The organism is Blastopirellula retiformator, from assembly GCF_007859755.1.
GTDB classification, from domain to species: Bacteria; Planctomycetota; Planctomycetia; order Pirellulales; family Pirellulaceae; genus Blastopirellula; species Blastopirellula retiformator.
Genome location: NZ_SJPF01000007.1, coordinates 21691 through 137033 on the forward strand (window position 1 = coordinate 21691; position 115343 = coordinate 137033).

General features: G+C 59.5%; 92 protein-coding genes and 2 pseudogenes (1 of these 94 running past the window's edge). 36 read left to right on the forward strand and 58 right to left on the reverse strand.

Annotated elements, in window-relative coordinates:
* On the forward strand, positions 1-323 hold a 323-nt coding region (locus Enr8_RS23700; protein WP_146436751.1), incomplete at its 5' end, for a transposase.
* Positions 324-691: 368 nt separating this feature from the next.
* On the opposite strand, the gene Enr8_RS23705 is transcribed toward Enr8_RS23700, so the two are convergent.
* From Enr8_RS23705 to Enr8_RS23730, 6 genes are all read right to left on the reverse strand, one after another.
* The gene (locus tag Enr8_RS23705) at positions 692-2266 is read right to left on the reverse strand and encodes a permease (RefSeq protein WP_146436557.1); all 1575 of its coding nucleotides are present in this window, start codon (positions 2264-2266) and stop codon (positions 692-694) included.
* A complete protein-coding gene (locus Enr8_RS23710) occupies positions 2263-2772 on the reverse strand; it encodes a hypothetical protein (RefSeq protein ID WP_146436559.1) in 510 nt (169 codons plus the stop codon). Before Enr8_RS23710 ends, Enr8_RS23705 begins: the two co-directional genes overlap by 4 nt.
* Positions 2773-2792: 20 nt before the next feature.
* Complete coding sequence (locus Enr8_RS23715; protein WP_146436561.1) at positions 2793-3770, reverse strand: AAA family ATPase; 978 nt, start codon at positions 3768-3770, stop codon at positions 2793-2795.
* 32 nt (positions 3771-3802) lie between these two features.
* Positions 3803-6091, reverse strand: a complete 2289-nt coding sequence (locus Enr8_RS23720; protein WP_146436563.1) for a transglutaminase domain-containing protein — start codon at positions 6089-6091, stop codon at positions 3803-3805.
* Positions 6084-7322: a DUF58 domain-containing protein gene (locus Enr8_RS23725; protein WP_146436565.1), complete on the reverse strand. Its 1239-nt coding sequence runs from the start codon at positions 7320-7322 to the stop codon at positions 6084-6086. The genes Enr8_RS23720 and Enr8_RS23725 overlap by 8 nt, the downstream gene beginning before the upstream one ends.
* Before the next feature lie 117 nt (positions 7323-7439).
* The gene (locus tag Enr8_RS23730) at positions 7440-7865 is read right to left on the reverse strand and encodes a hypothetical protein (protein WP_146436567.1); all 426 of its coding nucleotides are present in this window, start codon (positions 7863-7865) and stop codon (positions 7440-7442) included.
* 297 nt (positions 7866-8162) lie between these two features.
* On the opposite strand from Enr8_RS23730, the gene Enr8_RS23735 reads away from it, so the two are divergent.
* A complete protein-coding gene (locus Enr8_RS23735) occupies positions 8163-8372 on the forward strand; it encodes a hypothetical protein (protein WP_222434938.1) in 210 nt (69 codons plus the stop codon).
* Here Enr8_RS23735 and Enr8_RS23740 read toward each other — a convergent pair.
* The 3 genes from Enr8_RS23740 to Enr8_RS23750 all read right to left on the reverse strand — a co-directional run bounded on the left by Enr8_RS23740 (position 8339) and on the right by Enr8_RS23750 (position 11150).
* The gene (locus tag Enr8_RS23740; protein ID WP_222434939.1) at positions 8339-8599 is read right to left on the reverse strand and encodes a hypothetical protein; all 261 of its coding nucleotides are present in this window, start codon (positions 8597-8599) and stop codon (positions 8339-8341) included. The two genes, Enr8_RS23735 and Enr8_RS23740, sit on opposite strands and share 34 nt — an antisense overlap.
* A gap of 157 nt (positions 8600-8756) precedes the next feature.
* Complete coding sequence (locus Enr8_RS23745; RefSeq protein ID WP_222434940.1) at positions 8757-10343, reverse strand: efflux transporter outer membrane subunit; 1587 nt, start codon at positions 10341-10343, stop codon at positions 8757-8759.
* Positions 10344-10613: 270 nt separating this feature from the next.
* Positions 10614-11150 (reverse strand): PH domain-containing protein, encoded by a 537-nt coding sequence (locus Enr8_RS23750; RefSeq protein ID WP_146436573.1) that lies wholly within the window; start codon positions 11148-11150, stop codon positions 10614-10616.
* A 245-nt stretch (positions 11151-11395) separates the two neighbouring features.
* Between Enr8_RS23750 and nrdR the strand changes: the two genes are divergently transcribed.
* Entirely contained in the window at positions 11396-11872 is a 477-nt protein-coding gene (nrdR, locus tag Enr8_RS23755; protein ID WP_146436575.1) for a transcriptional regulator NrdR, read from the forward strand.
* Between the two features lie 389 nt (positions 11873-12261).
* Here nrdR and Enr8_RS23760 read toward each other — a convergent pair whose 3' ends face one another.
* A complete protein-coding gene (locus tag Enr8_RS23760) occupies positions 12262-13542 on the reverse strand; it encodes an AAA family ATPase (protein ID WP_246120236.1) in 1281 nt (426 codons plus the stop codon).
* Positions 13543-14034: 492 nt separating this feature from the next.
* On the opposite strand from Enr8_RS23760, the gene Enr8_RS23765 reads away from it, so the two are divergent.
* Positions 14035-14436, forward strand: coding sequence for a hypothetical protein (locus Enr8_RS23765; RefSeq protein ID WP_146436577.1), 402 nt, complete (start codon positions 14035-14037; stop codon positions 14434-14436).
* A gap of 170 nt (positions 14437-14606) precedes the next feature.
* Here the strand turns inward: Enr8_RS23765 and Enr8_RS23770 are convergent, their stop codons facing one another.
* The 8 genes from Enr8_RS23770 to Enr8_RS23805 all read right to left on the reverse strand — a co-directional run bounded on the left by Enr8_RS23770 (position 14607) and on the right by Enr8_RS23805 (position 25172).
* Positions 14607-15623: a polyprenyl synthetase family protein gene (locus Enr8_RS23770; RefSeq protein WP_246120237.1), complete on the reverse strand. Its 1017-nt coding sequence runs from the start codon at positions 15621-15623 to the stop codon at positions 14607-14609.
* 64 nt (positions 15624-15687) lie between these two features.
* Positions 15688-16191 (reverse strand): cyclic pyranopterin monophosphate synthase MoaC, encoded by a 504-nt coding sequence (moaC, locus tag Enr8_RS23775; RefSeq protein WP_146436579.1) that lies wholly within the window; start codon positions 16189-16191, stop codon positions 15688-15690.
* 238 nt (positions 16192-16429) lie between these two features.
* Complete coding sequence (locus Enr8_RS23780; protein WP_040351967.1) at positions 16430-17002, reverse strand: helix-turn-helix domain-containing protein; 573 nt, start codon at positions 17000-17002, stop codon at positions 16430-16432.
* 739 nt (positions 17003-17741) lie between these two features.
* Complete coding sequence (gene smc / locus Enr8_RS23785) at positions 17742-21389, reverse strand: chromosome segregation protein SMC (protein ID WP_146436581.1); 3648 nt, start codon at positions 21387-21389, stop codon at positions 17742-17744.
* 119 nt (positions 21390-21508) lie between these two features.
* Complete coding sequence (locus Enr8_RS23790) at positions 21509-23296, reverse strand: HEAT repeat domain-containing protein (RefSeq protein ID WP_146436583.1); 1788 nt, start codon at positions 23294-23296, stop codon at positions 21509-21511.
* Positions 23297-23584: 288 nt separating this feature from the next.
* Positions 23585-23833, reverse strand: coding sequence for a membrane protein insertion efficiency factor YidD (gene yidD, locus Enr8_RS23795; protein WP_146436585.1), 249 nt, complete (start codon positions 23831-23833; stop codon positions 23585-23587).
* 3 nt (positions 23834-23836) lie between these two features.
* On the reverse strand, positions 23837-24208 hold the full coding sequence (rnpA, locus tag Enr8_RS23800; RefSeq protein WP_146436588.1) for a ribonuclease P protein component: 372 nt from the start codon (positions 24206-24208) through the stop codon (positions 23837-23839).
* A 4-nt stretch (positions 24209-24212) separates the two neighbouring features.
* Complete coding sequence (locus Enr8_RS23805; RefSeq protein WP_146436590.1) at positions 24213-25172, reverse strand: DnaJ C-terminal domain-containing protein; 960 nt, start codon at positions 25170-25172, stop codon at positions 24213-24215.
* Between the two features lie 341 nt (positions 25173-25513).
* Here Enr8_RS23805 and Enr8_RS23810 point away from each other — a divergent pair, with 341 nt between their 5' ends.
* The gene (locus tag Enr8_RS23810) at positions 25514-26011 is read left to right on the forward strand and encodes a DinB family protein (RefSeq protein ID WP_146436592.1); all 498 of its coding nucleotides are present in this window, start codon (positions 25514-25516) and stop codon (positions 26009-26011) included.
* A gap of 106 nt (positions 26012-26117) precedes the next feature.
* Here Enr8_RS23810 and Enr8_RS23815 read toward each other — a convergent pair whose 3' ends face one another.
* The gene (locus tag Enr8_RS23815; RefSeq protein WP_146436594.1) at positions 26118-26780 is read right to left on the reverse strand and encodes a metal-dependent transcriptional regulator; all 663 of its coding nucleotides are present in this window, start codon (positions 26778-26780) and stop codon (positions 26118-26120) included.
* A 294-nt stretch (positions 26781-27074) separates the two neighbouring features.
* Here Enr8_RS23815 and mch point away from each other — a divergent pair, with 294 nt between their 5' ends.
* Positions 27075-28016, forward strand: a complete 942-nt coding sequence (gene mch, locus Enr8_RS23820; protein WP_222434941.1) for a methenyltetrahydromethanopterin cyclohydrolase — start codon at positions 27075-27077, stop codon at positions 28014-28016.
* 157 nt (positions 28017-28173) lie between these two features.
* Here the strand turns inward: mch and Enr8_RS23825 are convergent, their stop codons facing one another.
* Both Enr8_RS23825 and Enr8_RS23830 read right to left on the reverse strand, forming a co-directional pair.
* Complete coding sequence (locus Enr8_RS23825) at positions 28174-30018, reverse strand: WD40 repeat domain-containing protein (protein WP_146436598.1); 1845 nt, start codon at positions 30016-30018, stop codon at positions 28174-28176.
* Positions 30019-30305: 287 nt separating this feature from the next.
* Positions 30306-30674, reverse strand: a complete 369-nt coding sequence (locus tag Enr8_RS23830; protein WP_146436599.1) for a hypothetical protein — start codon at positions 30672-30674, stop codon at positions 30306-30308.
* 180 nt (positions 30675-30854) lie between these two features.
* Here Enr8_RS23830 and Enr8_RS23835 point away from each other — a divergent pair, with 180 nt between their 5' ends.
* The 10 genes from Enr8_RS23835 to Enr8_RS23880 all read left to right on the forward strand — a co-directional run bounded on the left by Enr8_RS23835 (position 30855) and on the right by Enr8_RS23880 (position 41437).
* Positions 30855-31763 (forward strand): ATP-grasp domain-containing protein, encoded by a 909-nt coding sequence (locus Enr8_RS23835; protein ID WP_146436601.1) that lies wholly within the window; start codon positions 30855-30857, stop codon positions 31761-31763.
* A gap of 45 nt (positions 31764-31808) precedes the next feature.
* Positions 31809-33497, forward strand: coding sequence for a fatty acid CoA ligase family protein (locus tag Enr8_RS23840; RefSeq protein ID WP_146436603.1), 1689 nt, complete (start codon positions 31809-31811; stop codon positions 33495-33497).
* Positions 33498-33532: 35 nt separating this feature from the next.
* Positions 33533-34543 (forward strand): zinc ribbon domain-containing protein, encoded by a 1011-nt coding sequence (locus Enr8_RS23845; RefSeq protein WP_146436605.1) that lies wholly within the window; start codon positions 33533-33535, stop codon positions 34541-34543.
* 31 nt (positions 34544-34574) lie between these two features.
* A complete protein-coding gene (locus Enr8_RS23850) occupies positions 34575-35561 on the forward strand; it encodes an NAD-dependent epimerase/dehydratase family protein (protein ID WP_146436606.1) in 987 nt (328 codons plus the stop codon).
* Positions 35562-35652: 91 nt separating this feature from the next.
* The gene (locus Enr8_RS23855; protein WP_146436608.1) at positions 35653-36906 is read left to right on the forward strand and encodes a beta-ketoacyl-[acyl-carrier-protein] synthase family protein; all 1254 of its coding nucleotides are present in this window, start codon (positions 35653-35655) and stop codon (positions 36904-36906) included.
* A 25-nt stretch (positions 36907-36931) separates the two neighbouring features.
* Positions 36932-37183 (forward strand): acyl carrier protein, encoded by a 252-nt coding sequence (locus Enr8_RS23860; RefSeq protein WP_146436610.1) that lies wholly within the window; start codon positions 36932-36934, stop codon positions 37181-37183.
* Between the two features lie 82 nt (positions 37184-37265).
* Positions 37266-38657: a phytoene desaturase family protein gene (locus Enr8_RS23865; protein WP_146436612.1), complete on the forward strand. Its 1392-nt coding sequence runs from the start codon at positions 37266-37268 to the stop codon at positions 38655-38657.
* Between the two features lie 82 nt (positions 38658-38739).
* On the forward strand, positions 38740-40191 hold the full coding sequence (locus Enr8_RS23870) for a phytoene desaturase family protein (RefSeq protein ID WP_146436614.1): 1452 nt from the start codon (positions 38740-38742) through the stop codon (positions 40189-40191).
* 6 nt (positions 40192-40197) lie between these two features.
* Entirely contained in the window at positions 40198-40629 is a 432-nt protein-coding gene (locus tag Enr8_RS23875) for a 3-hydroxyacyl-ACP dehydratase FabZ family protein (protein ID WP_146436616.1), read from the forward strand.
* Between the two features lie 4 nt (positions 40630-40633).
* Complete coding sequence (locus Enr8_RS23880) at positions 40634-41437, forward strand: enoyl-ACP reductase FabI (protein WP_146436618.1); 804 nt, start codon at positions 40634-40636, stop codon at positions 41435-41437.
* Here the strand turns inward: Enr8_RS23880 and Enr8_RS23885 are convergent.
* On the reverse strand, positions 41412-42569 hold the full coding sequence (locus Enr8_RS23885) for a 3-oxoacyl-ACP synthase III (RefSeq protein ID WP_246120238.1): 1158 nt from the start codon (positions 42567-42569) through the stop codon (positions 41412-41414). The two genes, Enr8_RS23880 and Enr8_RS23885, sit on opposite strands and share 26 nt — an antisense overlap.
* A gap of 587 nt (positions 42570-43156) precedes the next feature.
* Between Enr8_RS23885 and Enr8_RS23890 the strand changes: the two genes are divergently transcribed.
* Both Enr8_RS23890 and Enr8_RS23895 read left to right on the forward strand, forming a co-directional pair.
* Positions 43157-43921, forward strand: a complete 765-nt coding sequence (locus tag Enr8_RS23890; protein ID WP_146436620.1) for a gamma-glutamyl-gamma-aminobutyrate hydrolase family protein — start codon at positions 43157-43159, stop codon at positions 43919-43921.
* Positions 43922-44093: 172 nt separating this feature from the next.
* Positions 44094-45311 carry an anhydro-N-acetylmuramic acid kinase gene (locus tag Enr8_RS23895; protein ID WP_186767842.1) on the forward strand — a complete coding sequence of 406 codons (1218 nt, stop codon included), beginning with the start codon at positions 44094-44096 and terminating at the stop codon, positions 45309-45311.
* A gap of 52 nt (positions 45312-45363) precedes the next feature.
* On the opposite strand, the gene Enr8_RS23900 is transcribed toward Enr8_RS23895, so the two are convergent.
* The 12 genes and pseudogenes from Enr8_RS23900 to tnpA all read right to left on the reverse strand — a co-directional run.
* The gene (locus Enr8_RS23900; protein WP_146436624.1) at positions 45364-45951 is read right to left on the reverse strand and encodes a DJ-1/PfpI family protein; all 588 of its coding nucleotides are present in this window, start codon (positions 45949-45951) and stop codon (positions 45364-45366) included.
* Between the two features lie 39 nt (positions 45952-45990).
* Entirely contained in the window at positions 45991-46248 is a 258-nt protein-coding gene (locus tag Enr8_RS23905) for an acyl carrier protein (protein ID WP_186767843.1), read from the reverse strand.
* A 441-nt stretch (positions 46249-46689) separates the two neighbouring features.
* Positions 46690-47088, reverse strand: coding sequence for a tyrosine-type recombinase/integrase (locus tag Enr8_RS26680; protein WP_146436628.1), 399 nt, complete (start codon positions 47086-47088; stop codon positions 46690-46692).
* A gap of 35 nt (positions 47089-47123) precedes the next feature.
* Positions 47124-49889: an ABC transporter permease gene (locus tag Enr8_RS23915; RefSeq protein WP_146436630.1), complete on the reverse strand. Its 2766-nt coding sequence runs from the start codon at positions 49887-49889 to the stop codon at positions 47124-47126.
* Positions 49886-50644: an ABC transporter ATP-binding protein gene (locus Enr8_RS23920; protein ID WP_146436632.1), complete on the reverse strand. Its 759-nt coding sequence runs from the start codon at positions 50642-50644 to the stop codon at positions 49886-49888. The genes Enr8_RS23915 and Enr8_RS23920 overlap by 4 nt, the downstream gene beginning before the upstream one ends.
* A gap of 46 nt (positions 50645-50690) precedes the next feature.
* Positions 50691-53558 (reverse strand): FtsX-like permease family protein, encoded by a 2868-nt coding sequence (locus Enr8_RS23925; protein WP_146436634.1) that lies wholly within the window; start codon positions 53556-53558, stop codon positions 50691-50693.
* The gene (locus Enr8_RS23930) at positions 53555-54358 is read right to left on the reverse strand and encodes an ABC transporter ATP-binding protein (protein WP_146436636.1); all 804 of its coding nucleotides are present in this window, start codon (positions 54356-54358) and stop codon (positions 53555-53557) included. Before Enr8_RS23930 ends, Enr8_RS23925 begins: the two co-directional genes overlap by 4 nt.
* A 56-nt stretch (positions 54359-54414) precedes the next feature.
* Positions 54415-55332, reverse strand: coding sequence for a DUF1559 domain-containing protein (locus tag Enr8_RS23935; RefSeq protein ID WP_186767854.1), 918 nt, complete (start codon positions 55330-55332; stop codon positions 54415-54417).
* Positions 55333-55592: 260 nt separating this feature from the next.
* Entirely contained in the window at positions 55593-57104 is a 1512-nt protein-coding gene (locus tag Enr8_RS23940; RefSeq protein ID WP_246120239.1) for an alpha/beta hydrolase, read from the reverse strand.
* A gap of 396 nt (positions 57105-57500) precedes the next feature.
* Entirely contained in the window at positions 57501-58520 is a 1020-nt protein-coding gene (locus tag Enr8_RS23945; protein WP_146436642.1) for a DUF1559 domain-containing protein, read from the reverse strand.
* 505 nt (positions 58521-59025) lie between these two features.
* Positions 59026-60417 (reverse strand): PepSY-associated TM helix domain-containing protein, encoded by a 1392-nt coding sequence (locus Enr8_RS23950; RefSeq protein ID WP_146436644.1) that lies wholly within the window; start codon positions 60415-60417, stop codon positions 59026-59028.
* Positions 60418-60765: 348 nt separating this feature from the next.
* Positions 60766-61152: pseudogene (gene tnpA / locus Enr8_RS23955) on the reverse strand (IS200/IS605 family transposase); the annotation flags it as partial.
* A gap of 633 nt (positions 61153-61785) precedes the next feature.
* On the opposite strand from tnpA, the gene Enr8_RS23960 reads away from it, so the two are divergent.
* A complete protein-coding gene (locus Enr8_RS23960; protein WP_146436647.1) occupies positions 61786-62298 on the forward strand; it encodes a ribonuclease H family protein in 513 nt (170 codons plus the stop codon).
* 57 nt (positions 62299-62355) lie between these two features.
* Complete coding sequence (gene glgB, locus Enr8_RS23965; protein WP_390620214.1) at positions 62356-64563, forward strand: 1,4-alpha-glucan branching protein GlgB; 2208 nt, start codon at positions 62356-62358, stop codon at positions 64561-64563.
* 349 nt (positions 64564-64912) lie between these two features.
* Here the strand turns inward: glgB and Enr8_RS23970 are convergent, their stop codons facing one another.
* The gene (locus Enr8_RS23970; protein ID WP_146436651.1) at positions 64913-67333 is read right to left on the reverse strand and encodes a hypothetical protein; all 2421 of its coding nucleotides are present in this window, start codon (positions 67331-67333) and stop codon (positions 64913-64915) included.
* A 402-nt stretch (positions 67334-67735) separates the two neighbouring features.
* Between Enr8_RS23970 and topA the strand changes: the two genes are divergently transcribed.
* Positions 67736-70543 carry a type I DNA topoisomerase gene (gene topA / locus Enr8_RS23975; protein ID WP_146436653.1) on the forward strand — a complete coding sequence of 936 codons (2808 nt, stop codon included), beginning with the start codon at positions 67736-67738 and terminating at the stop codon, positions 70541-70543.
* A gap of 55 nt (positions 70544-70598) precedes the next feature.
* On the opposite strand, the gene Enr8_RS23980 is transcribed toward topA, so the two are convergent.
* The 4 genes from Enr8_RS23980 to Enr8_RS23995 all read right to left on the reverse strand — a co-directional run bounded on the left by Enr8_RS23980 (position 70599) and on the right by Enr8_RS23995 (position 74362).
* Positions 70599-71576 carry a hypothetical protein gene (locus Enr8_RS23980; protein WP_146436655.1) on the reverse strand — a complete coding sequence of 326 codons (978 nt, stop codon included), beginning with the start codon at positions 71574-71576 and terminating at the stop codon, positions 70599-70601.
* Positions 71577-71739: 163 nt separating this feature from the next.
* On the reverse strand, positions 71740-72132 hold the full coding sequence (locus tag Enr8_RS23985) for a hypothetical protein (protein WP_146436657.1): 393 nt from the start codon (positions 72130-72132) through the stop codon (positions 71740-71742).
* 26 nt (positions 72133-72158) lie between these two features.
* Entirely contained in the window at positions 72159-73163 is a 1005-nt protein-coding gene (locus Enr8_RS23990; protein WP_146436659.1) for a DUF1559 domain-containing protein, read from the reverse strand.
* A gap of 242 nt (positions 73164-73405) precedes the next feature.
* Positions 73406-74362: a bestrophin family protein gene (locus tag Enr8_RS23995; protein WP_146436661.1), complete on the reverse strand. Its 957-nt coding sequence runs from the start codon at positions 74360-74362 to the stop codon at positions 73406-73408.
* A 305-nt stretch (positions 74363-74667) separates the two neighbouring features.
* Between Enr8_RS23995 and Enr8_RS24000 the strand changes: the two genes are divergently transcribed.
* A complete protein-coding gene (locus Enr8_RS24000; protein WP_146436663.1) occupies positions 74668-75363 on the forward strand; it encodes a class I SAM-dependent methyltransferase in 696 nt (231 codons plus the stop codon).
* A 295-nt stretch (positions 75364-75658) separates the two neighbouring features.
* Here the strand turns inward: Enr8_RS24000 and Enr8_RS24005 are convergent.
* A pseudogene (locus Enr8_RS24005) lies at positions 75659-76873 on the reverse strand (IS4 family transposase); the annotation flags it as partial.
* 616 nt (positions 76874-77489) lie between these two features.
* On the opposite strand from Enr8_RS24005, the gene Enr8_RS24010 reads away from it, so the two are divergent.
* Positions 77490-78329: an FkbM family methyltransferase gene (locus tag Enr8_RS24010; protein WP_146436667.1), complete on the forward strand. Its 840-nt coding sequence runs from the start codon at positions 77490-77492 to the stop codon at positions 78327-78329.
* A 45-nt stretch (positions 78330-78374) separates the two neighbouring features.
* On the opposite strand, the gene Enr8_RS24015 is transcribed toward Enr8_RS24010, so the two are convergent.
* From Enr8_RS24015 to Enr8_RS24085, 15 genes are all read right to left on the reverse strand, one after another.
* Entirely contained in the window at positions 78375-78722 is a 348-nt protein-coding gene (locus tag Enr8_RS24015; protein WP_146436669.1) for a hypothetical protein, read from the reverse strand.
* Between the two features lie 85 nt (positions 78723-78807).
* Positions 78808-79641, reverse strand: a complete 834-nt coding sequence (locus Enr8_RS24020; RefSeq protein WP_146436671.1) for a hypothetical protein — start codon at positions 79639-79641, stop codon at positions 78808-78810.
* A 286-nt stretch (positions 79642-79927) separates the two neighbouring features.
* Positions 79928-80341, reverse strand: coding sequence for a holo-ACP synthase (gene acpS / locus Enr8_RS24025; protein WP_146436673.1), 414 nt, complete (start codon positions 80339-80341; stop codon positions 79928-79930).
* Between the two features lie 16 nt (positions 80342-80357).
* A complete protein-coding gene (gene trpS / locus Enr8_RS24030; protein ID WP_146436675.1) occupies positions 80358-81329 on the reverse strand; it encodes a tryptophan--tRNA ligase in 972 nt (323 codons plus the stop codon).
* Between the two features lie 45 nt (positions 81330-81374).
* The gene (locus Enr8_RS24035) at positions 81375-82340 is read right to left on the reverse strand and encodes a dihydroorotate dehydrogenase (RefSeq protein WP_246120240.1); all 966 of its coding nucleotides are present in this window, start codon (positions 82338-82340) and stop codon (positions 81375-81377) included.
* Between the two features lie 305 nt (positions 82341-82645).
* Complete coding sequence (locus tag Enr8_RS24040) at positions 82646-82864, reverse strand: hypothetical protein (protein ID WP_146436677.1); 219 nt, start codon at positions 82862-82864, stop codon at positions 82646-82648.
* Positions 82865-83018: 154 nt separating this feature from the next.
* On the reverse strand, positions 83019-83444 hold the full coding sequence (locus Enr8_RS24045) for an HU family DNA-binding protein (protein WP_246120241.1): 426 nt from the start codon (positions 83442-83444) through the stop codon (positions 83019-83021).
* A gap of 382 nt (positions 83445-83826) precedes the next feature.
* The gene (locus Enr8_RS24050; protein WP_246120242.1) at positions 83827-84243 is read right to left on the reverse strand and encodes a YkgJ family cysteine cluster protein; all 417 of its coding nucleotides are present in this window, start codon (positions 84241-84243) and stop codon (positions 83827-83829) included.
* Between the two features lie 66 nt (positions 84244-84309).
* On the reverse strand, positions 84310-85482 hold the full coding sequence (locus tag Enr8_RS24055; protein ID WP_146436683.1) for a cysteine desulfurase: 1173 nt from the start codon (positions 85480-85482) through the stop codon (positions 84310-84312).
* 6 nt (positions 85483-85488) lie between these two features.
* Positions 85489-86487, reverse strand: coding sequence for a GTP 3',8-cyclase MoaA (gene moaA / locus Enr8_RS24060; RefSeq protein WP_146436685.1), 999 nt, complete (start codon positions 86485-86487; stop codon positions 85489-85491).
* Positions 86484-86915 carry a molybdenum cofactor biosynthesis protein MoaE gene (locus Enr8_RS24065; protein ID WP_146436687.1) on the reverse strand — a complete coding sequence of 144 codons (432 nt, stop codon included), beginning with the start codon at positions 86913-86915 and terminating at the stop codon, positions 86484-86486. Before Enr8_RS24065 ends, moaA begins: the two co-directional genes overlap by 4 nt.
* Before the next feature lie 39 nt (positions 86916-86954).
* Positions 86955-87200 (reverse strand): MoaD/ThiS family protein, encoded by a 246-nt coding sequence (locus tag Enr8_RS24070; RefSeq protein WP_186767847.1) that lies wholly within the window; start codon positions 87198-87200, stop codon positions 86955-86957.
* Positions 87197-90157: an FAD-binding and (Fe-S)-binding domain-containing protein gene (locus Enr8_RS24075; protein ID WP_146436691.1), complete on the reverse strand. Its 2961-nt coding sequence runs from the start codon at positions 90155-90157 to the stop codon at positions 87197-87199. Before Enr8_RS24075 ends, Enr8_RS24070 begins: the two co-directional genes overlap by 4 nt.
* 319 nt (positions 90158-90476) lie before the next feature.
* On the reverse strand, positions 90477-91136 hold the full coding sequence (locus Enr8_RS24080; RefSeq protein WP_146436693.1) for an LON peptidase substrate-binding domain-containing protein: 660 nt from the start codon (positions 91134-91136) through the stop codon (positions 90477-90479).
* Positions 91137-91441: 305 nt separating this feature from the next.
* Complete coding sequence (locus tag Enr8_RS24085; protein WP_186767848.1) at positions 91442-92629, reverse strand: SHD1 domain-containing protein; 1188 nt, start codon at positions 92627-92629, stop codon at positions 91442-91444.
* Between the two features lie 278 nt (positions 92630-92907).
* Here Enr8_RS24085 and Enr8_RS24090 point away from each other — a divergent pair, with 278 nt between their 5' ends.
* The 5 genes from Enr8_RS24090 (at position 92908) to dcd (ending at position 98565) form a co-directional block, all read left to right on the forward strand.
* Positions 92908-93861 carry an AAA family ATPase gene (locus Enr8_RS24090; RefSeq protein ID WP_186767856.1) on the forward strand — a complete coding sequence of 318 codons (954 nt, stop codon included), beginning with the start codon at positions 92908-92910 and terminating at the stop codon, positions 93859-93861.
* Positions 93861-95177 carry a DUF58 domain-containing protein gene (locus tag Enr8_RS24095; RefSeq protein WP_146436697.1) on the forward strand — a complete coding sequence of 439 codons (1317 nt, stop codon included), beginning with the start codon at positions 93861-93863 and terminating at the stop codon, positions 95175-95177. Before Enr8_RS24090 ends, Enr8_RS24095 begins: the two co-directional genes overlap by 1 nt.
* A gap of 16 nt (positions 95178-95193) precedes the next feature.
* The gene (locus Enr8_RS24100) at positions 95194-97128 is read left to right on the forward strand and encodes a DUF4129 domain-containing protein (RefSeq protein WP_146436699.1); all 1935 of its coding nucleotides are present in this window, start codon (positions 95194-95196) and stop codon (positions 97126-97128) included.
* A gap of 85 nt (positions 97129-97213) precedes the next feature.
* Complete coding sequence (gene nth, locus Enr8_RS24105; RefSeq protein ID WP_146436701.1) at positions 97214-97873, forward strand: endonuclease III; 660 nt, start codon at positions 97214-97216, stop codon at positions 97871-97873.
* 116 nt (positions 97874-97989) lie between these two features.
* On the forward strand, positions 97990-98565 hold the full coding sequence (gene dcd / locus Enr8_RS24110) for a dCTP deaminase (RefSeq protein ID WP_146436703.1): 576 nt from the start codon (positions 97990-97992) through the stop codon (positions 98563-98565).
* Positions 98566-98647: 82 nt separating this feature from the next.
* On the opposite strand, the gene Enr8_RS24115 is transcribed toward dcd, so the two are convergent.
* Together Enr8_RS24115 and Enr8_RS24120 are read right to left on the reverse strand one after the other, a co-directional pair.
* Positions 98648-100174 carry an ATP-binding protein gene (locus Enr8_RS24115; protein ID WP_146436705.1) on the reverse strand — a complete coding sequence of 509 codons (1527 nt, stop codon included), beginning with the start codon at positions 100172-100174 and terminating at the stop codon, positions 98648-98650.
* A gap of 146 nt (positions 100175-100320) precedes the next feature.
* Positions 100321-102165, reverse strand: coding sequence for a sulfatase-like hydrolase/transferase (locus Enr8_RS24120; RefSeq protein WP_146436708.1), 1845 nt, complete (start codon positions 102163-102165; stop codon positions 100321-100323).
* A 249-nt stretch (positions 102166-102414) separates the two neighbouring features.
* Between Enr8_RS24120 and Enr8_RS24125 the strand changes: the two genes are divergently transcribed.
* The 6 genes from Enr8_RS24125 (at position 102415) to Enr8_RS24150 (ending at position 112857) form a co-directional block, all read left to right on the forward strand.
* Positions 102415-104856, forward strand: coding sequence for a multiheme c-type cytochrome (locus tag Enr8_RS24125; RefSeq protein WP_146436710.1), 2442 nt, complete (start codon positions 102415-102417; stop codon positions 104854-104856).
* Positions 104857-104906: 50 nt separating this feature from the next.
* Positions 104907-105581, forward strand: a complete 675-nt coding sequence (deoC, locus tag Enr8_RS24130; RefSeq protein WP_246120245.1) for a deoxyribose-phosphate aldolase — start codon at positions 104907-104909, stop codon at positions 105579-105581.
* Between the two features lie 99 nt (positions 105582-105680).
* Complete coding sequence (locus Enr8_RS24135) at positions 105681-106565, forward strand: carbohydrate kinase family protein (RefSeq protein WP_146436713.1); 885 nt, start codon at positions 105681-105683, stop codon at positions 106563-106565.
* A 122-nt stretch (positions 106566-106687) separates the two neighbouring features.
* On the forward strand, positions 106688-107791 hold the full coding sequence (locus tag Enr8_RS24140; protein ID WP_146436715.1) for a glucose 1-dehydrogenase: 1104 nt from the start codon (positions 106688-106690) through the stop codon (positions 107789-107791).
* Positions 107792-107922: 131 nt separating this feature from the next.
* Positions 107923-110118, forward strand: a complete 2196-nt coding sequence (locus Enr8_RS24145) for an FdhF/YdeP family oxidoreductase (RefSeq protein WP_146436717.1) — start codon at positions 107923-107925, stop codon at positions 110116-110118.
* Between the two features lie 105 nt (positions 110119-110223).
* Positions 110224-112857 (forward strand): M1 family aminopeptidase, encoded by a 2634-nt coding sequence (locus tag Enr8_RS24150; RefSeq protein ID WP_146436719.1) that lies wholly within the window; start codon positions 110224-110226, stop codon positions 112855-112857.
* Between the two features lie 288 nt (positions 112858-113145).
* Here the strand turns inward: Enr8_RS24150 and Enr8_RS24155 are convergent, their stop codons facing one another.
* Positions 113146-114054: an ABC transporter ATP-binding protein gene (locus Enr8_RS24155; RefSeq protein ID WP_186767852.1), complete on the reverse strand. Its 909-nt coding sequence runs from the start codon at positions 114052-114054 to the stop codon at positions 113146-113148.
* 104 nt (positions 114055-114158) lie between these two features.
* Between Enr8_RS24155 and Enr8_RS24160 the strand changes: the two genes are divergently transcribed.
* Both Enr8_RS24160 and Enr8_RS24165 read left to right on the forward strand, forming a co-directional pair.
* Positions 114159-115253: an aromatic ring-hydroxylating oxygenase subunit alpha gene (locus Enr8_RS24160; RefSeq protein ID WP_146436723.1), complete on the forward strand. Its 1095-nt coding sequence runs from the start codon at positions 114159-114161 to the stop codon at positions 115251-115253.
* On the forward strand, positions 115250-115343 hold the 5' end (the start) of the coding sequence (locus tag Enr8_RS24165) for an AAA family ATPase (protein WP_146436725.1). 1682 nt of this gene lie beyond the right edge of the window; 94 of the gene's 1776 nt are visible here — the first part of the coding sequence; it begins with the start codon at positions 115250-115252; the stop codon falls past the right edge of the window. Before Enr8_RS24160 ends, Enr8_RS24165 begins: the two co-directional genes overlap by 4 nt.

Genomic DNA, 115343 nt, shown 5'->3' on the forward strand with positions numbered 1-115343 from the left:
CGAACATGCCGTTCGCTCCGGCCGAAATTATTTCGATCTTGTACTCGTACCGCTGGACGGTCGAAATCTTCTTCCGCTTCTACAAGCAACTGATGGGGGGCGCGCACCTGATCAGTCACAGCAAAAATGGGATCGAGATTCAGGTTTACTGCGCGATGATCGCCTGCCTGTTGATCCACCTGTGGATCGGCGGCAAGCCAAGCAAACGGACGTTCGAGATGATCGGTTACTACTTCACCGGCCTGGCCAACGAAGCGGAGATGCTGGCCCACATCGCCAAGATCCGGAAGCAAGCCGCCACGACTGCGAAGAAAAAATCGTAGCAGGCAGTAAGGAGTCCGCCGTCGAAGCGGTCTCTCGGTTGATGCTGCGCGGATGGAAAATGGAACGGCAGCTTGCACGGCCTCGCTGGTCGACGAAAATGCGTGAAGAGGTCGCGGCGGCGCCGAGCTAGTGCCTGGCGAATCGCCGTGCCGAACAGTATTGCCATCGTGGCATTTTCCAACCTCGCCAGGCTCAGAGCATAGCTCTTCGCGGCTCGCAAATTAACGACTTACGTCGCTATTTTGGGATCGCATCCCTGCGATCACGCAGTCCGTCGAGAAAATCAACGAACTGTTAGCGACCGGCCACCAAGCGACAGCAGTACCGGCGTCTCTGATCACCACCATTAGCAAGCGAACAACGCAAATTAGGGATCGTTGACGGCGTTGATCGCAGGCGACAAGGGCACAGGTTCCAGGTACGACTTCCGCAACCGCGTATACGATGCCCCGACCTTGCTTGATAGCTCTTTCGCCAACTCCTGATCTTCGTCTTCGACCGCATGCTCCAGGCGTTCCAGGTATTCGCGGAAGACTTGACCTTTGTACTGATGATACGGTTCGACCTCGCCGCTGCGCAGGAACTGACTCACCTCCAGCTTGCGGCTCCAGTCGTCGTAGATCGGAATCCAGTGCTGGGCGACTTCCCAATGGGCCGTTCGGGCGCCGTAGATTACTTCGGCGTTGATGGCCCGCATTTCTTCAAAGATCTCGTGCGGCGGCGGATAGTAGAGATAGCAGCCGGCGATACTGGTAATCACCAGCCCGACCAGTGAAATCGCCCCCAAAACCGGCCCCGGAATGGTGCGATCAAACTTCTGGGGCGCAGCCGGCGGCGCCGCTCGCAACCAAGACTCCAGCCGCTGCTGCGGATCGGCCAGCCGTAAACCAATCGCGAACAACAGCGCGACCCCAAACAGCATCACCGCTACCTTCTCGTGCGGGGCGATCTTCTTGGTCAGTTCGGTCCATGTCGCCGTGATCGGATTCGCTGTGCCGGCAGAGAACGGCCTGCAGTAGCCGTCGAACGCATGCGTATGCCCGGCCGGCTCGACCCCTTGCGGATAGAGCGGCCCGTCGACGCTGTACGCCAGGCCAACGACGATGCCAATTAGCAAGCCGAACCACGCCGCCGTTCTGCTCCATCCGTACGACTGCGTCATCCACGCGATCAAGCCAACATTCGCGCCAGCGCCCAGGGCCAACAACGAGAACGCCGCGCCGACCGAATTCCCATGGGCGAACATCGACGCCAACTGCACCATCGCGACCATCGGCGTCGCATAAGCCGGGATCGCGATCGCAGTCATGAACAAAATCGCCGTCGGATCGTCATGCTCGGCCGATTGCTGCAAACTGCCATACGGCAAGATCGCGCTCAGCAAGGCGACGCCCAATAGGCCGACGATCACGTATCCCATCGCCGGCCCCGTGACTTGCCGCAATCCAAACGTGGCCGTCGCCAGCAGGCGTCGCCACCCTTCTGGGATTTGCTCACTCGCTTCCAGGTCTTCGGTCTCGGCGGTCGGAAAGAATCGATCCCACAGCCAACCGCATCCTGTCACGATCACCAGCGAGCAAAACGAGAACGTGATGATCACCAGCGGGTCAGAAAGCGTCAGTCCGTACAGCACCGAGATCGGATTGAACAGCGGCGCCGTCAGCGCGAACGCCAGGATCGTTCCGCCAGAGAGCTTCGCACGGCGGAGCTCCATCGCCACCGGAATCACTCCCAACGAGCATACCGGCAGCAACATTCCGATCAGCCATGCCGCGAAGAGCGACTTCATGCCCGATCCGCCAAACAACCGCCGCGTGCCGGCCGGGCCAAGCCAAACGCGAAAGATCGCCGCCACCAGAATCCCGATCATGATCGTCGGAATCGCGGCCACGCCCGCCTGGCAAAACCGCAGGATCGCGCCCCAGAAGAGAAGTTGGATCATGTCTCGTTTTCCTTTTCTTCATCCGGCAAAAGATCGCCCAACTGCTGAATCTCGGCTTGTTGTCGCTGAATTGTCGCGGCGTGCTGCTCCAAGCCGGGCAATGTTTCGGCGATTCGAGCACAGAACGTCGTCCGATCTTGGCCGGTATCGGCTTGCTGCGAACTCCACCGCACCGCTTCGCTGCGCAGCGACGCGGTGGCGGCGAACATCTCGTTCCAATCGTCACGACTCAAGTCGGTATCGGCCGCCAATTCCGGCAACCAACGAACCAGATCGGCCGCCTCGCGGACGACGTCGCCGTCCGGATGCGCCGATGCGATCAGCCTCTTTTCGCTCGCCGCGACCTCAATCGCCCGCAAACGCTGGACCGCCCCGACAAACCCGTTGGGATAGTGAGGCGGATCGCGATGCTCGGCATGTTCTTCCGTCTGGGCGCCGCAACCGGCGGCCAACAGCGCGGCGCACGCCACGGTCAGAGACCAGACAATCGATCGGGATAGGCACATTCGCACAAACTCCTTCCAGACTATTTTGAAACCGGGACGCTGACGTCGCTAAGGATCGCTTCGATCGTCGCTCGCGGCGATTCGTAGTCTCCGGCCAACCGCACCTGCAGCACCGGCAGCGCAATCTCTTGCACGTCATCCGGGGTCACGAAATCACGCCCGTGCAAGTGAGCCCGAGCTTGGGCGACTCGCTGCAGCGTCAATAGACCACGCGGGCTTAGCCCCAGCGTGATGTCGCGGTGATTTCGCGTTGCGGACGCTAGATCGACCAGGTAGCGGCAAACGTTCTCTTCCACATGCACTGATGCGACGTGATCCTGCAGTTCTTGCAGCGAATGAGGAGTCAGAATCGGCTCGATGTTCTTTTTGGCGCGGTTACCGCGGCCAATGTTCTCGGCCAGCATTTCTAGCTCGCTGCCCGGGTCGGGATAGCCAACCGTCAGCTTCATGGCGAAACGATCGAGCTGAGCTTCCGGCAGCGGATAGGCGCCATGACTGTCGACCGGGTTTTGCGTAGCGATCACAAAAAACGACTCGGTCAGGCGATGCGTCGACTTGTCGATCGTCACCTGCCGTTCGGCCATCGCCTCGAAGAGCGCACTTTGGGTGCGCGGCGTCGTCCGATTGATCTCGTCCGCCAACAGCACGTCGGAAAAAACGGGCCCTTCGACAAACTCAAACTCGCGCGTCTGTTGATTGAACATCGAAAACCCGGTTACGTCGGTCGGCAGCAAGTCGGGCGTACACTGCACCCGGGCAAACCGTCCCCCGACAGCGCCCGCCAGCGCTTTGGCGAGGGTCGTCTTGCCGAGCCCCGGCAAGTCTTCTAGCAGCAGATGCCCCCGCGCCAGCAGACAGGCGATCACCAGTTCGACGACGTCGCTTTTCCCTTTCAGCGTCGAGTTCAAGGCGTCTCTCAAGCCGTCGATAAACGGCTGAAACTTGCACGTCGAGGGAGTATCGGAGTCATGTTGATGTTGCGAAGCGAGAACATGCATGGTTCGGTTCGGTTTTCGATTGAGTGATTGAACTAAGGAAGTGTGTGGGAACGACGGCTCAACTTCGAAGCGAATCGCCGCAGCGAGTCGACCTCGCTCTTGGCGACCGGGCAAGTCGATCCGCCGCCATACAGCGCCCAACTGCAGAGCGCGATCGCCTGGCGGCGGAGCGTCTCTTCGCCGGCGACGATCGTTTTTTGCGAAAGCCACGACTGTAGCGTGGCGCCTTTGGGCCGCTGCGGGCCAAGCCACTTCTCGCGGACCTGGATGACGTAGAGCGTATGCAAGACGCGGCGCCGCTCGTCACACAGCGCCGTCCAAAAGTCAGCGACGCGGGCCGCGCCGTCAAATAGCAACCCCCGCAACAGCCAACCGGCCACCAAGAGCATTGCCGACAGCGTCAGCGTCCATTTCTGCGACCAGCACCACAACAATCCGCTCCAGATCGCTTCGGCGACCAGCGTCTTGAAATCGCGCGGCGGGGCCAGCGTTTCGTAGCCGGGACTTGGATCGACCGTATGCCAGTTGACGCCATCGCTCACTTCGAGCCAAAAGTGAGCGTCTTGGGTGTAGATGGGAGTCTGGCCACTCGCCGCGACAAAGCGATCGGGTGACGCGTAAAAGCCGCTCACGATTCGGACCGAGTACCCCAACTCTCGCAACAGCAGCGCGGCCGACGCGGCGAATAAGTAGTCAGGCCCTCGTTTCGTTTTTAAGAGAAACTGTTCGATCGCGTCTTCTTCAAACTCTACGTCGGCGACGCGCTGCAACTCAAAGTCGCTGCGCAGCTTGTCGACAACGGACGTTATCGCCTCCCAACCAGGCGTGTTCTCCGCCGTCCAAATCTCGGCCAATTCTCTTATTCGCGTTGAAGAATCCTCAGGCGGGGCCTGCCTAGAACCAGCGAACTTGCGGCTATAGCGGTCGCTTCGCAGCGTCTCATCCGCTACCAGGAAGAAGCGTTGCCGCATGACGGTTGACGACGGCACGCGAGCAGCGTCGAGCCGGAGTACCCCATCGTCGGTCCACCGGAAAAAGTCGGGGCGATCGACATCGGGAATATGAAGCTGTGAGAAATGGCTGGGCGATGGGATGCGGGGCGAATTCAAGTTGATGAACTTCAGCATCGACTCTTCGACATAGGCGACGTCCGAATCGTTCACCAGACAAGGGAGATCGATCCACGGCTTTCCATCAATGTCCGAAAGCAACAGCAGGGAGTCCGTTCCATCGGCGGCCTCGATCAGTTGGTTCCCCTCGATGCGGTCGTAGATGTTCGTCCGCAGATGCTGCGGAACCCGCCCTTTGACGTATAGCAACGCATGCGTCGTGCGATCTTCCATTTGCCGCCGCTGCTGATTCGCCCGTTTGCGGACCAGGCTAAACTCCTTGCCCGACTGCTCGCTGCGCGCAACCTTTTGATGTCGGTGCTGCAGGCGATCAGGCGCCAGCGCCACGGCCCGCTGTCGCTCCTTCTTTTTGTTCGATTTGACCGGCACGTCGTAGGTGTCGTTGAAGACGTCGTACAGGCTCGGCATCTGCGACTCGAGAAAGACCTCGCTTTCGGTCGGGCCAAAGCTCATCGCATCTTCCGTCCCTGCGACCAGGTCGTTCCCATCGCCGACGCCAGAGTGAGCCGCCTCGCTGTCGTATTGGTTGCCGCCGGAACTCGGCATGAATCCCGAGAGGGCGATCGCCGCCTGATCGCGATCGACCAGGCAGAAGAGCGTTAGCGCGAAAAGAAGCGCCAAACCGGTCGCCGCCAGCCCGGCGGTCTTCGGGACCGTCCTTTCGGCCGAACTGGGCAGACTCCCTTGAATCCGATCCCAGTAGTCTCCAATGAGCCACCACAGGCCGATCATCGCGTAGACGGCGCAAACGGCCGTGATCGAAGCATGAATCTCGAAGATGAACGCAAAACAGGTCAATACGAAACTGAGCCCGAGCGACAATCGCAAACAGGCGGGAAAATAGGCCAACACGGCCGCGGCGATCATCAGGTTGCGTAAAGCCAAAGAGGTTTGCAGCTCCATCGTTTTCCCGAGCGCCGGGGCGAAACCCGCCAGCGCCGCTTCGATCACCAAATGCAACAGCAGCGCCCCCACCAACAAGATCACGGCGCCGGCGGTCGGTTGCGTTTGCTGGGGATCGGCGTTCGCAATGATCACGCGACCGGCAAGCAGCGAGACGATCAGCACGACGGCGACCTCCAGCCAATCCCACCACGTCCCAAGCGCGCCGCGGTGCAAGGAAAGCTGCAGCGCGACCGTCGCCAGCGTCACCAAGATAGCGTTCAGTCGAATCAAAAACGGGTTACCCATCTTGCAGCCCCTTCTTTCGACGGCGATTCCAAACTTCTTGAAACTTCGCCCCGCTCACCTCGCGGGCGTCCAGTTCGATCCAGTTCCCCTTTGGTTCCGCTCGCGCGTCGCTCTCCTCGTTCGTTCGCAGCACGATGGCGCGGCTTTCTCTCGGCGTTGACGGCGCCAGGTCGGTGCGCACGCCGATCACGAGCCCGTTCGCAGAGACGGCGGTTGGCGTCGCGGCGCTTGGCGTCAATTGCGCGGCCGTATCGAGCAGACGGCGCCACGACGCCGGCCTTCCATCCAGCAAGTGCGTCTGTCCGCCCAGTGCGACATGCACGGTCACGTTTTGTTTGACCAGCGCGGCGGCGACGCTGAGGCCAATCCGCAGACTCCACTCCAACGTTGCGTCGCGGCCCACGCCCCGATGCTGCGATTGGCTTGAGTCGATCACGACGGTGACCGCCGTCTGCGCCGCTTCTTGACGCTCGCTTACGATCAGGCGATCGCATCGGGCCGTCTGCGCCCAGTGGACGTTGCGGAGCGAATCCCCTAGCCGATACGGCCGGGCGCCGGTGCGGTCGCCATGATCGCCGCTGCGAGTATCGCTGGCGCCCAGCAATTGCCGGCAGTTGCCCGACGGCAACTCGAGCGAAGTCAGCGGGAACACCCGGGGCCAGACGATCAGCGACTGCGCCACCTGCGTTGGGCGACTCGCCTTCCACAGCCCAAACGGAAACTCGGTGGCGATCGACGGGGGCGTCGTGGGATAGACGCCGCGAACCATCGGCCGATACGTGAACGAAAAGCGGCAGGTCGTCCAGCCTGGGATCCGGGCCAACGAAACGACCGCCTCTCGTTCGCCTTGCTCGCTGTGGAAGAACCCTCGCTCGATCGCCAAACCCCAAACCGGAAAGGGCCAGCGATTGACGATCTCGACCTCGACCGCCACTTCTTCCTCTTCTTCACATCGCTGGCGCGGAAAGCGGAGCGAACAGCCAACTCCCCGCAGGCCGATCCAGGGCCAACAGATGCCGATCGCCAGCACCCCAGCGATCGCGCCAAAGATGACGAAGCTTTGCGGCGTAACGAACCAACCCAGCACCAGCGAGACGACCGCCGCAGCGATCAAGACGCCAAATGGCGTTCTTAACCAGTAGACGTAGCGGTTCGCCCACGGCGTGTAGTCGCGGGTCAGCAATTGGCGCAGCCCCAGCGGTGCGCCGTCCAACTTTCGGATCGGTGGCATGAAGCATCCTTGGAGCGCACGCGCGCAGTCGCTATCGAAGCGGCGGCGGCCAGCGCTATTGCGAAGGAAGAAGGTACCATCGCCCGCCAAGCTAGACGGGCGACCACGAATCTCCAGCTAGAGAATCGCTGGCGGACCGCGAGAATGCGGCGCTACGGCAATGCGGGGCGACATCGTTGGCCTGGGGGGCGCCGCAATCGCCTCCATTGCTAGAAACGGCGAGTAAAGAATCGCCCGGGAAACATCGGCTTGTCGCCAACCGCGAAGCAGCCGGCAAATCAAGCAATCGCCATCCTCGGCCGCGAGATCTGCGCCGGCGACCTGATCGACATCCTCCTCGACCATCGCCAAGCAAGCATGCGTCCCATGATCATGGCAAGCGTGCCCGTGGTGGTGGTCGCCGTGGTGACGACAGCCATGGCCGCAACCATGCCCATCATGCGCGGCGCCCGGCAGGGCATGCAACGCCTCTCCCAGTCCCCCTGCCAAAAGCAGGACGACCAGTTGCAGCAGTGCGACAAATTGCAGACTACTCGAGGACATATTCAACATGCGTGAAAGGAACGTCGATGCTCCCATTTTGGTCGGCGCCCGCGGATCGTCAATCGACTTCACGCCCTTTTTGCACAATATTTGCAATTTGCAGTCAAACTGCGAAACAAAAGACCTCCTAAACCCCCGCGGCCCCGCCCTTTTCCGCAATCATCCGGCATGGCCGCCCGCTCGACCTCCATCCCTGGGGTGGAGCAACCGCAAGTTCGCCCCGCCGAGCCCGATTGGGCTCACAAAATGCCTACAGCTCCTTTGGCGGTCTTTGCAACCCTGCAGAGTGCTAATTCGATGAGCACTGCGACCTTTTCCCGTATCGCCGGCGCCGAAAATCAAAGCGACTCTCTGATCGACGCCGAATTGGCCGACTTCCTCGACATCCTGCAGCTATTGATCCGCGAGCTGGAGGAAGTGGGCGCGCGGGTGCAGTATTCCCAAGGCGTGCTAGTCGCCCAGGGCTCCCGCCCTTACGACCTGGTTCTGTCAGCCAGATCGTTCTGACCACCCTGGTCGAAGTTGACGACTTGCACGTTGGTGATTCGCGGCAGCCCGACACCCGGCGATCTGAGCGTCTCAAAGTCAAACTTCAGCGGCGAAGCGGGATAGCTTGTTCCTCCAGAGAAGACTTCCGCCTGCGGGCGCAGCGACGGCAGTAAGGGAAACGCCAGCCACGTCGCTATCGGAATCGCCGCCGCCACCACAATCAACGTCAACAAGCCAACCAACATAGCGTGCATCAATCTCGTGGCGGGGTCATTGGGGGAAGGTCCCGCCATTTTGAACGCCGCCGCAAAGCGATGCAAGCCAACCGCAAACACAAGAAACCGCGGGAGACGGCTCTCCCGCGGTTTCTTCACCGCATCGGTGCAACAAGGAAACCTGCCCCTAGTTGTTCATCGGGTTCGGGTCGAGCATCGGCCCGGGGACCGGCATCGGCGCCGGTACCGGTTCGCCCGGCGGAACCGGGTTGTCCGGAGCCAGCGGGTTGGCGCCGGGTGCATTCGGGCCTGGTAGCGTCGTCTGCGGGTCGAGCATCAGTTCGGCTGGGACGCCCGCCGCTTCGTCGATCGGACCGAAGGCGAACGGAGCTTGCCAGCCGCCGCCCAAAGCCTTGTACAGGTTGACCAACGCCAGGTAGGTGTCGCCGCGAGCCGCCACGTATTGGTCTTCCAAGTCGGCTTGGAAACGCTGGGCGTCCAACAACGTCTGGAACGGGATGATGCCGCCCTCGTACTGCACTTCCGAGATCTCCGACGCGCCTTGGGCCGCTTCGACCGCTTTGTACAGCTCTTCGGCTCGAACCTGCGTAAACCGGTATTCGATCAACGCGTTCTCCACTTCTTCCGAAGCGTCCAGCACCGTTTGCTGATAAGCGTACACCAACTCACGCCAACGGGCTCGTTGGTATTCGATATCGCCCCAGACGCGACCAAAGCTCAGCACGTTCCACCGAGCGGTCGGGCCAAAGCTGTAGGCGATACTGTCCGTCGTGAACCAGGCATTGATGTTCGTCGCATTCACGCCAAACGTACCGGTGAGCGTAAACTTCGGGAACAAGTCGGAGGTCGCCACGCCGATGCGGGCCGATTGGGCCGCCAGTTGGCGTTCGGCCGAACGAATGTCGGGACGCTGCCGGATTAAATCAATCGGCAACCCGACCGCGATGTGATCCGGAATCTTAAACAGCTGCCGGGCGCCCATCAACTCGTTGGTCAAGTCTTGCGGAGGCATCCCCTGCAGCACCGCCAAACGGTTGTACGACAGATCCAAGTTTTGACGCAGGGTCGGAATTGTCGACTCGGTCGAGTACAAGTTAGAGCGAGCTTGGTAGACGTCCAACTTGCTGACCGTGCCTGCGTCCAACTTCGTTTCGGCGATCTGCAACGATTGTCGCTGTAACTGCACGTTGCGTTGGGCGATCAAGATGCGATGTTGCAGCGTGCGGGCCTGCACGTAGTTGGCGCCCACTTCCCCTTGCAGCGAAACGAGTACCGCATTGTGATCTTCGATCGACACGTCGATGTCGGCATTGGCCGCTTGCAAGTTGCGACGTACACCGCCAAAAACGTCGATTTCCCACGAAGCGTCGACCAGGTTGGCGCTCCAGTAGTTAAACGCGGGCGTACTGAACGTCAAGCCGATCGGGCTACCGTTGCTACTCGACTTGACCCGCGAATAGGAGGAGTCCATGTAATAGTCAGGGAACAACCCGCCGCGAGCGATCGCCCGACGAGCGCGAGCCTGCGCGATCCGCTCGTACGCCTGGCCCAACGTCAAGTTGGACTGCGCGGTGCGGACCATCATCTCGGACAGCACCGGGTCGTTAAACTTCGTCCACCAAGCGACCGAGTCGTTCGGCTCGTCGGTCACCCCTTCCGGAAGCGGGCGACTCCAATGAGGTAAAAAGGGCGCCCCGGGGTCACAATGATCTGGCCCCACCAGACAGCCCGTGCTCAGCAAAGCGGAAGCCATCAAAGCTACCGCCGCCATACGTTGCGTCGAGAAAATCTGTATCCAAGTCACGATTCATCCGCTCCCGGCGTCGTTTCATTCGCAAGCTAATCATCGAAACGCATTTGCCTGCCATTCCGATACTGCTTGACGTATCGACAATTCCGAAAAGACCGGATGAAACTTCCTTAAGGGCCCGGCAAGGTGAATGGAAACGGAAAAGTCGCCGATAGCACCGCTTACAACGGCCCCGACCGGCGACATTAACGACTGCGTAAGACGTCATACCAACTAGATCGATTCGATGTGAATTCCCCGCCGCATGCGCTCTTTTCGCCGGGCGCCATCGATCAGTTCGGCTACTTGTTTCACATCTTCGATCCCATCCATCACCAATGTGGGGTGGGTGCGATCGCTGGAGGTAATCGCGATCGTGCCGACGCCAAACATCCGATCAAAGATGCTTTGCGTAAAAGTAACGTCGTCGATGTCGATCACTTCGATCCGGTCGGTGGTTCGGCTAAGGATCCCCTTCTCATGGACGAAACGCTGCGTCGTCAGTTCGTAATGGACGCTCCATTTCCGCCACATCAAGCGGAACAGCAATCCGATCCAAACGAGCGCCACCACACCAATGACCGGTAAGATCGCCGGCAAGAAGAAGATGCCGGAGACCGCCAGGGCCGCGATCGACAACACCGCGGCGATGATCCACGCACCATACATATCTTTCGCCGAATAATCGCCCGACCACAGCTTTTCTTCTGGATCGTCACGGCGGCTATCGTCTCGGGGCTTCATTTTGTCAGTAAATTCGTCTTTATCCATCGTAGCGCCCTTGTTGCTTTCACTGCGGGAGTGGTTGTTGATCTATTCGCGTCAGCAGGCAAAATCTTGGCCAGCTTCCGCGGGCCATTATAGCGGCTGAATATAGTGGAGACACGCGCCCCCAAAACGAGTCGGCTCAGCCGCGGAAACGGGCCGATTTTTCACACGCAAGCGGGCCCGGTGGTGTATATTGTGAAAATCGCTCGTTGATCGGGCTTCTCCCCCCAATCGCGGAATCATCTAGCATGCGCTGCCCATTTTGCCGTACGGATAACGACAAAGTGATCGACTCGCGCGCCAGTCAGGACGGATTCTCCATCCGTCGCCGCCGCGAGTGCCTAGGCTGCAAACGTCGCTACACGACGTATGAGCGGGTCGAGGAAATGTCGATCAAGATCATCAAAAAGGACAACGTCCGCGAGCCGTTCCAGCCCGAGAAGATCAAAAAAGGTCTCGCGCTGGCCTGCTGGAAGCGCCCCATCAGCGAAGCCCAGATCGAGGGAATCGTCTCCGGCGTCGAAAGCGACATCTACGCCGAGTGCGAAGGGGAAGTCGAAAGCCACTACATCGGCGAGCTGGTAATGCGTCACCTGCAAAAAATCGACCAGGTCGCCTACGTCCGCTTCGCCAGCGTCTACCGCGAGTTCAAAGACGTCCACGACTTCGTCGACGAACTCCAACCCATGCTCAACACCCCGCGAAATCCAAACGCCCCGCAGTAGGCGGCATAGTAGCCCGATGCGCGAGCAAAGCGGAAACCGGACCGCAACCCGCACTTTTTTTGATCCCCCATCCGCGTAGGGTCCGCTGTGCGGACCAAGAGCCTGCCGAGTCGCCCGTTTGGCGAACAACCCCAACCGGACCGCCACGTTTCAAAATTTCCGAATTGCCAAACACCGCCCGCATCGTCATCAGCCCATCGGGGCGATCTAATAGCGGCGCCGTTTGTCGGTTCGTATCCCGCGATGGACTGGACCGATGGTTTGCATTTTTTTCGCTCGCCGACGTCGATCGGGACTGGACCGCAGCGCACGTTTTTTGATCCCCCATCCCCGTAGGGTCCGCTGTGCGGACCAAGAACCTGCTGGTTCGGTCATTTGGCGCCCGTTGCTCATGCTTGTTGAGCAGGTTCGTGGTCCGCACAGCGGACCCTACGACTGGATCGCTCCGTTTCCTTTTTTTCTTCGCCCGGCGGCAACGTATATCGCTTGAGCGTCGAATGGGGTTCTTTCGGCATCTCGACAATCTTCCCCGCGGTCATCATCCGGTCCCAGGTCGGGCCGAACTTGCTGCCGCTCATGCCGCTGTTGCTGCGGATGTTGTATTTGCAGAGGCCGTTTTCACCAGCATCGATCAAGACGCGGCGAAGTTGGGACTCCAGCTTTTCGAATTTCACGTCTTCTTTCGCCTGCTTCGCGGCGGCTTCGATTTCGGTCGCTTCGCGCAAGCGGACATTCCAGCGGCGGCCCCCCTCGTCGGAAAGACGACCTTCGTCGATATCAACGCCCCACTCGCCACCTTGCCCGGCGTAGCCGCCGATCGACAGCCAGAGTTTGTGCTTTCCGCTGCCACTTTGAAACGCTTCGCGACGATTCACCAATAGCCATTGCTGGGCGAAGTCGAGACTGCCCGCCAAGATCGACGCGTCCAGCTTGCCCGGTTTCATTTCTTTGCGAGTTTGCACGCAGAGAATCGGCGTGGCGCCAGCTTTCGAAATGGTCTTTACCAGCGTTTGAATTGCTTCGGCCTGCTTGCGTTTGTTGGTGGAGCCAAGACGCAGTGGATCGATCACGACGACTTCCAGTTCAAACTTCTCGATCCACTCCCTCAGGCTCTCCAGGTTCTCTGGAGCTGCCGGCTCCTCGACCGACATGAACCACTGCAGGTTGTCGAGCGTTGGGTTTTCCTCGCGGGCGGCGCTCCACCGGACCGCCAAGTCGGTGAGCTGCGACTGCTTGTTGTCGGCGCCAACAAAGCCGACGCGGAACACTTTTTCGGCGGCGAACTCTCCCAAAAACTTGCCGCCGGTCGCGAGCGCCGCGCACAGATCGACCGCCAGCGACGACTTTAATGTCTTGCTCGGCCCAACGATCACTGCCGGCTCGTTCTTGGTTAGCAGGTTGTTGAAGAGCCACTCTTGCGGCTTTCGCTCGGCGAGCATTTCGGCGGTCGAGAGCGTGCGATGCGTCTCTTTCGCTTCATCACCGCCGCCGACGTCGAGGCGAACGATACCTTGATCGGCGGTGAAAAAATCGACTCCCCTCCGTGCGTCAATCTCTTTTTGCACTTTCGCGATTTCGGCGGTGATCTGTTCGACCTCTTGCTGCTCCCGGCGGTCTTTCCGCAGCTGACGCATCCGGGCTTGGAACTTCTGAATTCGGGCTCGGCGCATGAGATTTCCCTTGGTTTGTGAAAACAAAATCTGGGTGCCACTGGCCTTCAGCCAGTGTCTTCCGTTGAATCGATATCCAGCTCCGTACTTCGACCGCGTCACTTCGATCTGAAGAGCACTGGCTGACGGCCAGTGGCGCCCCGGTGGGAAGTTGGTTCGCTCAGCGCGCAGGGAGAGCCATCAGCGACCTGCGTGCTTGGAAAAATCGCCTTGCCGCCATGCAGGGCGCGAAGAATTTTGGCGTTCCGGGCGATTGATCATACGCCCGCAACATTAAGGGGTGTAGTGTACGAAATGCCAGGCGGTTTTGCAACCCTTTTTTGACGCTTCGTAGGCCCTGGGTAGGCTGGGTCGAGCCGCTGGGTCTTGACCCAGTTCACGCTCTACCTGCGGGTTGCATCACGGCGCGATGGGTGGAACAATCGGCTCGCGCAAGTTTTTCACGCACCTAAGAAGTTCTCGTTTGGCGAATCTTTTTCCGTGAGCCGTTCGATGGAAATGAAGCCTTCTTCGCAAGCAGCGTGCGATAAGTTGCTAACTCGCTTTTACAACTTCCACGATGGCGTCATCCGCTCGGTAACGCTGCAATATGTGGAAGGGGGCGAACGCACGGTCGAACTGCTAATCGCGACGCGTGACTCCATGGCGACCGAAAATGAGAGCTGGGTCGCGGTACGGATCCTCGTTCGACAGGTTTCTAGCCTGGCCATTTGCGAACGTCCGCGAACGACGTTGCAAGTCTTATCGCAGGGCCTTCATCTATTGGCTACGGGTGATCAAGTCGGCGTGGAATTTGGCGGCTTTGACGACCAGCCTGATTCGTTGGATGAGCTGGCGGCGTCGGATGGTTTTGCGATTGGGAAAGAGATGGAGTTTCGCGTCGAGCCCTATTGAACGCAATTGCGTTACCACGCGGTAGGCGGAATGAGCGGCCCTAGCAGGTTCGCGGTCCGCACAGCGGAACCCGCGCGGAGGCGATTTCTTCCGCTTTCGGCTCTCCGCTTTCCGCTTTTCTTCTCGGGCGTTTCGCCTCGGCAGGCACGGCCTGCCCTACGGGGAGGACGCTAACACGACCTAGCGGTGACGAAGCTGGCTAGTTGTTCTAGCGTGGTGCGGGCTTCCGACGGTGGGAGGATGGCGAGGGCGTCGATCGCCGATTGGACGTATTCGTTGGCGCGGCGACGGGCATAGCCGAGGGCGTCGCATTGGGCGAGCCACGGTTTTAGGTCTTCGCCGCGGCGTTCGGCCGGGCCTTCGACGACCGCCAAGACTTGCTCGCGCTCGTCACCCTGGAAGTACTGCAGGGCGTAGATCAGCGGCAGGGTCGGCTTTTGCTTTTCGAGATCGGTGCCGAGCGACTTGCCGGTTTCGACTTCGTTCCCTTCAACGTCCAGCAGATCGTCGGCGATCTGGAAGGCGATGCCGAGATCGCGGCCGAACTCTTCGAGGGCGGCGATTTGCTCGTCGGTCGCTTCGGCGTAGCGAGCGCCCAGTTCGCAGGCACACGCACAAAGCTCAGCCGTTTTGGCGTCGATGATCTCGAAGTACTCTTCTTCGCTCGTTTCAAACGCCTGGCGGCTGGCGATCTGGCGGAGTTCCCCTTCGCAGACGACGTTGGTCGAGCGGCCGATCATCCGCGCGGCGCAGGTGGTCGGCAACGTCGTCGCCAGGTAAAAGGCGTGCGAAAAGAGGAAGTCGCCGAGCAGGACGCTCGTTTCGTTGTTCCAGCGCGAGTTGACCGTGGCCAAGTGACGGCGCTGGTCGGCTTCGTCCAGCACATCGTCATGGACCAACGTGGCGGTGTGGATCATCTCGATCACGGCGCCAAGCGTGTAGTGGGCGTCGGTCACATTGCCACAGGCCTTGGCGGCGAGCAGCAGCAGAGCGGGACGCATTCGTTTGCCGCCGAGCATGCAGCCGTACGAGACGACTTCGGCGACCGCTTCGTAACGCGAGCTCATTTCGCGGGTCAGGATCTTTTCGACCGCCGCCATTTCGTGCGCAATGCCGCCGTACGCCGAAGAAAGAAACTGGGCGTCAGCGGGTAAAGAGCGGGGAACGCCGTTGGCTGCTTGGCTCACAACTATATCGCCCTAAAACTAGCGGTCGAAAAATTCGGGGTGTTACAAATGGCCTGATCGCGCCTTAGGCGGAGTCGGCCGAGTCCCCGTCGGCGGGTCGCAGGAAGTGACCAGAGCGTCCGCCTGTTTTTTCTAACAGCCGAACCGCCTGAATCTCCATCGCGCGATCCATCGATTTACACATGTCGTAAACGGTAAGTGCGGCGGCGGAAGCGGCGGTCAGCGCTTCCATCTCGACGCCGGTCTTGCCGGTGGTTTGCGTGGCGGCGGTGATCACCAGGGTGGTCTCGCCGCGAAAGCGAAAGTCAATCGTCACCCCTTCCAGCGGAATCGGATGGCAGAGCGGAATCCACTCACCGGTTCGCTTGGCCGCCATGATGCCGGCCAGCCGAGCCACCTCAACCACATCCCCTTTGCCAACATCACGCTGGGCGACTCTGGCGGCGGTAGCCGCAGCCATCACAACTTGCGCTTCGGCGGTAGCCGTACGGACGGTCGTCGGCTTGGCGCTGACGTCGACCATGCGGCTGGCGCCGGAGTCGTCGAAATGGGTCAGTTCGCCGGCCATATCCACTGCTAGGGTTCAATTTAGGACAACCCACCATGGTACCTAGCCAACCGACCTTGAAAAGAGGCCTTTTGGCGTCAAACTGTCGCAGGCGCCCCGATTTCAACCGTAAGCGGGTTCAGCAGTTAACTGCGGTCGGGGCCAAAATCGCTTGAGATGGGCGATAGCGCAAAAAAAAACGCCGCGGGGGTCTGTCCGCGGCGTAATGCGTATCGGCGATTCTGTTAGCGAGTGCTGATTAGACCAATTCTTTCTTGGCGCCAATCAGCGTGCGAAGGCGCTCGGCCAGCAAAGCGGCATCGAACGGCTTCTTAAAGGTTTCGTTGATCGTCGAACGATCGAAGCTCATCGGGTTACCGTCGTCCGGCAACAGGGCGATGAGGATCGTTTCGGCAAAGTCAATGTTGCGACGCAGATTTTGGCAAATCTGCAACGCTTCGACGCGGCCGATCGAAAAATCGACGATGATGCAGTCCGGGTGGAAACCTTCGGCTTGAATACCGGCTTCAAAACCGCTCGCGGCCACAGCGACCTTGAACGACTTTTCGGGCGGCAATTCACGACGCAGATTCTCGACCAAGACTTGATCTTGAGCGACGATCAGGCACTTGGCCATCGCTTCGTCTTCCAGGTCGCCCAAGGGCATCCCGTGCTCTTTCAAGAACTTAATCAGATATTCCCGCGGAATTCGGCGATCTTGCGATCCCGGAATCCGGTAACCTTTAAGACGGCCCGAATCGAACCACTTGCTTACCGTGCGCGGGGCCACTTTACAGATCTTCGCGACCTGTCCTGTTGTGAAGACCTTCATCTCAGGCTCTCCGTTACTCTCTAGTTGAGTTGACCTCCACCGCGTTCCCGCAAATCGGAAACACGCGTCCAGCCCTTGCTCACTACGCGCCTTGACGCAACTTCCCTCGCGTCGACAGTGGGACTTGTCCGGCGCCCGTAAACATCTGGGTTAGGGCTGATAAAAATGCATCGCTCTGTGGCTCGTGTTCAGTTCCTTCTGACTCCGCGCCTCAAGTGTCTAAACCACCAAAAGCGAACTTCGGCAAAGAGGGTGAGAAATCTTTTCCCAACACCTTCGCGTCGCTTCGAATTCGATGATTCGGCGAGGTGGCGGCTCAAGGGATCCCCTCAGAGAAGACGTACCTCCACCTCGTTTCGCATCCCGTCCGTCGCGAAACGATGCGGCTTACGCCCTGATTGAGATGTACCCCCCTTGCCGGTCTGCCTGCAGAGGCGCGTCTAGGTGACGCAAACTCAATAGAACAGACCTGCCGAAGCTTAATTTCGAATCAATCGGGGGCTTTTCTTTAGCATCTTTCCGGTCAGAAGCCGCCAACAAGCAAAATCGTGCCGCACGGAGCGACCGTCGCTACCCGCATCCTATGAAGCGCGACCGATGCAAGTCGTGTTTATTAGCCGGGTTACAATGGCTGGCCGCGAGCGCGAGCCGACAGATGATTTCTTTGCTAATACTTAAATTATAGGCGCGGCGACTTGAGAAGGCCTGCGCGATCGTAACGATTACGCGGCGATTACGGTCACGCTACCTGGGCGTCGTCGTCATTATCGCGATCGCCGGCGTCTCGCTCGACGGCCGCCTGCGAGATCTCGCCATCGTCGCTGACGTCGTCGAACTGCACCGAGACGCGCTTCGAGACGCCTGACTCTTGCATCGTGACGCCATACAGCGTCGAGGCGGCCGCCATGGTCGCCTTGGAGTGCGTCACGATCACAAACCGGGTCCAATCGAGGAACCCTCTTAAGACGTCGACGAAGCGTCCGATGTTCGCTTCGTCGAGCGGGCCGTCCACTTCGTCCAAAATACAGAAAGGACTGGGACGGAACTGAAAAATCGCTAGCAGCAGCGTCACCGCCGTCAGCGCGCGCTCGCCGCCGCTCAACAGCGAAATGTGCAAGGTGTTTTTGCCCGGCGGAGTGGCGACGATGTCGACGCCGGCTTCGAGGACGTCGACTCCTTCTTCCAGGATGATGTCGGCCGATCCGCCACCGAAGACCTTGCGGAAGAGATGCCGGAAGTTCTCGCGAACCGTCACCAGCGTCTCTTCAAACAACCGCCGGCTGTCGGCGTTGATCTTCTGGATGATCTTTTCGAGCGCCTGCTTCGCTTCGGTTAAATCGGTCAACTGACCGGACAGATGGGCGTATCGCTGCTCTAGCTCGTCCAGTTCCTGCAGGGCGTCGACATTGACGGCGCCGATGTTGGTCACCTTGCGGCGGAGGTCGGCGATCTCTTCGTCGACCGCCTGACGGTCTTCGATCGGCTCGAGATCCTCCTTGTCGGCATGCTTGGCGATCTCGATGCCGTAGTCTTCCAGCAGGCGGGCCGCTAGCGTCCCCCGTTCGTGCCGCAGGTCGCCGCCAGCCAACTCCTTGCGATGGACTTGCTCGGCGATCGCTTCCATCTCGCGCCGCATCTTTTGCGACTGCGCCTGGATCTCGGCCCGCTGCGTCTCGATCGCCCGGCGACGGACGCGGCCCGAGTGGACCTCGCGATAGCGTTGCTCGCGGACCAGGTAGAGATGGGCCAGCTCGCCGTTGGCCGACAAGATCTCCCGCTCCAGCGTCGCGTATTGCTGCTGCTCGGCGGTCAGACGGTCGCGATTTTCGGCGATCGCCTGCGATTTTTCGGTCAGGGCCTGCTCGGTCTGCTTCGCTTGCTGCTGCAGCGAGGTGACCTGTTGCTCGCTTTTGGCGAGTTCGATCTTCAGGCTGGTCGCTTGCTGCCCGACCTGGGCTCGCTCGCTCTCGAGCATCGCCGCTTTGGCGTGGTCGTCGTCGGCCGCACGCTCGAGATTGGCCGTTTCTTGCTGTTTTTCGGCCAGCGAGTTCCGCACCGACTGCAGGCGTGAGTCGCCATCCTCGATCTGTCGGCGGATCGCTTCCTGCTCTTGGCCGCTCCGCTGTTGATCGCGGGCCAGGTGTTCTAGCTGCTGCTGCACCGCGGCCAGGCGAGCTTTGTGCTCGGACTGGGCCAGGGTCGCCTGGCGATGTCCGTCGATGGCGCTCCGCAGTTCGTCGTCCGCCTCGGCGATCTCGTGCTGTAGAGCGGTGATCTCGTCGCCGCCGGTTTTGATTTCGTCGTCCAGCTCGGCCAGTTGATCCCGCAGCGAGCGCAGTTCGCTCCGCCGCGAGATAATACCGGCCGCATTGGCCCGCGGGCCGACGTAGATTCGCCCGTCCGCTTCCAGCATTTCGCCCGTCTCAGCCACAAACCGACGCCGCGGGTATTGCCGCTGCAAGCGACGTGCAGCCGCCAGATCGGTCACAATCCAGGCATCCCCCAGCAACTGACTGACCAGCGGGGCGAACTCTTCGGCCGTTTCGACAAACCGGTCGGCGCGCCCTTTGACGTCGCCATCTTCCGAGAGCGTCTGTTCGTCCTCTTCGGCAACCCGCGGCAAGCAGTTCTCAAGCTCGATCAGGCCAACCCGCCCCGGAAAGTGAACGCTACCATCCTGGATCGCATCGACCAGCCCGGCGTCGCGCAGCACCACATAATGGGCGGCGTCGCCAAGCGCGATTTCGATCAGCGTGGCGTTTTTGACGTCGACCTGAAAGACGTCGGCGACCAGGCCGGCGACCGAGCGGAAGTGGTATTCTTTTTCGTCGCGAGCGCGTGATAGCACCTCTTTGACGCCGGCGTTGAGCCCTTCGTACCGCTTCTCCAACTCGTCGAGCACCTTGGCTCGCTCGTGAATTGCAGCACGGCGGTGTGATAGCGTCGTCAGGGCGTCTTGCCGATCGCGGAGATCGTCGCGCTGGCGGGTCAGGCGATCTTGCGTCTGATCGAGCCGCTCTTGCTTCTTCTCCAGATCGATCGCAACCCGGGCGCCCTCCTCTTCAAAGGCTTCCGCCTCTTGCCGCTGCTCGGCGATCGCGGCGCAGATCTCGCTGTATTGTTCGCCGACTTCGCTCAACCGGCGGCCGGCGGCGGCGACTTCGGCCTCGATGGCGCCGATCGAGTTTTCCAGGCTCGACGCTTCTTTCAGCAGTTCGACATGCCGCTGGCGCCGCTCTTCGCGATCTTTGCGCAGCTGTTCGACGCCTGCTTCCAGATCGACGGCGGTTTCTTCGACGCTGTGCAGCTCTTCGACGACCGTTTCGTATTGCAATCGTGCGGCGTCAAGCAAGCCGCGGATCGACTGCACGTCGACAGAGAGCGACGCCTCGGCCGACTTCAGCCGTGAGACCCGTTCGCGGCGGTTGGCGATATCGCCGGTCAGTTCGTGCAGTTGGCGATACTGCATCGTCGAGGCGGCCGACAGCGTGGCGACCCGCTGTTCGGCGCGAGAGAGATCTCCCTCGGCCTGGGCCATGCCGTCGGTTAGCGTGCGGGCTTCCGCTTCGAGGGCCGCGCTGCGTTCTTCGGACGCTTTCACCGCTTGCGCTAGCGAGGCGGCCTCTTCGCGAAACTGCGACAGCTCGACTTCGTACTCTTCGAGCCGGGCCGAGAGCGATCGCCAGTCGACCCAACCGACGCTAACCCGCAAATCTTGCAGACGTTGACTATATTCACGATATCGTTGCGCTTTGCCGGCCTGGGCGCGAACGCTCTTCAAACGGCCGCCGACCTCATCGACGATGTCGGCCAGGCGAAGCAGGTTTTGCTCAACGCGGTCGAGCCGCCGCTGCGTTTCCAGCTTTTTCGACTTAAAGCGACTGATGCCGGCCGCTTCTTCAAAGATCGCGCGGCGGTCTTTGGACGACGCCTGCAGCAGCGTGTCGACCTTGCCTTGCTCGATGATCGCGTAGGCGTCGGCGCCGACGCCGGTTCCACTGCACAGATCCCGCACATCCCGTAACCGGCAAGGATGGCGGTTGATCAGGTACTCGGCCTCGCCGCTGCGATAAACCCGGCGCGAGACGTGAACTTCGGGCGAATCGATCGACAGTTGGCCGTCGCTATTGTCGAAAACGATCGTCGCTTCGGCCGAATTGGCCGCTTTTCGCGAGCCCGAGGCGGCGCCTTTGAAGATGACGTCGGCCATCTCTTTGCCGCGGAGACTTTTGGCGCTTTGCTCGCCTAACGCCCATTTGATGGCGTCGACGATGTTCGACTTGCCCGAACCATTAGGCCCAACCACCACGGTAATGCCGGGGGGAAACTCGAATCGCGTTTTGTCGGCGAAGCTCTTGAAACCGACAAGTTCGAGCGCCTTCAGCATAGAAACAGACGATTGCGGGGGAGTTAAAGGTAAACCGGGAGCCCACCGCGCAGAGGGCGGCCAGCTTCAATAGTAGTCAAAGAATGTTCCCGTACTATACGCACAGGGAAGTTCTTAGTTTACCAAAACTGCCACCAACTTTTCTCGTCCGATTTCTCGCTGGAAGCAATTTCCTCGGGGTCGGCGTCCGCCATATCCTCTGCAACCGCTTCCTCTTCCGAGTCTCCCTCGCTCCAGAACTCGGAATCTTCGTCATCCTCGCGATCGAGATAATAGACCCGATCGTTACTAGCCATGGCGTCCGAGCGAACCATCGCGTCGATCGCGCCTTGGCTCTTCAGATTGTAAATCGCCTTCATGACCTCCGGATAATCGCTGTCGGCGTCGACAAGTCCCTTGATCACCTCACCGACGGTCGGTTCGCACATAAAGGTGCGGTTCTCGCGACCGGCGACCACGCGGGTCACCTTGATCTTGCCGTCCGGCGTCCCAGCGATGGTCAGCCCCTTCGGCATCAGCACGACGGCGTCGCTCTTCACCGGAATCGCATCGCCAAAGACGACGACCTCGGCCCGCTCCGTCAAGCGGAAGTGAAGCAGCGGCGGCGAGTTGGTCCGAATCGAATGGAAGACGAACTTCCCCTTCATGTCGACGCCCCGAATCACCGGCGCCTTGCCGGTCTTCTTCAGCAGCGTCTCAAACGCGCCATAGCGGGCTTCGACGCTTTCGCAGTGAAGCAAGCCTTCCAACTCGTCGATCACCGTCAGTTCGTCCAGCGTCCCCATCGCGAGAAACGCGCGGTGGCGGAATTCGCTTTGGCTGCGAGCCGCTTCGGTCAACGTCGGAATCGCTTCCGCATCGTCCAGGTAAGCGAGCGCTTCGGCCGCACAGAAGCGGACCAGCGGGCTCTTCGAGACCAGGCCCGTCTTCAGCGACTCGAGCGAGTCCTTGCCAAGGGCTTCCAGTTTCATGGCGCCCGCTTCGGCCGACTCCGGAATCAAGAGTTCCGCCTCGGCGTTGGCGATCCGTTGCAGGCGTTCTTCGGTCGTGTCGCCAATCGGAATGTAGCGGACCACGCGGACAAAGCGCGGGACGTTCTCGTAATACTTCGGATGGACGCGCAGTTCGATTTTCTTGTCGTCGACCGGATTGGCGACGCCCGTCTTGCCGCCCCCATTTTGATAGCTGAAAAAACGGCCGTTAATCGCCTGGCCGACGCGAGCGCTGGCCTGGATCGAAACGTCGTTGGCGCCCATCGCCAGTCCAAGCGGGCGGTCTTTTTTCAGTACGCCGCCGCCAAGGATGACGCCTCGCTTGGGCAACAATTCTGAATCGTCGCGACCTTCGCGAATGTCGTCCGTCAGGATGGCGCCATGGCCGCGGACGAAGGTTTCCCCCTTCCGCAATCGGCCTTCGAGCACCGCCGATTCCGACAGGGCGACTTCCAGCATCCAGCCGCCAGCCAAGCTGGTCGTTTCCGAGTCGCGCGGCGTCAGCACGCGAATGTCGACTCGATCGCCGGCGCGGGCGCCAGCCGGAATCAACGCTTCGGCGATCGCCAGCGAGGTCCGCGGCGAGGCAAGCTCGGTATTGGGATTGGCGATCTTTCGAATCCGCATCTCGTTGATCAGCGCTTCTTGCAGCGGCGACGGAGGAGGATCGCTGCCGGTGTTGTCGAGCCCGACCACCATCGAAATCCCTTGGATTTTCGCTGGGCCAATGCCGACCGGCACGGTCAAATCGCCGACCACCCGCGACAATTCCCAGTCGGCCGGCGAGGTGTCGATCATCGCCGTCGGCTCTTCCTCATGGAACCATGAGACGCACCCGGGCGAGAACAGCAAACCACCGGCGATCAGCCCAATGGCGGCGTAACGTGAACGAGATGAAAGGGCCCGAGTAGTCATAGCGTGCGACGCTCCGTGTCGGCGTGGCTATCGCGCCGCGAATCCTTGCGGCACGTAGGGATCAAATGTTTGCGGGCGAAGGCTATTGCAATCTGATAGCACGGTCAAGGTCGATTTAGCAGACAGTCGAACCTTTTGGCTGCCTGTTGGAAAATGCCCTCGTGGCATTTTCCAACCTCGCCAGGCTCAGAGCATCGCTCTTCGCGGCTCGCAAAATAACGACTTGCGTCGCTATTTTGGGATCGCATCCCTGCGCTCACGCAGTCCGTCGAGAAAATCAACGGACTGTCAGGGAGGATCCCAGCCCCCGGTGCAAAACGGATTGCACCGCACGATCCGCCACGCGCCCCGCAGCAGTCCGCTAATCGGCCCGTACTTGTTCACCGCGCCGATAAAGTAGTGACTGCAGGTAGGCTGGTAAATGCACTGCCGCCCAAAGATCGGGCTCAAAAAGAACTGGTAGAGCCGCACCAGAAAGATCATCGTCTCGGCTAGCAGCCCTTCGGCGGCCTGTGCCAGGATCGCCAGCAGGTTCATTTCTTACGCCCCTCGCTGGCCAAGTTTTTTGCGAGCCCGCTTGGCCGTGCCGACCAGACTGCGGCAAAGTCGCTCAAACGGCGGCTCGACGGCGGCCCTCGGAATAACGATCAGGTCGCAGTTGTGAGGCAGACGTCCTTGCTGCACGCGAAACGCTTCGCGCAGTCGGCGTTTCCAACGATTGCGGCGGACCGCATTGCCCACTTTCTTTGAGACGACCAGGCCGATGCGCGAACCGAGCCCGTCATTGGCGGCAATGTAGACGACCAGAATGCCATCGGCGGCCGAGCACTTGCCGGCGAAGACGCGATCAAACTGCGCGCTTTGCAGCAGCCGTTTTTCTTTGCCGAAGCGGCGATCGTCCTGCTGATTCATCCGCTTACCAGGCGAGATCTTTGCGGGGGCTCTCGGTGTAGAGTTCCCCCAGTTGTCGCACCAGCTCCTGCGCTTTCTCGTCCAATTCGGCCGGCATTTTGATCTGCAGTTCGGCGTACAGGTCGCCTGGGTCGCCGGTCTTCGGCTTGACTCCCTGCCCTCGTATCCGCAGACGTTTGCCGCTCGACGAGTTCGGCGGAATGGTCAGCGTGATCGTGCCATGCGGGGTCGGCACATCGATTTTGCCCCCCAGCGCCGCTTCTTCGAGCGTGATCGGCACTTTGACTTCCAGGTTCTTGCCGTTGCGGATGAAGCAGCGGTGCCCGTCGACATGGACGGTGATCAAGATATCGCCGGCCGGTCCGCCGCCAGGGCCGGGTTCTCCCTGCCCGCGCAGACGCACTTTTTTGCCATCTTCGATGCCGGCCGGAATTTGGGCCGAGATCGTTTCGACGCTGTTGCCACGGCGGACGCTCAGCATCACCTCGCCCCCTTCGACCGCGGTCTTGAAGGGAACGGTCACCTCATGGTGCAGGTCGGCGCCGCGAATGGGGGCCGATCGACGGCGACCACCGCCGCCGGTGAATTGGCGGAAAATATCGGAGAAACCGCCGCCATCCCCTGCTCCGCCGCCGCCAAAACCTCCACCGCCACCTCCAAAGATGTCGCTGAAGTCGAACTCTTGACCTCCACCGGGGCCGCCGCCAGCATGGCGCCATCCGCCTTGCGGGCCGCCCCCCATCTGTTCGTAGCCGTGGCCGAACTGATCGTACTTGGTGCGTTTTTCCGAATCCCCCAAGACGTCGTAGGCGTTTTGGATCTCCTTGAAGCGCTCTTGCGCTTTTTTGTCGTCCGGATTGACGTCGGGATGGTATTTCTTGGCGAGCTTGCGGTAGGCCTTCTGAATTTCTTCAGCAGACGCTCCCCGCGAAACGTCTAGTGTCTTGTAGAAGTCTTCGGGCATGGAGGTCAGACGGTCGAAAGAACCTAAACCGTTGCGGTAAAATCTGTTACGAGATGCAAAAAACGGCAGTGCGTATTGTAGGCCTTGGGCGATCGATCAATCAAGGCGCTTGTCCCTTGGGGGAGGCGATCCCTAGAATTTCGTTCATCCGAAATCGAACGTTCTGTGGCGGTAGCCCCTTTTGGCGAAATGCCGCAGCGAGGTTTGGTTTTTGACCGCCGTGGTCAACGCGTGCCTTTCGACGTTTTGCGGCATCGGACAGAACAGATTGATTCTCCGGCGCTTGCCGCCGCACCTGCAGACAAGCTGGTCGCCAATTTGCGGCCCCCCAGGAAGAGCGAATGACTCCCAAAGAGCGTCTCCGCAAACGATTGATCGCCGCCCGCGAGTTTACTGAACGATTGCTGCAAGATTTCCATACGCCGCAGGAGTGGACGCAGCAGGTTTGCACGCAGACCAATCACGCCCTCTGGATCGCCGGGCACTTGGCGCTGATAGACAACTTCTTCCTCAGCCAGATCGCTCCCGAACAAGCCGAACCCCGCGACGAGTATCAATCGCTGTTCGGCGTCGGCTCGCAACCAGTTTCCGATCCAGACCAATACCCAGCCGCGGAAGAGGTGCTCACTTACCTGCGTGATCGCCGATCGGCGCTGCTCGCGGCGTTTGACGCCATCGACGAGGAAGGAATGTCGGCCGCCGCGCCAGCCGGTTCGCCCGACTTCTTAAACGACGTCGGCGCCGTCTTCGAAACAGCAGTCTGGCACGAAGGCATGCACACCGGCCAACTCTCGGTCGTGCGACGGTCGCTGGGTCACGAACCGATCAACGCCCCATAGCTGCAGCGGTAAAGACCCGCTGCCGTCATGTTCTTACGGCGTCTTCTCGCAGTTCTCATTGCTGGACAAGCCAGCAGTACCACCCGCCGCCAAGCTATCGTGACTCCTACGACAACGCTGACACCAACAGCTTCTCGGCGGCGTCCAAGCCGAGCGTGGTCCTTCGTCCGGCGACTTCGATCGTGATCACTCCGGCTTCGGCGCGGTAGGCGACGATCTTACCTTCGCACCCGGGCGCGAGCGACTCTTCGGTCAGGTAACGCAGGAAGTCAGGCGACTGATCCATCACCCGGTTTAAGCGAAACGGTTCTGCCGGATCCCATTTGGTCAGCTTCTTGGTATCGATGCTGACCATGCTGCCGTCAGCCCGCGGAATTGGATCGCCGTGCGGATCGGTCGCCGGATGGCCAAGATACTCGTCGATGCGATCGATCAGCAAGTCGCTGACGGCGTGCTCCATGTGCTCCGCCTCTTCGTGCACTTCGTCCCAGGTTAGATCGAGCGTGTGGACCAGAAAGACCTCGATCAAGCGATGGCGGCGCAAGACCCGCAGCGCAAGCGTCCGCCCCGACGGCGTCAGACTGACCCCTTCGTACTTCATGTACTCGGCCAGTCCCGCCTCGCTGAGCGTCTTCAGCATGCTGGTCACCGTGCCAGGCGAAACGGAGAGCGCCGTCGCCAATTCGCCGGTCGACGCCGCATCTTTATCGTCCCGGGCACAGACCTGGTAAATCGCTTTTACGTAATTTTCTATCGTCAGATTCTGCACGCGGGTCTCCTGCGGATGGGGACCGCCAATTCTACGACTGAAAGGCCGCGGGAACAATCGACCTTTGGCGCGGTAGACTTGCAACTAACCCGTCTTGCTGAAACAACATGGGTTAGCAGTCCGTTGATTTTCTCGACGGACTGCGAGATCGCAGGAATGCGATCCCAAAATAGCGACGCAAGTCGTTATTTTGCGAGCCGCGAAGAGCTACGCTCTGAGCCTGGCGAGGTTGAAAAATGCCACGATGGCATTTTTCAACAGGCTGTTAGCAACTTTTCATTCGGAGCCCCTCTTTTGAACCTGAACCAACGCGCCTTTGAACTCGCCCAGGCGATTGTCGATCAGCCTGAGCAATACCAGGCCGCCATTCTGACCGCCGAATGCGGCGTGCAGTTGATCGATGTCGGCGTCAATGCGCCCGGTGGACAAGAGGCGGGCCGCAAGCTGGCCGAGGTTTGCCTGGCGGGACTGGCCGACGTCAACTTCACGCTCGGCAGCCTGGAAGGGATTCCGCTGGATGTGCATGTCAAAACCGAGCAACCGGTCGTCGCCTGCATGGGTTCGCAATACGCCGGTTGGAAAATCTTGCACGGCGATTTCTTCGCGATGGCGTCGGGGCCGATGCGGGCCATCGCCGGCAAAGAGCCGCTAATCACCAAGCTCGACCTTGCCGAGTCGGCCGACGTGGCGGTTGGCGTGCTCGAAACGTCGCAGCTGCCCCCCGACGACGTTTGCCGCGAGATCGCCAAGCAATGCGGCGTCGAGCCAAGCCAATTGCGGCTGCTGGTCGCCCGCACCGCCAGCATCGCCGGTCATGTGCAGATCGTCGCGCGGAGCGTTGAAACGGCGCTGCACAAACTACACGAACTGAAGTTCGACCTGCGCAAGATCGTCAAGGCCGAAGGCTTCGCGCCGCTGCCGCCGATCGCCGCCAATGACGTGCAAGGGATCGGCCGCACCAACGACGCGATCCTCTATGGCGGGCAAGTAACGCTGTGGGTCGACGCCGACGACGAACAGATCCTGGAAGCGGGACAGCAACTTCCCAGCAATAGCTCGCCGGCGTACGGCACGCCGTTCGAGAAAATCTTACGGGACGCCAACTTCGATTTCTATCAGATCGATCCGATGCTCTTCAGCCCAGCGCAAGTGACCTTAATGAATGTGAACAATGAGCAATTGCACACGTTTGGGGAAACGTCGGAACCGCTGCTGAAAGAAAGCTTCGAGCTGTAGTGTTGTCTTTTTTTAGGTCGGGTGCAGCGAAGCGCAACCCAACAATGCGGCTGCAAGTGCACTTGCGAGCGCAGAAGGTGGGTTACGTAAGCGTGTGCGCGTGAACCTTGAAATTCAAGCGTTCTCGCGCCTACTCCACCACCCTACAAGAAGAAAATTAGCGAAGGTCTTCGCTGGGCTGCGCGGCGATGACTTCGACGCCGCCGATGACCGACTGCAGACGATCGAAGGCGACTCCGGTCAGAATCAGCGGATCGAGTTGGCGGATCATCACTTCGCGCTTGTCGTTGGTCACCGCGACCCACTGTCCGTCGGCCGAAATCGCGGCCGCTTCGATATGACCAGCGACTTGCGGCAACTTGACGCCGAGGGCCACTTCATCTTCGCCACCGAGAATCGTCCGGCGAACCAGACCATGCTCATCGACCGACGCCAAGGCGCCATCCGGCAGGAAGCGGATCAGCTGGATTGGCTGTTCATGACCGAAGACCGGCGTGGTCGTGCCGAGGTTCCAGTTGATGACTTTCAGATCGCCCCGTTCGCCACCGATGGCGACGTTTCCTTTGGCGAAATCAACGTCCGCCGCCAGCGGCATGATCTTGAAGGTGGCGATCGTGTCGGGGCGGATCATCTCGCCCAGTTCCCATCGGCGAACGACGCACTCGCCGCCGCGACCACTTTCCGAGACAGTCACCAGTTGCGAGCTATCGGCCGAGAAGACGACCCGATCGGTCAGTCCATGCTGAGCCCGCATCGCGACGGTCATCCGGTCGCCGCTCTTCGGGTTCAGCCGCCACAGCTGAACGAATCCGTCGGCCGACGAGGTAAACGCCCAACGTCCGTCAGGGCTGAGCTGCGCCGCATGGACGCGCCCGAAGTGCTGCCCCAAGGTTTGCACCACTTGCGGCTGTCCCTTGGCCTGCAGATCCCACAGCAAGATTTCGCTCGGGCTGCCGGGCGCCGCTTGGGCGCCCGAGAGGAGCCAACGAGAGTCAGCGCTGAAGTCGATCGACAGGACCCGTTCGTCATGCCCAGACAGCACGACCGGCGACTGCGCCACTTCGCTGCTGCTGACGTCCCACAAGCAGATCGAAGCGTCAAAGCTGGCGGTCGCCAATTGCCGCGAGTTGGGAGAGAATTTGACCTGGCTGACGCGGCTCCAGTGGGCTTCCAGCGGGATTGAAATCCGCCGGCCGTCAAGGCTGTGCAAGATCGCGCGATTGTCATCGCCGCCGCTGGCCCACAGCGTGCCGTCGTTGCTGAACGCGATCGAGCGGATCGCGTCGCTGTGCCCGGTTGGGCGAATCAGCGATTGGTCTTGCAGCTGGTCGAATAGCACCTGCACGGCGCCGGCCGCCGGAAAATGTCGCGAATCGCGGGCAATCTGGACCGATTCGGCCGCGAGCATCAGCGAACGTTGCGGCGCCGCTTGTTCAAGCCGCGTCGCTTCGTCGGCTAGTCGCAGCGAGAGATCGCGGCGGGCGTCAAGCCGCGCTTGATCAAGCTGTTTGCCGAGCGCCCTCGATTTGATCTGGGCCGAGTCGACCAGCAACCGAAGCTCTTCGTCGCGCTCTTGGGCCAGCTTCTGCGTCGTTTGATGGGCGACTCGTTCGTCCGCCAATTGCCGCTGCGCGACGACGCTGCTTTGCATGGAATGGGCCGCGATCGCCGAGACGCCCAGTAGCGCGATCAGAAAACAGGTAACCGCTCCCCAGTTTTCTTGGGCCCAGCGAGAAAGACGGAGCGAGATCGGCGCCGCTTTCCGCTCGATCGGCTTGCCGGCCAACCAACGATCAAGCTGATCTTCGTCCGGCTCGTCATCACACAGCGGTCCGCTGCGGGCGGGCGCCAGCTCTGGTAGCGGATCGCGCTGTTGCGCAACTTCGATCGACAAGCCGCAACTGTGGCAATTCCACAAATCGCGGATGCTATCTTCGTCGCGCTGGAGCGCTGTTCCGCAGAGCGGACAATCAGCTTTGCGACTCTGTAGCCCCGTTTGCATTTCGATTCCGCCTGCCCGTCGACGATGCTGTCCCCAAAATCTGACTACCTGGCCCTTTTCGCCAAATAACAGTCTTCTCCGATATACGGAGATGATCGGGTTTTAATGGGCGGCGTGCGGCATGAAAGGAAGCCAGGTGGGACAGCCACCTTGGCTGACAAACCTTCGCCAATCGCCACAGTCTGCGGGGTCGCTTCTAGCTTGCCAAGAAACGTGGGCAGGACGAGCTGTGATAGCACGTCCTGCCGAGGTTTTCGTCGCCCAATTCTAGGCCGCAATCCTGGAAACTAGGCTGCCCGGCGTCGCGGAGTGATGCCAGGCTGCTTGTCGGAGAGGTCGTCGGATTTGATTCCCCACGAAGCCTTTTTGTTCTGCAAGGCTTCCAGCAGTTCGGTGAGCGTAACGGTGCGATTTTCGATTTCCAGCGGAATCTCACTGCCCGGATCGCAGTAGAGATCGACCGCGTCATCTTCACTCATTAGATGATCTAGATCGCGAAGCAGGCCGTCGCGAACGGCTTGGCGAACCAGGTGGCCGCGCGAGGCCGCCACGCTGCGTCCAGCGTCGCCCAAGTTTTCGTTGGCGCGCTGCACGAGAGCCGGCAGGTATTCGCTCGGAATTTCGACGGTTTTCGGTACGTAGACTTTGACTTGCATTTTTTCGGTTCCCGACCCTGAACGATGACTTCGACTCGCTGCCCTTGGATTTGCGGCCATGGGATCGCGTGCATATGATTCTGTGCACTATGGTGATCGGCAGTTTGACTCTAACGATTGAAGCGATTGTTCCCTTTTTCCTGATTATTCCAATCGGCGCCCAACGACTGGCAATTACCTGTGCCCAAGACCCCTCTCCAGATTGGCCTGCTCGCCGCTTCCGATAGCTGGTACGCCCAGGATCTCGCCCGGGCGGCCGCCGCTTTTTCCAATCTTTCGGTCACGCCGGTCGACTTCCGCCGCCTGCAGGCTTCGCTAAGTGCGCAGCCCGGCTTTTGGTACGGCGACCAGCTAGACGCCCAGCAGCTACAGGCCCTGCTGGTTCGCACCATGCCGCTGGGCAGCTTAGAGCAGGTCATCTACCGCATGAATTGGCTGGCCGAGTACCAGCAGCAGGGGGCGGTCGTGCTGAACGCCCCCCGCAGTCTCGAGATCGCGATCGACAAGTATCTGACCCTGTCGCGATTGGCGGCCCGGCGGATCTTGGTTCCCGAGACTTATCTATGTGAAACGTGGGAAGACGCCCTGGCAGCGTACGAAGCGCTGGGGGGGGACGTCGTCGTCAAACCGCTGTTTGGAGGCGAAGGCCGCGGCATTTTACGGGTCGAATCGCCCGACTTGGCCGAGCGGGTCTTCAAGACGTTGTCGCGGACCGACTCGGTGCTGTTCCTGCAGAAGTTCGTCCCGCATGACGGCTACGACATTCGGGTGCTGGTGATCGGCGGCAAAACGTGGGGAATGACCCGCCATAACGAGCACGATTGGCGGACCAACGTACAGCGGGGCGCCGCCAGTCGACCGCACACTCCCACGCCCCAGCAGTTGGAAATCGCCCTGGCGGCGGTCGACCGGCTGCAGTTGGACATGGCGGGGGTCGACCTGCTGCCTGGCCGAGACGGCAACCTTTATCTGCTGGAGGTCAACGGCGTGCCGGGCTGGAAGGCGCTGGCCCGCACTTGCGAGATCGACATCGCCGCCGAAGTACTTTCCCACGTTCGGGCGGTTGTCGAGAGCCGCCGATCGGCCTAGATTACCGAGCTTTGACCCTGTTCCCTTCTACCTGCGGTAAGTATTGTGGCGACCGCCGCTTCGACCTCCACTAAGAATGTCGGCTCTCTCTTGGCGCAAGTCGCCCAAGAGCGCGGCGACGCCGTCGCCATCGCCACGCCAGCTCGCCGCGGCAAGGATGGCCGGCGGGTCTATCAAACGATTACCTTCGCCGAGTTGGAAGCGGACAGCACGCGCCTGGCCGCTGGTCTGGCCGAGTTGGGCGTGACGCCCGGCACCCGGCTCGCGCTGCTGGTGAAACCGAGCATCGACTTCGTGTCGCTCGTCTTCGCCTTATTTAAGGTGGGCGCGGTTAGCGTCTTGATCGACCCCGGCATGGGGCGGAAGAATCTGCTGCGGTGCCTGGATCAGGTCGAGCCGGAAGGGTTTGTGGCGATCTCGATCGTGCAGGCGGTTCGCGTTCTGATGGGGCGGCGCTACGCCCAAGCGAAGAAGAACGTCACGGTCGGCCGCCGCTGGTTTTGGGGGGGCGCGACGATTGACGACTTGCGGAAAGCGGACGCCAGCGGCTTTCAGACGTTCGCCGCGGCCGATGACGACCCCGCGGCGATTATCTTCACCACCGGCAGTACCGGTCCGCCGAAAGGCGTGCTCTTTCGGCATGAAGGTTTTTACGAGCAGGTCCAGCAGATCCGCGATCGGTACGAGATCGCCCCCGGCGAAGTCGACTTGCCTGGCTTTCCGCTGTTCGGGCTGTTCAACAGCGCGATGGGCGTGACGTCGGTCATTCCGGAAATGGACGCCAGTCGTCCGGCGTCGGTCAATCCGCTCAACATCATCGAACCAATCCACGATTGGCAGATCTCGCAGTCGTTCGCCTCGCCGGCGGTTTGGAACAAGGTAAGCCTCTACTGCGAGCAGCATCAGATTCAACTGCCAACGCTCAAGCGGGTCTTGTCGGCCGGGGCGCCAGTTCCGCCCCATGTGTTGCGGCGGATGAAGAGCGTCATTCATCCCGAAGGCGACATCCACACGCCGTACGGCGCGACCGAGGCGCTGCCGATCGCGTCGATCGCCGCCAGCGAAGTTTTGGGCGGAACCGAACTCGAGTCGCAGCAAGGCGCCGGCACGTGCGTCGGTCGCCGCTTCAGCGGGATCCAGTGGCGGGTCATCCGCATCAGCGACGCGCCGATCGAAACGCTCGATCAATGTGAAGAAGTCGCCGCCGGGGAAATCGGCGAACTGATCGTCTCGGGGCCGGTCGTCACGCGGCGCTATTTCACCAGCGAAGAAGCGACGCGTCTGGCCAAAATCACCGATGGCGAGCGGATCTGGCACCGGATGGGAGACGTTGGTTATCTCGATGCCGAAGACCGCTTTTGGTTCTGCGGCCGGAAGGCGCATCGCGTGCAAACGCCTGATGGCGACATGTACACGATTCCGTGCGAAGCGATCGCCAACAACCACGACGCGATCTATCGCAGTGCACTGGTGGGCGTAGGTGAGCCGGGCGAGCAGTTTCCGGTGATGATCGTCGAACCATGGCCCGATCGCTATCCCCAAACAAAGGAGGCGATCGACGCCCTGTTGGCGGAAGTCCGCGAGCGGTGTGCCGCGCATCCGCTGACCGAGACGATCTACGACTTCTTGCTGCATCCTTCGTTTCCGGTCGATATTCGCCACAATGCGAAGATTTTCCGGGAAAAGCTGGCGGTTTGGGCCGAGGAGCGACTCGACCTGCCGCACCAAGACTAAAATAGAAGCGTTCCTCTGCTTGGAGATCCCGCCTGATGCAACTGCGCTGCCCTCACTGTTCGACCGTGCTCGAAATCCAATCGCCTGCCGGTACGCAGGTGCAGTGCCCTACGTGCAGCGGCGTCTTTGTGGTCCCCGACATGGGCGCTACGACGCCTCCGCCGCCGCTTCCCAATGTATCGCAATCGCCGCAGCCCCCCAATCTGTCGGCGCCGCAGTTGCAAACCCGGCCCAACGCCCCTGGGCGAAAGTCGCCGCCGCCGAAGAAGAGCAAGCCGGCCGCAGCGGGCACATCAGCCGGCGCAGCTGCGGAAGGCTCCGAAGGGGAAGACGAAGAAGTTTCGTTCTTCAACAAGCATCAGAAGCTGATCTTCAACATCGTCGCCGGCGGCGTCGGCGCGGTGGCGCTGTTCCTGGTCTTTGCGGTCGCCAAGGCGCTGCTGACCGGGGGCGGAGAAGACGCGCCGGTCGCAGAAGTTGCCAACGAAACCAACACCAACGTCGGCAACAAGATCCAGGAAATCATGGATCGAGCCGAGAACGACGACAGCTTCTATATCAACTGGTCCGACGCGTCGAAGAAGAGCAAGATCCTCGACGGCTTGAAGGTGAAGGTTCATCACGTCGATTGGGGCGAAGTCCGCGGCCACGACGAACAAGGAGAATTGCAAACCTCCGGACGCCCCTTCATGGTCGTCTATCTCGAGATCGGCAATCGCTCGGGCAAGCCGATTCACTTCAAGACATGGTACGGCACCGAGTTCAAATCGCCGGCCGGGTTCCGCACGGCGCAGCTGTCGGATGAACAGCGAAACATCTACTATCCGACGCGGTTTGACGACATCGCCCGCCTGAAATGGAACACCCCGGAAAAAACGTTCGAGCCGAAAGAGGATGGAACCGATTCGATCGTGTTTGACGTCGGCGAAGACTTCAATCCGAAGACGGTGCAAAATCTCTATCTCGACCTGCCGGGTCAGGCAATCGGCGAAGGAGGATCGTTTCGCTTCAAGATCCCCCGCTCGATGATCCAAGGTCTCGACTAGCTCTTATTTTGGAAATGGAAAGGCGGTTCTGGTGCGCGCGCTCGTCACCGGTGGTGGAGGATTCTTAGGTCAATATATCGTCGAGCAGCTGCTCGCCCGCGGCGATCAGGTGCGCGTCCTCGGACGCCGCGACTATCCTGATCTCGTTGAGCTGGGGGTCGAGTGCGTCCGCGGCGATGTGGCCGACGCTAAGATCGTCTCGCAAGCCTGCGCCGGCATGGACATCGTCTATCACACCGCCGCGATCGCCGGTATCTGGGGACGCTGGGAAGATTTCTACCAGGCCAACGTCGTCGGTACCGAAAACATCATCGCCGCTTGCCACGAGCATGGCATTGGCAAACTTGTTTACACCAGCAGCCCCAGCGTCACCTTTGACGGCAGCGACCAGAACGGGATCGCCGAGACCGGGCAGTATCCAGACCATTACTTGGCCCATTACCCCCGCAGCAAAGCGATCGCCGAGAAAATGGTGCTGAAGGCGAACGAGCCGGGCAAACTGTTGACCTGCGCCCTGCGGCCCCATCTGATTTGGGGCCCCCGCGATCAGCATCTGATTCCGCGGCTGCTGGAGCGGGCGAAATCGGGCAAATTGCGGATTGTTGGAAATGGTCGGAATATGGTCGACATGATTTATGTCGAAAACGCCGCCATCGCCCATCTGCAAGCGGCCGACGCGCTGCGCGAGGGGGGGAAGGTTTGCGGAAAAGCGTACTACCTGAGCCAGGGAGAGCCGGTGATGTGTTGGGTTTGGATCAACGACCTGCTGAAATTGGCGGAAATTCCTCCCCTAACGCGGAAAATCTCGTATCGCGCCGCTTATGCGATCGGCTGGCTGATGGAATGGGGCTATCGACTTTTGGGCAAATATCGCAGCGAACCCCGAATGACCCGCTTTTTGGCGGCTCAGCTGGCGACCAACCACTACTACAACATCGCCGCTGCCCGGCACGATTTCGGCTTTGAGCCGACAATTAACATCGAGGAAGGGATGCGCCGCCTGGCGAAAACCCTTTGATCGACATCGCTCGATCTGTGGCGCATATCTTGTCAACGTGCAGGGGAATCGGTAGTTTGGACTGTTTCTCTGGACCCTTCGGTAGCAGTTCATGATCGCGGGCCCCGACCAACTTCCGGATTCACAACGCATCGTCATTACAGGGATTGGCTTGACCTCTCCCAATGGTAATTCGCATTCCGAGTACCGGTCTGCGCTGTTGGAAGGCAAGAGCGGCGTTCAGAACTACCACATTCGGTACGTGGGGGACACGCTGGCCGGAATCTGCAACTTCGAGGCGACCCGCTATCAGACCAAGCGCGAAGTTCGCCGCGGCACGCGAGCCGGCAGCGTCGGCATCTATTGCTCGTCCGAAGCGATCGCCGACTCGGGCATCGACTGGGAAAACATCGACAAGAGCCGCATCGGCGTCTATATGGGCGTCACCGAACATGGCAATGTCGAGACCGAAAACGAGGTCTACGAGCTGAAAGGGTACGACTACGACACCAGTTGCTGGTCGCACCACCACAACCCCCGCACGGTGGCCAACAACCCGGCCGGCGAAATCTGCCTGAACCGGGAAATCACCGGCCCGCATTACACAATCGGGGCGGCTTGCGCCGCCGGTAACGCCGGCTTGATCCAAGGCGCCCAGATGTTGCGTCTGGACGAGTGCGACGTCGCCCTGGCCGGGGGAATTTCGGAAAGCGTTCACACATTTGGCATTTTCGCCGGCTTCAAAAGCCAAGGCGCACTTGCCCACCACGACACGCCCGAGAAAGCCTCACGGCCGTTTGACAAAGCCCGCAACGGCATCGTCGTCGCCGAAGGTGGGTGCGTGTACGTGCTCGAGCGACTGTCGGACGCCAAAAAACGGGGCGCCAAGATTTATGGCGAACTGGCCGGTTACGCGATGAACACCGACGCGACCGACTTTGTGCTGCCCAACCCCGATCGTCAGGCGCAGTGCGTTGAGCTGGCCCTGAAGCGGGCCGGACTGGCCGCCGAAGAAATCGACATTGTCAGTACGCACGCCACCGGTACAACGCTGGGGGACTCGCAAGAGTGCGACGCATTGCGGCGGGTCTTCGGCAAGAGCGAAAAGACGTTCATCAACAATACGAAGAGCTTCATCGGCCACGCGATGGGAGCGGCCGGCGCCTTGGAAATGGCAGGCAACTTGCCCGCCTTTGAAGATGGCGTCGTCCATGCGACGATCAACGTCGATGATCTCGACCCCGATTGCCAGTTGCCGGGACTTGTAATCAACGAGCCGAAAGAAATCGGCCCGGTCCGTTACATCCTGAACAATTCGTTCGGTATGTTAGGGATCAACTCAGTAGCCATCATTCGCAAACTTTAAGCGGCAACGCAGGAGATACAACGCAGTGACGCCAGCGGAAATTCGTGAGGAAGTTCTAGACATCTTGCGCGACATCGCCCCGGATGACGACATTTCCGACATCGACGACGCGAAGCCGTTTCGCGAACAGCTCGAACTCGACAGCATGGACTTCCTCGACATCGTCATGGAACTCCGTAAGCGGCACCGCGTGCAGATTCCGGAAGAAGATTATCCGGAACTCGGTTCGATGGCGAGCACCGTCGCCTATCTCGAGCCCCGCATGAAAGACCTGTAATCAGGCTCATTCGGCAAGCGGCGTGCGAAAGCGCGCCGCTTCGCCTTCGCTAACAACGTTCGCTTTTCCCAGCTATTGTTCCATGTACGACGCGATCATCATTGGCGCTGGGATGTCGGGGTTGTCGGCCGGAATTCGGCTCGCCTACTACGGCCAGAACGTTTGCATCCTCGAGCGCCACTACACCATCGGCGGGCTCAACTCCTTCTACCGCATGGCGGGACGCGACTTTGACGTCGGCCTGCACGCGGTGACCAACTACGCGCCCAAGGGAGACCGCCGCGGTCCGCTCGGCCGCCTCTTGCGGCAGCTGCGGTTCAAGTGGGAAGAGTTCGCCCTGTGCGAGCAGCGCGGTTCGTTGATCTCGTTCCCCGACGTCCAATTGGCGTTCGATAACGATATCGAACTGCTCAAGAGCGAAGTCGCGACCAAGTTCCCCGGCAAGGCCGACGCGTTTCAGCAGCTGCTCGACAACATCATCGATTACGACGACATCTCCGACGATAATTACGCCGGATCGGCTCGCGAAATCTTGATGGAGACGCTCGGCGATCCGCTGTTGGTCGAGATGATCCTCTGCCCGCTGATGTGGTACGGCAATGCCCGTGAGCGGGACATGGACTGGGGCCAGTTCTGCATCATGTTCCGCAGCATCTTTTTGGAAGGGTTCGCCCGGCCTTACAAGGGCGTCCGTCTGCTGCTGAAGAACCTGGTCCGCAAGTATCGCGAACTCGGGGGCGAACTTCGCCTGCGCAATGGCGTGCAGCGGATTGTGCATGAAGAGGGCAAAGCGGTCGGCGTCGTACTGGATAGCGGCGAAGAGTTGCAGGCCCGCAAGATCATCTCGTCGGCCGGTTGGTTCGAGACGATGCGGATGTGCGGGCAGCCAAAAGAGAAGCTGGAAGGCTCGCCCGGCGTGCTGAGCTTTATCGAAAGCATCTCGGTCCTGAACCAGCAGCCGAAAGACATCGGCTTCGAGCCGACGATCGTCTTCTACAACGACTCCGACAAGTTCCACTGGGAGATGCCCAAAGATGAGATCTGCGATACGCGGACCGGCGTCATCTGCTCTCCCAACAACTTCCTCTACCCCGGCGATTCGCAACTGGACGAAGGGTTCATGCGGATTACGACGCTCGCCAATTTCGACCGCTGGATGACGATGTCGGACGAAGAATATCGCCTGGCGAAACTCAAATGGTACGACGCGGCGGTCGCCTCGGCGGTACGGTTTGTCCCCGACTTCCGCCGGCACATCGTGGCGACCGACATGTTTACGCCCAAGACGATCCATCGTTACACCTGGCATGACAATGGCGCGGTGTACGGAGCGCCCGACAAGCGATTGAGCGGCGAAACGCACCTGCAAGACCTTTACATCTGCGGGACAGACCAAGGTTTTGTCGGTATCATAGGTTCGATCGTCAGCGGCTTGTCGATCGCCAATCGGCACGTCTTGCAAGCGGCCAGCTGACGCATTTCGTCGCTGACCGCCAACCCGCGCGACGCGCCCCTTTTCACTTTCCCAAGCTACAGATTCAGATCGAGTTTCTCCCATGGCCAAAGATTTTCTCGCCGGAGCGAAAGACTATTACGACGTCGTGGTGATCGGCAGCGGATTGGCCGGCATGACCGCCGCCAACACGTTAGCCCGCGCCGGTCGTTCGGTCCTGCTATGCGAACAGCATTACAAGCTGGGGGGGATGGCGACCTGGTTCAAGCGTCCCGGCGGGCACATCTTCGACATCTCGCTGCACGGCTTTCCGATCGGCATGATCAAGAGCTGCAAGCGCTACTGGACCAAGGAGATAGCCGACTCGATCGTGCAGTTGAAGAACATCCGCTTCGACAACCCGATGTTCTCGCTCACCACCACCTTCAACCGTGATGACTTCACCCGACTGCTGATCGAGCAGTTTCAGGTTCCCGAAGAAACGGTCATCGCGTTTTTTGACGCGGCCCGGCAGATGAACTTCTATGACGATCAGCAGATCACCACGCGTGAGCTGTTCGATCGCTTCTTCCCGGGGCGAGAAGACGTCATCCGGCTGCTGATGGAGCCGATTACCTACGCCAACGGCTCGACCCTGGAAGATCCGGCGATCAGCTACGGCATCGTCTTCTCGAACTTCATGTCGAAGGGGGTGTTCACCTTCGAAGGCGGAACGGATCGCCTGATCCAGCTGATGGAAGCCGACATGAAGAAGAGCGGCGTCGACATCCGCATCCGCTGCGACGTCGACAAGATCCTGGCCGAGAATGGTCGCGCGAACGGCGTGGTCGTCAACGGCCGCACCATCAAGGCGGGCTCGGTCATCTCGAACTCGAACCTCCGCGGCACCATTTTGGAGCTGGTCGGCGAAGACAAGTTCGACAACAAGTTTGTCGACGAGGCGAAGGCGGTTCGCCTGAACAACTCCAGCACCCAGGTCTACATGGCGCTGAAGCCGGACGACACCATTCCGGAAGAGACCGGCGATTTGCTCTTCAGCAGCACCGCCCCGGCGTTTCGTACGGACTTGCTGCTGAGCCGCGACATCACCAGCCGAACCTACTCGTTCTACTATCCGCGGACGCGGCCCGAAGGTCGCCCGCGCTGCTTGATCGTCTCCAGCACCAACGCTCGCTACGAAGACTGGGCGAACCTGCCGGAAGACGAATACGAAGCGAGCAAGCAAGACCTGGTCGAGACGACGCTCGACGCGATCGAGAAGTACGTCCCCAACATCCGCGAGCGCATCGACCACGCCGAAGCGTCGACCCCGCGGACTTTCCAGCATTACACCAAGCACAATCTCGGCTCGAGCTTTGGCACCAAGTTTGAAGGCCTGGCCGTCAGCCGCGCCCTGCCCGAGCAACTGCCCGGCCTATACCACGCCGGCAGCGTCGGCATCATCATGTCAGGCTGGCTCGGTGCGATTAACTACGGCGTGATCGTCTCGAACGACGTCGACTCGTACCTGCTGAAGAACGCCGAGAAGAATCCTTTCGCCACTACCACGAAGTAAGCCTCCATGACTCGCGAAGCCATTTACGCTGCGATCCCGCACCGCCCGCCGATGCTGTTGGTCGACGAGATCGTCAGCCAGACCGAAGAAACGATCGTCTGCCGCAAGACCTTCACCGCCGACGAGTACTTCTTCCAGGGACACTACCCGGAGTTTCCGCTCGTCCCCGGCGTGATCCTGTGCGAAGCGACGATGCAGTGCGGCGCGGTGATGCTGTCGAAGTTCGCCGCTGAAGGCAAAGGAGTGCCGGTCGCGACGCGACTGAGCGACGTGAAGCTCAAAAAGATGATCCGCCCCGGCGACACGATCGAGATGGAAGTGAAGCTGGTCGAGCGAATGGCGGACGCCTTCTTCATGACCGGCAAAGCGACTTGCGACGGCAAGGTGGCGGTTCGCTTTGACTTCGCCTGTACGATGGCCCCCACGCCGGGAGAGTAACCGCGTGAGCGATTTCCTCAAGCTGTCAGGCAAAACGTTTGTCGTCACCGGCGTCGCCAATCGCAAGAGCATCGCCTGGAAGATCGCGGAGATGCTCGAAGGGGAAGGCGCAAAGGTCGTCTACGTCGTCCGCAGCCAAGCCCGCAAAGAGAGCCTGACCAAACTGCTCTCAGGCGGCGAAGTCCACATCTGCGACGTCGAGCACGAAGAGGAAATCGCCGCCCTCCCCTCGAAGATTGCCGCCAACCATCAAGTGATCGACGGGCTGGTCCACTCGATCGCCTTCGCCGACTACAGCGAAGGGATGCGGCCGTTTCACGAAACGACCAAGAAGCAGTTTCTGCAGGCCGTCGACATCAGCTGCTTCTCGTTGGTCGCCCTGTCGAACGCTTTGAAGGAGCTGTTCGCCCCGAATGCGTCGGTGGTGACGATCTCGATTTCGACCACGCGGATGGCGAGCGAGAATTACGGCTTCATGGCGCCGATCAAAGCGGCCCTCGATTCGTCACTGGCCTTTCTGGCGAAGAGCTTCAGCCAGTTCTCGCAGGTTCGCTTCAACGCCGTTGGCCCGAGCTTACTGAAGACGTCAGCGTCGGCCGGCATTCCTGGCTACGTGGACGCTTATCTATTCGCCGAACAGGCGATCCCGCGGAAGCAGGCGCTGCAGACCGAAGAAGCGGCGAGCGTGGCGGTCTTTTTGCTCAGCCCGCGCAGTAGCGGCATTCAGGCGCAAAACCTGACCGTGGATGCCGGTATGTCAATCAACTACTTCGACCGCGACATTATTGAGCGGACGATGAACAAGTAGTCGCGTCGCTATCTTCGTTGTCTTGGCCCTGGACCGGATGCAGCACTTCGGCCGGCAGCTCGCCGGTTCCGCAGACGCGGGCCTCTTGCCAATCGACTCCCATCATCACGCAGTTGATGCCCGAGCCGATCCCCAGCATGGCGACGTTTTCGCCTTGCTTGATCCGCCCGGTCTGGGCGCCAATCGCCATCGTCACCGGCAGCGCGGCCGAGCCGGTGTTGCCGAGCCACTGCACCGTGGCGAAGTCGTTGTCGACCGAGAGCCCCAACCGCTCCAGCACCAGTTTGCGATGGGTCAGACCGACCTGGTGACTGAAAGTCCGCTGAATCTCTTCGCCGCTCCAGCCTGACTTGCGAAGGAAGTCGTCGAACGTGGCGCCGCCAACTTCGATCCCTTCGACCATCAGCCGCTCTGAATCGGTCTGCATCAGCGGGCTGCCGACGCCGGTCTCGTCCGATCCGGCGATGCTGTGACACAGCTGATTATGCTGCGTATGGGCTCGCACCGCGGCGGCGTGCAGCAGGTTTTGCGTCTGGCTTAGCTCGCGATCACATAACAGCATCGCACAGCTGGCCGAACCGATGGTCAGCGACGCGACCGCCAGCTTGATCTGATTGCGGGTCAGGCTCTTGTCTTCGTTGAGGGTGCGGACCGTGTTGTCGACCAGTTGCCGGCCATTTTCGGTTCCGACAACCAGCCCGGCCCGGATCTGCCCGAGCTCAATCATGCTGGCGATCTGCAAAGCGCCGCTCAACACGCCCAGACAGGCGTTCGAGACGTCGTAGATCACGCAGTCTTGCCGCAGGCCCAGTTCGTGATGCACGCGACACGCGGTGGCAGGCTCCAGGTGGTCGCGACAGACCGAACCATGCACCAGCGCGCCGATCTCACCAACGTCGATGCCGGCCGCTTCGATCGCGTTGCGGCCACTTTGGATGCTGATCTCGCTTGGCATCGTCTCCGGCGACCAGAAGCGGCGCTCGCGAATGCCGGTCATCAGTTCCAAGCGGCCTGCCGGCAGCCGCAGGCGCTCGTACAGGGGCGCCAGCCGGGCTTCCAGCTGATCGGAGGTGACCGTTTCGGCCGGCAATGCGTACCCGAACGACTCGAGACAGACGTTATGAAAATTCATGCAGCGGCCGAATAAGGGCGAAAAGATAGCAGTAACTCTACTAAATGTAAGCCTTTAGGGTCGCTTCGGCAACTGCTTGGCCGGTCAGAATCGGTGTTGCGTCGCTTGGGTCCCGGTCTGCCCCAAACCGGAGTCAACACAAGATATTGTGCAAGCACTCTCGCCGAGACGCAAAATAGTGACAACGATTGCTAAAGTCGGCGCAATCCTTAAACTCTGCGGATGTCTTGCTATCAATCTGGGCTGACTTGGACTGGTCGTTGCCCGAGACGCTACGGATATGGAGGTCTGTGGTTAGCGAAACCAAGAGAGGGTTTCACAAGCAAAAATTCGTTTCTGAGCGAATTCGGTCAAGGAAGGCATTCTGAAGGACTGCGGCATGCCTGCCACGTTTACCGAATTAACGCGGGCGATCTATCTAGCAAAGTCGTGATCTCTGGACAAGGTCAACGTCTTTCGCCGCCTAGATTCGCCGCTTGAAACTGGATTTGTGAAATCTGACCTGTGGTTCGTTAACCTGTGATCCGTGGTCTTGGGCAGGTTACCAATGTTCCGGCACATGATGTGCCCACACAGGAAAAACCCAGATGCAATCCAAACCGTTGATCGGCTTGAACGCCAATTTTCGCCCGGCCACCCATGACCGTCCCGCCTTTTCGTTTGTCGGGGCAGGTTACTACGACGCGATTATCGCTGCTGGCGGCATTCCCGTCGTGATTCCCCCGGTTGCCGAAGAGGCGGATATGGAGGCGATCCTCGATCGACTGCATGGCATCGTGTTTATCGGCGGCCCCGATCTCGATCCGCATCGTGATGGATTCATGCGCCACGCCTCGGTTCGCCCGATGGAATCGCGTCGTGAAGATCTCGATCGCGCCTTGATGTCGCTAGTCGTGCGTCGCCGGCTGCCGGTGTTCGGCATCGGCGTCGGCCTGCAACTGCTCAACATTACGATGGGCGGCAACCTTTACTTCCATATTCCGGCCGACGTGCCGACCGCTTTGCCGCACAAAGATCCGATCGACGCGGGTCATCGTCACGGCTTGGAAGTGGTCCCCGGCACGATCATGGACCGCATTTATGGAGATGGCGAAGTTCGCGTCAACAGCATGCACCACATGGCGATAGACGAACTGGCCCCCGGCTTCCAAGTTGCGGCTCGCGCTCCGGATGGACTGATCGAGGCGGTCCAGTGGGCCGGCGACGATTGGGTCGCCATCGGCACCCAGTTCCATCCCGAAGCCGAATCGGCCTCGGCCTTGGACCAACGGATCTTCGAAGAGTTTATCGAAGGGATCCATGCCCAATACGGCGTCCCCCGCACTCCGGTTGCGGCGACCGCCGGCGCCTAAGTCGCCGCCATAGCGAAACAGGAGCGTCCTGCGATCGAGCCCGCACTTGGTCGTGGGGCGTTACCGCCTCTATCCAATTCACGATCGGTCCGCATCTCGGCCGACCGATCGCCACGCTTGTTTCTTACGGCGGCGGATTGCTAAACCTTTCCTTTTTGCGAAGGGGCCCATCGTGCCCTCGGACGCAACCATCTCGCTCGAGCGTCGACGCTGGTTTCTCGGCACAGCCGTAGGCTTGCGCGCCGAGACCGTTGATGGCGTCGTGATCGCCACCCGCGGCCGCGGCTTGGAAGCGATCGTCGAAGTGGTCAGCGAAGGTTACGTCGAACTGCCCAAGCCAATCGCCATCACGCTGCGCGAGCATCTGCAGGGAGAACCGGTTTCTCCCAGCGAGCGGGTTGAACTGTCGCGGCAGATCGCCGAACTGCAAACGGTCGTCGTCGAACGGTTGCTGCACGAGGTCGATCTCGATGCCCGGCAAGTCGCCATCGGTTTGTCAGGGCCCACCGCCTGGCGCCAGATGGGCGAAACCTGGGGCCCCGAAACGATCGGCGCCCCGGAGCTGGTCGCCGAAGCGACCGGAGCCACCGTGATTGACGCCTTCGCCGAGCGCAACGTCGCCGCCGGAGGCGCCGGCGGTCCGCTCGAAGCGTTGCCGCTCTGGCTGTTATTTTCTCCTCCGCAGTGGTCGAGCGCAGGGCGCCCGACGATTGCGGTGACGTTCGACGAAACGGTCGACGCTTACTTTATCCCTCCCCGAAGAATCGGCGCTGACATTCCGCCGATTTTTTGGTCGCCTGTTGCGCCGGGACGCTTGTTGCAAGACGAGCTCCAGCGGACTCAACCCGCCGCGGCCGGCAAAAGTAAGTTTGAAGCGGTCCTGCGCGCCTGGCGCGAAATCGAATCGCTTTATCAACCGCCGATCTGGCGGCCCGACCTGTTTGACCTGACGCCCTTCGTCGATGCAGCCGCTGGCCGCGTTGACGAAAATCAAGGGGAGTCGCTGCTGCGCCGCTTCTGGCAAGATCAGGTCATCCACGCCATCCAGGCCGATCTGCCCACCTCGGCCGCCGCACAGCGATTGGTGTTGCTGGGCGAACCGCTGGGCGTTGAAGAGATCGCCAACGCGATTCGCGATCGGACCGAACTGACGGTCGAGACGGCGACGGACATCGGCTGGAGCCCCAGAATCCGCGGCCCCGTGGTTGCGGCGCTGTTGGCCTACTCCGCACTCGAGCGTTTTCCGGCCGACATCACGACGCTGACCGGATCAAAAGCGGCCCGCGTCTTAGGCCGCATCACGCCGGGCAGTCCGGCCAATTGGCAGTATTGTCTGGAGCAACTCGCCACCGCCCCGTGCGGCAAAATGCCGCTTCGCAACGCGGTGTAGGTCGTATTGTTGCAATCGCAACGCCTCGGGCTACGATTGGGCACGCCGAACCCTACAACGTGATCTTCGTTCCCAGCACTTCCAGGAACGCCCGGATCCACGCTGGGTGGGCCGGCCACGCCGGGGCGGTCACCAGGTTGCCGTCGACGTGCGCGTTGTCAAAACCTTCGCTCGCTTCGACGAACGTGCCGCCGCTGAGCGTCACCTCGGACGAACAGGCCGGATAGCAGCTGCACGACTTGCCGTCGAGCACGCCGGCGGCGGCCAGGATCTGCGGGCCGTGACAGAGCGACGCGATCGGCTTATCCGCCTGGGCGAAGTGCTGCACGATCTCGATCACCTGCGGATTCAGCCGCAGGTATTCTGGAGCGCGACCGCCGGGGATGACAAGCGCGTCGTAGCTGGTTGGGGCGATCTCGCTGAAGGTGGCGTTCAGCGTGAAGTTGTGCCCCTGCTTTTCGAGATACGTCTGATAGACGGTGAAGTCGTGGATCGCCGTGGCGACCTGTTCGCCTGCCTTCTTATCGGGGCAAACGGCGTCGACCTGGTGGCCAACCATCAGCAGCATCTGAAACGGAACCATCACTTCGTAGTCTTCCACGAAGTCGCCGACCAGCATCAAGATTTTTTTCGCAGGCATAGTATCGTCTTGTCGTCGCGATAATAGAGTGAGAGAGCGCTAGCGTTTGCTCTCGATCAAGTTGCTGAAGTCGCCGAGCGTTTCGATGTCGACGACTTCATCAAAGTCAATCCGCACGCCGAAATGCTCTTCGACAGCGGTCGCCAACTCGATCAATTCAAACGAGTCGGGAATCAGATCTTCGGCCAGCGAGCTTTCGGCATGAATCAAGTCGAGCCGAATCTGACGTCGCTCGGCGATTTCTTTGCGCAGCCACGAGAACACTTCGGGCGGCGGTGAGTTTGTCTCGGTCCCCATCATCCCCTCCGCAAGTTGAGCGTGTTGAACAGTCTTATCGCCCGCGTCCCCAGAAACGCATCGTCACCCAAGTCAAGGCTGTGCCAATCATAATACCGCTCGCCAGCGCGACCAGGACGGTGGGAAACTCATGATTGGTAATGTGAGCGATCAATTCCATCGACTAAGGCCTAAAGGTGGGTGATTGCTGAAGGAGAAGAAACAGCCAGATTCTAGCACTCTCCGCCCTATTTGAAAGCCAGGATCCTAAACCATTACCGGCTTTCCTCTTACGCCGCGGGCATGTTTGTTTGTCTCGGTCACTGAGACAAACACTGGGACAAAAAGAACCGATTATTTTTCCCAAAACCCCGTTCTTAACGTTTTCTTAGGCGTCGTCTTTTCCGGCAGCGTCACGCATCTCCCTGTTGGCCGTCCTTCCGACGAAAGCCAAGCTCAAAATTATGCGACGTCACAGTTTTCCCCTTCCTCGTCGTCGCGTCCGAGAAAGTTGATTTGTTGCATACGGCGATGACCATCTTTCTGACGAAGATGCCGATAGCGCCGCGTCATCTTGGAATTGCGGTGTCCGAGCCACTCCAGCAGTTCCGCTTCCCGTGCACCATTGCGGAAAGCTTCGCTGCAGAAGAAATAACGCAACCCATGAACCGTTCCCGATTCCAATCCAATCCAATCTCGCCCGGCGGCGTCGGGAATTCTTTGAGAAGAGGCTTGATAAATACGAACAACGACCAGATCTGCCGAAAGGATCCAATTTAAAATCGACGACAGACAATAGCCGGCGGAAAAGCCTCGGAATCCGCGTGCATCCCTCCAATCGTCGTGCGACCTGTAAAAAATTGCGGAGCTGAGATCTGAATAACTCTCGCGATCGGTTAGATGGCGTCACGGTCCCGTTGGAGTAATGCCAGAGGACGCATCCGTCCAATAGAAATCGCCGGCCAAACCGCGGCCAATGAGGACAAGGCGATGACGTATAGCAACCCAGTGGAGATCGCCAGCCAGGGGACGTTCAGATCAGGGTGCAATCCACCGAAGAAGCTGATGTGCTGAGCGATCCCGCAGCCGCACCAGCCGACCATGATGCCGAAGCCTAGACTTAGCAGGCAGGCGGCGATGCCGATCAGCGCTCCTTCAGCGATGATGGCGCGGATGATCGCCGATTGTGTGATACCAATCGAACGGAGCACTCCCATCTCCCATTGTCGCGTTCGGACCGAGGCGAGGATGACGTTCAGCACGCCAAAGCCGGCGATGGCGACTGCTGCGATTGGCAATTGGCTCACCGCCCAGATCCAGCGGGCGGCGTTGGTTCGCGTCATTTCACGAATGGTCTCGACCGGCATGATTCGGACCTTCGCTTCTTCTTCGTTGCCGGGCTGTTCCACATGATGGGCGGCGTCGAAAATGTCTTGCGCCGCGGCGTTGACCTGTTCTGGGTCGTTTTCGGCATTTGCAAAATTGAACCAAACGTGCGTTGCGGCCGGGAAATCAAAGTCGCGGGCGACATCGTCATATCCGGCGAACGCCATGGCGGCGGCGCGATGCGTGCGTGAGCGGAACCCGGTCAACTTCGTTTGCCAATGCCAGCCTGGTAGTCGGACGGCGCCAGCAATTTTGTATTTAACCGTGTTGGTGGAATTTTCGGGAGGAGCCAGTTCGACGCTGTCCCCTACGCTCAGACCGGTTTCGGTCAGAAAGTGATCCGGCACAATGCAAGCGCGCTCGGTCTGCATTTGCTGGACGGCCTCTTGCGGATCTCCGGCGACCCACTGGAGTGTGAAAAGCGGGGTGTCGCCGCCGAACGCCGGCCCTGGATCGACGCCGACCAACACCAGGTTGTCTTGGCGAATCACGGTCGGCCGCTCAGCGCTGCCGGTGATATCTTCGACAAAGCGAGGTTGCTCGACGACGATCGGCAAACACTCCTGCGCATCAACGCCATCGATCTGAGCGATTTGAGGAACGCTTTCCAGCGGCAAGCCCCCGGCAGGAAACGCAATTATCGCATCGGGCGCCCAGGGCCCAACCAGAAAGCCATCCAGCATGGTGAAGCCCCAGACCTGGACGCTGATGAAGAGCCCCATACCGACCGCCAGCGAGACGGCTGCCGCCGTCGTCCGCCACAAGTGGCTGGTGATTTGACTGGCGAGCAGCTTGGCGTCGATTCGCAGCAACCAAGCCAAGAGCGGCCCGATCAGCCGATCGACCAGAAACACGACGACGGGAGCGATCAGGACGAATCCGAGCGCCGTGCTAATGGAGCCGACCCCAAAATAGCCCAGCACTTGCGTTTCGGCCGAGGGTGGAAAGCCAAACGTGATCATCGGATTCACGGCGATCAGCGCTAGGCCAAGCAGAATCAGCGGCATAGGGAGCGTCATTGGAACCAATTGCACCGCCAGCGCCATCGCGTCGACAGGCCGAACGCGTGTGGCTCGCCAAGCTGGAATGATGGCCGCCAAGAAAGCGCCGCCAAAGGTCGCAGCGGCGGCAAGCGCTAAACTGTGCGTGCCGATGACCGCGCCGTGTCGCAGCACCCGCGGAAACGCCAGCGCGACGCCGTTCAGCAGCAACCAACTGACCACAAGTCCCGCCACAAAACCGATCGTCGCCAGCAGCAACGCTTCGGCGAAGATCAACATGCAGACCTGCCATCGCGTCAGCGCCACTGCCCGCAAAATCGCGAACTGTCGGACACGTTCCGAAACGCCCATGTTGACCGTGCCGAAAATAACGAGGAGCGCGACGAGGAGCGAAATGCCGGTACCTGCATACGACTGGATTCGCAGGTTGTCGGCCGCCGCACTTTCATCCAGCGCCTCTTCAATTTCATACGCTTCTTGAAACTGCACTGGCACGTCGAGTCGACTCAATTTCGGCCCCCAGCCGAAGCGAAACTTGTTGACGTCGGCTCCCTCCGCCATCGCGACTGCGAGAAAGCTGATCTCGGCAGGCTGGCCAAACATCTGCTGGCCGAGTTCGGTGGAGACAAAGACGTCGCCAGCGCTCGGCGTCAACATATTGGGCACGGCGTAGGTCCCTGCTCCCAAGGTAGGCGCTTTTAGCAAACCAACCACGCGCAGGTTCCAGGTCTCGTCATGGTGCGTGATCGTGATGACGTCGTCGATCGCCACCTCTAACCGCTGGGCGGTATCGGTACGAACAACCGCCTCGAGGGCGTCGGGATGCTGGCGATTGAGCCAACGCCCATCGACTTCAAATGGCGGACTGGCGGTGGAACTGCTGAGCACCGCATATTCGGATCGAATGTTCGGCGGTCCTCCTTCGAGGCGGTCCGATTTGGGGGCGTTGGGATCGAACGGCTTGGCGTTTCCGCGCACAACAGTTCGCTTCAGCCACATCGGATCGGCTGAGGCGACCGCTGGATCGGCGCGCATCGCGTCGATCACCTCCTGGGGAACGGCGGTCGGTTCGGTGGTGGAGATAGGCGCGATCGAAAGTTCGTAATGCCCTAGCGCTACGTTGGCCCAATGATCGAACGACTGGAGCAGCGCGTCATAGCCCGCCGCCAGCCAAATCACCATGCAACCCGCCGCCGCCGTCGCCAGAGTCGTCAGTACGACGCGTGTGGGATGTTCCCACAAGAAGGCGCTGGCCAGTTTCGCAACCTTTCTCATCGGTTCGCCTCGGAGACCGGCGCAAGGGCGAACTGATATCGGGCCGCCAGATCCTGAGGATCACGCTGGTCGGAAGGAGCAAACTCGGTCAGATTAGCGCCATCCTTCAGCACGACGACGCGATCGGCCCACATCGCCACATGCGGCTCGTGCGTGACGATAGCGATCGTCCGCCCTTGTTCGTCGCAAAGCTCGCGCAATAAACGGCAAATTTCTTGCCCCGAAACGGAGTCGAGGCTTCCGGTCGGCTCATCCGCTAAGACGACGGCAGGATCGCAAACGAGCGCTCGGGCGATCGCGATCCGTTGCTGTTCACCGCCCGACAATGCGCCCGGTTTGTGCGTCCTGCGCTGGCGCATGCCGAGCCGATCGAGCAGGGCGTTCACCTTGGCCGTCAGTTCGGGACCGTCGACCGCCGGCAAACGAATATTGTCTTCGGCAGATAGTGCGGGGATCAGGTTAAATGCCTGAAATACGAGCCCAATATGATCTCGCCGAAAACTCGTCAGCTGCACGTCCGATAGGGTCGCCAGATCGCGGCCATCGACCAGCACCTGACCGGCGTCAACATCGGTCAATCCCGCCATCACATGCAGCAAGGTGCTTTTGCCAGAGCCGGAGGCGCCCATGATGGCGATGAATTCGCCGGGGCGGATCGTTAGTTGCACGCCCCGCAGCGCTTCGATGACGTTGGATCCCTGTCGATATCGTTTGACGACGCCGTTGACTTTCAACGGCAGCTGTTCCGCGGACATAAGTTCGCTCGTTCCTCGAGTTCCGGAAAGTCGTTCGCCGGCCAGACTACGTCGCAGCCCGCCCGGCTTGCAACAGCGTCAGCGGCTCCGTTCGGCCGGCGCTAATCGCCGGCCAGAGCGCGGCGATCGTACAGAGGACGAACGTCAATGCGTAGCCAAACCAGAGCGAAGTCCAAGGAATGATCAGCGATGTGGCGACTCCTTCAAACCAGGCATTGCTCACGTAACGCACTAATCCCAAGCAACTCCAGCCGACGACGACGCCAAACGCCAGGCTCAGCAAACTGGCGACGGCCCCAATCAACAACGCCTCGGAGAGCACCAGCCGACTCAACCCAAATCGCTTCAGGCCAACAGCCCGCAATACGCCAAACTCCCAGCGACGAGCTCGGACCGACGCCGCGATCGTATTGACGATACCGAGCGATACGACGACTAAGGTAATCAACGGGAGCCAACCCATGGCGTTAATCGCCGCTCCGGCCCGCGATCGCATGCTGTCGCGGACATCCTTGATCGACGAAACCTGAACGGGACCGTCGCGTCCGCCTCTGCCACGGCCTCTACCGGGTCCGCGTGCCGGAGGCCCCGCGGCCGCCGCAACTGGAGGTTGACGAGTCGATTCGCCTCTTGCTGCGGCTTCGCGGCCTGGTCCCGTTTCACCATTTGGTCGGCCGCCGCCACGCGAAGAAGCGACCAACGTTTGCAGTCGCTCCTGCAATTGTTCGGCCGTAACTCCCGACGCAACATTCAGCCAGAAAAACTCTCGATTCGGCAGCTTGAAATCGTCGCGCACTTGCCGCTCTGAAGCAAACGCCAGGCCCGCCGTCCGGACGGAATTGCGCCGGAGGCCAGTCGTCTTCGTAATCCAGTTCGAGCCAGGCATCGCCGCGATCCCCGCGATCTCGTATTCCACGGGATTGTCTGGATCGCTGGGTGGAATGAAGCCCACCTTGTCTCCAACGTTCAGCCCAGCCAATCGCTGAAACGTGTCGGGGAGAATGCAATAACGCCCCTGCTGCAGCTTCGCAATCGCCTCTTCACGGGTCCCCTGAACGAACTCAAGCCGAAAGAGAGGGGAATCGCCGCCGAGTCCTGCCGCGGCATCGAGCCCAATCAAGCAAACGTTGTCCTGCCGAACGGCGGAATCCTTTTCCCGACTTTTCAGCGGATCGCCGACCAGCTTCGTTTGTTCGACGGCAACCGAAAGAAATTGATCCGCCAACACCCCTTCGGTCTGCCGCACTTTTTCGACCGTTTCGACCGGCAGTCCCGGATCGAACTTGACGATTACGTCCGGCGTCCAGCGCCCCGGTAAGAATCCGCTGAGCATCGACCACCCCCATACCTGCGTTGCGGTATACAGCCCCAGTCCCAGCATCAGCGAAGCGGCGATCCCCGCACTACGCCACATATTGGCGCTCAATTGCGTTTGCACCAGGTTGTTCTGAAGTCGCATCACCGTCGCTACGACCGGGCTAAATATTTTCTCGACGACCAATACAAACAGCGGTGCGAGCAAGATGAATCCCACAATCGTCGCCGGCGCTCCTACCAAGAGGACCAAAGCGAAACGCAGCGTTTCGGGTAGCCCTGGCAAATAAACCAACAGCGGATTGATCGCAATCAAGAGTAGGCTCACCAGGCCAATCGCGCCATACGAGCGGAATCCGCCTGGTGCGACTTGCAGCGGCGCCATCGCTTCGAGCGGACTGATGCGCGTCGCTTTCCAGATCGGGAAGATCGACGCTAACAACGCCCCAAACAGCGAACAGCAGCCAGTCAGCAAGACGCTTGCTCCCCCCAGCGCTACGCCATCGGGAAACAACTGCGGCGTCGCGCTGGCAAGCGCCTGGAGTAGGAGCCAACCGCCAAGCAATCCTCCCAGCCAGCCGAACAGCGCCAGCGCCAGCGCTTCGGTCACGACCAGCGACGCCACTTGCATGCGGCGTAGACCGACGGCCCGTAATACCGCCAATTGCCGGGCACGTTCGTTCACGCCCATACTGAGCGTGGTGAAGATGATGAACGCGGACGCGAGAATCGACAGCGCCGTGACGAAGTACGCCTGCTTGCGAGCCCCTTCCGCCTCAAACCCACCGGCGATTTTCGCTTGGATATCGGCAGGCCGCAGTAATTCGGCATTATCGGCGACGGAGGCCACTTTTTGCTCCAACTTGTCCATTTTCAGCGCGGCGTCCAGGCGAAGCTCGGCCAGGTTGATCGCAGGCGCCGATCCGGTCAACGGCTCAACGGCGCTCATCGGAATATAGGTCGCTAATGAAGCCGGGCCGCGATTCGTGCCACCGGGGGCGCCTCCTTTGGTGCGCATCATCGCGAACTCGACGTCATCCACTTGCTCAACGACGCCAACAACGGTGAAAGAGGACGGCCGCTTCTCTTTGTCGACGATCTCAATCGAGTCGCCCGGCCGAACTGTGAGCGTCTTGGCGATGCCGCTGCTGATGACCGCTTCGTCCGTAGCGTCCTCCTTCAGCCAGCGACCGTCCGACAGTTCGTAACGCGGTTCCAGCGAGTTCGTACCAACGATCGTCGGTCCCATCCGCCCCATGCCGCGTCCCGGCGGGCCAGCGCCTTCCGGCGGCGGACCAACGCGGCGAATCGACATCCGAAACTGGGCGACCGGGTTGACGGCAGCGATCATTCGATCGTTTTCGAGGGCGGTCAACAATTCGGGCGAGAGTTGATCGTCTAGTTCTGTGGGAATGACGAAGACTTCGTAGGCGCCGACGAAATTGGCGGTCTGATCTTCGAACTTGGAGGCGATTTTTTCGTACGCGGAAACGACCCACAGCACGACGCCGATCGCGGCGATCATCGCCGTCAGCGTCAACGCCAAGCGAACCTTTTGCTGGCGCGCATGCGCGAGAAACAAGCGGAGAATTAAGCTCATGTTGCGTTCGCCAGGGAAGAACCGGAGACAATATCTTGATAGCGGGCGGCCAACTCATGCGGGTCTTGCGTCCCCTCGGCCAACCATTCGGCGCCAATCGCACCATCCTTCATGATCACGACCCGCCCCGCCCAAGCGGCGACGGCAGGCTCATGCGTAACGACGACGATTGTCCGACCTTCTTTCTCGTTCAGTTCCTTCAGCAACTCGCATATCGCGCGGCCGTTGGCCGAGTCGAGACTTCCGGTCGGTTCGTCCGCCATGACGATCGCCGGATCGGTGATCAAGGCTCGAGCGATCGCGACGCGCTGTTGTTCGCCACCGCTCATCGCATCGGGACGATGCGCCAACCGCTGCCCCAGTCCGAGGCGATCTAAGAGAGCAACCGCTTGATCTCGCGTCTTACCGCTGGCCGAGGCGCCGCCAGCCATGAGCGGCAACATCACATTCTCAATCGCAGTCAACGCTGGGATTAGATTGAACTGCTGGAAGACGAGTCCAATTCGGCGGCGGCGAAAATCGGTTAACTTGGCGTCGGGCAGGGACGAAAGTCGCTCCCCTTCCACGAAGACCTCTCCCGAATCGGGGCGAGTCAATCCGCCCATCACGTGCAACAGCGTACTCTTGCCCGAGCCGCTGGCGCCCATAATCGCGGTGAACTCTCCTTGCGGAACTTCGAGCGTCACCCCATTCAAAGCAGTGACGCTGCTAGTCCCCTGGCGAAACGTCTTAACGAGCTGGGACGTGCGGAGCGGCACGTTGCTCAAGCTTGGTTCCGCTGCTGTAGTACTTTCCGACATCTTTCCAATCCCAAGAATTGTAAGCGCAGATTGCAAGAATTCACTCGACGCTACGGTCAAGTGATTACCTCTTGTCCGTCACGCGTATGCATCGCCATCACCATGTCGACGTCGGTCGTTTCTGGCAAGAATCGAACGCTGCCGTCGCAAAGTCCCACGTTGGCGCCACCAGAGTGAAAGCTGTAGACGCCCATCTTGTTGGCGCAGTTGATGACGCATGTGTAGAAGGTTTCGGAACCCGACGTGTCGACTTGCTCTTGCGTTCCATCGGGTGAGTAGCTGTAGAGCCGCAGCGCTTGCGGTCCGGCCCAACAAGACCAACCTGGCTGAGTGGCTTGCACGCCCGATTGAATCTCTCGCTTGTAGTAAAGTTGCGGACGCGCCGCCACTTCCCCCGGCAGCACCGTGTTGGAGAGTCGATCGGTGAAATTCGCCAAGCGGGTCGCCTTGTTCGAGTCGAAGCCAGCGTTGGCGACATCGCCTTGCGAGTTGCGGATCGTTTGCAAGCGGACGTAATCGTCCCCCGGAGCGCCAGTCGCTCCATACCCATTCGGAAACTCACGTTCGCCATTAGGCGTCGACGGGCAGATGAACATCTGGACCTTCGTGTTGATCGCAACGGCATTGTCCGTGGCAAAGAAGGGTTGATTGTGATCATACAAATCGTTGAGATTTCCCTGCTCGATATCGGGCAAGATCGCCGTCGGCCAACCCGAGTGGACGGCATTGCCAACTGCGGTTCCGCTTGGCAGCGTCGCGGGCCCCGTAATTCGGGCTTGGGGGAAACCCTTCTGAACGTCGGCGTAGTTGTGGAACGCGATTCCGATCTGTTTCAGATTGTTCGTACATTGCATCCGCCGAGCCGCTTCGCGGGCTTGCTGGACAGCGGGCAAGAGCAACCCGATCAATACTCCGATGATCGCGATTACCACCAGCAATTCGACCAAAGTATAACCGTACCGCTTACTTGCCATCCTGTCCCTCAAACCCTCGAAACGGGGGGCCGTTTCCAATGATCGCTGTAGTCGAGCGAGCCTCATCAGCGAGCAATCGTTAGTTAGCAAGCAAAGAACGTGCCACAGTGAAGAATTCGCGGTCGACAGGAAAATCACAATTGCAATGACGTTGGAGTTCGGAATCGCGTCGCCCTGGTCGACATGCCTGTCGTTTAATATCACAAGACAACGGGGCGCCCCGCTCATTCGGTGCGGGCTGAATCGTCAATCGTGGTGCGTTACTTCTGGGATGACCCGTCGTCGCCATTAGGACGAAGGATGTCGCTCAATCCCTGGGGGAGATTGTAGCGCCAGTAGAAGTAGCCGTGACCGCCTGGGAACTCTCGAAACTGGACGGAACGCCCCTTGGCCTCCAACACGTCGCGCAAGTGTTTGGTGGTCGTCAAAATGCTGCCGATCCGATCGTTCGACTCAAACGAGCCTGCCTCGAGAAAGTAGTTCACGTCGCCAACCTGAGCGGTCACATACTCTCGCGTCAGCCACTCGGCAGGTCGCTTTGTCGGGGGAGCTTTCAACGCGTTCGGCGCCCACCAGAACGAACCTGATTGACTGTAGACACTGCCGAACAACTCTGGATGTTGCAGTCCAAGATAGGCGGCGGCCAACCCGCCATAGCTGGCTCCGGCGACAACTGTGTGTTGGCGATCCGCCTGCAAACCATGCTCTTTCGCCCACGGCATCACTTCTTCCGCGATGAACTGCGCGAATTTTGGATTGCAGGGCAACTCACTCGATCGACTTTGGGGCGATGGGTTACTGATCAAGATTGCCGCCGTCGGGCGAATCTCGCCAGCGGCAAGCAAATTGTCGAGAATCGCGTCGATCCCAACTTCCTGCAGGTAGACGTCGCCATCGAAGAATACGGCCAGTCCATTCCCCGTTGCCTGCGGGTCATAGCTGGCCGAGCGATAAAGATAGATGTCGCGCGTGTTGCCTAGGATCTTGCTCTCGAAGCGATGACGCTCGGTCTTTCCAGCGGGCACGTCGTCTCGTCGCTTCAGCCAAGGGGCTTTCGGTGCGTCGGGCAGTTCCACCACCGAGCTGCCGGCATAGACGTCGATATTGTCCGCGGGAAACGCCAGCGGATTGAGAGGATCACGCTGCGCCGTCGCCAGGATCGCGCGACGTCGCTCCCATTCGGAACCTGGGAGTTCAGGCACATCCGGCGCCAGTCGGTAGTCAATGCGCGCGGCGGACGGTACGCGGTAACTGCCATACCAAACGTCCGAGTCGCCCAAGCGTTTCAGGTTGTCGTGATCCCCCGATGGTGCGCCAAACAACCGCACGTTGCGCTTCGCCCCGCGGTAGAGGAACGTCACAAGCGCCTCATTGCTGGCCAGCGGAGGAACCACCTCACCCGTTTCCACAAGCGGCGTTCCCTCTTGCTCCAGCTCTTTCCAAAACGAATCGGTCGTTCCACCTGCGGAGAGCTTCTGCTGAAGCTGTCGCAAGCGTGGACTCTCCAAAACAGTCGGCGGCGCCACCTGATCTTTTGCCGCAATGATCGCGTCGACAGTCAACGCGAACTTGCCGCCATCTTCCGCCACAATTTGCAGCGCGTAGGGTCCGGCGTCGCCAACGACGAACATAAACGGAAAATTCGGTCCCTGGCCGTCAACCAGACAGCGAACGTCCCGCCTTTCGCGATCCAACAACTTTAGCCGTACGCCCGAGCCGGCCAAGGCGCCACGGACAAAGTCCCCCGCCGCGGCCGGAAGCGCAAACGTCACGACTTGCTTGGCTTGAAGTTCGCCTTCGCGCTTTTCTCCCACGAGAAGCGGAGAAGATTGGCCCGTCTCCTTCGCATTGAGGCTTAAGTGGCCAAACAGAAGCAGGAAGGAGACGAATGCGACGTAAGAGCGTGGTGACATGGTTCGGTCGTCTTGGCGATGGAGAGAGTCTCGTCCTAAGGAGTTGGAGCCGTGCGGCGCCGCACGGCTCCAATAGAAAACAGGTCGGTCGTTGGGGCGCCCTTAGCAGTCCGTTGATTTTCTCGACGGACTGCGTGATCGCAGGGATGCGATCCCAAAATAGCGACGTAAGTCGTTATTTTGCGAGCCGCGAAGAGCTACGCTCCGAGCCTGGCGAGGTTGGAAAATGCCACGAGGGCATTTTCCAACAGGCAGTTAGCGAGCGACCTCGACCTCATTTCCGCTCCGCGTCCACGCGGCTCGCCACAGGGCAAGATCGACCGTGTCGGCGACGAAGTGGACGCTGCCATCGACGTAGACCGCGTTGGCGCCACCCGGGTGAAAGCTGCGTGCGGCCGTCAACTTCGACGAACCGTAGACGACGTCTGGGTTCTTGCAATTGGGAGGTAGCCAACCATTGAGCGTCGGTCCATTCGGAACCGAACCGCGCAACCAGTAGGCTTGACGCGTTCCGTCCCACGATCCAATCGAAGAGGAGATGTCGTTACCCGCGGCCGCGTCATTAGCGAGGGTCGCGTCAATCGCTGCGGACAAGCTACCGCGGTACTTACGCTCGTCCTGAGCCGGAGTCGCCGCCGCGACCTTACCGCCAGGGCCCTTCGACGATTCGGCGAACGCGATCGTGTTGCTCGTGCCGTCGGTAACCGACGCAAACTTGATCTTCGAGCCAACCCAGCAAAGGCCGTCGTTCGGGGTGCCGTTGCCAGGATGGTAGTTTCCGTCCTGACCGCTACCGACGTTCATGCAATAGTTGCTGCCGGCGACCTTAATCACGGCGCCAGACTGCATCGTTAGATCCGAGGTCGAATCGCCCGGATCGCTGGGACAGAGAAACGGCTGCACCACGGTACCGGCTGGACCTTGCAAAGCGGACGGTAGATCAACCAGCGCGGGATGCCCCATGTAGATGCCGTAGTCGACGAGATTGGAGAGATTCGCTTGTTCGATGTAGGGAAGCAGCTTCGCGATCGGCGAGAAGTCGCTGGGATATCCGCCCGAGACCGGCGTGCCGTTGTTCGGAAACGCTTCCTGATACGTCGAAGCATAGTTGTGCAGGGCCAACCCAATTTGCTTCAGGTTGTTCGTACACGACATCCGCCGCGCCGCTTCGCGAGCCTGTTGTACGGCGGGAAGCAACAATGCGATCAAAACGCCGATAATGGCGATAACGACCAACAACTCAACTAGCGTAAACGCATTACGTCGAGACGACATGGAAAGACCTCTTCTGGCTAGAACTGCCGGTACTAGACGGCATGTACGGGGGTGAAACTGGAGGACATCGGAAATTGGGAATCGCCCTGCGGACGACAGTTTTGCCCTTCAAAGCCTGGCAATTCGGGCGAAACAAGCGGAGAGCCTCCGCGGGCGTGGCTGGCAGAAGTCGCTAGCAAAGCAGGCTGCAGCGAGTACTGAGACTCGATATCATTGTTATAGTAAAAAGAACTGCCTCCTTCAAGGGCTGCAACCAGAACCGATGGGAAAGTGCGAGACATTCGGTCGCCGGCACATTCTCCCAGCGTTCCGAACCGCTTCGCTGCTCGGCGAAATTCGACGATGCAAGTTGCGGACCAATCAAGCCAATCCCACAAACCCAGCAACAAGAGGAGTCAAGCGATTGCGATCGAGGGAACGTTTGTCGGTTGTTTCACCCCCATGTCGTTCAGAACGACATGGGACAAACCAATCTCACCACAAAATTGAAGGGGCCCGCCCCCAGTTACGCAGCGCCACGCATTCGGTCAATCTTTCCCCAAAGAAGGTCGATCAACGCAACCGCCAGCATCGAGATCCCCGCGACCGGCAACAAGATGGCGGCGACAAGGATCACCAGCCAGCCCCACGCTGGCATCGCCCCGGTCGCGGGACGACGCGGAAAACCAGTTCTCCCTTTGGGACGACGCTTCCACCACATCCAGACGCCGGTCACCGATAGGAGAAAGAGAGCGATCGAGGTTACCAGCGCCAAGATTTTCGTCGGCATCCCGAAGATCTTCCCCATGTGAATCGAAACGGCCCAGACCCGAACGCGATACAAGAAGGGATTGTCGGCCGCATCTACCACGTCAATCGTCTCGGCTGTGTATTGATCCACCGACACCATGCGGAGCTTGTTCTTGTCGTCATCCTGAATCAAGAACGCCTTGTAGGCATCCTTGGGATTGGTCACAAAACGCACCGGGATCAGGTCATCCTTTCCCCGGCTGTGCGAAAGCAACGTCGACATGACTTGATCCAGCGAGGCAGGCTCAGCGCCTTCCGCAACCGGCGCCGAAACCGCAGGCCCAAACCACTTCGGCGCCCAGTGCCCTGCCGCTTTCACCGAAGCGTTAAACGCTGAGCCCATCACGACCGCAAAGAAGAGTCCGGTTCCCATCACGATCACAGCGAGCGGAACAAAGTAGAGTCCGGAAACTGCGTGCCAATCGCGCAAGACGGCGTACAGTTTCCCCTTTACGCGAGGCACCCAAACGCCGACGTTCTTCTTGCCACGCGGCCACCAGAGATAAACTCCCGTCGCCAGCAGCAGCAGCCCCCAACTTGTCGCCAACTCGGACAAGATGCGACCAGTGGTTCCCATCATCAACGAGCGATGCAGGCTGAGAACAATCGCAAAAAAGTCATCTTCGGCGATTTTCGAACCCAGCACTTCGCCAGTGTACGGATCAAGATAAATGTGCCGATGCTTTTCACGGCCATGGTCATGATCACGCTCTTCCTCTCGGGCGGGATCATGCATCTCGGTCGGTGCAACGAACGCCACGGAGCGACTGGGGTCGGGAGAAACCATGATCCCTTCCAGTTCGATGGGCGCAACCTCGGCGGCAGCCAATTCGCGCAAACGCTCGTAACTGATCCGCTCTTCGCCAACCGCCACCTCCCGCAGAGACTGATCTCGTGAAGCGGTCAATTCGGTTTGAAAGACGTAGAGCGCGCCCGTAATTGTGACGATCCAAAAAATCGGCGCCGTCAAAATTCCCGCATAAAAGTGCCACCGCCAGACAACCTGATAGAGCTGCGACGCGGCTGACTTCTTCGATGCTGACGCCGATGATTCAGCGGAGACTTGCGGCCTTGCGGGCGTTTCCAGTGAAACGAAGGGGTCGTTCATTCGTTACACATGCTTCTGATACTGAGACTCATCGAGTGAAACGCGTACTAGCATGGATTCCCAGCGCGCCAATAACAAGAGGAGGTCGAAATATCAAGGAAATTGCGGTGGCGCTTTCGCTTTCCCCCGCGAAGATCAAGCGTGATCTTCGTTTCGTACGGAGTTGGCTCTACCGAGAAATTTCCGATGGCCGCAAGTAGTTCGCATTCGATCGACGTCCTTCAACGCATTTTCGAACAAGTCGCCGATCTCCACGGGACGGAACGTCAGGCGCGTCTGCAACAACTTTGTCACGACGACGAATCGCTGCGCAAGGTCGCCGCCATCGCCAGGCTCGGTCCCGTCCTGATGGCGGATATATTCCTGAATCACCTCGTCGGTCACGTTGCCGCTGGTCGCCACAAAGTACCCGCGTGCCCACAGATGCCGGCCCCAATACTGTTTTTGCAAATGCCGAAACTCCATCAACAGCTTCCGTGAACTCTTCCCCTTGATGTACTGCATGATTTTGCTGGGCGCAAAGTTCGGCGGGCACGACAGCAGCACATCAACATGGTCTCGGGAGACCGCCCCTTCTAGGATTTCAATCTCGTTGGTGCGGCAAACCTCGCGAACGAGTTCCCGTACACGAACGCCGACCTCCCCCACGAGAATCGGTTTGCGATACTTGGTCACCCAGACAAAGTGGAACTTGATGTCAAAACGACTATGCGAACTGGTGCGGTATCTTTCCATTCCCCGATTTTAGCCGGAAACGGAAGAACCTAAAGGTTTCGCCTGAAGGCGAGGGTATTAGACCCATCGCTTGGAAAATAAAAACCCGAGCGGCTGCTTGATGCTCTCGAGAGTACTGGTCGCCATCCTCCAGAGCAGGTCCATTCGTACGAAGGCGGCAAGACTTCGCCGCTAGCTGCCTGTTGAAAAATGCCATCGTTACATTTTCCAACCTCGCCAGGCTCAGAGCATAGCTCTTCGCGGCTCGCAAAATAACGACTTACGTCGCTATATTGGGATCGCATCCCTGCGATCCAGTAGTCCGTTGAGAAAATCAACGGACTACTACGGACCTTCTGACTGCAATCGAAGCTGCCCGCCGCCCAGGCGAGTCTGTAGCGATCTCTTCCCAGGATTACCTTGATCGCCGCGCGGCCGAGCTGCCTTGCGCGCGGCCAATACCCTCCCCCAAGCCCCATTTCAGAAAAATGTGCCAAGAAGGTGAACTTTTCACAAAGGATAAAGTGGGGAGCCTAGGTTCCAATTGCCGATAAGCAAACCGTGCAGGCAAGGAAAGCTAGCATTTGGCGAGCCATCGTCAGAATGTCGGGGACGGAGCGGATTTATCGATCCAGCAGACGCACCGAAAGCCGCATGAACGAATCAACTCCCCTTTACCTTTTGTTTTGCGAATCGACCGAAGGCCCTTATGGCGGCAGTTGGCGCTTCGTTTTGGAATGTGTTGACCAACAAGAACGCCTTGTCGCCTCCGGAGAAGAGGCTTGGCGCGATCGTGACCGTCTGGCGCTGCTATCGGTCGTTCGCGGCTTAGAGGCGTTGCCAGAGCCATCTCGCGTTACCTTGCTCACGCCGTCGCGCTACGTCAGCCGCGGTTTTCGCTATGGATTGGCGGTTTGGCGCGAATCAGGCTTCCGCTGGGAGCGTTTCGGTCGCCTGGCGCCGGTCCGCGACGCCGATCTATGGCAGCGCATCGCCCAAGCGATGCAGTTTCATCGGGTTGATTGCCGCCCTTGGCGATTTGAAGCGGCTGATCTCGACCACGAAGATGACAACAAAATGCCATCGGAGTCGTTGCATTTCGGTTCGCGACGCAATCGGCGCACGATTCGCATTGAAGAACAAGAACTAGCAGCCGCCGCGGGCTGAGTTTATTCGCGGTATTCATCATCCCCCACCTGAACACAAAATCACGAGGAGAAGCGTGTGCGCACGAATGTTACACTAGATAACATGGGGGCTTTAATCGAATGCCGGTCTGAAGATCCGTATCGCATTCTCGGTCCCCATCAAGTTGAGCACCGCGGAGAGCCTGCGATCGCCGTGCGGGCCTACCTGCCGGAATCGGAACAAGCATGGGTGTTCCATCCCGGTCATAATAATAGCCAGCCAATGCGGCGGATCCATCCGAGCGGTTTGTTCGAGGCGATTTGTCCACAGGATGAAATCATGAAATCGGGACAATATCAATTGCGCACTAGTGACCAGAGCGGCCAGATGAACTCAGTTCGAGACCCCTACGCGTTTCCTTCGTACTTTAGCGATTACGACCTTTACCTGCTGGGCGAAGGCGCCCACTGGAAGTCGTACGACAAGCTGGGGGCACAGCTCCGCGAGGTCAACGGCGTCACTGGGGTCAACTTCGCCGTCTGGGCGCCCAACGCCAAAAGCGTCGCCGTCGTCGGGCAGTTCAACAAATGGGATGGCCGCGTCCACCCAATGCGCAAGCTTGGCTCCAGCGGCATCTGGGAAGTGTTCATTCCCGATCTGAAGCCGGGCGTCCAATACAAATACCGCGTCAATCAGCATGACCGCACGGTCGACAAGTGCGATCCTTACGCGTTCGCCGCCGAAGTTCCGCCCCGCACGGCGAACATCGTCACCGACCTGTCGACCTATACCTGGGATGACGCCGAGTACATGGCTCGCCGGGCCGAGCAAAACCAGCTGGAACGCCCCGTCTCGGTTTACGAGGTGCACCTGGGCAGCTGGAAATGGAACAACGACTCGAAGTCGGGCTGGTTCAACTATCGCGACCTGGCGCACCAGCTGGTCGACTATTGCCAGAAACAGAACTACACCCACATCGAACTGATGCCGGTCTCCGAGCATCCGTTCACCGGCAGTTGGGGATACCAGGCGGTCGGCTACTTCGCCGCGACCAGCCGCTATGGCACGCCGGAAGACTTCATGTACTTCGTCGATTACTGCCACAAGCATGGCTTGGGCGTGATCATCGACTGGGTGCCGGCTCACTTCCCCAAAGACGACCACGGCCTGCGTCAGTTCGACGGCACCGCGCTGTACGAACATGACGATCCTCGCAAGGGCGAGCACCCCGACTGGGGCACGTTGATCTTCAACTACGGTCGCAACGAGGTCAAAAACTTCCTGATCTCCAACGCCCTGTTCTGGTTCGACAAGTTCCACATCGACGGGCTCCGCGTCGACGCAGTCGCTTCGATGCTGTACCTCGACTACAGCCGCAAGCATGACGAGTGGGTCCCGAACCAATACGGCGGTCGCGAGAACATCGAAGCGATCTCGTTCCTCCGCGAGTTCAACGAACAGTCGCACCTGCAGTACCCCGGCATCATGACGATCGCCGAAGAGTCGACCGCGTGGGGCGGCGTTTCGCACCCGACCGACGGCGGCGGACTCGGCTTCAGCCTGAAGTGGAACATGGGCTGGATGAACGACACGCTCCGCTACATGGGGAAAGATCCGGTTCACCGCAAGTTCCATCATGGCGAACTGACGTTCAGCCTGATCTATGCGTTTACCGAAAACTTCTGCCTGCCGCTGTCGCATGACGAAGTGGTGCATGGCAAAGGTTCGCTGCTGGACCAGATGCCCGGCGACATGTGGCAACGTTTCGCCAACCTGCGGTTGCTCTACTCGTACATGTGGAGCCATCCCGGCAAGAAGCTGTTGTTCATGGGCGGCGACATCGCCCAGTGGAACGAGTGGAACGCCGATGGCGAACTGCAGTGGAACCTGCTGGAGTGGGAACAGCATCAGGGCGTTCAGACGTTGATCTCGGACCTGAATGCGATGTACCAGCACGAAGCGTCGATGCACCAGGTCGACTTCAAGGGAGAAGGCTTCGAGTGGATTGACTGCGACAACTGGGAAGCCAGCGTGATCGCCTATGCCCGGAAGGGGAAAGATCCGAACGACTTCACGATTACGCTCTGCAACTTCACGCCGGTCGTTTACAACGGCTACCGCATCGGCGTGCCGAAGGCGGGCTCGTATCGCGAGATCTTCAACTCGGACAACGCCCGTTACGCCGGCAGCAACGTGATCAACGTCGACGAGATGGAGTCGGCCCCGATCCAATGGAACGGCCGCGAACAGTCGATCATGCTCGACATCCCGCCGCTGGCCTGCGTGGTGCTGAAGCCCTGCTAAGGCGGATGAGACGCAAACCGAAATGGAAAGAGCCGGTCCTGTTGGACCGGCTCTTTTTTTGTGCGCGTCTCGGCCAACTGGTTAGCCCCGATAGCTCTCGCTATCGGGGCGGCGCAGCCGCAGGAGGCATCAGCTCGCGGTTGGACCAAAGAACGGCGGAGCGCAGGCTCAAACGATCGCCGATCCGCCGCGTGCCTACTCACCGTGGATCGATGCCTCCTGCCGACTTCGTCGGCCCCGATAGCGGGAGCTATCGCGGCTAACCCCACCTTCAAACCGTCAAGAAATAGCCAGAGCCAGCGAAATCTCGCTGGCTCTGGTTCCGTTTTCAATGGTGCATCGTTCCGGCTTAGTTTTCCGGAATCATTTGCCATTCGACGTTGAAGCGTTCGAACAGTTCTTCCTGCACTTCGCTCCAGCGGATCTGCGACTTCATCCCTTCCAGGTAGACGACGCTGAACGGGTATTCTCCGTTCATTTCCGCCTTCAGTTGGTCGCGAATCTCGGCTTCGGTCTTCCGTTCGCCGGTCACGCGGGCAACGTACCAGACCGACTTGTCAGCGTTCGGCACGACGAACGTTTCGCCGACCGGAGCCGCGAAGATCGTATCGAGCGCTTCGATGCCGGTCTTTTCGACGCCGGGGATTTCGGCCAGCAGGTATTGGCCCGGCTGGCGAATTTCCTGGTAGTAGGTGATGTTGTCAGCAACGATCACCCCGTCTTTGGCCGGAACCACTTCGTTGAGAGGAGCGTCTCCCTTGGCGCCGGCGGCGATCTTTTCCGCTTCCGCCTTGGCCAGCTTCGCCGCTTGCTGCTCTTTCCAGGCGGCGACGACCTGATCTTTGACATCGTCAAAGGTCGGCACGTAGCCTTCCGCTTCATCGGTCTTCCAGTAGACGAACTGCTGGTCGGCCGGCATCGAGAACATGCTGGTCGAACTGGTTCCGGGGAACTCTTGCGGGCTGTAAAGCTCAGCTTTGCTGCCGAAGATCGCATCGATCAACCGCAGGTCATTTCGCTGCAGACCGCCTTGCTGCGGATTGAAGCTGAACTCGGCGTGCGAGATCATTCCATAGGGAGATTCCATCGCCGCGATGTAGTCCATCTTCGGCATCTCGCCATATTCCAGGCCGTTCTGCTGTGCGAGCTTCTTCAGGTCGAGCTTGTCGAACGGCGTGCCGGTCTTGTCCTCTTCATCCAGATAGAAGTAGTCGTCGTATTCCCGCTTCAGGATGTCGGCGACATTCTGCAGGGCCGCTTTGACCGAGGCTTGCGCCAGCGGACGAGCGATCGACGTCTTGATCTGCTCTTTGACTTCTTCCAGCGGACGATACTCGACCGGCGGTTGTTCGCCAGCAGGCGTTTCGCCCATCGGCGCGGCCGCTTCTTCCATCGGCTTGGCGTCGGTGGCCGGAGCTTCGGTCATCGGAGCCTCAGCGGCCGGCTTGTCGTCGGCGGGCTTCTCTTCCGCAGGCGTTTCTTCGGGGGCCGGCTTCTCTTCGGTCGTTTCTTCCTGGAAGGCGACCAGCATCGCTTCGCGGCCGGTGCTCAGGAAGCTCGATTCTTCGTCAGCCGGCTTTTCTTCCGCCGGTTTCTCGTCGGCGGCGGGCTTCTCTTCCGCCGGAGCTTCTTCGGCCGGCTTGTCGGTCATCGGGGCCGGTTCGGCCGGTTTCTCTTCGGTGGCCGGAGCTTCCATCTTCGGCTCTTCGGCCGCCGGTTTCTCTTCAGCGGGCTTGTCGTCGGCCGGGGCCTCTTCGGTGGGCTTCTCTTCGGTGGGCTTCTCTTCGGGCGCCGGTTGGTTCATCGGGGCGACTGGATCAGCGACCGGCTTGCGGAAGCTACTGTCCTTGTTCTCTTCGTAGTATTCGGCGACTTGCTCGTCCGAGATCTTCGCCAATTCGGCTTGCAGGAACTTGTCGTAGTCCGCTTTGACGTAACCGATCGCCGCTTTATCCAATTGCAGGAAGCCGGGATCGCCGGTCTGCGGGTTGCGGATCTGGTCGTTGAACTTGTTGAACAACTTGCGCAGGTCCGCATCGCTCGGATTTTGCTTGACCTTCGAGAGATAGTCGGAGGAGTTGACCGGGTAGAGCTGAACGTCAATCGTCCGGTTCAAGTTGCGGAAGTTGACCCACGCCGAGGCGGGCGTCGCGGTGCTGATCCCTTCCAGGAGGAGACGCTTCGTCTTTTGCACTTGAATGACGCGACGGAACATCTCGAACATCTGGTCGTAAGTAATCCGACCTTCATTGCCTTGGGCTTCCGCCAGTAGTTCGTTGTATTGATCGGGGGTGATGCTGCCGCCGGTGACCGAGGTCATGAAGTCGCGAACGATGTCGTCGCCGATCGCAATCCCCAGGCGTTCTCCTTCGAGCGAGAACAAGTGATCGGTGATCACCTGGCGAGTCGAAATTTCTTCTCGCATCGGACCGCCGGGCGAATTCGGGCCTGAAGCCGACTGATATCGCAAGCCAGAGATTGGCGGCGACGGCGGATTCGGAAAACCGCCCACTTCCTGCGTGCGGGCGATCGCCAGGCCGGTGATCAACGAGACCAAGCTCGAATCTTGGCGAAGCCGATCAATTTCGGGCGAGGTCAACGGCGCGCCGTCAATTTTGACGACCGTCTTGTCCTCGGCTTCAAAGGCGGCGCGCTGCGGGAAGAAGCTGGTGACGACGCCTCCGATGGTGAAGACGATCATCAGCAACACGCCGAAGACGGCTAGCAGTGCTTTTTGGTTCTTACGGAAGAAATGAAACGGGTTGCGCATGGGTTCCAATCCTTAACACTGACGCATTTGGCGCCAGCGTCACCTCTTGACATCGCGATACAAGACGCATTATTGGTTTGCTGCGGCTGATGCTCGCGGACGAATTCGACCGATTGTAGGGGGACGCGACCTAAATTCAATCCCAGTATCGCCTAGCGATGCACAAGTTGGGTCGCTCGCCATGGCCGCGCCCCACCAAGAAGTCAAAATCTCGGACCGGCGGGAGCGTTGTTTTTTCACAATTCGCCCCCCATGTGCCGGGAATTTTGATTCCTTGGATGTTAACGAATAAGCCAAACATAAATACGCAACTTAGGAAGACCACGCAATCTGTCAGATATGTAATGACGACAGACGCACGACGCCGCGTGAAGCCTTCCCCCACATTGAGAATGACACCCCATGGCGAAAGCTGCAAAGCCCTCGAAGAACGCACTGGTCATCGTCGAATCCCCGGCGAAAGCACGGACGATCTCGAAATACCTGGGCTCGGGCTACACCGTCGAGGCCAGCATCGGCCACGTTCGCGACCTGCCGCATGGCGCGAAGGAAATGCCGGAGAAGTACAAAAACGAGGAATGGAGTTACCTTGGCGTTAACGTCAACGAAGACTTCGAGCCGGTCTATATCGTTCCGCCCGGCAAGAAACAGCAAGTCACCAAGCTGAAAAAGCTGCTTAAGGAGGCAGACGAACTTTACCTCGCGACGGACGAAGACCGCGAAGGAGAAGCGATCAGCTGGCATTTGCAGGAGATCCTGCAGCCCAAGGTTCCCGTCCATCGTCTCGTTTTTCACGAAATTACCAAAGATGCGATCCTGAACGCGGTCGAAAACCCGCGGACGATCGATGACGGCCTGGTGCGGGCTCAAGAAACTCGCCGCATTCTTGACCGGCTGTACGGCTACGAAGTTTCGCCGCTGCTGTGGTACAAAGTTCGTCCCCGGCTATCGGCTGGTCGCGTGCAAAGCGTCGCGGTTCGCCTGATTGTCGAGCGTGAGCGGGAACGGATGGCGTTCCACTCGGCCACCTATTGGGACCTGGTCGGCACCTTCATCGCCGACGGCAAAAAATTTAACGCCGTGCTGACCGAAGCGGACGGCCGCAAAATTCCGTCGGGCAAAGATTTCGATACGACCAACGGCAAGCTAAAAAATCCAGACGCGATGCTGCTGATGGACGAAGCGGGCGCCAACGACCTGCTGGCCCGTCTGCAAAGCGCCCAGTTCTCGGTCGAATCGCTCGAGAACAAGCCGTTCACCAATAAACCAGCCGCGCCGTTTACGACCAGTACGCTGCAGCAGGAAGCGAACCGCAAGCTGGGCTTCACCGCTCGGCACACGATGCGGATCGCGCAAAACCTGTACGAAAACGGTCACATCACCTACATGCGTACCGACTCGACCAACCTGGCCGAAGTGGCGATCAACGCCGCTCGCGATCTGGTGAAGAGCGAGTACGGCGCTGACTATCTGCCGGAGAAGCCGCGGATTTATTCGTCGAAGGTGAAGAACGCGCAGGAAGCTCACGAAGCGATTCGTCCTGCCGGTCATCCCTTCCAAAAGCCGGAAGCGCTGAAAGGAACCCTCAACAACGACGAGTTCCGCCTGTTCGAGTTGATCTGGAAACGGACGATCGCCAGCCAGATGGCCGATGCCCGCGGTTTCCGCATTGCGATCACGCTCGCAGGGGGCGGCGCCAAGTTCTACGTCAGCGGTAAGACCATTGAATTTCCTGGCTTTTTGCGGGCCTATGTCGAAGGTTCGGACGATCCCGACGCCGAATTGGCCGACCGCGAGACCTTGCTGCCGGCGATGAAACAAGGCCAGGACGTCGACAAGGATTTGTTCGAGCCGAAGAGCCACACCACCCAGCCGCCGTCGCGATACAGCGAAGCGTCGTTGACCCGCGCTTTGGAAGAAATGGGGATCGGCCGCCCGAGTACGTACGCCTCGATTATCGATACGATTCTCGATCGCGAGTACGTCTTCAAGAAGGGAACCGCCCTGGCGCCGACCTGGCTGGGGTTTGCCGTCGCCAAGCTGCTGGAAGAGCATCTGCCGAAGCTGATCGACTACCAGTTTACCGCCAAGATGGAAGACGATCTCGACGCGATCAGCCGCGGCGAGGCGGAACAAAGCTCTTACCTGCGGGACTTCTACTTCGGCCATGATCAACATGGTCTAAAGGAGATCGTCCAAGGCAAAATCAAAGATGTCGACGCCCGGCTGGTGAACTCGATTTCGCTCGGCAGCCCGGCCGAAGGGGAACACAAAGCAGAGGTGATCGTCCGCGTCGGTCGCTATGGGCCGTTCGTCGAACAAGGGGAACGCCGCGGCAGCATTCCGTCCGACCTGGCGCCCGACGAAGTGACGCTGGAAAAGGCGCTCGAACTGCTCGACAAGGCGCAGCTCGGCGACGAGCCGCTCGGTTATGACCCTGCCACGGGACGCCCGGTCTTCATCAAGACAGGCCGGTATGGCGACTACGTCCAGCTCGGCTTGCTGGAAACCGACGAAGAGCCGGAAGAGATCGAAGAAGAAAAGCCGAAGGGCAAAAAGAAGGCGAAGGCGGCCGACAAAGAGAAGCCGAAAAACGCCTCGTTGCCAAAGGGAATGCAGGCCGGCGACGTGACGCTGGAAGTCGCCCTGAAGCTGTTGTCTCTTCCCCGCGAAGTGGGCGAGCACCCGGAGTCGAAAGAGCCGATCATCTCGCAGAACGGCCGCTTCGGTCCGTACATCAAATGCGGTAGCGAAACCCGCTCGCTCGGCGATATTTCGCCGGTCGACGTGACGCTGGAACAGGCGCTCGCCCTGCTGGCGCAACCCAAAACGTCGGGTCGCGGCCGAGCGGCGCCCAAAGAGCCGCTCCGTAAGTTTGATCCTTCGCCGGTCACCGAAGAAGAGATCAAGCTGATGGAAGGTCGCTATGGACCGTACCTGACCGACGGCCAGACCAACGCGTCGCTGCCGAAGGGCGTGACGGTCGAAGAGGTGACCTTCGACCAGGCGGTCGCCCTGTTGGCCGAACGGGCCGCCAAGGCCCCGCCGAAAAAGAAGAAGGCGGCCAAGAAGAAGACCACGAAAAAGGCGACGACCAAGAAGGCAACCGCGAAGAAAACGGCCGCCAAGAAGACGACGAAAAAGAAAACCACCAAAAAGGCGACCGCCGAAGCGAAGCCCAAAAAGCCGAAAAACACGGACAAGTGGTAAACGCACAACATGTTGGTTGGGCGCGTTGTGCCCAACCAACATTGAATGCGTGCGGTTAGTTTTTCGGCAATTGCTCGATGTTTGACGAATCGTGCAGCTTTTTCATCTCTTCGTCGCTTAGCGCCCGGTCAAAGACCGCCAAGCCGCCGATTTTGCCTTTCAGCGTTTCGCTGAAGATGCTGCCGACGGCGTAGCGAGCGCCAACGGTGAAATCGGCCGGGCCGCTCGGCTTGGTTTCTTTGTGCTTCTCGGGGTCGTAGCTAAAGATGCCGCGGCCGTGGTAGTATGGGTTCATGCCGCGATCACCGCCGTCGGGGCCTTCGGTGGTGAAGTAGGGATCGGTGCGGCGATCTTTCTTGGCGTCTAGCTCACGCTCTTCCAGCACGCCGTTGAAGTAGGCGCGGATGTACTTGCCGTCGTAGGTAAAGCCCAGGGTCACCCATTCTTTCTCCGGCACTTTGGAAATCGACGAAGCGTAGTCGCAGCACCACGGGAACGCGCTGCCGTCAGCGCGGCGAGTAACGCCACCTTCGGCGGAAATATGCGGCGTCAACTGACGCGGACCGCCATAAGCCGGCATGTTCAGCAGCATCGCGTATTGGCGGACGCCGCGGTCGTCGTGCCGCCCTTCCCCTTCATTCCAGATACCGGCGATCGTGACTCCCTTCTTCATCTCGTCGAGACGAACAACGGCGAACATCGTCACCTGAGCGTCCTTACCATGGATATCGAGCATCCCCAGTTCTTCGTGCAGGATGCGAAAGTACTGGCGGCCCTGAAAGTGAGCCGAGTACCCGGAGTAAGGACCACCGTCGGCACGAGCCACTTCGCCCCCTTCTTCGGCCAGCGGATGCGGCGCGTCGCCGGCGACCGAAGCCCGCGGCGTGCCCGGCTCTTCGCCAAAGGTCCAAAACGCGACCAAGTCGGGCGTCTTTTCCACCACGTTGGCGTCGCCAGTCGGCTCAGCGGCAGGCAAAGCGGAAACGACTAAGCAGCAGGAAAACGAAAGCGCAAGCAGAAGGCGCAGCGGCATGATGAAACTCACAGTCAGGGCGGTGAAATAGAATGGAGGGCGACTTCGACTATAGTCCTCCCTCTGGCGACAAACAAGCAAGCAAGCAAGCGGCCCGCATCCTCGAAACGTGTCCAACGGGGGAACGTCGCGAGAATGCGGGCCGCAATTTCAGCCATCTTGTCTAGAGCGCGATGTCGTGAGAGTTATCCCCTTCGACAACGGCGTACTCGAGTGTTGATTTCTGGTTGTACTTGGCGGGAATCGATTCCTTGAGAATCGGATCTTGGGTGATCTGATCGCGGCCCGCCTCGACGGTGCGTGAGACCTTGACCGTCTTCTTGCCAGTCGTCGCGGTGAGGGAATACTTCCCATCCACGATTTCCGAGGATGCCGGCGCCAAGCCAATCGCCGCGTCGTCCGCCGCTTCAAAGCTGATCAGCCCCGATTCGAGCGGTTTCCCTTCGAAAGTGACGGTACCAGTCACGGTATGCCGCGCCGGCCCGTTACTTTCCGACACACGACAACCGCAAACGATGGGCAACAAAAGGCCCATCGCCAAAAGTGCAATACGCATAAGACTCTGTTCCTAAGAGTGGTTGATTACGGCAGCGAAACCACGTTACCGTCGTTGCGAGCGCCGAGATTGCCGAAGGTCGGCAGATCGATCGTTTCGGGGAGGAAGTGGATCGATCCGTCGGCGAACAACGCATTGACGCCGCCCGGATGATCCGAACGGAGCGGGCTGTTGTTGCCATAGTTGCCGCACACCCCTTCGCTGCTGCAACTGCCGGAGAACGGCTCGATCTGGTTGATCGCATAACGAAGCGTCGTCGTGTTGAACGCGCGACCTTCGGTCGAACCCGAGCCAGGCAAATTGGTCGTGTTGTCGTTCAGGCCGATCGTCCCCATGTTGAAGCCGTACTGAACGCTACGATAGTCCCTCTTGTTGCCCGAGCTATCCTTTAACCAGGCGCCGACTTCGCTGACCGCCATCGTATTGCTGCTGCCGTCAGTGATCGAAGCGAACGTCGTGCGACTGTTGTAGTACAGAACGCCGTTCAAACCAGAGACGCCGTTGTCGGTGTCGTTTTGATTGGTGGCGGTGATGCCGGCAAAACCATCGACGACGCCGGCAATTGAAATGTAGTCGGCAATCATCGTCTTTACCGAATCATTGCCCAGTTCCTGCGACAGCGACGCCGAAGGACACTCGTAGATTTTGAAAATTGGGCTGCCAGCGTCCACGCCGCAGGCGTCGCTGACCGAACCGCCGTTCCAGTGTTCGCTAAAGTCAATGATGTCGTAGACGTTCCCCAGTTCGACATAGGGCAAGATGTGGACCATCCAGCCAGTTCCCCAGCGCCGTGAGGTCGCTGTGCCAAACGGCGCCAAGTTATTGGTCGTGCCCGGGGGGAAGCGGCCAAAGGTGTCGTGGAAGTTGTGCAGGGCCAAACCATGCTGCTTCAGATTGTTGATGCATTGCGAACGCCGAGCCGCTTCGCGGGCCTGTTGAACCGCCGGCAGCAGCAGCGCAATCAAAACTCCGATGATTGCAATGACGACTAGCAACTCGACCAGCGTAAAGCCCGAGCGACGCATTTTCATAAGACACCTGAATCAATAAATAAGCACGAATCCGTTTTAGGCGTCACAGAAAACACGCCTATTGGGGGAAAAGAGACTCGCAATATAACAACGCAAGTATCAAGAATCAACAAAAGACAATGTTTTTTTACATTACTGCTTTCACACAAGGCGGCGAAAGTGCCCATTGCGACTGGATTTGCGCACCAGCATCCTGCGTTCGCAAAAAAGAACAGCCAATTTGAGAATGCAAGGCCGCCGTGTTACAGCACGGTCCCCTTCACCATCGGCGGCATCTCGGGCAGGTCGGCCTCGTCGAGCATCTCTTTCAGATTCCCTTCGATCGTGACGCTGATCGAGGTCAGCGGCGTGTCGCCGGGGCGGTTTTCGAACGGGTCTTCGGTTCGTTCGCCGATCTGATCCAAGCTGAGAAAGATGAAGTTGATCAGCAGCGCCAACGGAATGTTGAAGATGCCGAGCACTTCGACAAACGCAAACGGCACCAACGTGCCGTGCAAAAAGACGAAGACCCGCGAGTAGTAACTGTACGGGCGCGGCAGCGGCGTGTTCTTAATCCGCTCGCTCATCCCCTGATGATTGTTGAACTCGGTCAGCGTCTCCGACAGTTTGACGAAGCGATAATCGGAGATCCAGCCGCGCTGAAAGGCGGCCAGCAGTTCGCGCCCCTGGATCATCAGCAGGTAGTTGGGCGGGTTCTCCTTCGAGAGGACCTCATCCGCTTCGTCACGCGTTAAGAACGGGCGAATGTCGTCGTACGTATTGCTCGTTTCGACATACTCATCTTGGTATTTGTTGTAGGGGCGGCGCTGCCGCAGGAAGACCCGCAGCGCATGCACGAAGGCGATATGACGATAGATCAATCGCCGCCGCCACTCATTTTTCTCGGGGGTAGCGTCGCCGCTTTCGTCCCCGGCCAGCGTCAACACTTCGCGTCCCCAGGCCCGGCTGTAGTTGACCAACAGGCCCCAGATCTTGCGGGCTTCCCACCAACGATCATAGGCGCTGTTGTTCTTAAAGCCGAGGAAGATCGCCAGCGCCGTGCTTAGGGTGGCGACCGCTTCAAACGGGACGCTTAGCTTCTGAATCGCCAACTCGTGGTGCAAGAAGTAAACGATCACCGACAGCAGGAAGAAATAGAGCATGCTCTTCCATGCATAGAAGAGCATCTGCCGGAAGCTGAGATTTCTGCGGACGATCATCGTGATACCCTTGACGTGATACTGTTGGCCGCCAATCGATTACGCGAAGCCGACGACGACTCCGTATCTCCGGCTCCGATCGTCGACGCAGGAGAATCGACGCCGAACCAGGGGCGTCGGAATATTCGCCTAGCCGCAGGTTTTATGAAGAAACCATGATCACGTCTACCACAAAGATTGCGCCAAGCTTCACATCATTCCCGCACCTTCTGGGCGACGATGCTGAATTCACGCCAATCCTTTGAGCGTCGTTTCCAGCAAACGTCATCACTGCCATCGCGACGAGATCTACGAGGAATTGAACGATGATTGACGTTTCTAAGATCGATTTCATCGACTACGGCTGCAAGTTCGGGGGAAGCTTCAGCATTGGATATCGCCTGGGGGGAAAGCGAGGCCTAGGGTTCGACATTCTCCCCCACGTCGTCGACGAAGCGGTCCGCCGCGGCCATCAGGCGGTCGTCGGCGATGCGACCGATCTGGCGATTCCCGATAATTCGGTTCGCTTCTCGATCATGAGCCACTTCCTCGAGCACTTGCCCGACCTGGAGAGCGTCGAAAAGGCGATCGCCACCGCGCTTCGCGTTTCGACCGATTGTATTTTTCTTCGTGGTCCGATGTTCGACGATGAGTACCTGGCGAACTTGGGGCTGAAGACCTACTGGTCCGACTGGACCGGTCACCCTTGCCACCTGACCGACAAACAACTCGAAGCGATTCTGGCGAAGCTTGGCGTCGCTCGGTCGTCGTATCGGCTGAACTGGGTCAGCCCGATTCGCAGTTCCCGCGACAAGACCATTCACCCACTCGATTCCCCCAAGGATCAACATGGCTACGTTGCCAAGAAACATCCACCGAAGCCATTTGTTGTCTTCGATCAGACGCTGTATCGCGAATGGGTCTGCATCGTCCTGCTGAATAATGATCGACGACTCTACTCGCAGCTTTACCCTGGCAATCCGATCATGCGACAGCTGACCTGGTGGGGCCTGGTCGCCTAGCAGTCCGTTGATTTTCTCAACGGGCTGCTGGATCGCAGGGATGCGATCCCAAAATAGCGACGTAAGTCGTTATTTTGCGAGCCGCGAAGAGCTATGCTCTGAGCCTGGCGAGGTTGGAAAATGCCACGAGGGCAATACTGTTCGGCACGCCCAGTCGGCATAAACAGATTTGATCCCGCTTCGACCTCTTCACGCATTTTCGCTCCGCTGCTGGACCGTGCAAGCTGCCATTTTATTTTCCACCTGCGCAGCATCAACCGAGAGACCGCTTCGACGGCGGACTCCTTACTGCCTGCTACGATTTTTTCTTCGCAGTCGCGGCGGCTTGCTTTCGGATCTTGGCGATGTGGGCCAGCATCTCCGCTTCGTTGGCCAGGCCGGTGAAGTAGTAGCCGATCATCTCGAACGTCCGTTTGCTCGGCTTGCCGCCGATCCACAGGTGGATCAACAGGCAGGCGATCATCGCGCAGTAAACCTGAATCTCGATCCCGTTTTTGCTGTGACTAATCAGATGCGCGCCACCCATCAGTTGCTTGTAGAAGCGGAAGAAGATTTCGACCGTCCAGCGATATGAATAAAGAATCGCGATGATTTCGGCTGGGGCGAACGGCATGTTCGTCGCGATTCGCAGCACGCCGTCGCTGCTNGGCGCCTTNGAACCTTTCACCTTGCCGCCAGTTCGATTNTTGTGCGGCGTGCACTTCACGCAGACAAGTCGAACCAGATGATCGGGGCGATCTTCCTTCTTGCTCGTCTTGCCAAGCAGCACGGTCTGATCGCTCAGCACGCCTGCGGCTCGATCGCCATCGGTCAGCGGATGTTCTTCGAGCACGTCATACTTCGAGTTGTCGCGCAGGCGACAGAGATAACTGCTGCCGCGCTGATCGATTGCGTTCAGCAGTTTGAACTTGGCGTAGCCGCGATCCATCGCATAAATCTTGTCCGCCTCCAGCGAACGCGCAAGCACCGCCCGCTCGTCGTTTTCGCCGCCGCCGTTAGGCGTCACGGTGATCGATTGCGGCGTGAAACTGGCGACCTCGAAGTGCGTGTGCAGTCGCCAACGCACAACGGCCGAACCGGTCGTCTGCTTCAACAGCGTCGCGGCCATGATCGACGGCAACGCGTTCACTACGCTACCATCGACGGCGATCAGCCCTTGCGCGAATTTCGCCGCTTTGGCGTCGAGTTTTCCGGCTTGAACCTGCTCGGTCAGCAGTCCGATAATGGCTTTCAGCCGTTCCGGATCGAACAGCCGAGCACTTTCGGAAAGCGAGCCAAGCGACGCTTTCTCGTTGCCAAGTTTCTGCTGAACCTTGGTCAGTTCGCTTGCCTGTGAAAGTGCTCGCAGACTAGAAATGCCGGGGTTCAAAACGTAAAGCAACACCAGCAGGCAATACTGATCGAAGTGCAACGTGCGGTTGCCAGCGACATCGCGCTCCGTCCCCTCGTCATGCAGTTGGGCCAACAACGGCCGCAACTTGGCAAAGTACTTCAGGCCTTGCACACGGATCGGTTGCTGGTCGTCGGCGCTAGCAGGCGGGGTCGCCGATTTCCGTTTTTTTGAAGACTTCCGCACGATAAAATGTCACTGCATCCAAGGTTGAAACCAAGCTTCGCCCTGCCAATGTGGCACGGCGAAATGGAATTAATTTGAATGCGCAAATGGCGTGCCGAACGGTATTGCCACGAGGGCATTTTTCAACAGGCAGCTAGAGCGGTTTTCTTCAATCTTTAGCGTTCTGGCTGGTTGCGGCCGCGCTGGTCGGCGTTGAACTGCATCGACGAATCTTTAGGATTCGCCTTGACCAGCTTGCCTCACCAACGCCAGAAACGCTACAGCTATCAGAAAAACGCGCTCGTGGACAAAAGAACCGTTTCGTTCGCCGCCCACCCCTGTCGCAGCACCCCGCACTCCACCCATTCTTCGCAACCTTCCCGCCTGGACATCAATTGCAATTGCTGCGGTTGTTTATTTTTTGAACTTGCCACCTCCACTCCCTCCCGATAGAGTATTTCGGCTACCCCATCGAGCCTGGCAGCCCACGCCACCTGACCGCGGGAAATCGCTTCCCTGATCCACAAGCGATCTGCAACACAAGTCAATCTGAAACCACGGACGGTTCAAAATGACGACCCAGGTAATTTACGATCTTGGCGCCAACAATGGCGGTGACATTCCGTACTACCTGTTGAAGGGCGATCTGGTCGTCGCAGTGGAAGCGAACCCGGCGCTTTGCGACTTGATCCAGGCGAAATTTAAGGTCGAGATCGAGCAAGGCCGCCTGGTCGTCGAAAACTGCGTCGTCAAAGCGGAAGGGGAATCAGGCGAGGTCGACTTCTATATCCACAACGTCCATCACGTCCTGAGCCAGTTGCCTCGGCCCGACGCCGACGTCATCGACGGTTACGAACAAGTTTCGCTCCCCTCGAAAACGATCGCCGACATCATCGGTCAGTATGGCCCGCCCCATTACATCAAGATCGACATCGAGCATTACGACGCCCAGATCTTGCGGGCTCTGTTCGCCGCCGACATTCGCCCTCCCTACATATCGTCCGAGTCGCATTCGATCGAGATCTTTGCGCTGCTGGTCGCCCAAGGAGGCTACGACGCCTTCAAACTAGTCGACGGCCGCACCGTGGCCGAAGTCTACGCCAACCACACGATCACTTCCCACCAAGGCGAAAAGATCGCCATCTCGTTCCCCGGCCACGCCGCCGGACCGTTTGGAGAAGATGTTGAAGGCCCCTGGATGTCAGGCAGCGACTTCGTCCAGGTCCTGGCGATCGAAGGGCTCGGCTGGAAAGATATCCACGCCACCCATCGCCATCAAGCGGCGACCAAACCGGCGTCGCTGCTGAAACACCTGGTTGGCTACGTCGACCGCAAATCGAAAGCGAAATCGCGGGAGATGATCAAGCGGTTCGGAAAGGCGCTGCCGTGGGGCAGACGCTCGGCGGCGTAACGCACTCGTGAAAGTCAGCCGCTGGACTGACGCGGAACAAGTCGTTTACAACTTGTCTTCAAAATTGGCGCCGACCTCCGCCTTCCACCCGCGGCTCTCAAATACCGCCTTCAGATCGCGTGCCAGTCGAATCTGTTCCGCTTCCTGAATCGTCGGCTTCGTCGGCGACGCCTGAAGCTCAAAGCCGTAGAACAAAAAGCCATCCTCTCCGCTCATCTTCGCCTGATCCGCGTCGGAATTGGCGAAGATATCCACAAAGTTACCCCGCAAATCAGCACAACGCGCCGGGCCTCCGCCTGAGTCGGGAAACGGAGTCCGAATTGCGTCGACAATCTCCTGATCGCTCGACGGGCCGTCGATCATGATAATGAATTGCAGCGTGTATTCAGGCATCGGAAATTCTTCGGCGGTGACGTCGCTTATTCATGCGGATCTAATCACGATTATCACATCGGCGCCGTCTTCGCAAATCTGGGGTTCAGAGCAGTAGATCGCGAGGATAACAAACCCGTTCGGGCAAATCCTCAAATTCAATCAGCCTACGATCCAGCGCCAAGCGGCTTAATCCCAGCCCGAAGATGCAGAGAAAGTGATCGATGTCGGTATGGAACTCGTAGGAGGTCCGGCGGCAATTATTCTTTTCGTGCCAATCCAGCAGCGCATTGAGCGATTCCAGGAACATCCGAGGATCGTTCCAGCGAATCGCAATTTGCATCTCCGCCATCCAACGCCCCCGCTTGGCGCTCATCGGCAGATTTACTCCCTTCGGTTTTTCCGCCAGGCCATCCTCTTCGCCCAGCAGCAACGGTTTGAACGCCCGCACCAGTTTCACTTCATAGGGGCGGCACGTCGAGGAGGTCGGGCTGACGAATCTCGCCTTGCGCGGCTCCGCTTCCCGCTGCGTTAGCTGCGCCGCTAGTTCTTCTCGACCTGACAATAGCGCAGAGCAAATGCCGAAGAGCTGATGCCGTGAATTCGTCAGACTGTAATCCTTCTCGCCGGCGGCGTTGCGATTCACTTCGGGATGCGGCGTAGTTCCTCGTAAATCGAGCACCGATAGGTAAGACTCTGCACAACGCTCGCAAGCCTCAGACACTTCCGCCAGCGGATAGCCGAGCGCGTACTTCAACAAGCCAATCGCCCTGTATTCAAGGCACAACGAGTAGTACCTGCCCTGTAACCGCTCGCTTTGCGGATTGTCGTCGATCCAGGCGATGCTCTGCTGCGCATATTCTTCGGCCTTGCGCAGAGTCCCAGGAAGCGACTCAAACATGCAATCGGTGATTCTAGGCGGATCGGTTGAGTCGGACATGGGAGAGATCAACGTAGAGACAAGAGGCGCAGTTGGCAAACGCCCCTAGTAAACTCCGTCCCCGCTCCTCGTTCAAGCAGAATCTGCGATCATCCGGGGACCAAAGATTTTGGCCGCAGATGGCTGTTGCCGAAAAGAGAGAGGGGCGGCGACGAGGCTTGGCTTTCGACGACCTGAAGCGGCGCGCTAAGCGAATGGACGCGACGCAATCAGAATCTGCGTCACGAAGACATGCTCTTCTCGCGTGCGACGCGATAAGAACATGGCGCCAGCCGTGGCACACCGGTTATTCGCGGCCGCCTAGATTCGTAAAATCGTCGCCGCCGACGGCGGTGGCGTAGGCGATGGCGTGCGATCGGCAGTGGGAGATGCTGATCATGATGTCGAGGATGCCGCGGCGTTGGCTTGACTCGAGGGCGCCGCCGCTGAGGTTGATGCGGGGTTTCCCGCCGAACAGGTTTTCTACCTCGACGTCGCGCCAGGTGATTCCTTTTATCCAGCCGGTGCCGATCGCTTTTAGCACCGCTTCTTTGGCGGCCCAGCGGCCGGCGTAGTGCTGGGTGGCCGCTTTTCGCGAGCTGCAGTAGTCGATCTCTCGCGGCGTAAAGACGCGGTTGACGAACAGCTCGCCATGGCGTTCGATCATTTGGGCGATGCGGAGACACTCAATGATGTCGGTTCCGATTCCAATGACGTTCATTGCTCTCTCCCCTGCCCTACTTCGCTGGCTTCAAGCCGCACGCTTCTTGAGCGCGAAGCAACACGGCGCCTGCCTGTTTGCGAGCGGCGGCGGCGCCATCGCCCAAGATCTCGCGCACCTTGTCCGGCTGCGCGGCCAGCTCTTCGCGCTTGGCGCGGAACTCGCCAAAGTACTCGTCCGCCGCATCGGCCAACGCCTTTTTGACGTGACCATAGCCAAAGCCCCCTTTGCGATAGAGGTCGGCCATTTCCTGCAGCGCGTCTGGCTGAGCGAACAAGCGATACAGCAGGTATAGATGATCCGATTCCGGATCTTTCGGATCTTCCATCGGCCGCGAGTCGGTCACGATCCGCATGATCTTCTTCCGCATCGCCTTGGCAGGCTCAAAGATCTCGATCGTGTTGTCGTAGCTCTTCGACATCTTCTCGCCATCAGTACCGACCACCTTGGCCGACGTGTCAAGCTGCTTCGCCTGCGGCAGGACAAAGACATCGCCAAAATGATGGTTGAAGCTTTGGGCCAGATCGCGGGTCACTTCGATATGCTGCACCTGGTCGGCGCCAACCGGCACGATGTTGGCGTCGTACGCCAAGATGTCAGCCGCCATCAACACCGGGTAGGTGAACAGACCGGCGCCGGCCGATAGCCCGCGGGCAATCTTGTCTTTGTAGGCATGGCAACGTTCGAGCAAGCCCATCGACGCGCCAGTCATCAAGATCCAGCAAAGCTCCGACACTTCCGGCACATCCGACTGCACGAACAGATTCGCTTTGTTCGGATCAAGGCCGAGCGCCAGCAGATCGAGCGCCGCGTCGAGCGTGTTCTGCTGCAGCCGCTCTTTGTCGCGAACGGTGGTCAGCGCGTGCAGGTTGGCGATGAAGTAGTACGACGCATCTTCGTTCTGCAGATCGATGTACTGCCGAATGGCGCCGAAGTAGTTCCCCCAGTGGAATCTTCCGGTGGGCTGAATGCCAGACAAAACGCGCATGATTTACGTACAGCGATGGAGGGAAGGAATGGGTCAGAAACTACGTTACGCCACCGGAGCGCCGGTGACGTTGGCTGGCGCCGGAGGCGCGGTTTGAATCGTGCCGATGATCTCAGCAACCGACGCAGCGCCGATCTCGGCAAGTGCGCCCGGCAACTGATCGAGGATTCTGGTAGACACGGTCGGATCGTTGAAGTTCGCCGTGCCGATCTGCACGGCCGACGCGCCAGCGACCAGGAACTCCATCATATCGTCAATCGTGCCGATGCCGCCGATGCCGATCACCGGAATCTTGACGCGTTGGGCGATCTGATAGACGCAGCGAAGGGCGACCGGTTTGATGGCCGGGCCGCTTAGACCGCCCATGATGTTTCCCAGCAGCGGCTTCTTGCGCCGCCAATCGACCGCCATCCCTAGCAGCGTGTTGATCGCCGAAATGCCATCGGCGCCACCTTCTTCTGCCGCCGCGGCAACATCCGCGATGCGGGCAACGTTCGGCGTCAGCTTCGCGAGCATCGGCTTGCTGCAGTGAGGGCGAACGCCGGCGATCAGATCGCGGCAGCTTTCGGGACAGATGCCAAAGTCGACCCCGCCGCTGACATTGGGACAGGAGATGTTCATTTCGATCGCGGCGACTTCGTCGTACTGCGACAGCCGCTCGGCCATTTGAGCGAATTCTTCGGCGGTACGGCCGGCGATGCTGACGACGGCAGGAGACCCCAGCGAGCCGAGATACGGCAAATGATGGTCGATGAACGCGTCGATGCCGTCGTTGTCGAGCCCGATCGAGTTCAACAGCCCGGCGGTCGTTTCGATCGTTCGCCAAGGAGCGTTGCCAGCCCGCGGGGCCTGAGTGATCGTCTTCGGGACAATGCCGCCGAGTCGACCGACATCGACCATGCCAGCCATTTCGCGCGCGTAGCCGAAGGTGCCGGAGGCGACCAGGATAGGATTTGCCAGTCGCAGAGAACCAATTTCGACCGACAAGCTGGCGGGCATGGGCAGAGACATCTATCTACCAAAGGGGAACGAGCGGAACGACAAGCGTTCATCCTATCCCCTAGCTGCCTATTGAAAAATGCCCTCGTGGCATTTTTCAGCCTCGCCAGGCGGAGAGCAGAGCTTGTTCCGGCTCGCAAAACAACGACCTACGTCGCCATCCTGGGATCGCAATCGGGCGATCGAGCAGCCCGTCCAATAGAATCAACGCGCTGCCAAAACCAATAGCGACAATGCGGCGCAGTAGCGCACGTCTCCCCTGCCGGGAGACGCGCTCACGCTATGCTACGCTTGTCCGCAGGTCGCAAACAGGCGGCTTAGATAATGCCGCCGTGGGTGCGATACGGCTTCAAGTGGCTCGGCTGGTCCAGGAACCAGATCCGTTCCCACTCGTCGAGGACCGTGCGCAGATCTTCCGACGTGTAGAGCAATTGGTTGGTACGACGCGCGGGATCGGCCGAGTAAATCGGCACGAAGCAACCGACGTTCGCCATCAAGCTTACGCCCAACAGGGCGCCCAGGATCAACTTGCGCATTGCATTCCTCCATGAAGCAGCGGCCTTGATGCGACTCCAAACGGCCGCACGGGTACCGACAAGCGTGATTTAGGTAGCGCAGCCGAGAATCCGATCGCGGCAAACGCTTATACAGATAGATCTTAGCTCGCGTCAACGTGCGACGCGTGATTGATCAATGATCGAAATCGCCTGGCGGGGGGGCGAATGTATTGGTTGGGGGTTCGGGAGGTTGCTGGCCAGAGGGGTTCGGAGAACCGCCCATCATGTCCATGTTCCCGGAGGCCATCGCTTCGGCCTCTTCGCGGCGTCGTTCCGCCTCTTCCATTTGGCGGACGCGTTCTTCCATCTCCTTACCAGGCTTGAAGGTTACGACGAATTTCGACGGAACATAAACCTTCTCACCGGTCCGCGGATTACGCGCTTTGCGGGCCGCACGCTTTTTGACTTCAAACACGCCAAAGTTTCGCAACTCGATTCGACCATCTTCCACCAAGGTATCAACAATGGCGTTGAACGTCTTTTGGACGATTTCCTTGGTTTTCAGCTGGGTGAGACCAATTTCCTCGGAAATGGTCTTCACGATCTCTTTCTTGGTCACGACGCGGCTCCTGATCGAGTTTTTTGGGTCAGTCAAACGACCCCAACGTCGCTCCAAGTGTAGGTGTCATAAGCACTAGAGTCAAGATCAATCACGACTTAGGCGAATTCTCTCGCCCAGGTCGTCACGCTCCCACGCGAAAAACCGTTCGCGTTTGAGACGTGGATAAATCTTAGTAAGTTTCGATTGTCAAAGAGCTTACGAGCCAAACAATGACTCGGGGACAACTCGCCATGCCGTAAGTCCTTACTGCAGAACAAGTTTGACCGCCAAAATCGTCGTCACGCACTTCGTACGCCGCAGACTGCTGACAGCACCCACTAGACGTTATCGGCGTCACAATCGTCAATCTTGAACTCTTCCGTTCGATTCGGGGAATTGATTAGATCCGAATCTGACTGCGACGCTCGTCAATTTCTTCCAGCTGATAGAGGGGGCCCTTGCCGCTCCCAGGGCACATTTCGCAGGTCGCTTTCCAATCTTCTTCGGTCCGAATGTTGGAATCCCAAAACGGCCAGGTTTTGCATTGCCGCGGACGTGCGGTGTAAACGGTACAGCCCCGCGACTGCGTATCGAAGAAGACGCACTCGCCGCCGCCATACTCTCGCAGGCTTTTTCGCAGGCCCACCTTCCGTACGTACGCCGTTTCAAATTGATCGACCGAAAGCTCGACGCACGCCGCAAGTTGCGCGATTTCTTCGTCATTTACCCACACATAGCCAGGGGCGCCGGTGCAGCAGTCGCCGCACTGCGAGCACTCGAAACGCAACCCATCGCGATACCAAGGTGAGTCTGACATCGATTCCCTTTTGAACATAGCTGAAGCGAGGCCGCCTGCTAGCAAGAGCGGCCGGTCATAGCTGGACTAGTGCTGAACGAGCGAGCCCAGCGCTGATAGCACTTTCTCAATCTCGGCTGCCGTCGTAAAGGCGCCTACGCTAAACCGGACCGCCCCGCCGCGGTCGCTAGTCCCCAACTGTTGATGGATCAGCGGCGAGCAATGCAGCCCTGCCCGAACCTGCACGTGATGGGCCGAATCGAGAAAGCTCGCCAGTTCGTGAGGATCGAAGCCTGGCACGTTCAAGCTGACCACGCCAACGCGGCTGGCCGCCGAGCGGGGACCATAGACTTCGATCTGCGGCATGCCGGCCAAGCCTTCCAGCAGGTGCGCCGTCCGCTCGCGGATTTGGCGTTCGACCGACGAGACCGTCTTGTCCCGCAGATACTCCACGGCTGCCTGCAGGCCCAGGATCGCGGTCACATTAGGATTACCGCTTTCGTACTTGTCGGGCAGCGTATCGGGCTGCTGCGGGCTTTGGCTGAGCGTGCCGGTGCCCCCTTGGCGGAAGCTCTCGGTCTCTTGTTCGGCGCCTTGGCCAAAATAGAGGATGCCGACGCCAAGCGGCCCAAGCAGGCCTTTGTGCCCCGAGCAGGCGTAGAAGTCGACGCCGCTCTCTTCGAGCCGTAACGGAATATGCCCGGCGGCCTGCGCTCCGTCGACCAACACCCGCACGCCGCGGCGATGCGCCATTTCGGTGATCTCTTCGATCGGCTGGATCGCGCCGGTGACGTTAGACGCGTGACTGATCACGATCAGCCGCGACTTGTCGGTCAGGGCCGCTTCGATCGCCGCCGGCGTAACAACTCCCAATTCGTCGGCCGCCACGTGCCGCACTTCGATACCGCGACGTCCGGCCAGATACGCGAGCGGCCGCAAGACCGAATTATGTTCGATCGTGGTCGCGACGACGTGGTCCCCTTCGCGCAGGTAGCCGTGCATCACCGTGTTGAGTGAGTCGGTGCCGTTAAAGGTGAAGACGACGCGATCCGCTTCGCGCAAGCCAAACAGATAGGCGAGTTGGCGGCGCGTTTCGATCAGCGCGCGTTCGACGACCGCCGCCTCATGATAGCCGCTGCGTCCGGCTGGCGCACCAATCGTTTCTAAATGCCGGCGCATCGCTTCAACCACGCCAGGCGGCTTTGGCCAACTGGTAGCGGCGTTATCTAGATAGATCCGCGGCTGCCCCTCTACGTTCATGATCCGTCATCCTCCGATTTGATACATCGCCCGCTCAGTCGAAGCGAACTGCTGATCGTCGCCGCCATGCCCACGCTTTTTGGCGCTGGTGCAATCGCGAAAAACCTGCTTGATCGCCATGTCGTCGGCGCCGCCGCGCAGCGGCCCGCGCACGTCCCACTCTTCGGTCGAGAAAAGGCAGTTTCGCAGCTGCCCCTCGGCCGTGATTCGCAAGCGATTGCAGTCGCCGCAAAATGGCGCCGTGACCGAATTGATAAACCCAACCCGCGCCGGCGAATCGGCATAGACGTAATCGACCGCCGGCTGGCTCAGGTCCCCGCGCGTCGCCGGCGTCAAAGGCGCCACGTCGCGCGAGATCACTTCACGCACTTCGCCGCCGCTCAGCACTTGCGTTTCTCGCCAATTGCGATCGGCATCGAGCGGCATGAACTCAATAAATCGCAGTTCTAGATCATGATCGCGAGAAAAGCGAGCCAGGGGGACAATCTCTCCCTCGGTCAAACCTCGAATCGAAACCGCGTTCAGGCGAATTCCGCGAAAGCCGGCGTCGTGCGCCGCAGCGATGCCGTCCAGCACCCGCTGCACTCCCTGACGACGCGTAATCCGCTGAAAGACTTCTTCCGATAGACTGTCGAGACTGACGTTTAATCGAGTCAGCCCGGCGCTGTGCAAGTCCGCCGCTTGATCGGTCAGCAGCAAGCCGTTGGTCGTCAGCGCCAGGTCATCGACGCCTGGGATCGCGGCGAGACGTTCAATCAGCTTCGGCAACTCGGCCCGGACCAGCGGCTCGCCGCCGGTGATGCGAAACTTGCGAATGCCAAGCGAGACCGCGACGCGAGCGACCCGTTCGATTTCTTCAAACGTCAGCAGTTCGTTGCGCGGTTTGAACTGCACGTTCTCCAGCGGCATGCAGTAGAAACAGCGAATGTTGCAGCGATCGGTGACGCTGATGCGCAAGCTGGCATGCACGCGACCGAAGCCATCGACAAGCGGCGGACTACTCATGAGGCGTCTCCCGTCGGTAAACCAGGATGGACCCAATCGGTACTGCCGTCACTCCAGTTCTCGCGTTTCCAGATCGGCACCTCTTCTTTGAGCGTATCGATCAGCCACTTGCCCGCCTCAAAAGAAGCGGCGCGATGGGCCGAACTAACGGCGACGACGACGCTCGCCTCGCCAATTTCGAGATGCCCCAGCCGATGCGTGATCGCACACTTTTCGATCGGCCAGCGCTGTTGGGCGGTTTGCTCTAACTGGTTGAGCTTAGCGAGCGCCATTTCGCCATACGCCTCGTAATCGAGCGACTCGGTCTCACGCCCGGCGGTCAGTTGACGGGTGACGCCGCTGAAGGTGACGATAGCGCCGGCTGTCGGCGTGGCGACCAGGTCGTACATCGCCTGAAGATCGATCGTGTCGTGGGTTAGGCTCGCCACCGGCTGGTATCTCTCTAAGATTCTGAGCAAACGCTTCTATTAGCCGCCGCTTACCGGCGGGATGCAAGCGATTTCGTCGGCGGCCGCGACGCGGGTAGCGGCCGTCGCATAGGTTTGATTGACGGCGAAATTCAAAAACGGAGCGTACGGCTCCAGCTTCGGCCAGCGGGCGATCATTGCCGCGCGGATCTCGGTGACATCGGCGTTTTCCGATACTTCCAATTCAATTTTCTCGTCACCGGCGATATCACGCACCGCGGCGAACAATTTGACGCAAACTCTCACGAAACCGTCAATTCATGCGGCGCCCGGGCCGCCAATTGGTCGAGCCCCGGCCCTAGTCCATAGGAAGCGGCCAGCAATTTGAGGGGATGCACGGTCGACTTCGCCGTCCCCTGCTCCATCTGCATTTTACACGCACTGCATTCCGACGATCCGATTTGAATTTGCGGATCACGCAGCGACGAAATCATATCCCAACCGGCTCTGAGGCTACTGCGAAAGTTTTTCTTCGACAGGCCAAACGCCCCTGCCATGCCGGAACACCCCTTTTCGATCGAGCGCAACTGCAGCCCAGGCACCAACTTCAAAAGGCGGGCGCCGGCCGACTCTTGGTAGAGAGCCCGAATATGACACGGCGTGTGATAGCCGACCGACACATGGAGCGGTCGGAAATCGAGATTCAGCTCGCCGCTTTGATGCAGCCCCCAGATATAGTGGCACGCCTCGGTCGTTCCATTGGCAACCAAATCGGCTTCTTCGCTTCCCAGCAGCTGGCGATACTCATGCTTGAGACACATCACCGCCGAAGGTTCGGTCGCGACGATCTCGTAACCTTGGCGAACCGCTTCGGCCAGCAGACGCAGGTTTTGCTGAGCCGCTTTTTGCGCCGGCGGAATGGCGCCCAGCGAGATCGCGGGCATCGCCGACGGCATCTGCCCCAGATGAACGTAGACGGCGACGCCGTTGTGCTCCAGGATCGACACCAGCGCTTCGGCCAACTGCGGATCAAACAGGTTGGCGTACATATCGACAAAGTAAAATACCTTGCGACCGCTGCGCCGCGTCGGGCGACTTAGCCGGCGGCGCTGTGCCAGACGCAAAAACGACCGCCGCGCAAACAGCGGCAACTTGCGTCCCTGAGCGATGCCGAAGATCTTTTCCAGCAGCCAACGTGCGCCTCGATTGCGAATCGCCCAATTGGCCAGCGGCCGGAAAAAGTGCCCCCACGCCGCCCAGCGATCGATCTTCGCCAAGACCGAATCGCTGAACGAAAGTCCGTTCGTTTCGTAGTACTGCGCTTTGACTTCGGTGACGATCTTGGGAATGTCGACGGTCGCCGGGCACTCGACGCGGCACTGATGGCAGTTGACGCATAGGTCGACGATCTTGCGGAACGGCTCGGTCGCCATCTCTTCGGGCGCGACTTGGCCAGTCAACACGCCGCGCAGTAAGTTCGCTTTCGCTCGCGGCGACGCTTCCTCTTTCGGTTCAAAGCGAAAGATCGGGCACATCCGCGCATCGGCGCCGCTGGTGCGGCAGCGGGCGCAGCCGTTGCAGGCCCGCACGGCGGATCCCATCTCTTCGGTCGACCAGGCGAGCGTTAGCTGTTCGTCTCGAATGCCGCGGCGAACCGGCAGCGCTTCCCCATTTTCGCTTTGCGTCACCACCGTAACGGGACGAATCAGCGACTCAAGCGGACGCGGCGTGGCGACGATTTTCTTGTCGGGGTTGAGCACGCCAGCCGGATCAAACAGCCGCTTGACCTCTTGAAAGACGGTGTAGAGCGGACCGAACTGCCGTTCTAGATAAGGCGTCCGGCTGAGCCCATCGCCATTCTGCCCGCTGATCGTCCCGCGAATCTTCAGCACTTCGTCATACAGTTCTGAAGCGACCTGTTGCATTCGCGTAACATCGTCGGGATCGGCCAGGTTGAGCAGCGGGCGGATGTGCAATTGCCCCTGACCCGCATGCGCGAAGAGCGACGCGGTAACATGATGTCTCTTCAAGACGTTTTGCGCCGTCGTCAGAAACTCCGGCAGCTTTTGCGGCGGGATCGCCAGATCCTCGAAGTAGGGCAACGGCCGCGTCGTTCCTTTCAGCCGATACAAAATCGGCGCGATGCGACGAGCCAGTTCCCAATAGACGCCCACCTCTTCTGGCGACGTCGTCACGATCGCGTGAAACGCCCAGCGGCGGCGACGCCGAATCCGATCGACCGTATGGTTCAATCGATCCTGCACTTCGCTGGTCGACTCGCCCGGCATTTCGACCAACAGCATCGCCTCGGCTTCGGTCGGAAACAGGTTGAGATAGCGGCGATCAGTTTCGCGGGCGATCGCCAACACGCGTCGATCAAGCAGATCGCACGCCGAGGCGCCTAGCGCCGGGATCTCCAGCGCCGCCTTCGCCGCTAGATCGAGCTTCTCAAAGAAGAGGAGCACCAGGCCGCGATGCTTGACCCGCGGCGAAACCCGCAGCGTCGCCTCGGTGATCAAGCCGAGCGTTCCTTCCGAGCCGACCAGCAACTTGGAAACGTCGAGCGTGCCGTTCTCCAGCACGCCATCCAATTGATAGCCGGCGCAATTGACGGCGGTGGCCGGCGCGTGTTTTTCGATCAGCGCTTTGTTGCGCTGCAGGATATCGACCAGACCGGCGCAGATCCGCGCTTTGTTGGAATCGCCTTCGAGCGCCGCTTCGACCGGCTCGGGACCAAATTCGACCTGGTCGCCATTGGCGAGGATGACCTGCAGGCTCTCGACATGATCGCGGGCCGAACCATGCAGCAGCCAGTGACTGCCGCTGGCGTCGACCGACAAGACGCCCCCCATGGTCGCGATCGCGCGGTTGGCCGGGTCAGGACCAAAGATCTGCCCCAGTTCGGCCAGTTGACGATTGAGCTGCGCCAGAATGACGCCCGGCTGCACGCGGACGGCATGCTCGCCATACTCAATCACGCGGCGCAGCGCGTGGGCGAAGTCGATCACGATGCCGGGGCCGAGCGATTCGCCCGCCAGACCGCTGCCTGACCCGCGGGCATGGACCGGAATCTTGTTGTCGTTGGCGTAGCGAACGCAGGCGACGACTTCTTGCGCACGACGGGGCCGGATCACCGCCAGCGGCTTGACCTCAAAAATGCTGGCGTCGGTCGAGTACATCTGCAACGACAGGTCGTCGCAAAGGACCTCGCAGTCGATCACGCCGCGCAGATCAGCTCGAATGCGTTCCCGTTCCGGATCCATGAATCTCCAAAAACCGCTAAGTCGCCGAGGGGCTCTCCCCTAGTAAGCGACCTGGTTTCGATGTCGTTCGTGCATTTCCCAAGCAAACGGATGGTAAGAATCGATCCTCGGAACGTTCTGAGCACCTTTCCCCGCAGCAACCCCGCCGATCCATCGGCCGCCTGGCCGATATCGACGTAACTTCTCTATATCATACGGGATAGGGCAAGCCCTGGGATAGTAGCTGCGAGAAGAGGTTCCGGCAGAAGCCGCAGGTCGCGGCAAAGCGCCGCCGGCATGACCAGCAGAGGATGACGAGGATCGCAACCGCCCATGCGCGTCAGTTGACGCTGGCCCGCAGCGGAAAGGTGGGCCGTCCGATCTCTGGCGCGTCGCTGGCCGATTGCGCGAGCCAGCTGATCAGCGATTCGCCCCGCTGGATCGCGTTGGTCTCGGCCAGCAGCTGTTGTTTCATCAGCAGCGGCCAGGGAAGCGCGTAGGCGACGGCGTCGCTCAGGACGTCCAAAGATGGATTGGCGCCCAAGGACGGCTGCTCAAACATCTGCGCGAACTCGGTCTTGGCAAGGGCGCTTTTCAGCCTTGCCGCGACGGCGCTCGCAGCGTTGGTTCCCTGGGTCGCTGCGCCCGGCAAATCCTCGACCATCGCCGTCCGAAATGAGCCTGGTGAGTCGATCTCGCGCACGATTTTCGCCCGGCGATTACCTCGTAGCAGGATGTTGGATGTACCGTCGTCATGCGTTTGACAGGCGACGATCTCCCCGATGCAGACGACATCGTACGAAGGGGGACTCGCTTCGTATTGCTGCTGCCAACCGGGCTTGAGCAGCGCCATGGCAATTTGTCCGTCGTCCGCTTTCGCCTGTTCGAGCAGTTCCCGATACCGCGACTCAAAGATATAGAGCGGCTGCAGGACGCCGGGAAATAAGACCAGGTTCGGCAGTGGAAAGAGTCGAATTGGATACTCGGACGCGGAAGCCATATCGCTGGGAATTGTGAAGATTAGATAGGATTCAAACTGTTGTTATTTTAGTCGCCGCGCTGCCGTTTTGGACCGTAGATTGTCACAGAATGCCGCAAAACCGAGAACTTCGCGAGATCGACCACCCCCAACTGGGTAGGCCGCCTTTTGCGCATCGCCTCAGCGTTGGCCAGAACGTCGCTGGAACCCAAAACACAAAAAAAAACGGCTTCACGCGGGTGAGCGGTGAAGCCGGCTAGGAAACACGAGTATGGAGCTGAGCGGGCGTCAACTTCTGGGGCGGACGCGCGAGGAGAAGCGAAGAACTAGCTGCTCATCGCCCCCTTGATCGCGGCGCCAACCAGCGCCAACAGGATTCCGCCGCCGATCTTGATCGACGTGCAGAAATGGCAGAAGGACGGCTTCTCGACCGTGTCGAATTGGGTACCGCACGTTTTGCATTCCCAAACCATCTCAAGCTGCGGTCCCGGGATGTTGACTTCGGGGACGCTCATCGGCGGGCTCGTGGTTGCCGTTTCGGGAATCGACGGAGCAGGCGTCGACGGCGGCCGCATCGACGGCAAGTGCGACGTCTTAGGAGGCGCCGAATTCTTGGCGGCGCTGCTGCCGGCCCAAGGATCGTAGCTTGGTGCACCTACGCGCGATGGCGTGTTCGAGGCGATCCGCGGCGGCTCGCTGGAACTGATCGATGAGCCGCGCGGCATTGAAGGCATCGACGCGACGGAACTAGGCGATGGCAGCCCCGGTGGCCGCGAAAACCCAGGTGGATTCGAGATGCCGGGCGGCGACGAAAAACCGGGCGGGCGAGATCCAGTAAATCCGGGCGGACGCGACATCCCTTGCGGACCAAACTGGCCAGGGAAGTTCGACATGCCTGGCGGCGTGCCGGCGACCGCGTTATTGGTACCGATGTTGGGCTCGATCGTTTTCACCATGACCGGCGGGACATCGTCCCCTTGGCCCAGCGCTTCCATTTGCTCTCGCAGGAATTCTTGATCGATGTCGCTGAGGGTGTAGAAGTCGACGTTGTGTCCCTTGTTGCCTTGCAACAGGATCACGTTCCCGTCGTGCATCCGGACGAATTTGGCCTGGATTTGATTGCCATCTTCGTCGGTCCATTTGCGGGTTCGGCTCAATTCGCGACGAGCGTCCGCTTCCGAGATATCGCTCTTGGCGCTCGCGCCGCTCTTGCCGACGCTAGCGGCATAATCGGCCGGCGCATCATCGGCGTCGGACGACATCGCCGCTTCGACCTGCTCGCGCAGCACCGTAAGGAGGCGCTTGTCCGCTTCGCTGAATTTGGAGTAGGTCACCTCGATCATCGAGTTGTCGTCGTTGCGACGTAGATGAACGGTGTTCCCCTCGAATTTGACGAATTCTGCGTCGACCGAACGTCCTTCGGAGTCGACCCAAATCCGCGCCTGAGCGTTGCCCGTAAGCCCAGTCGCAATGATCGTAGCGAGCAAAAATGCGATCTTCATGCTCTGTGACATGAAATGCCCCTGCATAATTCACTATATGATGAAAAGGTATGGCTTGCCTCTCCTCCCTCTTCCGTGGTAGCTCGGATTCTAATCCTACGATCGGCGGGTGGTCAAGCAGAATCTAATGAGGGATCCGCGGTTCGACCAATTATTCACTGGAGATTCTCCCGATTTCTCCTTGCTCGATTTCACGCTTACTGCAAGCGTGATTCCTCAATACCGGGCATAATGAGTGATCCTCGTCCCACTACTAATTCGCCTGCGAACCTAATTCTGTGCAACTGCCCATGGACGTCGCTTCGATCGCTAAGAAAATCATCGCCAATTCAGAACGCGTCATCATGGGAAAGCGACAGCAGATCGTCTTCTCGCTGGTCGCCTGGCTGGCCGAAGGACATGTGCTGATGGAAGACGTCCCCGGCGTCGCCAAGACCATGCTAGCACGCACATTAGCCAAGAGCGTCGGCTGCACGCTGAAGCGGGTGCAGTGTACGCCCGACCTATTGCCAACCGATGTGACCGGCGCGTCGATCTTCAATCAGAAGACGAGCGAGTTTCAATTTCGGGCTGGGCCGATCTTCGCCAACATCGTCTTGGCCGACGAAATCAACCGCACGACGCCCCGCACGCAAGCGGCGCTGTTAGAGGCGATGGCCGAATCGCGAGTCACCGTCGATGGCACGACGCATACGCTCAACCCGCCGTTTCTGGTGATCGCGACGCAGAACCCCATTGATCATGAAGGGACGTTCCCGCTGCCTGAAGCGCAGCTCGACCGCTTTCTGATGAAGTTTAGTCTTGGCTATCCGAACATCGACGACGAGATGAAAATGCTCGGCGCGCTCGAAAGCGGCAATCCGCTCGATGCGATTGGCCCGGTCGTTTCGTCGGAAGAACTGGTCGCCTGCCAACAAGCGGTTCGCTCGATTCATCTCGACGACAAGGTGCGTCGCTACATTTTGGAACTCGTTCACCAGTCGCGCAAGCATGAGCACCTGGCGCTCGGCGGCAGTCCTCGCGCTTCGATCGCGCTGTTCCGCGCGTCACAGGCTTTGGCCGCAATTCTGGGGCGTAAATTCGTCTCGCCTGACGACGTCAAACGGATCTTGGCGCCGGTGATGACCCACCGCATGATCCTGAAGCCCGAAAGTCGCCTCCGCAAAATCACTGCCACCGAAGTGCTGGAAGACATCGCCACCGCGGTACCAGCGCCGGTGCTTGATATGGAGGCCCGGGTGTAGTGCGCTGGTTTGTCGGCGCCATCCTGATTCTCGTCATCTCGTCCCTGTTCGGACTGAGCCTGCTCGTCTATTCGATGTACGCGCTGTTGGCGGTGATGACCGCCAGCCGGTTATTGACCCGCTATTGGTCGCATCACCTGTCGATCCACCGGACCGTGAATCGCCTGGAAGTGGAAGAAGGTCATTCGATCGCCGTCAACGTCACGGTGACCAATACCGGAGCGCTGCCGATTCCGTGGCTGCTGGTCGAAGATACGCTCCCTCGCCGCGCGACGATGTATCGCCCACCTGCCCTGGAAACGAGCGGCGACCGGATCACGCTCGCTTCGCTTGGCCCGCGCAAGTCGAAGTCGTTTTACTATCAACTCCGCTGCAACCGTCGCGGGTATTTTCCGATCGGCCCAGCGATGCTGGAGACGGGCGATCTGTTCGGGCTGTATCGCTTGTTTCGGGTTCTCGCGCCGCCTGAGTACCTGCAGGTGTTGCCGAAGGTGATCCCGCTCGACGGGTTCGACATCGCATCGCGGCGGCCGATGGGCGAAATCAAGATGACCCACCGGCTGTTTGAAGATCCGACCCGCATTGCCGGCGTCCGGGCCTATCAAGCGGGCGATCCGATCAACCGGGTCAACTGGGCGGCGACCGCCCGCACCGGCACGCTGCACAGCAAGGTCTACGAACCGTCGAGCATCGCCGGCGCCACGATCGTGCTCGATTTCCACCAAGAAAGTTTCGCCAAGCAGCATGAACCGATTCGCTCGGAAATGGCGATCTCGCTGGCGGTGGCGATTGCCGGCGCGGTGCAAGAGACCGGTCAGCAAGTCGGCCTGGTCACCAATGCCCGCGACGCCGCCGAGCGGATGAAGCGAGAAACGCTGGCGACGACCGAAGTCAAAAGCCGCGCCGAGGCCCGCTCGGCCGCAATTGTTGAAAAAGGAAACGACCATCTTGTGCCGCAAGTCGTGCAAACCCGCCGCGGCGGCGAGCAAATGGCGCTAATTCGCAAGATGTTGGCCCGGGCCGAACTGACCGACGGCCTGACGCTTGCGCAGCTGATTACCGAAACGGTCAGTCGCATTCCTCGCGATGCGACCGTAATCGCCGTGCTGACCGAATCGACGGTCGAAACGGCGCTGGCGCTCGGCAACTTGCGCCGCTCGGGCTTTACCGTCACTGCGATCATCAACATTTTTGACGAATACGAATTCGCCCAGGCCGCCGGCAAACTATTGGCCGAGGGGATTCGTTGCCGCCAACTGAACAATCTCGACAACATCAGCACCATTTGCCAGGAACAGGCGTACTCGTGGTTCTAACGAGACGACAAGCAGCATGAGCAAACGGCAAACCGAACTCGACTATGCAGTCATCGCCATCAACCCGGCGTTGATCATGCTGTTGGTCGGCAGCCTGGTGTTGTTCCTGCTTGAGCTCTTCTATGGCGGGCCCTACATCGGCCGCCTGCAGTTCATCCTGGGCGACTTCGTCTTCGCCAGCGTGCTGCTTGCGCGTCTGACCATTGAAGAGGGCTTTGAAAAATCAGGGCGACTCGGCGGCATCTTTGCGTTTGTGATGCTGCTGGCGCTGTGGCGATTTGTGCCGGACGCCGTTTGGCTGGGCCTGATCCTGCTGCTAGTAATCTGGTGGTGCGCCAATCGCTTGACCTACGACTGCACGCTGGTCGACGACTCTCGCGATACGTCGCAAAAAGGGCTGATGCAGTGGATCGGCGCCGATTTTGATAGTCTCGGCGGTGAAGAGAAAGCGGAACAGAACCCGGTCGCGACAGCGACCGAATCGCCGGAAGCGGAACCTGAGAAAAAACGAAACTGGCTGTGGGACGTACTCGATCCGACGTCGACTCGCTTCGCCCCCGGCGTGTGGATCATCTACTTCTCGATGGCGGCGCTGCCGCTGTTCGGGCTCGGTCAGGCATTCGAGCCAAGCGGCGACTCCAGTCTGCGTTGGCGGTTGTTTCTCTACCTGTTTACCTACGTCGCATCGGCGCTGGGCCTGCTGATGTCGACCAGCTTCCTCAGCTTGCGGCGTTACCTGGGCAAGCGGAACATGGAGATGCCCACCTCGATGGCCGGCGTTTGGCTAGGGACTGGCGCCGTGCTGATTGCGGTGGTGATGCTGGTCACCGCGATCTTACCGCGGCCGCATGCCGAGTACGAAGTAGCCCGCATCCCCGGCGTCGGCGATCTGCTAAAGCGTTCCTCCTCGCAATACGCCGTGGGCAAAGAAGGAACGCAAGACGACAAGAACAAAGGGACGACCGAGTCGAACGATAAACAGCAAGCAGGCGAAAAACAACAAGAGGCGGGCGACGGCGATCAGGGAGAAAAGAGCCAAACCCAAACCAAGCCGGGAGACGGCGAAAAGCAATCGTCGCAGGGTAAGAAATCGGACCAGGGGAAGAGCGGCGACAAGAAGTCAGACAAGAACAAAAGCCAGTCCGGCAACCAGAAGAACGACAATTCTTCGCAGAAACAGGATTCGCAAAACTCGCAACAAAAGACCGAGCAGAAATCGGATGACGGCAAGTCGCAAGATCAACAGCAGTCGGATTCGCAAAAGTCCGACTCGCAACAGCCGAACTCCCAGCAATCCGATTCGCAAGACTCCGATAACGAAAACAAGTCGGAGCAGCAGAACAGTGACAACCAGTCGTCTCAAGAGCAGTCGCCGCAGAACAACGCTCCCAAGCCATCCTCTTCGTCATCGTTCAATCCACTCCAGCTTCTCGGCTCGCTCGGCTACTTGGTGAAGCTGTTGATCTACGCCGCCGTGGCGATCGCGGCTCTCTACTTCGCCTGGAAGTACCGGGCACAAATCGCCGAAAGCTGGGCCAAGTTTGTCGACGATATGCGCAAGCTTTGGGACTTGCTATTTGGCCGCCGCAGTCAGCCGACGTTGGCGACCGTGGAAGCGGCGCCGGTCGCCACGCGGGCTCCTCGTTTTCCGGAGTTCGCGTCGCCGTTCGGCTCTGCCGCCAAAAAGCGAACGGCCGAGCAATTGATCCGCTACACCTTCCAGGCGCTGGAAGCCTGGGGAGACGACAAAGGGGTTCCCCGCGATCACGACCAGACGCCGGAAGAATATGGCCGCCGGCTGGCCGTCGAGTTCTCCGACACCGAAATTGGGCCGCTGGCTCGGGAACTGGCCCGGCATTACGACGAGATCGCCTATGGTTCCGGCAAGGCTGATCGCGACTCGATCGACTGCGCTCAGCGGCTGTGGCGAAATCTGCGGACCGCCTACTGATTGTCGCATTGGCCCAATTGACGCTACGGCGGTGAGGTTTGAAAATGCGTCAGTCCGTCCCTCGCCATCAGCCGCCGAACGAACGTTGCCGAAAAAAATCTCGCTCGAAGAACTGAAAAAACAGGCCCGCCGCGTCGTCAAACAGCTGAAGGTCGACTATCCGGTCGCCGAGTGCGCCCTGAACTACGAAACGCCGTATCAGCTGCTGATCGCGACGATTCTTTCGGCCCAGTGTACCGACGCTCGGGTCAACATTGTGACCAAAGAGCTGTTCGCCAAGTATCCGGCCGCCGACGATATCGCGGCGCTGCCGATCGCAAAAATTGAGAAGTTGGTGCAAACCACCGGTTTTTTTCGGAACAAGGCGAAAAACATCAAGGCCGCCTCGCAGAAGCTGGTCGACGATTACGACGGCGAAGTTCCGCAAGATCTCGAGGCGCTGGTCGCCCTGCCGGGCGTCGGGCGGAAAACGGCCAATGTTGTGCTGGGAACCGCGTTCGGCATGCCGACCGGGGTGGTCGTCGACACGCACGTTGGGCGTTTAAGCCGCCGCATGGGGCTGACGGCGAAGAACGACGCCGTCAAAGTCGAAGCGGAATTGATGGAACTGCTGCCGAAAAAAGAATGGATTCAGTTCTCGCACCGGATGATTCATCACGGCCGAGCGATCTGCGACGCCAGAAAGCCGAAATGCGACGACTGCCATTTCGCCAAGTTCTGCCCTCAAGTGGGGGTTGCGAAGTAGCGGCACTTCGATCATTTCAATTTTTCGTCACATCTTTATAATCACGGTCATCTGGCGCCCTCTTCGGGACCGCCGGGTTCGTTCGCTTCGCCCATCATCGCCCCCAAACGGCTACCATGATCCTTTCAGGGAATGAGATTCGATCACGTCTTGGTACGGACATTCAGATTGATCCGTATGACGACGATCGAGTAAATCCAAACAGCTACAACCTGACGCTCCACGAGGAGCTGATGGTGTACGAAGAGATCGTGCTCGACATGAAAAAGCCGCATCGGGTACGGCGACTGCGGATTCCGGAAGAAGGGGTCGTCCTTTCGCCGAATCAGCTTTACCTGGGGCGAACCGTCGAGCGAACCGAAACGCACAATCTGGTCCCGATGATCGAAGGCCGCTCGTCAGTCGGGCGACTCGGGCTATTCGTCCACGTCACCGCCGGCTTTGGCGATGTCGGCTTTAACGGCTTTTGGACGCTCGAAATGTTCGCCGTTCAACCGATCCGCATCTACGCCGGCGTCCCCATCTGCCAGATCTTCTATCACGAGATCACCGGGGACATCAAGGAATACGTCAGCAACAAATACCAGAACAACACCGGCATCCAGCCGAGCCTGCTGTTCAAAGAGCTGAATCCCAATGCCGAAAAAGAAGACCCGCAACTGCCGCTGAACTTTGGCTTCCCGCCGAAGTAAGATCGACCGCGCGTAGGGCAGGCCGTGCCTGCCGAGATCGATACGTCTTCCATTTCGGCAGGCACGGCCTGCCCTACGTCGACTACATCACCGCGAAGTAGTTCTCGACCGCAGCGTCGAACCGCTCTTTCGACAGTTCGAGCGGTTCTTTCTCGAACAGGCAGAGATTGCGAACCTGTTGCAGCAAGTCGCGCGGTTGGCAACAGCGATAGGGGCGGTTGACCGTTTCGTAGTGCGTCTTCACGACGTAGTCGATCACGTCGGGGCGATGCTCAAAGCCCATCAACGGGCACATGATCTTGAACAGTTGGCGGAATTCCCCTTCGGACGGATCGGCGACTTCAATCTTGTACGGAATACGCCGCAAAAACGCGTCGTCGCACAGATCTTTCGGCTCCAAGTTGGTCGAGAAGATCACGAGCTGATCGAACGGCACCTGGAGCTTTTTACCGTTGGCCATGTTCAAGTAGTCGTAGCGCTTTTCCAGCGGCACGATCCAGCGATTGAGCAGTTCGTCGGTCCGCATCCGTTGACGACCAAAGTCGTCGATCACCAGCGTGCCGCAATTACTTTTCAGCTGGACCGGAGCTTCGCTGATGCCGGTCGCGGTGTTGAACGTGATTTCGAGATTCTCCATCGTCAATTCACCACCGACGATGATCGTAGGGCGTTTGATGCGGACCCAGCGGCGATCGAGTTTCGCGCTATGCAGCAAACCGTTCTCTTCAGGCAGCGGCGCCTCTTCGTGATTGCTCGGATCGAATAGCCGCAAGATTTCGCCATCCAGGCCGATCGCCCGCGGAATCCAGATGTGTTGGCCGAAAGAGCGAGTGACCCGCTCGGCGATACTCGTCTTGCCGTTACCCGGCGAGCCATACAGGAACAGACCGCGGCCGCTGTTGATGGCCGGCCCCAAGCGGCGGAACATATCGGGATTGATCAACAGATCTTCAAACGCCCGGCGGAGATCGTCGATGCTGGGATGTTGCTTTTCGAGCGACTGCGCTTTGACGCTCTCGATGTAATCCTTCAGCGTCACCGGCGCTGCGCCAAAGTAGGTGCAGTGCTCGGAGTAGCGTTTGCCTCGCTCTCGGCCGAGATCGGTCGGGTAGTAGACGTAGTCGTTGGCGACCGTCGTGTCTTTGTAGACGACCAACTGGTCGTACTTCATCTTTCGCAGCTGCTCTTCCAGAATCAGAAACGGCAGCTTCAATTGATCGGAAATCTGGCGACCGCTCGCTTCGCCGCGCGAAACCAGGTACTTCAGCGCCAGCGCTTCGATCTCGGTATCGGTTAGCCCCGCTTCTCGGGCGGTGGTTGGCTCGCGCGGGATGTACGAGTCGAGCGGCTCGTCATCTTCCGGTTCGTGAGCCGTGGGCGCACTTGTCGGCGAGGGGGCCGCTTCGGCGCGATCCCCTTTCGCCATTTTGTTCAAGCGATCTAGCAGCGAGTCGAGCTTCTCGTCCGCGCCAACCGATTCGTACTGTTGTACCGGTTCATGGGCTGGCGCCGAGGCCGCCAAGTCCGACCAGGGGTCGTTTCCCTGGTCCGAGGAACCTTGTTTGCCTGCGAGTCGCGCTAGTAGGTCGTCCGCCGGGGTATTCGCCATTTGCCGTATCGCCGAGAAGAGATGAAGAGGGACAGAACCGTGGGATTCACCCGAAGTTTAGGTCCTCTCGCGGCGGGGTCAAAAACGGAGCCCGCGACTTGCTCGAAATTGGCGTAATCGTTACCACCATAACGGCGGCGAACGCATCAATCGCCCAGAATATGTCCAACCAAACGACCGCAATACGACGACACTCGCCCCGGCACATCCTTGGCCTTGGTCGGCAATTCCTTGAGTTGCGGTTTCAGCGGATCGGCGATCTCACTCAGTTCATCAATCGCGTTCAAAGCGAACATGGCCGAGTAGACGCCGCTGTCAGCGATGTTGGCCGAATCGATCAACACCTGCAGCGACTTCTCTCGATCCTCAGGCGAACCATACTGGGCCAGCGTTTCGGCGGCGACGACGCGGGGACCATATGCTTTGTCCTGCAGCAGCGTTTGCAGTTGGTCGGTCGTCTTGTCGGCGGCCGTTTGTCCCAGCATCAAGACCCCCAAGGCGCCCCAAAAGCGGATGGCGCTATCGTCGGCCTGCAGGTCCTTTTGCAGGGCCGGCAGGTTGTCGGCCTGCTTCATCGACGCCATCTCGGCGGCGGCCTGGATCTTTTTCAGGGGGTACTTGGCGGGATCGTGTCCCATTTCGTAGGGCGAAGACCCTTCGCTGCGGGAGTGGATTTCTCCTTCCGGCAGAAAGCCGAGATCGCGGATTTCAAGCTGCCAATCATGGATCACGGTGCGCATCTTTTTCAGCGTTTCGGCATGCTCCGGATTGCCGGCCAGATTGACGACTTCGTCTTTGTCGCTCTGCAGGTCATACAACTCTTCCGGCTGACGCGGTTGCCAGAAGGCGGACTGCACCGGGTTGGCTTCTCCATTGAGGAACATTTCGTGCCAGATGCGGGTGGTCGGCGTTTCCATCTGGTACCACAAGATCTGCCCATGCGGCTTGTACGGCAGGAAATTGCGGACGTAGACGTACCGGCCGTCGCTGCACGAGCGGACCAGATCGTATCGTTCGTCCATTCGCCCGCGGAAACCATACATGTACGGCTTGGCCGGCTTCTCTTGCTTGCCCATGAAAGGGACGCCCTGCATCCAGTCGGGCACTTTGACGCCGGCCAGGCTGAGCATCGTCGGCGCCAGGTCGATAAAGCTGACCAGTCGCTCAGAGTCGCCGCCGACCTGGTATTCGCTGGGCGCCAGGGCTTTCCATTTCTCGGGCACATGCACGATCAGCGGCACCTGCAAGCCGGAATTGAGCGGCGTTCGTTTGCTGCGGGGCATGCCGCTACCATGGTCGCCCCAGTAGAGGACGATCGTATCTTCGGCCAAGCCTTCTTCGTCTAGCTGCTTCAGGATGCGACCCGCTTGCTTGTCCATCGTCGTCAGGTTGTCGTAGTACTGCGCCCAGTCTTGGCGAACTTCAGGGCGATCAGGATGGTACGACGGCACCGGCGCTTCGGCAGGATCGTGCACCGCGGTATGCGGGCGACTCCGAATCTTGCTTTCGTGGCTGACGGTGAAATTGAAGACCGAGAAAAAGGGCTGTCCTTCCTGGCGGCCGCGCCAGTGCGCCTTGCCGTTGGATTGATCCCAGACCTTGCCGGTCCTCTTCAGGTTGTAATCTTCTTTGCTGTTGTTGGTGCAGTAATATCCCCGCTGTCGCAGATAGACCGGAAACATCTTGAACGCCGCCGGCAACACGCTCTCGCTTCGCATGTGCTGTCCGCCGATGGCCGGGGGAAAAATGCCCGAGATGATCGTCGTGCGAGCCGGGGCGCAAACCGGCGCGTTCGACCAACAGTGGAGGTACTTCATCCCCTTGGCGGCCAAAGCGTCTAGATTGGGCGTGTCGGCGTACTTGTCGCCGTAGCAACCCAGGTGCGGACCATTGTCTTCGCTCGAAATCCAGACGATGTTCGGCAGTTGTTGATCCGCCAACAACAAGGCGGGCGAGACGAGTAGGAGGGCGAGAGCGAGCAGTTTGCGCATCGTGATTGCCTGCGGGTGCGAAACGGGGAATGCGAGAAAGGGCGGCAGACGAAACCCTGTCATACCGCTAACTTGATGGGCATAGCCGGCGGCGAAAAAAGGTGGGATTTGGGCGAAAGAGGGCAATTTAGCTCCCCTTCACTCGATTTCTTCGGTATTTTCGCCACTCTTCTCGGCGAGAGCCAAGCGCTATGCTAATGATGATAGTGGAAACCGCCCCCATTTTTCCATCTTTTTCTGATAAATCGAATGTCCTCTCGTTTGTCGATCTTCCGCCGAATTCCCCTGATCGCGATTCCCTTTCTGGTCGCTCTGCTACTGGGAAGTTTGGCGCTGGCCGATTGGTATTGGGCGATTCCGACCACCCGCCAAGCGACCTATGTCGGACGCAACTCGTGCAACGAATGTCACCAGACCGAGTTCAACGACTTTGTCGGCTCGTACCACGACAAGGCGATGGCCCCAGCGACCGAAGAGACGGTGCTGGCCAATTTTGACGATGCCGAGTTTACCCACTTCGACATCACCTCGCGGATGTTCCGCAAAGACAACAAGTTCTTCATCAACACCGAAGGCCCCGACGGCAAAATGGCCGACTTCGAGGTGAAGTACGTCTTTGGCGTCGATCCGCTGCAGCAATACATGGTCGAAATCGAACCGCCGACGCCTGGCTCTCCCGCCGGCTCGATCGGGCGCGTTCAAGTGCTGCGGATCTCGTGGGATACGAATAAGAAGGCATGGTTCTATCTGCCGCCTCCGGATGTCGACGAGAAACTGGCGCCCGACGATCCGCTCCACTGGACCGGCGTCGCCCAAAACTGGAACCACATGTGCGCCGACTGCCACTCGACCGATCTGCACAAAAACTTCGACCTGGCGAGTAACAGCTATCACACGACCTTCTCGGAGATCGACGTCAGCTGCGAAGCGTGTCACGGTCCCGGTAGCCTGCATGTCGAGCTGGCCAACAACTACTCGCTCTTTTGGGATCGCAATCATGGCTACGGCCTGAAGCGGCTCAAAGGCGAAAGCAACGTGCCGCAGGTGCAAGCTTGCGCCGATTGCCATTCGCGGCGCCGGGTCGTTTGCCCCACCTACGAGCGCGGCGACACCTATTACGATCAATTCTCGAACGGACTGATCATGCCGCAGACCTACTATTGCGATGGCCAGATCCTGGACGAGGATTACGTCTTCGGTTCGTTCCTGCAAAGCAAGATGTACCACAAGAACATCCGCTGCACCGACTGCCACAATCCCCACTCGACCCAGGTAAAGTTTGAAGGGAACAAGCTGTGCACTTCGTGCCATCAGCATCCCACCGCCAAGTACGACAACGAGGCGCATCACTTCCACAAGATGGACGGGACCGGCGCCTCGTGCGTCGAGTGTCACATGCCCGAGACGACTTACATGGAAGTCGACCCGCGGCGTGATCACAGCATTCGCGTTCCGCGGCCGGACTTGTCGGTCGCGCTCGATACGCCCAACGCCTGCACCAAGTGCCATCTCGACCGAGCGAAGATCTCCGACGAGAAACGCGCCACCTTGAAAAACTATGGCGAGTGGATGACCGCCGCCCGCAATGGCGATCAAGACGTGAAACAGGCGCTGGCCGAAGTCGACGCCTGGGCGGCCGAAGCGGTAAAAAAGTGGTACGGCAAAGATTACTCGAAAGAAGACCCGAGCTTTGCGTACACGCTGTCGGAAGCGTGGCGCGAAAACCCGGCCAGCTTTCCCAAACTGATCGACCTGGCCCGCGACCAGAAGCAACCGGCGATCGTCCGGGCGAGCGCCGTCACGCAACTGGGCGCCTATGCTGATCAGCCCGAAACGGCCCGCGCCGTCAAAATGGCGCTGGCCGATTCCGATCCACAGTTGCGCAGCGCCGCAACAATTGTCGCCGAGTTCCTGACGCCGCAAGTGATTCCCCGGCCCGAGCTGCTGAAGCTGCTGATGAACAAGCTCGACGATCCGACCCGTTTGGTGCGGACCGACGCCGCCAATGCGCTCGCCGGCACGCCGATCGAGTTCCTGAGGCTCAACGGCAAAGAAGCGGCGTTCGAAGTGGCGCTTGGCGAACTGAAACAGTCGCTCTTGCGTAACGCCGATCAAGCAGGCGCCTTGCTCGCCCTTGGTGCGCTCTCAGAACGAATGGGAGACGACGTCTCGGCGGAGAAATGGTATCGCGAGGCAGTCCGCATTCAGCCGAACCTGACTGGCCCCCGATCGAACCTGGCCGAGCTACTAACCCGCAAGATGGCGCCGCAGCGGCAACAGTTCCAACAACTGGCCGCCAGCGGACAGCGCGACCAGGCCCGCGCCATGGCCGAACAATTGGCGATTCGCGACTTTGAGATCGCCAGTCTCCGTGAGGAAGAGCTTGAGAACCTAGGCCGCGACGCATCGCAGTTGCCCAATGTCGCCTCGGTCCAGTATCGCTACGGCTTGGCCCTTTACCAGGCGAACCAACTTGCGACCTCCGAAGCGGCGATCGCCCGAGCGGCGGAGCTACAGCCCAACTCGGTCACCTTCCTGACGGCGCTCGTTCGCTTGCAGCAGAAACGCGAGAAATGGGCCGAGGCGAAACAAACGATCGAGACGCTGCGCAAGCTGCGCCCCGACGATCCCGGACTGGCCGAGGTGGAGCAAGAAATTCTTCAGCAGCGACAACCGGACGATCAACGTTAGAATAAGTGGATCGTCGTTTCGCAACTTCTGGAATGGATTCGCCCGTGACCATGACTCGCGCTCAAGTGCTGGCCCGCATCGACCACACGCTGCTGGCGCCCAACGCCACGCAGCTTCAATTGGAAGACGCCTGTCTGCTGGGACATCATCTGAAAACTGCGTCGGTCTGCATTCCTTCCTTCTTCACCGGCCCCTGCGCCCGGATGTTGGCCGACTCGCCGGTGAAAACTTGCACGGTGATTGGCTTTCCGCATGGCAACCATCCCTTGCGGGCCAAGCTGCATGAAGCGGAGCAAGCACTGGTCGAAGGCGCCCAAGAGATTGACATGGTCGTCAATATTAGCGACGTCAAAAGCGGGCACTGGCGACACGTTCGCAAAGAGATCCTGCAATTGACGCAGATGACGCACGACGCTGGCCAGAAGATCAAGGTCATCTTCGAGAACTGCTATCTCTCGCAGCTCGAAAAGATCAAGCTATGCCAGGTCTGTAACGAGGCGAACGTTGATTGGGTCAAAACGTCGACCGGTTTCGGCAGCAGCGGCGCGACGCCAGACGATGTGGTCCTGATGCGCGAGCATTCTCGCAGCAAGATCAAAGCGGCCGGCGGAATTCGGGACCTGAATTCCTTTTTTCAGTATTGCCAGTTGGGCGCCGATCGGATCGGGCTGAGCCGTACGGCGGCGATTCTGCTGGAATATGACGCCCGCTTTCCTAGCGAATAACAGACGTAAAATCGTCGTTTCCGCTGGGCGCACGCCGGCGGATCCCTAGACTGAAGCTATATTGCAATCGACGGCTACCTGCGGAAAAGCGACAACGCGATGACAGATTCTCGACCCGTAATTGGACTTGGCGAAATTCTTTGGGACTGCTTTCCGGACGAGCGTCGTCCCGGCGGCGCTCCGGCGAATTTCGCCTTTCATGCGAAACAACTCGGACTGCAAGGGACGGTTCTCTCGCGCGTCGGCGTTGATGAGCTGGGCGACGAGTTCCTGCAGTATCTCGCCAAACATGGGCTGAGCGACCAGTACGTGCAGCGTGACCCCGATCACGCTACCGGCCAGGTTCGCGTTGAGTTTGTCGATGGCGACCCCAATTACACGTTTGTCGATGATGTGGCCTGGGATCACTTGGAGTTCACGCCGGAAACGGCCGTATTGTGCTCGAAGGCGGCGGCGATCTGTTTTGGCACGCTGGCCCAGCGCAATCGCAACAGCCAGGCGATGATCTACGATTGCCTGCGAGCCGCACCGCACGACGCCTGGAAGATCTACGACATCAACCTGCGTCCCCCCTGGTTTGCCAAAGAAACGATCGAATCTTCGCTGGCGCTGGCCAACGCGCTAAAACTGAACGAAGACGAAGTCCACTATCTGGCCGAGAACTTTGGCCTGCCTGCCGAAATCGAACCCTTTGCGGCGGAAGTTCAAAAATTCTTCGGCCTTAATGCCGTCTGCATCACCCTGGGGGGCGATGGCTGCCTGGTCGCCCGCGGCGAAGAACAAAGCCGTCAACGTGGCGTGCCGATCGAAATTGCCGATACCGTCGGCGCCGGCGACTCGTTTACCGCAGCGATCGCCCATGGACTGGTCCACGAAAAACCAGTTGCCGCCATGGCGGGGTTCGCCAACCAGATCGCGGCGCTGGTCGCTTCGCATGCTGGCGCCATGCCCGATTTACGGGACAAAATCGCGGAAATCTGCTGAGAAATCGCCCTAAACGAAGGGCGGGGCCTACTTTTCGATCGGCCGCTCCCTTTGGTACGATGAGCAGTCTTAGCCGCACCCTAGCGGCGTCGCTCGCACCATCTGATGAGAGTAACTCACCAATGAAGGCAGTCGCGGTCACGCCCGGCACTCCCAACAGCGTCCACCTGGAAGATATCCCCATGCCGTCGCTCGACCAGTTTCCGAAAGGAAACGGGGTCTTGGTGAAGGTGCTCAAAGTTGGCGTTGATGCGACCGACAAAGAGATCAACGAAGCGCTGTACGGCGGGTCCCCTCCCGGGGACAAGCACTTGGTGCTCGGTCACGAATCGTTTGGCATCGTCCAAGAGGTCGGCCCGAACGTCACTCGCATCAAACCGGGCGACTACGTCACCGCCACGGTGCGTCGTCCCGGCGGATCGATCTACGATCAGATCGGTACGTACGACATGACCAGCGAAGAGACCTACTACGAGCGCGGCATCAACCTGCTGCACGGGTATCTGACCGAGTACTTCGCCGACGAAGAAGATTACATCGTCAAAGTGCCGGTCGGCCTGAAGCACCTGCACGTGCTGATGGAGCCAATGAGTTGCGCCGCCAAGGCGATTCATCAGGTCTACGAAGTTCAGCGTCGCATGAAGGTCTGGCGTCCCGAAGTCGCCTGGGTGATGGGCGCCGGTCAGATCGGCTTGCTCTCGACCTTGGTTCTTAAACTTCGCGGCCTGCAGGTTTATACGATCGCCCGCGCTCCGGGCCCGCACCTGAAGTCGGAAATCGTCGAAGGCCTGGAAGCGACCTACGTCAGCTCGAGAGAGACCGACCTGGAAGAGCTGGTCAAAAAGACCGGTCGCCCGCAGCTGATCGTCGACGCCACCGGCAGCAGCCGCATGGCCTTCGAAGCGATGAAGTACCTCGGTCACAACGGCGTGTTGGCCTGGACGTCGATCACCGGCGCCAACGTCATGCACGAATTGCCGACCGACAAGCTGAATATCGAATGGGTGCTCGGCAACAAGTTGCTGCTCGGTTCGGTTAACGCCAACCGCGAGCACTTTGAACTTGGCATTCGCGATCTGGCCCTGGGCGACGTCACCTACCCGGGCGTCCTCGAGAAGATCTTGACCAACCCGGTCGATGGTCTCGACAACTACAAAGAGATGATGCGACTGTTGGTCGAAGACAGCTCGGCCCTGAAGGTCTTCGTCAACGTCGCCGAAGGCTAGGCGACTGCGACAATCGGAATGATCCAACGCTCGGCCAATCGCAAATCGCCGAGCGTTTTTTTTGTCGCTATTCTTCGCGTCTGCTATGATTCGGGCAACGCTTCCCCCTTCCCTACCCCACCACAAATATCATGCGCAAACTATCGAGCGGCGGCGGTTGGCAAGCCATCAAGTACACCTTCGCCAAAGGTCGCCAGGCGGGCGGCATCTGGAAGCTGTGGAAGGCGATGCGCAGCAAGAATGCCTGCAAGACCTGCGCTCTTGGAATGGGCGGTCAAAAGGGAGGAATGGTCAACGAACTGGGGAGCTTCCCCGAGGTCTGCAAAAAGTCGCTGCAGGCGATGGTCGCCGACATGCAAGGCGCCATCAAGCCCGAGTTTTGGCAAACCTACAGCGTGGCGCAGCTCTCCAAATTCACGCCGTATCAGATGGAACATAGCGGCCGTCTGACGCAGCCGATGCTGTACGAGCGCGACGCCAACAACTATCGCCCCATCGAGTGGGACGAAGCGTTCCGCCGCATCGCCGACAAGCTGAAGAGCCTGCCGGCCGACGATACGTTCTGGTACTTCAGCGGCCGCAGCTCGAATGAGGCGGGCTTTTTGCTGCAATTGTTCGCCCGGATCTACGGCACCAACAACGTCAACAACTGCAGCTACTACTGTCACCAGGCAAGCGGCGTCGGATTGGCGTCGACTGTTGGCAGCGGCACCGCGACGCTCGTGCTGGAAGACGTCGAACATGCCGACCTTGTCTTCCTGATCGGCGGCAATCCCTCTAGCAATCATCCGCGGCTGATGTCGACGCTCAAGCATGTGCGGCGTCGCGGCGGCGAGGTGATCGTCATCAATCCGGTCGTGGAAACCGGGCTGGTCAACTTCCGCGTCCCCAGCGATCCGATCAGCTTGCTGTTCGGCACCAAGATCGCGACGCAGTATGTGCAGCCGCACATTGGCGGCGACCTGGCGCTGCTCAAAGGAATTGCCAAGCAGATCGATGAACTTGGCGCCGGCGACGTGAAGTTTCTGACCGAGCATTGCGACAACAGCGAAGCCTGGCTGGCCCACCTGCGCGACTTAACCTGGGAAGAAATCACTACTAAGTCAGGCGTTAGCCGCGAGCAGATCAACGACATCGCCGCCCGGTACGCCAAGGCCAAGAACGTCGTCTTCAGCTGGACGATGGGCATCACGCATCATGCGCATGGCGTCGACAACGTGCAGGCGATCGCCGCCTTGGCCGCAATGCGCGGGATGGTTGGTCGGCCCAACGCCGGCTTGATGCCAATCCGCGGCCATTCCAACGTGCAAGGGATTGGTTCGGTCGGCGTGACGCCGCAGTTGAAGCAAGCGATCTTTGAACGCCTGGAGTCAAGCTTCGATCTCAAGCTGCCGACCACCACCGGGCTCGATACGCTCGCCTGCATGGAAGCGGCGCATGATGGCCAATTGAAGATGGGCTTTTGCCTCGGCGGCAATCTCTACGGCTCGAACCCCGATCAAAAATATGCGGCGGCGGCGCTAGAGCAACTCGACATGCTCGTCTTCCTTAGCACGACGCTCAACACCGGGCATGCCAACGGTCTGGCGAAAGAGACGCTGATCTTGCCGGTGTTGGCTCGTGACGAAGAGCCGCATCCGACGACGCAAGAGTCGATGTTCAACTACGTGCGACTTTCGGATGGAGGTCCGGCTCGTCTGCAAGGCCCGCTCAGCGAGGTCGAGGTAATTGCCCGGATCGCCAGCGATGTGCTGGGAGACGCTGGCCCGCTCGACTGGCGATCGATGCAAGACACCGGCAAGATTCGAGACGCGATTTCGAAGGTAGTTCCCGGCTTTGAGAAGATCGAAACGATCGACAAGACGAAGCAGGAATTTCAAATCTCCGGGCGAACCTTCCACACGCCGGTCTTCCCCACGCCAACCGGCAAGCTGCAGCTCTTCACGCATGAGATCCCTCGGCTGAAAGGAGAATCAAACCAATTGCGTCTGATGACGGTTCGCAGCGAAGGGCAATTCAATACCGTCGTTTATGAAGAGCAAGATATTTATCGCGGCATCGATCGACGTGATGTGATTTTGATTCATCCTGACGATTGCCGCCGGCTCGGACTGAGTGACGATCAGCAGGTCGAGATCGCCTCTGACATTGGTTCGATCCGCGGATTTCGGGTGCGGGAATATGCAGATATCCGCCCTGGGAACGCGCTAATGTACTATCCCGAAGCGAATGTGCTGGTCTCGCGACACGCCGATCCCAAGTCGAAAACCCCTGCATTTAAGGGGGTGGTCGTCGATGTGACTGCCTTGAGCGCGGCTCCGGCGTAATCCCCACCCGGTGCGCAGAATCATCGTTGGTGGGTGTACGAATTCGACTCGGCGACTAAATTAGAAGAAAGCCCCCAAACTCCTTCAAAACGTCCGAGCCAACTTATGACGCATCGCCTGATCGCGCTAGGCGTGTTCTCATTTCTTGCTTTTTTTTCTCTGTTCTCCACCGCCGTTGCTGAAGAGTATCGCGTCTGTCGCTACTGCGGCGAATCGCACGACGCGGCCGGCATGTTCGGTGTTGATCTCGAAGGAGACGGTCGTCGTTACGCCCCGATCCGTCATGTCGACGTGCTGCACATCAAACTTGACGTGACGCCCGACTTCACTAATCGAACAGTGGCCTGCGTGACGACGATCAAGTTCGTCCCGCTGCGTGAGCCATTGCGAGAGCTGAGACTCGATGCGATCGATCTGACGATTGACGGCGTTCGCGGTTCGGCAGAGATCTCCGATTTCTCGTCGACCAAGAAGGACGTGACAATCGCCTTCTCAGAACCGATCCCGGTTGGCGAAGAGGCCTTCGTCGAAATCACCCATCACAATCAACCGACCGGCGGCTTTTACTTCCGTACGCCGGAAATGGGCTATCCGGCCGACGACATCCATTGCTGGACGCAAGGCGAATCGCACTTCGCCCGGCAGTGGTTCCCCTGCTTCGACTATCCGAACGAACGTTCGACTACCGAAGTCATCTGCCGCGTTCCGGAAGCGATGTCGGTCGTCTCCAATGGCAAGATGCTCAGCAACGAAGTCGATCCCAAGTCGGGCCTGCGCGTGGTGCATTGGCTGCATGACAAACCGCACGTCAACTACTTGATCTGCCTGGTCGCCGGCAATCTCGAAAAGCTGGAAAAGATGGCTGGCGACGTTCCGCTTGGCTTTTACACGCAGCCGTCGTGGAAAGAGCACGCCGAGAACGCGTTCTCCGATACCGTCGACATCATGAACTTCTTCCAAGAAGAAATTGGCGTCGCGTATCCGTGGCCCAAATACGATCAGGTCACCATCGCCGACTTTTTGGCCGGCGGGATGGAAAACACAACCATCACCACGCTGACCGACCGCACGATCTATTCGTCGGAAACCGAAAACGTAAAGACGTCGCACAGCCTGGACGCCCATGAGTTGGCGCACCAATGGTTTGGCGACTACGTGACCTGCGTCGACTGGAGCCATCTCTGGCTGAACGAAGGTTTCGCCACGTACTACACCCACCTGTACGAAGGGCACAAGTCGGGCCGCGACGCGATGCTCTATCGCCTGTACGGCGACGCCAACCGCCGCATCCTGACGCAGACCAAGGACACGAGACCGATCGTCTGGAACGAGTACAAAAACTCGGGCCAGCAGTTTGACTATCGCGCCTATCCCAAAGGGAGCTGGGTGCTGCACATGCTGCGTGACCGGCTGGGCGAAGACCTGTTCCGCGAGTGCGTGAAGACCTACCTGGAGCGTAACGCCCTGAAGAGCGTCGCCACCCCGGCGTTGCAATCGACCATCGAAGAAGTGAGCGGCCGCAGCTTTGATCAGTTCTTTGATCAATGGGTGTATCACGCTCGCTTCCCCGACATCAAAATCAGCTACCGTTGGCTCCCCAACGAAAAGCTGGCTCACCTGACGTTGGAGCAAACGCAGGAAGTCAACGACGACGTGCTGCTGTACGCCTTCCCGGCCACATTCCGTTTTGACGGCAAGAACGGCTCGGTCACCAAGACATTTACCGCTGATGGTAAGAAGCACGAGTGGTTCGTCCCGCTCGACGAAAAGCCGGAAGTGGTTCGGTTCGATCCCAACTTCGCTCTGTTGGCTCGGGTGACGTTCGACAAGCCGAACGAGATGCTGCTCGCCCAGCTGAAGAACCAAGACGACATGGTCGGCCGCCTGCGTGCGATCGAGCAGTTGGAGAAGAAGAAATCGGATGCCGTCGTCGCCGCTTTGGCCGACGCCCTGCAGAACGATTCGTTTTATGGCGTCCGCATCGAAGCGGCTGACGCTTTGAAGAAGATCCACAGCGACAAAGCGTTTGACGCCCTGCTCGCTTCGACCGAGCAAAGCGACGCCCGGGTTCGGCTAGACGTGATCAAAGCGCTCGGCGGCTTCTATCGTCCGAAAAAGGTAAACGACTTTGTCGAGATGGTCCGCAGCGAAGCGAATCCGGCGATTCAGTCGGCGATGGTTCGTTCGCTCGGCAAGTACCATGACCAAGAGGTCGATCGCCTGCTGCAAGAACTGCTGAAGTCCGAGTCATTCCGCAACGAGCTGCTCAACGCCGCCGTCGCCGCGATCAACGCCCGCCGCGATAGCGACATGGCCGGCGCCCTGATGGCGACGATCGAGTCGCGCCGCGATGCGTTCACCACCAGCGGGTTGGCGTCGGCGCTGTCGACGCTGGCCCGGATCAGCGAGAACGAAGACGATACCTCGGCCCAACGCAAACTGCTGCTCGACCAACTGAGCGATCTCCGCTCGCCGGTCCGCGAAGGGGCACTACGGGCGCTGGGCCTGTTGGGAGACGCCGAGGCGCTCGCCGTACTGGAAACCTTCGCCGAGTCGGCCAACGAAAAGAACGCCGAGGAAGCGGCCAAGAAGGCGATCGAAGAACTCCGCTCCGACAAACCGGCCGCTCCCCGCGAGCTGACCGAACTGCGGAAGCTGATCGACGATCTGAAGAAACGAAACAATCAGCTGACCGAAGATCTCGAAACGCTGAAGAAGAAAGTTGAAGCGAAAGATTAGTCTGCGGTTGGGCGCGTCTCGACGCTCCACGAACTACCAATCAACGCGGAATTCACCATCGCGTGGTAACGCAAATTCGCTAGACGATGTGTTGCTACGCGTTTTTTCTTACTTGAGCGACAGAGCAGGCTCTAGCAGTCCGTTGATTTTCTCGACGGACTGCGTGATCGCACGGATGCGAGCCGCGAATAGCTATACTCTGAGCCTGGCGAGGTTGAAAAATGCCACGATGGCATTTTTCAACAGGCAGCTAGGTCCTTCTCGACGCACCCTACCAAGGAAGCCTCGTTACGGCGAGCCGGCCGCTTCCTCGTGTTGCTTCTCCAGTTCGTCCCAAAACGTCACGAACTTGAGGTGGTCGTGCTGGAACTGGGCGCTGAAGATGCAGCGGATCAGCTCTTCTTTTTGCTCGACAAAGCGGCTGATATCTTTCGGTTCGTCCGGTTTGAAGACTGGCGCCGGGCGGTCGTAGACGATCGTCGCACCATTGGCGCCGTCGGCGTGATATTGCGATAGCCCGACCACGCGATCGCTGACGAAGAGCGCCTCGTTCAGCTCGTGCGTCACCATCACAATCGTATGGGGGGGCGTCCGGTTCTCTTCCCGGGCTTGCACATTTTCGGCATAGAGCTGCAGCAGCATCAATTGCAACTCTTCCCGCATCGCTTCGTCCAGTGCGCCAAACGGTTCGTCCAGCAGGAGGATCTTGGGCTGCATGATCAGCGCCTGGGCGATGGCGACCCGCTGCCGCATCCCGCCCGACATCTGATTGGGATACATGTCGCGAGCGGCACCCAGGCCGACTTTCTGTAGAAAATCGTCCGCTTGCTCCAAGTGTTGCTTGCGAAGCTTGCGCCACCCGAAATAATTGAAGACGCGAAACGGGGTCGACGTCTGATCCAACTTCAGGCCAAACGCGACGTTCTCGCGGGCGGTCAAAAAGTCGTACAAGCTATAGTGCTGATAAACGATGCCGACGTCGCGGTTCGGAGCGGTCACTTGACAATCGCCGACCAGGATCTGGCCAAAGGTGGGCGGATGCGTTCCCAAAACCGCCCGCAGTAGCGTCGACTTGCCGCAGCCGCTTGGTCCGATCAACGCCATGATCTGGCCAGCGCCGACGCGCAGGTTGACCTGATTGAGCACTTTTTTCGGTCCGTAGGCGTGCGAAACGTCAACAATATCGAGAACAGACATGCGACCTGCGAATATTTGGAAAGCGGAAGCGAAGTCATTACGGCGGTAAATTATCGGCCGGCGAACCTCTCGGGACCAGTAGGGCGAACTTGGGAACTTCCACGATGGACTATCATTTCGATCCCACGATTCCGATCGAAGCGGCCCCGACGCCGCCTGCCTCATGGTACACCGACCCCGCTTTTCTCGCAGTCGAAAAAGCGGAGGTGTTTGAGAAAGCCTGGATCGCGATCGGGCGAACCGATCAGGTTGCCGAACCTGGCAGCTATTTCACTGCCAGCGTTGCCGGCAACCCGATTCTCGTCCTCCGCGACGAGGAAGGGACGCTGCGGGCGATGCACAACGTTTGCCGGCATCACGCGGCGGTCGTCGCCCAGGAGAGCGGCAAGGCCTGTGAGTTGGTCTGCCCTTATCACGGCTGGACGTATCGTCTGGATGGTCGTCTGAAACGGGCGCCGCAAATGGGGAAGATGACCGACTTTAACGTCGCCGATTTTTCTCTGCCGCCGATCAGCGTCGAAGCCTGGGGCCCGTTTATCCTGGTCGATCTCGACGGACCGGCCGGCGGAAAAAACAATCCGCGACACTTGCCCAGCGACGTCGGACCGATTGTTGCGCCGCTGGCCGAACTCGGTTTCGAGACCATGCAGTGGATCGAGCGTCGAAACTACACGATTAACTGCAACTGGAAAGCCTTCGTCGATAATTCGCTTGATGGCGGCTATCACGTTTCGTACGCCCACGAGCAACTGGCGGCCGGGCTTGAATTTGGAGGTTACGCCACTCATATTTATGACCGCTCGTCGGTGCAAATCTGCGAAACCAAGGGAACTGATGGACGCTTGGGCGAAAAAGTAACCTACGCCTGGCTCTATCCCAACTTTTTCATCAACCGCTATGGGCGGATGATGGACACTAACCTGGTGCTGCCGCTGGGCGTCGACAAGTGCCAGGTCGTGTTTGACTTTTACGCCGACTTTGACGATGTGCAAGAGTGGCGGGCGAAGCGGATGATTCGCAACTCGATCCAACAAAGTCACGTTATTCAGCTAGAAGACGTCGCGATCTGCGAATCGGCCCAAACCGGCATGCAATCGCTTTCGTTCACCCGCGGTCGTTATTCCTCGAAGCTCGAACGATCAGTACACGCCTTTCACAAAATGCTGTGGATGGAGATCCAGGAAGCCCTGCCGAAATGAATCCGAATCACGAGTTCTTCTCTGAACTAGCCCGTCTGCTCAACTCGGGGCAATCGCGCAGCGTCGTCCTCTCGGGCAACATCTACGATT

Bases quoted from the DNA above. Each gene is read 5' to 3' on its own strand.
- Enr8_RS23705 (WP_146436557.1), bottom strand. From the start codon at position 2,266: ATGATCCAACTTCTCTTCTGGGGCGCGATCCTGCGGTTTTGCCAGGCG.
- Enr8_RS23710 (WP_146436559.1), bottom strand. From the start codon at position 2,772: ATGTGCCTATCCCGATCGATTGTCTGGTCTCTGACCGTGGCGTGCGCC.
- Enr8_RS23715 (WP_146436561.1), bottom strand. From the start codon at position 3,770: ATGCATGTTCTCGCTTCGCAACATCAACATGACTCCGATACTCCCTCG.
- Enr8_RS23720 (WP_146436563.1), bottom strand. From the start codon at position 6,091: ATGGGTAACCCGTTTTTGATTCGACTGAACGCTATCTTGGTGACGCTG.
- Enr8_RS23725 (WP_146436565.1), bottom strand. From the start codon at position 7,322: ATGCCACCGATCCGAAAGTTGGACGGCGCACCGCTGGGGCTGCGCCAA.
- Enr8_RS23730 (WP_146436567.1), bottom strand. From the start codon at position 7,865: ATGTCCTCGAGTAGTCTGCAATTTGTCGCACTGCTGCAACTGGTCGTC.
- Enr8_RS23735 (WP_222434938.1), top strand. From the start codon at position 8,163: ATGAGCACTGCGACCTTTTCCCGTATCGCCGGCGCCGAAAATCAAAGC.
- Enr8_RS23740 (WP_222434939.1), bottom strand. From the start codon at position 8,599: ATGTTGGTTGGCTTGTTGACGTTGATTGTGGTGGCGGCGGCGATTCCG.
- Enr8_RS23745 (WP_222434940.1), bottom strand. From the start codon at position 10,343: ATGGCTTCCGCTTTGCTGAGCACGGGCTGTCTGGTGGGGCCAGATCAT.
- Enr8_RS23750 (WP_146436573.1), bottom strand. From the start codon at position 11,150: ATGGATAAAGACGAATTTACTGACAAAATGAAGCCCCGAGACGATAGC.
- nrdR (WP_146436575.1), top strand. From the start codon at position 11,396: ATGCGCTGCCCATTTTGCCGTACGGATAACGACAAAGTGATCGACTCG.
- Enr8_RS23760 (WP_246120236.1), bottom strand. From the start codon at position 13,542: ATGCGCCGAGCCCGAATTCAGAAGTTCCAAGCCCGGATGCGTCAGCTG.
- Enr8_RS23765 (WP_146436577.1), top strand. From the start codon at position 14,035: ATGGAAATGAAGCCTTCTTCGCAAGCAGCGTGCGATAAGTTGCTAACT.
- moaC (WP_146436579.1), bottom strand. From the start codon at position 16,191: ATGGCCGGCGAACTGACCCATTTCGACGACTCCGGCGCCAGCCGCATG.
- Enr8_RS23780 (WP_040351967.1), bottom strand. From the start codon at position 17,002: ATGAAGGTCTTCACAACAGGACAGGTCGCGAAGATCTGTAAAGTGGCC.
- smc (WP_146436581.1), bottom strand. From the start codon at position 21,389: ATGCTGAAGGCGCTCGAACTTGTCGGTTTCAAGAGCTTCGCCGACAAA.
- Enr8_RS23790 (WP_146436583.1), bottom strand. From the start codon at position 23,296: ATGACTACTCGGGCCCTTTCATCTCGTTCACGTTACGCCGCCATTGGG.
- yidD (WP_146436585.1), bottom strand. From the start codon at position 23,833: ATGAACCTGCTGGCGATCCTGGCACAGGCCGCCGAAGGGCTGCTAGCC.
- rnpA (WP_146436588.1), bottom strand. From the start codon at position 24,208: ATGAATCAGCAGGACGATCGCCGCTTCGGCAAAGAAAAACGGCTGCTG.
- Enr8_RS23805 (WP_146436590.1), bottom strand. From the start codon at position 25,172: ATGCCCGAAGACTTCTACAAGACACTAGACGTTTCGCGGGGAGCGTCT.
- Enr8_RS23810 (WP_146436592.1), top strand. From the start codon at position 25,514: ATGACTCCCAAAGAGCGTCTCCGCAAACGATTGATCGCCGCCCGCGAG.
- Enr8_RS23825 (WP_146436598.1), bottom strand. From the start codon at position 30,018: ATGCAAACGGGGCTACAGAGTCGCAAAGCTGATTGTCCGCTCTGCGGA.
- Enr8_RS23830 (WP_146436599.1), bottom strand. From the start codon at position 30,674: ATGCAAGTCAAAGTCTACGTACCGAAAACCGTCGAAATTCCGAGCGAA.
- Enr8_RS23845 (WP_146436605.1), top strand. From the start codon at position 33,533: ATGCAACTGCGCTGCCCTCACTGTTCGACCGTGCTCGAAATCCAATCG.
- Enr8_RS23855 (WP_146436608.1), top strand. From the start codon at position 35,653: ATGATCGCGGGCCCCGACCAACTTCCGGATTCACAACGCATCGTCATT.
- Enr8_RS23865 (WP_146436612.1), top strand. From the start codon at position 37,266: ATGTACGACGCGATCATCATTGGCGCTGGGATGTCGGGGTTGTCGGCC.
- Enr8_RS23870 (WP_146436614.1), top strand. From the start codon at position 38,740: ATGGCCAAAGATTTTCTCGCCGGAGCGAAAGACTATTACGACGTCGTG.
- Enr8_RS23875 (WP_146436616.1), top strand. From the start codon at position 40,198: ATGACTCGCGAAGCCATTTACGCTGCGATCCCGCACCGCCCGCCGATG.
- Enr8_RS23885 (WP_246120238.1), bottom strand. From the start codon at position 42,569: ATGAATTTTCATAACGTCTGTCTCGAGTCGTTCGGGTACGCATTGCCG.
- Enr8_RS23890 (WP_146436620.1), top strand. From the start codon at position 43,157: ATGCAATCCAAACCGTTGATCGGCTTGAACGCCAATTTTCGCCCGGCC.
- Enr8_RS23900 (WP_146436624.1), bottom strand. From the start codon at position 45,951: ATGCCTGCGAAAAAAATCTTGATGCTGGTCGGCGACTTCGTGGAAGAC.
- Enr8_RS23905 (WP_186767843.1), bottom strand. From the start codon at position 46,248: ATGGGGACCGAGACAAACTCACCGCCGCCCGAAGTGTTCTCGTGGCTG.
- Enr8_RS23915 (WP_146436630.1), bottom strand. From the start codon at position 49,889: ATGAGAAAGGTTGCGAAACTGGCCAGCGCCTTCTTGTGGGAACATCCC.
- Enr8_RS23920 (WP_146436632.1), bottom strand. From the start codon at position 50,644: ATGTCCGCGGAACAGCTGCCGTTGAAAGTCAACGGCGTCGTCAAACGA.
- Enr8_RS23925 (WP_146436634.1), bottom strand. From the start codon at position 53,558: ATGAGCTTAATTCTCCGCTTGTTTCTCGCGCATGCGCGCCAGCAAAAG.
- Enr8_RS23930 (WP_146436636.1), bottom strand. From the start codon at position 54,358: ATGTCGGAAAGTACTACAGCAGCGGAACCAAGCTTGAGCAACGTGCCG.
- Enr8_RS23935 (WP_186767854.1), bottom strand. From the start codon at position 55,332: ATGGCAAGTAAGCGGTACGGTTATACTTTGGTCGAATTGCTGGTGGTA.
- Enr8_RS23945 (WP_146436642.1), bottom strand. From the start codon at position 58,520: ATGTCGTCTCGACGTAATGCGTTTACGCTAGTTGAGTTGTTGGTCGTT.
- Enr8_RS23950 (WP_146436644.1), bottom strand. From the start codon at position 60,417: ATGAACGACCCCTTCGTTTCACTGGAAACGCCCGCAAGGCCGCAAGTC.
- Enr8_RS23960 (WP_146436647.1), top strand. From the start codon at position 61,786: ATGAACGAATCAACTCCCCTTTACCTTTTGTTTTGCGAATCGACCGAA.
- Enr8_RS23970 (WP_146436651.1), bottom strand. From the start codon at position 67,333: ATGCGCAACCCGTTTCATTTCTTCCGTAAGAACCAAAAAGCACTGCTA.
- topA (WP_146436653.1), top strand. From the start codon at position 67,736: ATGGCGAAAGCTGCAAAGCCCTCGAAGAACGCACTGGTCATCGTCGAA.
- Enr8_RS23980 (WP_146436655.1), bottom strand. From the start codon at position 71,576: ATGCCGCTGCGCCTTCTGCTTGCGCTTTCGTTTTCCTGCTGCTTAGTC.
- Enr8_RS23985 (WP_146436657.1), bottom strand. From the start codon at position 72,132: ATGCGTATTGCACTTTTGGCGATGGGCCTTTTGTTGCCCATCGTTTGC.
- Enr8_RS23990 (WP_146436659.1), bottom strand. From the start codon at position 73,163: ATGAAAATGCGTCGCTCGGGCTTTACGCTGGTCGAGTTGCTAGTCGTC.
- Enr8_RS23995 (WP_146436661.1), bottom strand. From the start codon at position 74,362: ATGATCGTCCGCAGAAATCTCAGCTTCCGGCAGATGCTCTTCTATGCA.
- Enr8_RS24000 (WP_146436663.1), top strand. From the start codon at position 74,668: ATGATTGACGTTTCTAAGATCGATTTCATCGACTACGGCTGCAAGTTC.
- Enr8_RS24010 (WP_146436667.1), top strand. From the start codon at position 77,490: ATGACGACCCAGGTAATTTACGATCTTGGCGCCAACAATGGCGGTGAC.
- Enr8_RS24015 (WP_146436669.1), bottom strand. From the start codon at position 78,722: ATGCCTGAATACACGCTGCAATTCATTATCATGATCGACGGCCCGTCG.
- Enr8_RS24020 (WP_146436671.1), bottom strand. From the start codon at position 79,641: ATGTCCGACTCAACCGATCCGCCTAGAATCACCGATTGCATGTTTGAG.
- acpS (WP_146436673.1), bottom strand. From the start codon at position 80,341: ATGAACGTCATTGGAATCGGAACCGACATCATTGAGTGTCTCCGCATC.
- trpS (WP_146436675.1), bottom strand. From the start codon at position 81,329: ATGCGCGTTTTGTCTGGCATTCAGCCCACCGGAAGATTCCACTGGGGG.
- Enr8_RS24035 (WP_246120240.1), bottom strand. From the start codon at position 82,340: ATGTCTCTGCCCATGCCCGCCAGCTTGTCGGTCGAAATTGGTTCTCTG.
- Enr8_RS24040 (WP_146436677.1), bottom strand. From the start codon at position 82,864: ATGCGCAAGTTGATCCTGGGCGCCCTGTTGGGCGTAAGCTTGATGGCG.
- Enr8_RS24050 (WP_246120242.1), bottom strand. From the start codon at position 84,243: ATGTCAGACTCACCTTGGTATCGCGATGGGTTGCGTTTCGAGTGCTCG.
- Enr8_RS24055 (WP_146436683.1), bottom strand. From the start codon at position 85,482: ATGAACGTAGAGGGGCAGCCGCGGATCTATCTAGATAACGCCGCTACC.
- moaA (WP_146436685.1), bottom strand. From the start codon at position 86,487: ATGAGTAGTCCGCCGCTTGTCGATGGCTTCGGTCGCGTGCATGCCAGC.
- Enr8_RS24075 (WP_146436691.1), bottom strand. From the start codon at position 90,157: ATGGATCCGGAACGGGAACGCATTCGAGCTGATCTGCGCGGCGTGATC.
- Enr8_RS24080 (WP_146436693.1), bottom strand. From the start codon at position 91,136: ATGGCTTCCGCGTCCGAGTATCCAATTCGACTCTTTCCACTGCCGAAC.
- Enr8_RS24085 (WP_186767848.1), bottom strand. From the start codon at position 92,629: ATGTCACAGAGCATGAAGATCGCATTTTTGCTCGCTACGATCATTGCG.
- Enr8_RS24090 (WP_186767856.1), top strand. From the start codon at position 92,908: ATGGACGTCGCTTCGATCGCTAAGAAAATCATCGCCAATTCAGAACGC.
- Enr8_RS24100 (WP_146436699.1), top strand. From the start codon at position 95,194: ATGAGCAAACGGCAAACCGAACTCGACTATGCAGTCATCGCCATCAAC.
- dcd (WP_146436703.1), top strand. From the start codon at position 97,990: ATGATCCTTTCAGGGAATGAGATTCGATCACGTCTTGGTACGGACATT.
- Enr8_RS24115 (WP_146436705.1), bottom strand. From the start codon at position 100,174: ATGGCGAATACCCCGGCGGACGACCTACTAGCGCGACTCGCAGGCAAA.
- Enr8_RS24120 (WP_146436708.1), bottom strand. From the start codon at position 102,165: ATGCGCAAACTGCTCGCTCTCGCCCTCCTACTCGTCTCGCCCGCCTTG.
- Enr8_RS24125 (WP_146436710.1), top strand. From the start codon at position 102,415: ATGTCCTCTCGTTTGTCGATCTTCCGCCGAATTCCCCTGATCGCGATT.
- deoC (WP_246120245.1), top strand. From the start codon at position 104,907: ATGACTCGCGCTCAAGTGCTGGCCCGCATCGACCACACGCTGCTGGCG.
- Enr8_RS24135 (WP_146436713.1), top strand. From the start codon at position 105,681: ATGACAGATTCTCGACCCGTAATTGGACTTGGCGAAATTCTTTGGGAC.
- Enr8_RS24140 (WP_146436715.1), top strand. From the start codon at position 106,688: ATGAAGGCAGTCGCGGTCACGCCCGGCACTCCCAACAGCGTCCACCTG.
- Enr8_RS24145 (WP_146436717.1), top strand. From the start codon at position 107,923: ATGCGCAAACTATCGAGCGGCGGCGGTTGGCAAGCCATCAAGTACACC.
- Enr8_RS24150 (WP_146436719.1), top strand. From the start codon at position 110,224: ATGACGCATCGCCTGATCGCGCTAGGCGTGTTCTCATTTCTTGCTTTT.
- Enr8_RS24155 (WP_186767852.1), bottom strand. From the start codon at position 114,054: ATGTCTGTTCTCGATATTGTTGACGTTTCGCACGCCTACGGACCGAAA.
- Enr8_RS24160 (WP_146436723.1), top strand. From the start codon at position 114,159: ATGGACTATCATTTCGATCCCACGATTCCGATCGAAGCGGCCCCGACG.